General features: G+C 62.2%; 97 protein-coding genes (1 of these 97 running past the window's edge). 49 read left to right on the plus strand and 48 right to left on the minus strand.

Features of this window, described 5'->3' with window-relative positions; all coding sequences use genetic code 11:
* From QN224_RS18000 to QN224_RS18035, 8 genes are all read left to right on the plus strand, one after another.
* Window positions 1-294, plus strand: a 294-nt coding sequence (locus QN224_RS18000) for a hypothetical protein (RefSeq protein WP_283977809.1), incomplete at its 5' end; no start/stop codon positions are given.
* A 32-nt stretch (window positions 295-326) separates the two neighbouring features.
* Window positions 327-1274, plus strand: a complete 948-nt coding sequence (locus tag QN224_RS18005; RefSeq protein ID WP_283977810.1) for an ornithine cyclodeaminase family protein — start codon at window positions 327-329, stop codon at window positions 1272-1274.
* Between the two features lie 163 nt (window positions 1275-1437).
* Window positions 1438-2664, plus strand: a complete 1227-nt coding sequence (locus QN224_RS18010) for an ABC transporter substrate-binding protein (protein ID WP_283977811.1) — start codon at window positions 1438-1440, stop codon at window positions 2662-2664.
* A 22-nt stretch (window positions 2665-2686) separates the two neighbouring features.
* Complete coding sequence (locus tag QN224_RS18015) at window positions 2687-4366, plus strand: ABC transporter permease (protein ID WP_283978044.1); 1680 nt, start codon at window positions 2687-2689, stop codon at window positions 4364-4366.
* The gene (locus QN224_RS18020) at window positions 4367-5032 is read left to right on the plus strand and encodes an ATP-binding cassette domain-containing protein (RefSeq protein WP_283977812.1); all 666 of its coding nucleotides are present in this window, start codon (window positions 4367-4369) and stop codon (window positions 5030-5032) included.
* Window positions 5032-7491: an ATP-dependent helicase HrpB gene (gene hrpB, locus QN224_RS18025; protein WP_283977813.1), complete on the plus strand. Its 2460-nt coding sequence runs from the start codon at window positions 5032-5034 to the stop codon at window positions 7489-7491. Before QN224_RS18020 ends, hrpB begins: the two co-directional genes overlap by 1 nt.
* Before the next feature lie 110 nt (window positions 7492-7601).
* Window positions 7602-8900 (plus strand): ActS/PrrB/RegB family redox-sensitive histidine kinase, encoded by a 1299-nt coding sequence (locus QN224_RS18030; protein WP_283977814.1) that lies wholly within the window; start codon window positions 7602-7604, stop codon window positions 8898-8900.
* A gap of 104 nt (window positions 8901-9004) precedes the next feature.
* Window positions 9005-9589 (plus strand): ActR/PrrA/RegA family redox response regulator transcription factor, encoded by a 585-nt coding sequence (locus QN224_RS18035; protein ID WP_173508548.1) that lies wholly within the window; start codon window positions 9005-9007, stop codon window positions 9587-9589.
* Between the two features lie 26 nt (window positions 9590-9615).
* On the opposite strand, the gene QN224_RS18040 is transcribed toward QN224_RS18035, so the two are convergent.
* Window positions 9616-10143: an MmcB family DNA repair protein gene (locus tag QN224_RS18040; protein WP_283977815.1), complete on the minus strand. Its 528-nt coding sequence runs from the start codon at window positions 10141-10143 to the stop codon at window positions 9616-9618.
* A 198-nt stretch (window positions 10144-10341) separates the two neighbouring features.
* Between QN224_RS18040 and QN224_RS18045 the strand changes: the two genes are divergently transcribed.
* Window positions 10342-11016, plus strand: coding sequence for a L,D-transpeptidase (locus QN224_RS18045; protein ID WP_283977816.1), 675 nt, complete (start codon window positions 10342-10344; stop codon window positions 11014-11016).
* 245 nt (window positions 11017-11261) lie between these two features.
* On the opposite strand, the gene QN224_RS18050 is transcribed toward QN224_RS18045, so the two are convergent.
* From QN224_RS18050 to hslV, 7 genes are all read right to left on the minus strand, one after another.
* Window positions 11262-13433, minus strand: a complete 2172-nt coding sequence (locus QN224_RS18050; protein WP_283977817.1) for a malate synthase G — start codon at window positions 13431-13433, stop codon at window positions 11262-11264.
* Window positions 13434-13854: 421 nt separating this feature from the next.
* Window positions 13855-15858: a hydantoinase/oxoprolinase family protein gene (locus tag QN224_RS18055; protein ID WP_283977818.1), complete on the minus strand. Its 2004-nt coding sequence runs from the start codon at window positions 15856-15858 to the stop codon at window positions 13855-13857.
* Window positions 15859-16008: 150 nt separating this feature from the next.
* On the minus strand, window positions 16009-17412 hold the full coding sequence (locus QN224_RS18060) for a cytochrome P450 (protein WP_283977819.1): 1404 nt from the start codon (window positions 17410-17412) through the stop codon (window positions 16009-16011).
* 120 nt (window positions 17413-17532) lie between these two features.
* Complete coding sequence (locus QN224_RS18065; RefSeq protein ID WP_283977820.1) at window positions 17533-18483, minus strand: DUF1402 family protein; 951 nt, start codon at window positions 18481-18483, stop codon at window positions 17533-17535.
* A 247-nt stretch (window positions 18484-18730) separates the two neighbouring features.
* On the minus strand, window positions 18731-20035 hold the full coding sequence (gene hslU / locus QN224_RS18070; protein WP_173508555.1) for an ATP-dependent protease ATPase subunit HslU: 1305 nt from the start codon (window positions 20033-20035) through the stop codon (window positions 18731-18733).
* On the minus strand, window positions 20032-20550 hold the full coding sequence (locus QN224_RS18075; protein WP_283977821.1) for a GNAT family N-acetyltransferase: 519 nt from the start codon (window positions 20548-20550) through the stop codon (window positions 20032-20034). The genes hslU and QN224_RS18075 overlap by 4 nt, the downstream gene beginning before the upstream one ends.
* The gene (gene hslV, locus QN224_RS18080; RefSeq protein ID WP_283977822.1) at window positions 20540-21097 is read right to left on the minus strand and encodes an ATP-dependent protease subunit HslV; all 558 of its coding nucleotides are present in this window, start codon (window positions 21095-21097) and stop codon (window positions 20540-20542) included. Before hslV ends, QN224_RS18075 begins: the two co-directional genes overlap by 11 nt.
* A 524-nt stretch (window positions 21098-21621) precedes the next feature.
* Between hslV and hisB the strand changes: the two genes are divergently transcribed.
* The 7 genes from hisB (at window position 21622) to coaA (ending at window position 26345) form a co-directional block, all read left to right on the plus strand.
* The gene (hisB, locus tag QN224_RS18085; RefSeq protein ID WP_269279960.1) at window positions 21622-22230 is read left to right on the plus strand and encodes an imidazoleglycerol-phosphate dehydratase HisB; all 609 of its coding nucleotides are present in this window, start codon (window positions 21622-21624) and stop codon (window positions 22228-22230) included.
* A gap of 26 nt (window positions 22231-22256) precedes the next feature.
* Window positions 22257-22733 (plus strand): DUF2628 domain-containing protein, encoded by a 477-nt coding sequence (locus QN224_RS18090; RefSeq protein WP_283977823.1) that lies wholly within the window; start codon window positions 22257-22259, stop codon window positions 22731-22733.
* Window positions 22733-23383, plus strand: coding sequence for an imidazole glycerol phosphate synthase subunit HisH (gene hisH / locus QN224_RS18095; RefSeq protein WP_283977824.1), 651 nt, complete (start codon window positions 22733-22735; stop codon window positions 23381-23383). Before QN224_RS18090 ends, hisH begins: the two co-directional genes overlap by 1 nt.
* A gap of 33 nt (window positions 23384-23416) precedes the next feature.
* The gene (gene hisA / locus QN224_RS18100) at window positions 23417-24154 is read left to right on the plus strand and encodes a 1-(5-phosphoribosyl)-5-[(5-phosphoribosylamino)methylideneamino]imidazole-4-carboxamide isomerase (RefSeq protein WP_269279968.1); all 738 of its coding nucleotides are present in this window, start codon (window positions 23417-23419) and stop codon (window positions 24152-24154) included.
* Window positions 24155-24158: 4 nt separating this feature from the next.
* Entirely contained in the window at window positions 24159-24935 is a 777-nt protein-coding gene (hisF, locus tag QN224_RS18105) for an imidazole glycerol phosphate synthase subunit HisF (RefSeq protein WP_283977825.1), read from the plus strand.
* Between the two features lie 94 nt (window positions 24936-25029).
* Complete coding sequence (locus tag QN224_RS18110) at window positions 25030-25353, plus strand: phosphoribosyl-ATP diphosphatase (protein WP_173508563.1); 324 nt, start codon at window positions 25030-25032, stop codon at window positions 25351-25353.
* Window positions 25350-26345, plus strand: coding sequence for a type I pantothenate kinase (gene coaA / locus QN224_RS18115; protein ID WP_173508564.1), 996 nt, complete (start codon window positions 25350-25352; stop codon window positions 26343-26345). Before QN224_RS18110 ends, coaA begins: the two co-directional genes overlap by 4 nt.
* A gap of 235 nt (window positions 26346-26580) precedes the next feature.
* Here the strand turns inward: coaA and QN224_RS18120 are convergent, their stop codons facing one another.
* From QN224_RS18120 to QN224_RS18135, 4 genes are all read right to left on the minus strand, one after another.
* Window positions 26581-27192: an alpha-ketoglutarate-dependent dioxygenase AlkB gene (locus QN224_RS18120; protein WP_283977826.1), complete on the minus strand. Its 612-nt coding sequence runs from the start codon at window positions 27190-27192 to the stop codon at window positions 26581-26583.
* A 208-nt stretch (window positions 27193-27400) separates the two neighbouring features.
* Window positions 27401-27874: a peptidoglycan-binding protein LysM gene (gene lysM, locus QN224_RS18125; protein ID WP_283977827.1), complete on the minus strand. Its 474-nt coding sequence runs from the start codon at window positions 27872-27874 to the stop codon at window positions 27401-27403.
* Between the two features lie 111 nt (window positions 27875-27985).
* Window positions 27986-28420 carry an alternative ribosome rescue aminoacyl-tRNA hydrolase ArfB gene (arfB, locus tag QN224_RS18130; protein ID WP_283977828.1) on the minus strand — a complete coding sequence of 145 codons (435 nt, stop codon included), beginning with the start codon at window positions 28418-28420 and terminating at the stop codon, window positions 27986-27988.
* 279 nt (window positions 28421-28699) lie between these two features.
* Window positions 28700-30310: a phosphoenolpyruvate carboxykinase gene (locus QN224_RS18135; protein WP_283977829.1), complete on the minus strand. Its 1611-nt coding sequence runs from the start codon at window positions 30308-30310 to the stop codon at window positions 28700-28702.
* A 330-nt stretch (window positions 30311-30640) separates the two neighbouring features.
* Here QN224_RS18135 and chvI point away from each other — a divergent pair, with 330 nt between their 5' ends.
* From chvI to trxA, 12 genes are all read left to right on the plus strand, one after another.
* Window positions 30641-31366 (plus strand): two-component system response regulator ChvI, encoded by a 726-nt coding sequence (gene chvI, locus QN224_RS18140; protein ID WP_173508569.1) that lies wholly within the window; start codon window positions 30641-30643, stop codon window positions 31364-31366.
* A gap of 207 nt (window positions 31367-31573) precedes the next feature.
* Window positions 31574-33358, plus strand: a complete 1785-nt coding sequence (chvG, locus tag QN224_RS18145) for a two-component system sensor histidine kinase ChvG (RefSeq protein ID WP_173508570.1) — start codon at window positions 31574-31576, stop codon at window positions 33356-33358.
* Window positions 33355-33813 carry an HPr kinase/phosphorylase gene (locus QN224_RS18150; protein WP_283977830.1) on the plus strand — a complete coding sequence of 153 codons (459 nt, stop codon included), beginning with the start codon at window positions 33355-33357 and terminating at the stop codon, window positions 33811-33813. Before chvG ends, QN224_RS18150 begins: the two co-directional genes overlap by 4 nt.
* 158 nt (window positions 33814-33971) lie before the next feature.
* Window positions 33972-34373, plus strand: coding sequence for a PTS sugar transporter subunit IIA (locus tag QN224_RS18155; RefSeq protein ID WP_173508572.1), 402 nt, complete (start codon window positions 33972-33974; stop codon window positions 34371-34373).
* Window positions 34370-34663, plus strand: a complete 294-nt coding sequence (locus QN224_RS18160) for an HPr family phosphocarrier protein (RefSeq protein WP_173508573.1) — start codon at window positions 34370-34372, stop codon at window positions 34661-34663. Before QN224_RS18155 ends, QN224_RS18160 begins: the two co-directional genes overlap by 4 nt.
* Window positions 34664-34868: 205 nt before the next feature.
* Window positions 34869-36269: an adenosylhomocysteinase gene (gene ahcY, locus QN224_RS18165; RefSeq protein ID WP_173508574.1), complete on the plus strand. Its 1401-nt coding sequence runs from the start codon at window positions 34869-34871 to the stop codon at window positions 36267-36269.
* A gap of 402 nt (window positions 36270-36671) precedes the next feature.
* Window positions 36672-39155: an ATP-binding protein gene (locus tag QN224_RS18170; protein ID WP_283978045.1), complete on the plus strand. Its 2484-nt coding sequence runs from the start codon at window positions 36672-36674 to the stop codon at window positions 39153-39155.
* Window positions 39156-40664 carry a tRNA (adenosine(37)-N6)-threonylcarbamoyltransferase complex ATPase subunit type 1 TsaE gene (gene tsaE / locus QN224_RS18175; protein WP_283977831.1) on the plus strand — a complete coding sequence of 503 codons (1509 nt, stop codon included), beginning with the start codon at window positions 39156-39158 and terminating at the stop codon, window positions 40662-40664.
* A gap of 8 nt (window positions 40665-40672) precedes the next feature.
* Window positions 40673-41404: a nucleotidyltransferase family protein gene (locus QN224_RS18180; RefSeq protein WP_283977832.1), complete on the plus strand. Its 732-nt coding sequence runs from the start codon at window positions 40673-40675 to the stop codon at window positions 41402-41404.
* Between the two features lies 1 nt (window position 41405).
* Complete coding sequence (gene addB / locus QN224_RS18185) at window positions 41406-44582, plus strand: double-strand break repair protein AddB (protein WP_283977833.1); 3177 nt, start codon at window positions 41406-41408, stop codon at window positions 44580-44582.
* Window positions 44572-48138 carry a double-strand break repair helicase AddA gene (gene addA, locus QN224_RS18190; RefSeq protein WP_283977834.1) on the plus strand — a complete coding sequence of 1189 codons (3567 nt, stop codon included), beginning with the start codon at window positions 44572-44574 and terminating at the stop codon, window positions 48136-48138. The genes addB and addA overlap by 11 nt, the downstream gene beginning before the upstream one ends.
* Window positions 48139-48297: 159 nt before the next feature.
* On the plus strand, window positions 48298-48621 hold the full coding sequence (gene trxA / locus QN224_RS18195; protein ID WP_153440576.1) for a thioredoxin: 324 nt from the start codon (window positions 48298-48300) through the stop codon (window positions 48619-48621).
* A 97-nt stretch (window positions 48622-48718) separates the two neighbouring features.
* Here the strand turns inward: trxA and QN224_RS18200 are convergent, their stop codons facing one another.
* The 5 genes from QN224_RS18200 to QN224_RS18220 all read right to left on the minus strand — a co-directional run bounded on the left by QN224_RS18200 (window position 48719) and on the right by QN224_RS18220 (window position 53870).
* Window positions 48719-50062, minus strand: a complete 1344-nt coding sequence (locus QN224_RS18200) for a folylpolyglutamate synthase/dihydrofolate synthase family protein (RefSeq protein WP_283977835.1) — start codon at window positions 50060-50062, stop codon at window positions 48719-48721.
* Window positions 50063-50169: 107 nt separating this feature from the next.
* Window positions 50170-51084, minus strand: coding sequence for an acetyl-CoA carboxylase, carboxyltransferase subunit beta (gene accD / locus QN224_RS18205; RefSeq protein ID WP_283977836.1), 915 nt, complete (start codon window positions 51082-51084; stop codon window positions 50170-50172).
* A gap of 50 nt (window positions 51085-51134) precedes the next feature.
* Entirely contained in the window at window positions 51135-51974 is an 840-nt protein-coding gene (gene trpA, locus QN224_RS18210) for a tryptophan synthase subunit alpha (RefSeq protein ID WP_173508582.1), read from the minus strand.
* Between the two features lie 5 nt (window positions 51975-51979).
* Window positions 51980-53200 carry a tryptophan synthase subunit beta gene (gene trpB / locus QN224_RS18215; protein ID WP_173508583.1) on the minus strand — a complete coding sequence of 407 codons (1221 nt, stop codon included), beginning with the start codon at window positions 53198-53200 and terminating at the stop codon, window positions 51980-51982.
* A complete protein-coding gene (locus tag QN224_RS18220; protein WP_283977837.1) occupies window positions 53184-53870 on the minus strand; it encodes a phosphoribosylanthranilate isomerase in 687 nt (228 codons plus the stop codon). The genes trpB and QN224_RS18220 overlap by 17 nt, the downstream gene beginning before the upstream one ends.
* A 235-nt stretch (window positions 53871-54105) precedes the next feature.
* Here QN224_RS18220 and QN224_RS18225 point away from each other — a divergent pair, with 235 nt between their 5' ends.
* On the plus strand, window positions 54106-54300 hold the full coding sequence (locus QN224_RS18225; protein ID WP_173508585.1) for a YqaE/Pmp3 family membrane protein: 195 nt from the start codon (window positions 54106-54108) through the stop codon (window positions 54298-54300).
* Window positions 54301-54358: 58 nt separating this feature from the next.
* Here the strand turns inward: QN224_RS18225 and QN224_RS18230 are convergent, their stop codons facing one another.
* The 10 genes from QN224_RS18230 to QN224_RS18275 all read right to left on the minus strand — a co-directional run bounded on the left by QN224_RS18230 (window position 54359) and on the right by QN224_RS18275 (window position 65897).
* Window positions 54359-55114, minus strand: coding sequence for a M48 family metallopeptidase (locus tag QN224_RS18230; RefSeq protein WP_269280034.1), 756 nt, complete (start codon window positions 55112-55114; stop codon window positions 54359-54361).
* Between the two features lie 88 nt (window positions 55115-55202).
* The gene (locus QN224_RS18235; protein WP_269280038.1) at window positions 55203-55628 is read right to left on the minus strand and encodes a DUF2852 domain-containing protein; all 426 of its coding nucleotides are present in this window, start codon (window positions 55626-55628) and stop codon (window positions 55203-55205) included.
* A gap of 262 nt (window positions 55629-55890) precedes the next feature.
* Window positions 55891-57165 (minus strand): polyhydroxyalkanoate depolymerase, encoded by a 1275-nt coding sequence (gene phaZ / locus QN224_RS18240; protein WP_283977838.1) that lies wholly within the window; start codon window positions 57163-57165, stop codon window positions 55891-55893.
* A 213-nt stretch (window positions 57166-57378) separates the two neighbouring features.
* The gene (locus QN224_RS18245; RefSeq protein ID WP_283977839.1) at window positions 57379-58212 is read right to left on the minus strand and encodes an amidohydrolase; all 834 of its coding nucleotides are present in this window, start codon (window positions 58210-58212) and stop codon (window positions 57379-57381) included.
* Entirely contained in the window at window positions 58209-59231 is a 1023-nt protein-coding gene (locus tag QN224_RS18250; RefSeq protein ID WP_283977840.1) for a zinc-binding alcohol dehydrogenase family protein, read from the minus strand. The genes QN224_RS18245 and QN224_RS18250 overlap by 4 nt, the downstream gene beginning before the upstream one ends.
* A 13-nt stretch (window positions 59232-59244) precedes the next feature.
* Window positions 59245-60222, minus strand: coding sequence for an ABC transporter permease (locus QN224_RS18255; RefSeq protein ID WP_269280049.1), 978 nt, complete (start codon window positions 60220-60222; stop codon window positions 59245-59247).
* A 40-nt stretch (window positions 60223-60262) separates the two neighbouring features.
* Window positions 60263-61816: a sugar ABC transporter ATP-binding protein gene (locus tag QN224_RS18260; RefSeq protein ID WP_269280052.1), complete on the minus strand. Its 1554-nt coding sequence runs from the start codon at window positions 61814-61816 to the stop codon at window positions 60263-60265.
* Between the two features lie 261 nt (window positions 61817-62077).
* On the minus strand, window positions 62078-63067 hold the full coding sequence (locus QN224_RS18265) for an ABC transporter substrate-binding protein (protein WP_173508593.1): 990 nt from the start codon (window positions 63065-63067) through the stop codon (window positions 62078-62080).
* A gap of 263 nt (window positions 63068-63330) precedes the next feature.
* The gene (locus QN224_RS18270) at window positions 63331-64350 is read right to left on the minus strand and encodes an aldo/keto reductase (RefSeq protein WP_283977841.1); all 1020 of its coding nucleotides are present in this window, start codon (window positions 64348-64350) and stop codon (window positions 63331-63333) included.
* A 41-nt stretch (window positions 64351-64391) separates the two neighbouring features.
* Window positions 64392-65897 (minus strand): altronate dehydratase family protein, encoded by a 1506-nt coding sequence (locus tag QN224_RS18275; RefSeq protein WP_283977842.1) that lies wholly within the window; start codon window positions 65895-65897, stop codon window positions 64392-64394.
* Window positions 65898-66261: 364 nt separating this feature from the next.
* On the opposite strand from QN224_RS18275, the gene QN224_RS18280 reads away from it, so the two are divergent.
* On the plus strand, window positions 66262-67140 hold the full coding sequence (locus QN224_RS18280) for a GntR family transcriptional regulator (protein WP_283977843.1): 879 nt from the start codon (window positions 66262-66264) through the stop codon (window positions 67138-67140).
* 33 nt (window positions 67141-67173) lie between these two features.
* Here QN224_RS18280 and QN224_RS18285 read toward each other — a convergent pair whose 3' ends face one another.
* From QN224_RS18285 to QN224_RS18295, 3 genes are all read right to left on the minus strand, one after another.
* A complete protein-coding gene (locus QN224_RS18285) occupies window positions 67174-67974 on the minus strand; it encodes an HpcH/HpaI aldolase/citrate lyase family protein (RefSeq protein ID WP_283977844.1) in 801 nt (266 codons plus the stop codon).
* A gap of 284 nt (window positions 67975-68258) precedes the next feature.
* Window positions 68259-69713, minus strand: coding sequence for an NADP-dependent succinate-semialdehyde dehydrogenase (gene gabD, locus QN224_RS18290; RefSeq protein WP_283977845.1), 1455 nt, complete (start codon window positions 69711-69713; stop codon window positions 68259-68261).
* Between the two features lie 32 nt (window positions 69714-69745).
* Window positions 69746-71134 carry a pyridoxal-dependent decarboxylase gene (locus QN224_RS18295; RefSeq protein ID WP_283977846.1) on the minus strand — a complete coding sequence of 463 codons (1389 nt, stop codon included), beginning with the start codon at window positions 71132-71134 and terminating at the stop codon, window positions 69746-69748.
* 137 nt (window positions 71135-71271) lie between these two features.
* Here QN224_RS18295 and QN224_RS18300 point away from each other — a divergent pair, with 137 nt between their 5' ends.
* A complete protein-coding gene (locus QN224_RS18300; protein ID WP_283977847.1) occupies window positions 71272-71868 on the plus strand; it encodes a nitroreductase family protein in 597 nt (198 codons plus the stop codon).
* Between the two features lie 61 nt (window positions 71869-71929).
* Here QN224_RS18300 and gyrB read toward each other — a convergent pair whose 3' ends face one another.
* The 5 genes from gyrB to QN224_RS18325 all read right to left on the minus strand — a co-directional run bounded on the left by gyrB (window position 71930) and on the right by QN224_RS18325 (window position 77252).
* On the minus strand, window positions 71930-74365 hold the full coding sequence (gene gyrB / locus QN224_RS18305) for a DNA topoisomerase (ATP-hydrolyzing) subunit B (protein ID WP_283977848.1): 2436 nt from the start codon (window positions 74363-74365) through the stop codon (window positions 71930-71932).
* Between the two features lie 135 nt (window positions 74366-74500).
* A complete protein-coding gene (locus tag QN224_RS18310; protein ID WP_173508602.1) occupies window positions 74501-74878 on the minus strand; it encodes a helix-turn-helix domain-containing protein in 378 nt (125 codons plus the stop codon).
* Complete coding sequence (locus tag QN224_RS18315) at window positions 74875-75441, minus strand: Smr/MutS family protein (protein WP_283977849.1); 567 nt, start codon at window positions 75439-75441, stop codon at window positions 74875-74877. The genes QN224_RS18310 and QN224_RS18315 overlap by 4 nt, the downstream gene beginning before the upstream one ends.
* Window positions 75434-76540, minus strand: a complete 1107-nt coding sequence (locus QN224_RS18320; RefSeq protein WP_283977850.1) for a murein transglycosylase A — start codon at window positions 76538-76540, stop codon at window positions 75434-75436. The genes QN224_RS18315 and QN224_RS18320 overlap by 8 nt, the downstream gene beginning before the upstream one ends.
* A 7-nt stretch (window positions 76541-76547) precedes the next feature.
* Entirely contained in the window at window positions 76548-77252 is a 705-nt protein-coding gene (locus tag QN224_RS18325) for a Tim44/TimA family putative adaptor protein (RefSeq protein ID WP_173508605.1), read from the minus strand.
* 135 nt (window positions 77253-77387) lie between these two features.
* Between QN224_RS18325 and QN224_RS18330 the strand changes: the two genes are divergently transcribed.
* Both QN224_RS18330 and secB read left to right on the plus strand, forming a co-directional pair.
* Complete coding sequence (locus QN224_RS18330) at window positions 77388-77894, plus strand: FxsA family protein (RefSeq protein WP_283977851.1); 507 nt, start codon at window positions 77388-77390, stop codon at window positions 77892-77894.
* Window positions 77895-78191: 297 nt separating this feature from the next.
* Window positions 78192-78695 (plus strand): protein-export chaperone SecB, encoded by a 504-nt coding sequence (secB, locus tag QN224_RS18335; RefSeq protein WP_173508607.1) that lies wholly within the window; start codon window positions 78192-78194, stop codon window positions 78693-78695.
* 57 nt (window positions 78696-78752) lie between these two features.
* Here the strand turns inward: secB and dnaQ are convergent, their stop codons facing one another.
* The 5 genes from dnaQ to QN224_RS18360 form a co-directional block, all read right to left on the minus strand.
* Window positions 78753-79451 carry a DNA polymerase III subunit epsilon gene (gene dnaQ, locus QN224_RS18340; RefSeq protein WP_283977852.1) on the minus strand — a complete coding sequence of 233 codons (699 nt, stop codon included), beginning with the start codon at window positions 79449-79451 and terminating at the stop codon, window positions 78753-78755.
* A 119-nt stretch (window positions 79452-79570) separates the two neighbouring features.
* A complete protein-coding gene (coaE, locus tag QN224_RS18345; protein ID WP_283977853.1) occupies window positions 79571-80155 on the minus strand; it encodes a dephospho-CoA kinase in 585 nt (194 codons plus the stop codon).
* On the minus strand, window positions 80152-81012 hold the full coding sequence (locus QN224_RS18350) for a shikimate dehydrogenase (protein WP_283977854.1): 861 nt from the start codon (window positions 81010-81012) through the stop codon (window positions 80152-80154). The genes coaE and QN224_RS18350 overlap by 4 nt, the downstream gene beginning before the upstream one ends.
* Complete coding sequence (locus QN224_RS18355; RefSeq protein ID WP_283977855.1) at window positions 81005-81604, minus strand: Maf-like protein; 600 nt, start codon at window positions 81602-81604, stop codon at window positions 81005-81007. Before QN224_RS18355 ends, QN224_RS18350 begins: the two co-directional genes overlap by 8 nt.
* A 29-nt stretch (window positions 81605-81633) precedes the next feature.
* Complete coding sequence (locus tag QN224_RS18360) at window positions 81634-82455, minus strand: pyruvate, water dikinase regulatory protein (RefSeq protein ID WP_173508612.1); 822 nt, start codon at window positions 82453-82455, stop codon at window positions 81634-81636.
* Window positions 82456-82862: 407 nt separating this feature from the next.
* Here QN224_RS18360 and hemE point away from each other — a divergent pair, with 407 nt between their 5' ends.
* The 8 genes from hemE (at window position 82863) to QN224_RS18400 (ending at window position 91965) form a co-directional block, all read left to right on the plus strand.
* Window positions 82863-83894, plus strand: a complete 1032-nt coding sequence (gene hemE, locus QN224_RS18365; RefSeq protein ID WP_283977856.1) for a uroporphyrinogen decarboxylase — start codon at window positions 82863-82865, stop codon at window positions 83892-83894.
* On the plus strand, window positions 83891-84433 hold the full coding sequence (hemJ, locus tag QN224_RS18370; RefSeq protein ID WP_283977857.1) for a protoporphyrinogen oxidase HemJ: 543 nt from the start codon (window positions 83891-83893) through the stop codon (window positions 84431-84433). The genes hemE and hemJ overlap by 4 nt, the downstream gene beginning before the upstream one ends.
* Window positions 84434-84629: 196 nt before the next feature.
* The gene (gene rho, locus QN224_RS18375) at window positions 84630-85895 is read left to right on the plus strand and encodes a transcription termination factor Rho (RefSeq protein WP_173508615.1); all 1266 of its coding nucleotides are present in this window, start codon (window positions 84630-84632) and stop codon (window positions 85893-85895) included.
* Window positions 85896-86276: 381 nt separating this feature from the next.
* A complete protein-coding gene (mnmE, locus tag QN224_RS18380) occupies window positions 86277-87602 on the plus strand; it encodes a tRNA uridine-5-carboxymethylaminomethyl(34) synthesis GTPase MnmE (protein ID WP_283977858.1) in 1326 nt (441 codons plus the stop codon).
* Window positions 87603-87709: 107 nt separating this feature from the next.
* Window positions 87710-89593, plus strand: coding sequence for a tRNA uridine-5-carboxymethylaminomethyl(34) synthesis enzyme MnmG (gene mnmG, locus QN224_RS18385; RefSeq protein WP_283977859.1), 1884 nt, complete (start codon window positions 87710-87712; stop codon window positions 89591-89593).
* Entirely contained in the window at window positions 89590-90231 is a 642-nt protein-coding gene (gene rsmG, locus QN224_RS18390) for a 16S rRNA (guanine(527)-N(7))-methyltransferase RsmG (protein WP_283977860.1), read from the plus strand. Before mnmG ends, rsmG begins: the two co-directional genes overlap by 4 nt.
* A 15-nt stretch (window positions 90232-90246) precedes the next feature.
* Window positions 90247-91041: a ParA family protein gene (locus QN224_RS18395; protein WP_173508620.1), complete on the plus strand. Its 795-nt coding sequence runs from the start codon at window positions 90247-90249 to the stop codon at window positions 91039-91041.
* A gap of 33 nt (window positions 91042-91074) precedes the next feature.
* Window positions 91075-91965, plus strand: a complete 891-nt coding sequence (locus QN224_RS18400) for a ParB/RepB/Spo0J family partition protein (protein ID WP_173508621.1) — start codon at window positions 91075-91077, stop codon at window positions 91963-91965.
* A gap of 290 nt (window positions 91966-92255) precedes the next feature.
* On the opposite strand, the gene holA is transcribed toward QN224_RS18400, so the two are convergent.
* Genes holA through leuS form a run of 3 tightly spaced genes read right to left on the minus strand, consistent with a single transcriptional unit; the run spans window position 92256 to window position 96463 of the window.
* The gene (gene holA / locus QN224_RS18405) at window positions 92256-93290 is read right to left on the minus strand and encodes a DNA polymerase III subunit delta (RefSeq protein WP_283977861.1); all 1035 of its coding nucleotides are present in this window, start codon (window positions 93288-93290) and stop codon (window positions 92256-92258) included.
* Between the two features lie 10 nt (window positions 93291-93300).
* A complete protein-coding gene (locus tag QN224_RS18410) occupies window positions 93301-93846 on the minus strand; it encodes an LPS assembly lipoprotein LptE (protein WP_283977862.1) in 546 nt (181 codons plus the stop codon).
* Entirely contained in the window at window positions 93833-96463 is a 2631-nt protein-coding gene (gene leuS / locus QN224_RS18415) for a leucine--tRNA ligase (protein ID WP_283977863.1), read from the minus strand. Before leuS ends, QN224_RS18410 begins: the two co-directional genes overlap by 14 nt.
* A 328-nt stretch (window positions 96464-96791) precedes the next feature.
* Here leuS and QN224_RS18420 point away from each other — a divergent pair, with 328 nt between their 5' ends.
* Together QN224_RS18420 and QN224_RS18425 are read left to right on the plus strand one after the other, a co-directional pair.
* Entirely contained in the window at window positions 96792-97451 is a 660-nt protein-coding gene (locus QN224_RS18420) for a YggS family pyridoxal phosphate-dependent enzyme (RefSeq protein WP_283977864.1), read from the plus strand.
* 168 nt (window positions 97452-97619) lie between these two features.
* Entirely contained in the window at window positions 97620-99527 is a 1908-nt protein-coding gene (locus QN224_RS18425; protein WP_283977865.1) for a propionyl-CoA synthetase, read from the plus strand.
* A 37-nt stretch (window positions 99528-99564) separates the two neighbouring features.
* On the opposite strand, the gene QN224_RS18430 is transcribed toward QN224_RS18425, so the two are convergent.
* Window positions 99565-100440, minus strand: a complete 876-nt coding sequence (locus QN224_RS18430; protein WP_283977866.1) for a LysR substrate-binding domain-containing protein — start codon at window positions 100438-100440, stop codon at window positions 99565-99567.
* 138 nt (window positions 100441-100578) lie between these two features.
* Between QN224_RS18430 and QN224_RS18435 the strand changes: the two genes are divergently transcribed.
* Window positions 100579-100965 carry an ectoine synthase gene (locus QN224_RS18435; RefSeq protein ID WP_283977867.1) on the plus strand — a complete coding sequence of 129 codons (387 nt, stop codon included), beginning with the start codon at window positions 100579-100581 and terminating at the stop codon, window positions 100963-100965.
* A gap of 165 nt (window positions 100966-101130) precedes the next feature.
* Here the strand turns inward: QN224_RS18435 and QN224_RS18440 are convergent, their stop codons facing one another.
* The gene (locus QN224_RS18440; protein WP_173508628.1) at window positions 101131-101829 is read right to left on the minus strand and encodes a DUF1013 domain-containing protein; all 699 of its coding nucleotides are present in this window, start codon (window positions 101827-101829) and stop codon (window positions 101131-101133) included.
* Between the two features lie 227 nt (window positions 101830-102056).
* On the opposite strand from QN224_RS18440, the gene acs reads away from it, so the two are divergent.
* Complete coding sequence (gene acs, locus QN224_RS18445) at window positions 102057-104006, plus strand: acetate--CoA ligase (protein ID WP_283977868.1); 1950 nt, start codon at window positions 102057-102059, stop codon at window positions 104004-104006.
* Between the two features lie 197 nt (window positions 104007-104203).
* On the opposite strand, the gene QN224_RS18450 is transcribed toward acs, so the two are convergent.
* Window positions 104204-104404, minus strand: a complete 201-nt coding sequence (locus QN224_RS18450; protein WP_269280146.1) for a DUF1674 domain-containing protein — start codon at window positions 104402-104404, stop codon at window positions 104204-104206.
* 186 nt (window positions 104405-104590) lie between these two features.
* Between QN224_RS18450 and htpX the strand changes: the two genes are divergently transcribed.
* From htpX to purH, 4 genes are all read left to right on the plus strand, one after another.
* Window positions 104591-105550, plus strand: a complete 960-nt coding sequence (htpX, locus tag QN224_RS18455; RefSeq protein WP_173508631.1) for a zinc metalloprotease HtpX — start codon at window positions 104591-104593, stop codon at window positions 105548-105550.
* A 222-nt stretch (window positions 105551-105772) separates the two neighbouring features.
* Window positions 105773-107191: an RsmB/NOP family class I SAM-dependent RNA methyltransferase gene (locus QN224_RS18460; protein WP_283977869.1), complete on the plus strand. Its 1419-nt coding sequence runs from the start codon at window positions 105773-105775 to the stop codon at window positions 107189-107191.
* Between the two features lie 227 nt (window positions 107192-107418).
* Window positions 107419-109104 carry a heparinase II/III family protein gene (locus tag QN224_RS18465; RefSeq protein WP_283977870.1) on the plus strand — a complete coding sequence of 562 codons (1686 nt, stop codon included), beginning with the start codon at window positions 107419-107421 and terminating at the stop codon, window positions 109102-109104.
* A gap of 253 nt (window positions 109105-109357) precedes the next feature.
* Window positions 109358-110968 carry a bifunctional phosphoribosylaminoimidazolecarboxamide formyltransferase/IMP cyclohydrolase gene (gene purH / locus QN224_RS18470; RefSeq protein WP_283977871.1) on the plus strand — a complete coding sequence of 537 codons (1611 nt, stop codon included), beginning with the start codon at window positions 109358-109360 and terminating at the stop codon, window positions 110966-110968.
* Between the two features lie 97 nt (window positions 110969-111065).
* On the opposite strand, the gene QN224_RS18475 is transcribed toward purH, so the two are convergent.
* Together QN224_RS18475 and QN224_RS18480 are read right to left on the minus strand one after the other, a co-directional pair.
* Window positions 111066-112397 (minus strand): MFS transporter, encoded by a 1332-nt coding sequence (locus QN224_RS18475; protein ID WP_283978046.1) that lies wholly within the window; start codon window positions 112395-112397, stop codon window positions 111066-111068.
* Between the two features lie 182 nt (window positions 112398-112579).
* Window positions 112580-115343, minus strand: the 3' portion of a protein-coding gene (locus QN224_RS18480) for an NAD-glutamate dehydrogenase (RefSeq protein ID WP_283977872.1). It continues 2024 nt past the right edge of the window; only the last 2764 of its 4788 coding nucleotides appear in the window; its start codon lies off the right edge, out of view; the stop codon is at window positions 112580-112582.

The following is a 115343-nucleotide window of genomic DNA, read 5'->3' on the forward strand; positions in this document are numbered from 1 at the left end:
AGAGCGAAGGTCATCGTCGCCAGCAGCGCCGCCGCCCTCGTCAGTGATCGGGCTTATAGACCCGCACCCTTTCCCCAGTCAACAGCCATTTTCAAAAAAATGTCAAAAAAACGTAAGCTGCTGAAATCATTACCTAATTTTATGAACAGCGGAAAATCACGGCGAAACGCACCGCAAATGGGGGAGAAAAACGTTGACCGCCCGGTAAAATTTCCGATCGCAGCCTCACTGCCACCAAATGGCGCCTTCTTCCCTCTCCACAGACGCTTTCCGGCAGCAACCAAAGACTGCTAGTGTTGCGTGGATCTGGCACAGGGAGACTTCGAATGCTGGTACTGGATGCGGCGCAGACGCGCGCGGCTCTGCCATGGGAGGGGCTCGTCAAGGCGCTCGGCGACATGTTCGCGAAAGGATGCGTCATGCCCATGCGCCATCATCACGATGTCGAGGTTCCGAGCGAGGCGGACGCCACGCTGCTCCTGATGCCGGCGTGGCAACCGGGTGCCTATATCGGCGTCAAGATGGTTTCGGTGTTCCCGGGCAATCAGATGCGTGGCCTCCCCGCCATTCATGGCAGCTATCTCCTTTCCTCCGGCAAGACCGGCGAGATGCTGGCGATCGTCGACGGCGGCGAACTGACTGCGCGGCGTACTGCCGCCGCGTCCGCACTTGCCGCCCGTTATCTGGCGCGCGAGGACGCGAGCCGGATGCTGATGGTCGGCACCGGCCGGCTGTCGGCGAATGTCATCGAGGCCCACGCATCCGTACGCCCGATCCGCAACGTGACAATCTGGGGCCGCGATCCGAAAAAGGCGGAAGCAACCGCCAGGGAGCTCAGCCTCAAGAACATATCGGTGACCGTCGCGACCGACCTCGAGACGGCGGCGCGCGAAGCGGATGTCGTCTCCTGCGCGACGCTTTCCTCCGTACCGCTTATCCGCGGCGATTGGCTGAAGCCGGGCGCGCATCTCGACCTGATCGGCGCGTTCAAGCCGAGCATGCGGGAATCGGACGACCGCGCCGCCGAGCGCTCCAGCATCTTCGTCGATACGCGCGAAGGCGCGCTCAGCGAGGGCGGCGATATCGTCCAGCCGATCCGCTCCGGCGTCATCACCAGGGATGCCATCCGCGCCGATCTTTTCGAGCTCGCCCGCGGCACGCATCCCGGCCGCACGAAGCCGGACGAAATCACTCTGTTCAAATCCGTGGGCGCGGCGTTGGAAGATCTGGCAGGCGCCGTACTTGCCTTCGAGACACATCTGACGAAAGCTTGAACCGGGTGGCGCGGGCTTAAACCGCGCCGTGCCTTTCAAACCCGGCAGCCGTGGTCCGTTTCACCGAATCGTGAGAGCGGCTGCCGCTCGCGCGCATTGACGGCTACAGCACGCAGCTTACCTTCGCCCGACTCTGGCGAAGACGACGGGAACGAGACGATTCATGATCAGGCGGGCAAGACAGTTCATCACGGCCGTTATGCTGGCGCTCGGTCTCGCCGGGCATGCGGCCGCGACCGACGTCGAAGACTGGAATTCAGTCGCCGCTGAGGCCAGAGGGCAGACCGTCTATTTCAACGCGTGGGGCGGTTCCGAACCCATAAACGCCTATATCAAGTGGGCCGGCGACCAGATGAAAGCGCGCTACGGCGTCACCGTCGTCCATGTGAAGCTCGACGACACGGCAAAGGCGGTTTCCACGGTCGTGGCGGAAAAGGCGGCGGGGAAGGATGCCGGCGGGGCTGTCGATCTCATCTGGATCAACGGCGAGAATTTTGCGGCGATGAAGCGCGAGCGCCTGCTCTTCGGTCCCGATTGGGCAACCAAGCTGCCGAACTGGGTCTATGTCGATCATGAGACCAAGCCAACGATTCTCACGGATTTCACAATACCGACCGGGGGACTGGAGAGCCCCTGGGGCGGCGCCAAGCTTGTTTTCTTCCACGATTCGGCGCGGACCCCGGGCGGCGAACTGCCAGACTCGGCTGCGGGCCTGCTCAGATGGGCAGAAGCCAATCCCGGTCGCTTCTCCTATCCGCAGCCGCCGGACTTCATCGGCTCCTCGTTCCTGAAACAGGTGCTGATCGAGCTGATCCACGACAGAACCAAGCTGCAAAGACCCGTCGACGAAGCGAGCTTCGCGGCGGATGCGGCGCCGCTCTTTGCCTATCTCGACAAGCTGACGCCGCTGCTCTGGCGCAAGGGCAAGGCCTATCCGCAGAACTATCCCGACATGAAGCAGAAGTTCGCCGACGGGGAGCTCGACATCGTCTTCGCCTTCAACCCCGCCGAAGGCTCGGCGGCGATTGCCAACGGCGAGTTGCCGGACAGCGTGCGTTCCTTCGTCTTTTCGGGCGGGACGCTCGGCAACACGCATTTCGTCGCGATCCCCTACAACGCGTCGGCGAAGGCCGGCGCGCTGCTGCTGGCCAATTTCCTGCTTTCGCCCGAGGCGCAGCTGCGTAAGCAGGACCCGAAAATCTGGGGCGACCCAACCGTCCTGTCATTGGCAAAGCTGCCGGCCGCCGAGCGGCAAGCCTTCGGAGAACTCGAACTCGGCGTTGCGACGCTTCGTCCCGATCAACTTGGACCCGCGCTCGACGAGCCGCATCCGGACTGGATGACGCGGATCGAGGCGGAATGGACCCGGCGATATGGGGCGGCGAACTAGGCAACGGTATCAATACCGAGGAATCGCGCACCCGAGCAGCGGGAACGGTCTTCTCGTCGTTGTTCTGGGGTTGCCGGTCCTGGCGGGGGTCGCCGGCACAATCCTGCCGGCATTCGGCTATCTGCCCGCTCTCGGCGGGCTTCGCCCGACCGTGGCGCATCTCACCGAACTCGCCGGCCAGCCCCATATCCTTCGTTCCGTCCTCATCGCCCTGGCGGCGGGCCTGGTCACGACCTTTGCCGCGCTCGCAATCGTCGGAACCTTTATTGCGGGTTTTGCCGGCACGCCGGTTTTCGCCCGCATCCACCACCTGGTTTCGCCGCTGCTTGCGGTTCCACATGCCGCGGCTGCCTTCGCGCTCGCCTTTCTCATCGCGCCTTCCGGCCTTTTTCTCCGACTGATCTCGCCGGAGCTTACCGGCTTCACGCGGCCGCCGGACTGGCTTCTGCCGAACGATCCCCTCGCGCTCTCGATGATCGCAGGGCTCATCACCAAGGAGGTCCCCTTCCTTTTCCTGGTGACGCTCGCCGCCTTGCCGCAACTTCCGCTGCGCAGGGCGCGGCAACTGGCGGCGGCGCTTGGCTACGGGCGCGTGTCCGGTTTTATGATCAGCCTGTGGCCCACGCTCTACAGGCAAATCCGGCTGCCGGTCTTCGCCGTGCTCGCCTATTCGGTCTCCGTTGTCGACGTCGCGATGATTCTTGGGCCGCAACTGCCAGCGACACTGCCGGTGCGTATCGCCCATTGGGCGGCAGATCATGATCTCAGGGTGCGGTTCCTCGCTTCGGCGGGTGCATTGCTGCAACTCTTCGTCGTCGTTGCGGCAATGGGAATCTGGCTTGCATTGGAGCGGCTCGGAAAGCTTGCGCGGATCTTCATGACGTTTACGGGTACGCGGCTCCGGAAGGACATGGTAGTCCGCGCAATGTCGGGAATGGCAATGGCCGGCTGCGCCGCCATCATTTTTTCAGGACTGGCCGCCCTTTTCATCTGGTCGGTCGCCGGGCTCTGGCCGTTTCCGAATGCACTGCCGGGGGCGATCACGGGCAAGATCTGGCTGCGCGCACTACCTCAAATCTCCGAGCCGCTTCTCACGACAGTCGCGCTCGCTTTCTCGGCCTCGGCCCTGGCTTTGATTATCGCGATTTTCTTGCTCCATCGGAATGGCGCTGGCCAAGCCGGAAACGGTGCGAGCTACAAGCTTCTCTATCTTCCGCTGCTCGTGCCCGAAATCAGTTTTGTGTTCGGCCTGCAGATCCTGGCGATCGCGGTCGGTTTCACGCCTGCTTTTCCAAGTGTCCTCGCCGTCCACTTTCTGTTCGTCCTACCTTACGTTCTGTTGTCGCTGTCGGCACCCTGGCGCGAACTCGACCCGCGCTACGAGCGGATAGCGGCCGGGCTTGGGAAATCGTCCTTGCGGATCCTTGTCACCGTCCGGCTGCCGCTCCTGTTTCGAGCCTGCCTCACTGCGCTTGCCGTCGGCTTTTCGGTATCGGTCAGCCTCTATCTTCCGACGCTGCTGATCGGAGCGGGACGTCTGACCACGATCACCACCGAGGCTGTGGCTCTTTCCGCCGGCGGCGACCGGCGTGTCATCGGCGTCTATGCCCTCGTTCAGGCGGCCCTCCCCTTCCTCGCATTTCTCGTTGCGTCGCTTGGTCCCCAGTTGCTATTCCGCAACCGTCGCGCAATGAGGATGTGAATGCAGGCCGTTGATGACCCGATGCCGCTCACGCTGGCGGATGTGACAATCCGACTGGCGGAACGGACGTTGCTGTCCGTGTCGGCGACGGTGTTGCCCGGCGAGGTCCTGACCGTCATGGGCCCGTCCGGATCCGGCAAATCGACCCTGCTCGCCTTTGCCGGCGGGTTTCTCGACCCGGCTTTCCGTGTCAGCGGCCGAATTCTGATCGGAAGCAAAGATCTTACCGACCTGCCGGCAAACGAGCGCCGCCCCGACATCCTGTTTCAGGATCCCCGGCTTTTTCCGCATCTCTCCGTCGGCGGCAACATCGTGTTTGCGATACCCCAAGCGGTGAAAGGGCATCGCACGAGACGGCAAATCGCCGAGCAGGCACTCGAACAGGTCGGCCTCGCCGGCTTCTTCGACCGCGATCCGGAAACGCTTTCCGGCGGCCAGAAGGCCCGGGTGGCGCTGCAGCGGACACTCGTCTCCGCGCCGCGTTACCTCCTGCTCGACGAACCCTTTTCGAAACTCGACATGGCGCTCCGGCAGCAGACCCGCGCGCTGGTCTTCTCGAAGGCGAAAGCGGCGGGCATCCCGATCATCCTCGTGACCCATGACAGCGCGGACGCAGAGGCGGCGGGCGGCAGGGTGATCGAGGTCGGGACCGAGGGAGAGGCCTGATGCGCGATCTCCCGCCCTTACCGGTTCGCGACATCCTGCCCCGCATGGGAGATGCACTCGCAAATGCGCCGTCCGTCGTGCTCTCGGCACCACCTGGCGCCGGCAAGACGACGCTTGTGCCCCTCTTCCTTCTGGACCAGCCCTGGCTCAACGGCGGCAAGGTCATCCTCCTGGAGCCGCGCCGGCTCGCCGCCCGCGCCGCTGCGGGACGCATGGCCGAGCTTCTCGGAGAAAAGATCGGAGACACTGTCGGCTACCGCATGCGGCTCGACAATCGAGTTTCGGCGCGGACGCGGATCGAGGTGGTGACCGAAGGCGTCTTTAGCCGAATGATCCTCGACGACCCCGAACTCTCCGGCGTTTCGGCCGTGCTTTTTGACGAATTCCACGAGCGCTCGCTCGACGCCGATTTCGGCCTGGCGCTGGCGCTCGACGTGCAGTCGGCTTTGCGCGACGACCTGAAGATCGTCGTCATGTCGGCGACGCTTGATGTCGGGCGTGTCGCCAAGCTGCTCGGCGACGCTCCTGTCATCGAAAGCCAAGGCCGCAGTTTTCCGATTGATATTCACTACGAGGACAGGAACGGCGGCGAGAGCGCCGAGGAAGCGGTCGCGCGCGCGATCGTGGACGCGCACCGAACCGAAGCAGGTTCGATCCTCGCCTTCCTTCCGGGCCAGGCAGAAATCACCCGCACGGCTGAGCGCCTCGCTGGTCGTTTCGACGAAAAGACCGCGATCGTGCCGCTCTACGGCAACTTAAGCCAGAAGGAGCAGGATGCGGCGATCCGCCCGGCACCGGCCGGTACGCGCAAGATCGTGCTCGCGACGTCGATCGCCGAGACCTCAATCACGATCGACGGCGTGCGGATCGTCGTCGACAGCGGGCTGCAGCGGCTGCCGGTGTTCGAAGCCTCGACAGGGATCACCCGGTTGGAAACCGTGCGCGTGTCGCGTGCGTCGGCCGATCAACGGGCCGGGCGCGCCGGGCGAACCGAGCCCGGGATCGCCATACGCCTGTGGCACGCGGGCCAGACCGCAGCGCTTGCCGCCTTCACGCCGCCGCAGATCCTCGCGAGCGACCTTTCCGGCCTCCTGCTCGATCTTGCTCATTGGGGCGTTGCCGACCCGTCGTCGCTCGCCTTCATCGATCCGCCGCCGGAGACGACTTTGCGCGAGGCGCGCAGTCTGCTGATCGAGCTTGGCGCGCTCGAAGCCAACGGTGCGCTGACGCCGCGCGGCCGCAGGATACGCGATCTCGCCCTGCCTGTCCGGCTGGCTGCAATGGCGGTCTCGGCAGCCGAAGAGGGGCAGGCGCGGCAAGCTTGCCTGCTGGCGGTGATGCTGACGGAGCAGGGCCTCGGCGGCAACAGTCTCGACCTGGAGGAGCGGCTGCGCCGGTTCCAGGCGGACCGCGGCGATCGCGCCGACGCCGCACGGGGTCTCGCAAGACGCATGGCGGCGGATCTCACGACGCAAAAGAACGACGGCGAAAATGCGCTGCCCGGTCCGTTGCTGATGCACGCCTTTCCTGACCGGATCGCGCTCCAGCGCGGTGGGCGCGGGCGTTTCGTGATGGCGAACGGCCGCGGCGCCGAGGTGCCCGAGACCGAACGACTTGCCGCGGCGGGCATGCTCGTCATTGCCGACCTGACCGGGAGGGCCGGCGCGCAGCGCGTGCTCGCAGCCGCGGAAATCACCAGGACCGATGTCGAGGCACATATGCCGGAGGCAATCCGGCGCGAGGAGCAGATTTTCTTCGATCGGGCGAGCCGCCAGGTGCGCGCCCGCCGCGTCACCCGGCTCGGCGCCATTATTTTTGAGGAAACGCCGCTTTCGCGCCCGAGCGGCGAAGCCGCGGCACGCGCGCTCGCCGACGGCGTTCGTCAATTAGGGCTTGCCGTTCTGCCATTTTCGAAGGACGCCGCGCAGCTGCGCGATCGCATCGGCTTTCTCCATCGCTCGATCGGCGAACCGTGGCCGGACGTCTCGGATGAGGCACTGCTGTCGCGCCTCGACGATTGGTTCGTGCCGTTTCAGCATGGCGCCGGCAGCATCGACGGCATCAAGGCCCCCGACCTCGCCGAGGGTCTCTTGTCCCTCGTTCCCTACGAGCTTCAGCGCGAGCTCGGTAAGCTGGCCCCGACGCATTTCGAAGCTCCGACGGGGCATCGCCATCCCATTCACTATGACGGCGACGAACCCTTGCTTTCGATCCGCGTGCAGGAGCTTTTCGGCCTGAAAGTGCATCCGACGATCGGTAACGGCAGGCTGCCGCTGTTGCTGGAGCTGATCTCTCCCGGCCACCGCCCGATCCAGACGACGCGCGACCTGCCGGGCTTCTGGGCCGGATCGTGGAGGGATGTAAGAGCTGACATGCGCGGACGCTATCCCAAGCACCCCTGGCCGGAGGATCCGGCAAACGCGATGCCGACGACACGCGCCAAGCCGCGTGGTACATGAAAGCACGGTATAATTTGGAGATCGGGATACGTTTGAGGAATTATATCGGACACGAAGTCTGCGCAGCGATTCCGAATCCGGCGGCGCAGCGTTGAAGCGGAAGCAACAGCATGGCAGCAGCAATGGCACTCGACCACAACGACATGAACAGCAATCGCAGTCTCCGGCTGCAGACGCTCGTTCGCCTGCGTTGGCTGGCCGTGGGCGGTCAGTCCATCGCCGTCGTCATTACTGCGCTGTGGCTGCAGTTTCCATTGCCGCTCGTTCCCTGTTCGGTGCTGATCGCGAGCCTGGCGCTGCTGAATACCTTCCTCACGATCCGCTTTCCGCCGACGCACCGGCTGACGCCGCCTGCTGCCTTCGCGCTGCTCGGCCTCGATCTCGCGCAGCTGACCGCGCTGCTCTTCATCACCGGAGGGCTCGCCAATCCTTTCGCGCCACTGCTATGTGTACCGGTCATCATCTCCTCGGCCTCGCAGCCGAAGCCGCACAGTATCGTGCTGGCGGGCCTTGCAGTCATCGGCGTTACCGCGCTCGCCTTCTCGCCCTTCCCGCTGCCCTGGTATCCGGGAACCGTTCTGCTGATCCCGCGGGTGCTGACGGCCGGCATCTGGTTCGCGATCGTTTCCATGACGGCCTTCGCCGCCTTCTACACCTATCGGGTCTCGCTGGAGGCGAGCGAACTTTCAGAGGCCCTGACTGCGACCGAGCTTGTACTCCAGCGTGAAAAGCACCTGTCGCAGCTTGACGGTCTCGCCGCTGCCGCCGCGCATGAGCTCGGAACGCCGCTCGCGACCATCAGCGTCGTCGCCAAGGAGATGGAGCGGGAACTCGGCGACGACCCTCGCTTCGGCGAGGATGTCCACTTGCTGCGCAGCCAGAGCGAACGCTGCCGCGATATCCTGAAGCGGATCACGACGCTCTCGTCCGAGAGCGAGGAGCATATGCGGCTCCTGCCGCTTTCGTCACTGATCGAGGAAGTGATGGCTCCCCATCGCGAATTCGGGATAGAGATCGAGCTCAAGGAAAAAGGCGATCGCGCTTCCGAACCGGTCGGCATCCGCAACGCGGGCATTCTCTACGGGCTCGGCAATCTCCTGGAAAACGCGGTCGACTATGCGCGCAAGAAGGTGACCGTCACGGCGGAGCATACGGCCGAGCGCGTGAAAGTGACGATCGAGGATGATGGCGATGGTTTCTCGCCGGATATCCTCATGCGCATCGGCGAGCCTTACGTCACCAAGCGCCAGAAGGACGACAGCGCCGGCGGTCTCGGCCTCGGCCTCTTCATTGCCAAGACCCTGTTGGAGCGCTCGGGAGCCCGGCTGCGCTTCGAGAACGGCAGCCCCGGTGCGCGTGTCAGCGTCGAATGGCCGCGCACGCTGATGGATACGAAACTGGCGAAATGACCTTTGGCAGTTTATTGAAGACTGTTGTGAGAAAACCCACATAATTTCAGTGAGAACGCCCGCTTTTTTGCTGAGGGCCAGGTTTTTGCCTAGGGATTGGAAGTATGACGGAAAAATCGACAGCCGCGCCAAGCGCACAGTCTCCGGACGCCGACCTGATCGGGCCCGACAGAACCCTGTTGATTGTCGATGACGACGGTCCGTTCCTGCGTCGTCTGGCGCGCGCAATGGAGGCGCGAGGCTTCACGGTCGATATTGCCGAGTCGGTCGCCGAGGGCATCGCCAAGGCCAAGGGCAACCCGCCGAAGCACGCCGTCATCGATCTCCGGCTCGGCGATGGCAGCGGCCTCGACGTGATCGAAGCCATCCGTGGACGCCGGGATGACACCCGAATGATCATGCTCACCGGTTACGGCAACATCGCCACGGCCGTGAATGCGGTCAAGCTTGGCGCGGTCGACTACCTCGCAAAGCCGGCCGATGCCGACGACATTTTTGCCGCGCTCGTCCAGCGCCAGGGCGAAAGGGTGGAGCCGCCGGAAAATCCGATGTCGGCAGACCGGGTGCGCTGGGAACACATCCAGCGCGTCTACGAGATGTGCGAACGCAACGTCTCGGAAACGGCTCGCCGGCTCAACATGCACCGCAGAACGCTGCAGCGGATCCTGGCGAAACGCGCCCCGAAATAATCAGCTATGGGGCGTAAGCGGGGTGCCTAGTCGTCGCGCGTTCCGGCAACGATATCGCGAATGGAATCACCGAGTTCCCCGTTTCGCTCCGCCGCCCATTCGGCGAGCATCAGTCGCTGGGCCGCGGTTCGCGCGAATGCCTGAATGACGGACTTGCGCGTTGCTGCCGCCAGGCGATGTTCCGGCGCCTCGCGCAGCATATGCGCCCCGTAACCATCGGAAAGCAGGAGCCCGCATTCCTCCGGGAAGATGTCCAGCGGTACGTCGCCATGCGTGGCAAAAAACAGCCGGTCGCAATGCAGCCGGTACTCCGGCCACTTGCGGTCCACGCGAAAATCCTCGATCGACGTCTTGATTTCGACAATCCAGATCTCGCCCTTCGCCGAAAGCGTAATGAGATCGGCGCGCCTGCCGCTTGCGAGCGTCAGTTCAGGCAGGACCGCGTGGCGCAATTCGGCAAGCAGCCGCTGGACGCCGCGGCGTACTTTCATCGCCCGTTCGGACTGGCGTCCGTCCGCCAGCGGATTGTCGCCATGGATCGATAGAATTGTCACCGGTTGATTCCCATTCCGACGCCGCCCACTCCGCCGTTTTGTTGCAAAAAAGCAATCGTCACGGAATTTACACTTTTCGGCCAAATTGCGGCAGCGCAGTCCCTTGCGCGGCGCGGTGCAATAGAAAATAAGCTGTTGTTGCTGACGGCCGGGCACCCTCCCTCCCGTATTTTCCTTACTTCCTTTTACGAGACCCCCATGCGCTTCCGCAACGCTCTCCTTTTGTGCAGCCTGGCCGCCACAGTTGTCCTTGCCGGCTGCTCGCAAACGACGTCCACAACCGGCCCCGCTCCCGAGGGGCAAAAAATTGCGACGAATCAAATCTTCTCCGGCGGTTACGGCGCCGTCGAGGACCACGGCTACGCGGTGCCCGCCATTCCGATCAACCGTGTCGACTCACGTTTCCACCGCCAGATCGTCGACTACCCGACGAAGGAACGCCCGGGCACGATCGTCGTCAACACGCCGAATCGCTTCCTCTACTACGTTCTGCCGGGCGGCAAGGCCGTGCGCTATGGCATCGGCGTCGGCAAGGCCGGATTCGCCTGGGAAGGCGAGGCCTACGTTGCCTGGAAACAGGAATGGCCTACCTGGCATCCGCCGAAGGAGATGGCCGAGCGCAAGCCGGAAGTCGCCAAATATGTCGAGGGCGGCATGGGTCCGGGCATCAGCAATCCGCTCGGCGCACGCGCCCTCTACCTCTTCAACGACGAGGGCAGGGATACGCTCTTCCGCCTGCACGGCACGCCGGAATGGGCCTCTATCGGCACCGCGGCATCTTCGGGCTGCATCCGGCTCATGAACCAGGACATTATCGACCTCTATTCGCGCGTCCGGCCGGGCAAGGGCGCAAGAGTCGTCGTGCAGCAGTAACGCTGCCGCGATTTGATAAATGAGAGGGCCGCCGACCGATGTCGGCGGCCCTTTTTGCTTTTGACACCGCGTGTTCGCGCAGATTATGCCCCTCACCCGTCCTCTCTCCCCGCTCGCGGGGAGAGAGGACGCCTTTGCGGAGCTCTGCAATCATCCACGAGGCAGAAAGGAGCGAGCGGGTGCGGCATCGCGCCTTCTCCCCGCCTGCGGGGAGAAGGCGGCCGGCAGGCCGGATGAGGGCCTACTTATGCCCCTAACTTCGCCTTCAGTTCCAATCGACGGCGGTGCAGCACCGGTTCGGTATAACCGTTCGGCTGCTCGCGCCCCTTGAGCACGAGGTCCAATGCGGCCTGGAAGGCGACCGATTCGTCGAATCGGCCGGCCATCGGCGTATAATCAGGATCTTCCGCGTTCTGCTGGTCGACGACGGCCGCCATCCGCTTCATCGTGTCGACGATCTGCATCTCGCTGACGATGCCGTGGTGCAGCCAGTTAGCCATGTGCTGCGCCGAGATGCGCAGCGTCGCGCGATCTTCCATCAGGCCGACATTGTTGATGTCCGGCACCTTGGAGCAACCGACACCCTGATCGACCCAGCGTACGACATAGCCGAGAATCCCCTGGGCATTGTTGTCGAGCTCGCGCTGGATTTCGGCCTCCGTCCAGTTCGGCCGCGTCGCCACCGGCACCGAAAGGATATCCGCGAGCTTTGCGCGCGGCCGGCTCTTGAGGCCTGATTGAACCTCGGTGACGTTGACGCGGTGATAGTGGGTCGCATGCAGCGTCGCCGCCGTCGGTGACGGAACCCAGGCAGTGTTCGCGCCCGCTTTCGGATGGGCGATCTTCTGTTCGAGCATCGCCGCCATCAGGTCCGGCATCGCCCACATGCCCTTACCGATCTGCGCATGGCCGGAAAGCCCGCATTCGAGACCGATATCGACATTCCAGTTCTCATAAGCCGCGATCCAGGCCGCCTGCTTCATGTCGCCCTTGCGGATCATCGGCCCGGCTTCCATCGAGGTGTGGATCTCGTCGCCGGTCCGGTCGAGGAAACCGGTGTTGATGAAGACGACGCGCTCGCGGGCGGCGCGGATGCATCCCTTGAGGTTGACCGTGGTGCGCCGCTCTTCATCCATGATGCCCATTTTCATGGTGCTTACCGGCATTCCGAGGGCCGCCTCGACGCGCGCGAAGATTTCGCAGGCAAAGGCGACCTCTTCCGGCCCGTGCATCTTCGGTTTGACGACATACATCGAACCCGCGCGCGAGTTCGCCCGCCGGCCGTTGGGTCCGATGTCGTGGAGCGCTATCAAAGCCGTGACCATGGCGTCCATGATGCCTTCCGGCGCCTCGCGGCCGTCGCGGTCGAGGATCGCCGGATTGGTCATCAGGTGGCCGACATTGCGGACCAGCATCAGCGAGCGTCCCGGCAGCGTCAGCGCCGCGCCGTTCGGGCTGGTGTAGCGACGATCGGCATTGAGCTTGCGAGTGAAGGTCCTGCCGCCCTTGGTAACCTCCTCCTCGAGGTCGCCCTTCATCAGGCCCAGCCAGTTGCGATAGACGACGACCTTGTCTTCGGCATCGACGGCGGCGACGGAATCCTCGCAATCCATGATCGTGGTGATCGCCGATTCCAGGATGATGTCGGAAATATGAGCCGGGTCGTCCTTGCCGATTGGCGTCGTCGCATCGAGAACGACGACGGTATGAAGGTTGTTTCGGAAGAGGACGACCTCGGAAGGCGCTTCGGCGGCACCGGAATAGCCGGCGAAGCAAGCCGGGTCGGAGAGCGCCGTCTTCGTGCCATCCGCGAGCGCGATCGCAAGCGCGGCGCCTTCAACCTTCAACGTCGTCACGTCGCTCCAGCGGCCCTTGGCAAGTGGGGCGCTCGCATCCAGAAGGTCCCGGGCCCAGGCGATGACCTTGGCGCCGCGCTTCGGATTGTACCCCTTGCCGCGCTCCGCGCCGTCGGCATCAGGGATTGCATCCGTGCCATAGAGTGCATCGTAGAGCGAACCCCAGCGGGCGTTGGCGGCATTCAGCGCATAGCGCGCATTCATCACGGGAACGACGAGCTGCGGTCCGGCGATCGTCGCGATCTCGGGATCGACATTCGCGGTCGAGATCGAAAAGTCCGCTCCTTCCGGCAGGAGGTAGCCGATTTGCCGGAGAAAGGTCTCGTAGGCGTCGAGATCGACGGGGGCGCCGTTTTCGCGATACCAGGCGTCGAGCTGCTCCTGCATATCGTCACGTTTGGCGAGAAGCGCGCGGTTCTTCGGGGCAAGGTCGTGAACGAGTTCCGACAGGGCGGAAAAGAACTGTTCCGCGTCGACACCGGTGCCGGGCATTGCCTCGTCGACCAGGAAATCATGGAGACCGGCATCGATCTTCAAACCATACTTCTCAACGCGGCCCATGCGGCAACTCCTGCGAATATCTTTGCACTGGATCACGATACGCCAGGATTGAACCGATCCAAGCCATCGCTTCGATTATCTAGATCGCTGTTTCATCGAAACAGTGACCTAACTTCTGGATATGACGCAATTCCGGACGGAAGACCATCAGACGCTTGTCCTGGAATTGCTCGAACAACAAGAGCGGGATGTATCTGGAAAAGCATTGCTGCTTTCCTCATCCCGCTCGTGGCAATGGCAGTTTCTCATCAATTCATTCACTGTCAATTCCACAAGGATGCGAAGAATTGTTTCCAAACTGGAAAAAATCAGAGCGGGACCAGGAAAAGTGTGCGCGGTTTTCCGCCCGCATCCCGCGTCTCGACTTTTTGGAATCGATCACGTTGATGATTTGGGTCGATTCGACCCAAATCATCGTGATCTAGTGATGCGCGATACGCGGCCTGCCGCTCGCCGAAGCGGTGAACCGCGCCTCGATCAGCCTGCGGCCGCCTTCAATCTCCGGCGCGTCGATTTCTTCCCACATGGTCGCCGCCGGCTCTTCGGCGCCGTTCGCGCGCGCGGTTTCGAGCGCCATGGTTTGTGCGCGGTGCCGGGCGACACCGAAAGCCTGTTCCTGATCGATGAAGCGTTCGCTTGCGCCGGCGCCATTGACGATGAAGATGCCCTCCTCGGGCGTCGTCACGAACACGGTGACGGAGGCCCGCACCTGCCCCACGACCGCGCCGACCGCATTCGCCACGCCGGCCTCGGCGGGTATCGCGGCATCGGTGCCCAGCATCACTGCGATAGCCGGATAGTAGACGGGCGCCGAGGCGCCGAGACCGACGAGAGGCCGATCGAGCCGGATCGAAAAGCGGACGATGCCGGGTTCGCGCTTCAGCGCGCGATCGACGGCCACCGATGCCGCCGGATCGATGGTGCCGGCGCCGTCCTCGCCAAGGCAGGCCTGCAGGATCACTTCCGAGGATTGGCGCGTCAGCCGGTCGACAATCATCTCAGCCAGGTTTTCGGCGGATGCGGCGATCGGCTGGCCGGAACCGTCCTTCATCCGCGCCGCAATCTCGAGGCCGAGGCGGGCCGCCGCCGCATTCCATTGCGCCTGTCTGCCAAGTACATGCATCGCATCGGAGGGCGTGATGCCGCAGATATGGACCAGTCCGCGCGCCACGAGGCGATCGAGCGTCGCCTTCTGCGGCGTGCTGACAAGCAGGTCGGCGAGCGCCAAGGGTATCATGCCGATGCGATCGTAAAGCGCCTGCTCCTGGGGTTGAAGGCCGCTTGCAAGATGATCGGGCAGACCGGTCCGCACGGCAAGGCGGCCGTCGTGACGACCCGCATGCGTCGCGCGCAACTGCTTATCGAGCACGGACAGCACGGCATCGCCGTGCAACGCCGCAGCAAGGCTCAGCGGCAGAAACCGGCGGGGGCCGAGATCGATCTTCGCCTTGAGCCCGCGATCGTTGATCCGCACTTCCGAATCGCCACCGAGCCCGTAGGTGCGCATGGCGACCGCCTCGACCATGGTGCGAAAACCGCCCACGACGGGCCCTTCGGCGTCGAGCCTCGGACGGCCCTTTTCAAGCACCGCGACGTCCGTGGTCGTGCCGCCGATATCCGAGACGACGGCGTTTTCTAGACCGGTCAGATGCCGCGCGCCGACGAGGCTTGCGGCCGGCCCGGAGAGAATCGTCTCGATCGGCCTCAGCCGCGCTTCGGCTGCGGAGATCAACGCGCCATCGCCACGCACCACCATCATCGGCACATGAATGCCGCGGCGCTTGAGGAAATCCTCACAGGAGCCGATCAGCCGATCGATCATCGAAACGAGCCGGGCGTTGAGAAGCGTCGTCAGCGCGCGGCGCGGGCCGCCGAGCTTGGACGAAAGCTCATGGCTGCACGTCACCGGCAGGTGCGAAACCTCGCGGATCCGTTCGCGCACGCGCTTCTCGTGCGCGGGATTGCGCACGGCGAAATAACCGGCGATCGCGAAGGACGACACCTGGCTCGCGAGCGTCGGCAGCGCCTCATCGAGCGCGCTCATATCGAGCGGCGTCTCGCCACCATGGACGTTATGGCCGCCGGGCAGGAAAAGGACAGGATCCGAGCCCAACGCTTCGAGCAGGCCGTCGCGCTTCAAATCCTCCGGCCCGAAACCGATCATCACCAAGCCCGCTCTGCCGCCCTGCCCCTCGACCAACGCGTTTGTGGCGAGCGTCGTCGAAAGCGAGACGAGGCTGATCGCCGTCACCGGAACCTTCGCCTTTTCCAGGACCGCTTCCACGGCGCCCGCGATGCCGACCGCAAGATCGTGCCGCGTCGTCAGTGCCTTGGCCTTCGCGACGACACCCGCCGCTTCGCTGAAGAGAACGGCGTCGGTATAGGTTCCGCCGGTGTCGATGCCGAGAAGAAGATGCGAGGTCAATTTCTGCTCAGTCCAGTGTTGAGGATCGGGAGGAGTCCCGAACGCGGAAGAATCGTCCGGTGATAGGGCATATTTCCGGGAAAGACCATCGCGTGATAGCGACGTTTGCGCGTCTGATCAGAGCGGGCCCGATCCGATACCCTCTCTGCACTACCGGGCAGCGTGGATCGACACCTTCATCGGAAGGCCGCCTCTCGGCTGCGTCGTCAACCGTTGCACCGGCCAGGGGTGCGTCTCCTCGGTCAGATCGAAGCGGAAGCGGTGCATGAGCACGCCCAGCGCGATGACCGCCTCCTGCAGGGCGAAGGTCGCGCCGATGCAGACGCGCGGGCCCGCGCCGAAGGGCAGATACTGGAACCGGTTGATCTTCTCCCGGTTTTCGGGGAGGAAGCGCTCCGGCATGAAGGCGCGCGGCTTCTGCCAGTAAAGCGCATGGCGATGCAATGTCCACGGCATGATCAGCACCGATATGCCCTTGCGGATCGGCACGCGCTCGCCTTCCGGCGACGTCCATTCGTCCTCCTCGATCGCTGCACGATTGATCGACGGCGCCGGCGGGTAGAGCCTCAGCGCCTCCTCGAAGGCGGCAAGCACATGCGGCATGCGCCCGAGCCAATCGATCGGCTCGGCGCCGCTCGCCAAGACGCCGTCGATCTCGCGCTCCATCGTCTCGCGATAGGTCGGCGTGTTGGCGATGCAGTAGAGGCACCAGGCAAGCGCCCGTGCCGTCGTCTCGTGGCCGGCGCCGATGAAGGTCAGGATATTGTCCTCGATCTCGGAGGTCGAAAGTCCGTCCGGCCCTTCGAGCTGCAGCAACAACGTGAGGAAGTCGTTCGGGACGCTGCCCGGCTCTTCCGCCATGCGCCGCCGTCGCTGTGCCATCGTTTCGGAGACGACGCCGCGGAAGCGGTCGAGCACCTTCCGGCCACCGATTCTGGTCAGTCGCGGCACCCAGCTTGGCGCCACGAGCAGGTCCATCGGATCGACGCGGCCCATGCGCTGCAGCAGTTCCTCGACATTGGCGGCGAAGCCTTGCTTTTCAACGGCGATTTCCCCCGAGAAGAGCGTCTCCGCCAGCATCTCGAAGGTGAGTTCGGTCATGTCGACGGCGATATTGGTGACGAAGGGCTCGGAAGCGGCGCGCGCATAGCGTTCGGCGAATTCCTCGGAGACGCGGAGCATCTGGCCGGCGAAGCCCTTCGCGTGCCGGGGCGTGAACGCCGGCGCCATGGCCTTGCGCGACCGCTTCCAGACCTCCCCTTCCGCCGTCAGCAGGCCGTCGCGCAGGATCGGGCGCAGGATCAGCCGCCGGACGTTCGACATTTCATAGTTGCCGGCGTTCTCGACGAGAATGTAGCGGATGAGCCCGGGATCGTTGACGATGAGCGTGCGTTGGTTGATGAACTTCGTCTCGATCCAGGGCAGCGTATAGGAGGGCTCGCCCCAGAGTTCGAGCGGGTTGCGGAGCACGGTGCGGATGATCTGCAGCCGCGTCGGAATGCCGGTGCGCGGCACCGGCGCGGGCGGCTCGAAAGGTTCCGGTCGCGTATCCATGATGGAGTGCCTTTCTCGATCGTCTACCGTTTCAATTATATACGGCGCAATCAAGGAAGATGCTTCACGTGAATCACGGAAGAACCGAAAGATAAGGTCGGAAAACCGCGCGCACTTTTCCTAGAGCAGGCCTTCCAGCTCGGCAAGCTTGTCGTTGACGAGCCAGCCGTAATAGTTCTCCTCCGGCCAATGGACTTCGCCGCCCTGGTTTTTCGCCGCAAGCACTGCGGCGCGCTGATCCGGATTGCCGACGTTATAGAGCGTCGCCGTCAGACCCGGATTGTCGGAGATGTCCATGCCGGCTATCGAGCGATAGGCATCGATCGAATGACGGATCGAGGCTGCCATGTAGGCGAGCGAAACGTCCGGATCCATGATTGCCTCATAGACGGCGGCGGCGTTGTTCTCGTCCAGGCGCTCATAGCCCGAAACGCGCGAAACCATGTCCGTCAGCATCAGCGCCGTCAACGGATTGAGCTGACCGAGACCGAACGTCTGGCCGGCGAAAAAGGGTTGGAAGAAGACGGCGCTGAAGCGGTTGTCGGGGAAGGATTGCCCTCCGATCGAACGGCCGCGGAACTCACTGTCCCAGACGCGCTCACGGCAGCTCCACAGCGCATAGGAACCGTTCTTGCCGGCGCAGGCGGCAAATTGCGGACGGGCGACGAACTCGGCGACGCTTTCACCGTCATGGCCGAACTGGAAGCTGTTGCCGGCATAGGCGGCCGCCTTGACATAGTAGGATTGCAGGCGGTCGTAGGCGTCGACATTGTAGGTGTGTTCGCCGACGATGGCCCCCACCATATGGATCGGCGCAATGCCGTAGGCGCTGGCGACCGACTTTATTTTGCCGACGAGCTGCCGGTCGCTGGCAAGCAGATCGCGCACCTTCTCGTATTTCGCGTCGAAGGAGGTCCGGCCCGCCTTGGTGCGCCGAACCGAGGCGCCCGGTATCTTCGGCTGCTCGATGTGACGGTTGCCCTCGGGAACCACGGTGATTCCCGTTGCTGTTCCCGGGCCGGCAGAGAGGCAAAGCGTGGCTATGACGAGAAAGCAAGCGGTGAGACGCACGATCTGTTCTTCCTATGAAACTCCGGAACCCTATCATTCGAGCGCGCGGCCCCTACGGCAAGATCATGTCGGAATGATGCCCGGCCTTTGATCGATTGCCGACCGCTGTAGAAAAAATGAAGGCGCCTGTCGAGTGACAGACGCCTCACAATTCGGCGATTGCCGGAGTTTGCAGCGCTCCGGCCCTCTACCACTGGATGTTTTCCTTAAATCGGAACCGATTAAGGACAAACGCGCGGCGCCGCAGTCACAGAATATAACGTGACAGATCCGTGTTGGCGGCGAGATCGCCGACGTGCTTGCGGACATATTCCGCATCGATCATCACGGTCTGGCCGCCACGATCAGGCGCATTGAAGGAGACGTCGTCGAGGACACGCTCCATTACCGTCTGCAGGCGGCGCGCCCCGATATTCTCGACGTTGGCGTTGAGCTGGACGGCTACCTCGGCAAGAGCGTCGATCGCGTCCTCGGTGAAATCTAGCTTCACCTCCTCCGTTTCGAGAAGCGCCTTGTACTGACGTATGAGGCTCGCCTCCGTCTCCGTCAGGATGCGGCGGAAGTCCTCCTTGGTCAGCGCGCGCAGCTCGACGCGGATCGGCAGGCGCCCCTGCAGCTCCGGCAACAGGTCCGACGGTTTGGACACATGGAATGCGCCGGAGGCGATGAACAGGATGTGATCCGTCTTCACCGGTCCGTATTTCGTCGCGACCGTCGTGCCTTCGACCAGCGGCAGCAGGTCTCTCTGGACACCTTCGCGCGATACGCCGGCGCCCATGCCGCCGTCGCGGGCGGCAATCTTGTCGATCTCGTCGAGGAAGACGATGCCGTCGTTCTCGGCAGCCGAGACCGCTTCGCGCTGGATCTGCTCGGTGTCGAGCAGCTTGTCGGATTCGTCGTTGATCAGGAGCTCATAGGAAGACTTGACGGTCGTCTTGACCTTTTTGGTCCTGCCGCCGAGCGCCTTGCCGAACATTTCGGAAAGGTTGAGCACACCGATATTGGCGCCCGGCATGCCCGGAATCTCGAAGCCTCCCGGCGCGCCGGTCTCGGCGATATCGATCTCGATCTCCTTGTCGTCGAGCTCATTGGCCCTGAGCTTTTTGCGGAACGAATCGCGCGTCGCCGGCGAGGAGGTCGCACCGACCAGTGCATCCAGCACCCGTTCCTCGGCATTCTGGTGCGCCTTCGCCTTGACGTCGGCACGCTTTTTCTCACGCACCAGGCCGATCCCGACCTCGACGAGGTCACGCACGATCTGCTCCACGTCGCGACCGACATAGCCGACTTCGGTGAACTTGGTCGCCTCGACCTTGACGAAGGGAGCGCCGGCGAGTTTCGCCAGCCGCCGGGAGATTTCCGTCTTGCCGACGCCGGTCGGGCCGATCATCAGGATGTTCTTGGGCATGACCTCGTCGCGCAGCTCGTCATCAAGCTGCTGACGCCGCCAGCGGTTGCGCAAGGCAATGGCCACGGCGCGTTTCGCGTCCTTCTGGCCGATGATGTAGCGGTCGAGTTCCGACACGATTTCCCTGGGTGAAAAGTTGGTCATGAATTCCTCTCAAACTCCGTGCGCGTCAGCTCCATCAGGAGTGTCCGGCCGGACTCGTCTATCCATTCGCCAAAGGGCACGAAGCCTGCCTTCGAATAGGCCCGGACCGCGCGGCGGTTGCCCGCGTCCGGATCGATCACGATACGCGCGGCGCCGTTTTCGAACAGCCTTCCGGCAAACGCCTTGAGCGCCAAGGCAGCGATACCTTTTCCAGTCATTTCCGGCGGGCCGACGAAGATATCCACTCCGGGCGTATCGGACGGCAGGTCCTTCGCCCAAGGCTCGTCATATTGCGACGGCGTCCAGGACTGAATGTATCCGGCAGGCTTTCCGTCGACATGGAAAATGAAGCCCTCCACTTCGCCGCTCGCGCAGCCATCGCGGATCGATTCCAGCTCCTTGTCCGGGTCACCCCACCACTGCCGTACATGCGGCTCGGAGAGCCAGCCACGCAGCATCGACAGGTGGTTGTCAGCCACGGACAGGAAGCTGACATCGACCCCGTCAGTCCGCATCCAGCGTCTCCACCACGACATTATGGTTTGTGTAGACGCAGATATCGCCCGCGATTTCGAGCGCGCGCCGAGCGATCTCTTCCGCCGACCTGTCGCTGTCCATCAAGGCGCGTGCGGCCGCGAAGGCATAGTTTCCGCCCGAACCGATAGCGATCGTGCCGTGTTCGGGTTCGAGCACGTCGCCATTGCCTGTGATGGCCAGCGTGACGGACTTGTCGGCGACGAGCATCATCGCCTCGAGATTGCGCAGATATTTGTTCGTGCGCCAGTCCTTGGCGAGTTCGACGGCGGCGCGCATGAGCTGGTCGGGATATTGCTCGAGCTTGGCCTCAAGCCGTTCGAGCAGCGTGAAGGCATCCGCCGTCGCACCGGCGAAGCCGGCGATCACATCGCCCTTCGACAGCCGCCGGACCTTGCGAGCGTTGCCCTTCATGACCGTCTGACCGAGGCTGACCTGACCGTCACCCGCCATCACCACCTTGCCACCTTTTCTCACCGTGATGATGGTGGTCGCATGCATCGTTCCGTAGGGATTGTGTTCACTCATGAGGATACCTATTGCCCCAAGAACCCGGGGCGTTGCGGCTCCGCTGCATGACTCCTTAAATCGGAATGATTTAAGGGCGAAATCATGCGGCGCCCTACAGCGCCGTACGTCTTTCAGATGCACAAAGGTCGCTGTGGCACTTTGGATTGCTGCATATTTTCATCCTTAAATCGGCTCCGATTTAACGAACATGCAGTAGAGTGCTACAGAGATCTTTGCGCGTCCAGTTGGACGCGAGGCGCTGTAGGCGAGCCTGGTTGCTTGGGGCCTATGTAAGTGCACACCGCGCGATTGCAAATGTCCATCGGTCATCTTGCGATTTTCGGTCTGACGCCTGCGGCTCGGTCGAATTTCCGTCGCAGTTCTGGATATTTCGCGCCTCCCCTGATATGAGCGGCTCTGGAACGGCGTGGGGAAAGCACGAAGCGGTTTTTCTCCTGCATTCAGTTCCAGTTTTGGTATCGATGCCTCTGATCTGGGTCGTTTCAGTACCAACCCGGATCGAGCGCATACAGGAGAGCCTGATGGCAGAAAGCATGCCCAGCCGCACCGGCCAAGTTTCCCGAAAGACGAATGAAACCGCCGTGTCCGTCTCCGTCAATGTTGACGGGACGGGAGCGTCGAAGATTGCGACCGGCGTCGGCTTCTTCGACCATATGCTGGACCAGCTTTCGCGCCATTCGCTGATCGACATGGAGATCAAGGCGGACGGCGACCTGCATATCGACGACCATCACACGGTCGAGGACACCGGCATTGCGCTCGGCCAGGCGCTTGCCAAGGCGCTCGGCGATCGCCGCGGCATCACCCGCTATGCCTCGATCGATCTTGCGATGGACGAAACGATGACGCGCGCCGCAGTCGACGTCTCGGGCCGGCCCTTCCTCGTCTGGAACGTGACCTTCACGTCGCCGAAGATCGGCAGCTTCGACACGGAGCTTGTGCGTGAATTCTTCCAGGCGCTGGCCCAACACGCCGGCATCACGCTGCATATCCAGAACATCTACGGCGCCAACAACCATCATATCGCCGAGACCTGTTTCAAGTCCGTCGCCCGTGTGCTTCGCACCGCAACCGAAATCGACCCGCGCCAGGCTGGGCGCGTCCCCTCGACCAAGGGAACGCTCGCCTGAGCCGGCCAATATCCCGGCTGATAACCATGGCTTCCTATCTGATCATGACCCCGCCCGGCGCACCGGCCACTGACGAAAGGGCGCGGTTCATCGCGGACGGTTTTTCCTGGCCCGCCTTTTTCTTTCCCGCGCTCTGGCTGCTGAGCAAGCACGCATGGCTTCCTGGAATCCTGGTTGCCGTTCTGCAAATTCTGTTGATCGTCTCATCCAGCGTCCCCGGCGCCTTTGCCGCCTCGCTCATCATGCAGCTCGCGCTCAGCCTGCTGGTCTCGCTCGAAGGTCCGCTTCTGGTGGCACGAAATCTCAGGAAAAGAGATTGGACGCTTCGTTCCATAGTTCCGGCGCGCGACCTGGAGACGGCTGAAGAGATCTATTTTTCCAATGTATCGGCGACGACGCATCGCGGTACCGCAACTGCGTTGCCATCGGGCAAGCAACCTGCAGCGAAGCAGGGCGAAAACACTGCCGGCCTCGGCCTCTTTGAACCCTATGGAGAACGCTGATGCGGGTCGCCATCATCGACTATGGATCGGGCAATCTGCGCTCGGCCACGAAAGCCTTCGAACGGGCAGCGCTTGAAGCCGGGATCGCCGCGGAGATCGATCTCACCGACAAGCCGGAACGGGTGGCGTCCGCCGATCGCATCGTTCTGCCTGGGGTCGGCGCCTACGCCGATTGCCGCCGCGGCTTGGCCAGCGTCGCCGGCATGGAGGAAGCCCTGAAGCAGGCCGTCGAGAACGACGGGCGGCCGTTTCTCGGTATCTGCGTCGGCATGCAGCTCATGTCCTCGTGTGGGCTCGAGAAGACGATCACCGAGGGCTTCGGCTGGATTCCGGGCGATGTCGTCGAGATGACGCCGGCCGATCCGTCGCTGAAGATTCCCCAGATCGGCTGGAACACGCTCAGGCTCAATCGGCCGCATGCGCTCTTCGAGGGAATCGCGACGGGCGAGAGCGGGCTGCACGCCTATTTCGTGCACTCCTATCACCTCGCAGCAGAGAACCCCGAGGACGTGATCGCGGAGGCAGACTACGGCGGGCAGGTGACCGCTTTCGTCGCACGCGACAACAAGGCGGGCTCGCAGTTTCACCCGGAAAAGAGCCAGACCCTCGGCCTCGCCCTCATTTCGAATTTCCTGCGTTGGAAGCCTTGAGCTACCGGCATTCTTTCTTGATCGGATCAACACATGATTCTCTTCCCCGCGATCGACCTCAAGGACGGGCAATGCGTACGCCTGAAGCTCGGCGACATGGAACAGGCGACCGTCTACAATCCCGATCCCGCCGCCCAGGCGCGCGCCTTCGAGGAGCAGGGCTTCGAATGGCTGCATGTCGTCGACTTGAACGGCGCCTTTGCCGGTGAGACGGTGAACGGCGCGGCAGTCGACGCCATTCTCAAGGCGACCCGGAACCCGGTGCAGCTCGGCGGCGGCATTCGCACGCTGGCGCACATCGAGAACTGGCTTTCGCGCGGGCTTTCGCGTGTCATTCTCGGCACGGTGGCCGTGCGCGATCCGGCGCTCGTCATCGAAGCCTGCCACAAGTTCCCCGGCAGGGTCGCCGTCGGCATCGACGCCAAGGGCGGCAAGGTCGCCGTCGAAGGCTGGGCCGAGGCCTCCGAACTCGGCGTCATCGAGCTTGCAAAGAAGTTCGAGGGTGCCGGTGTCGCGGCGATCATCTATACGGATATTGACCGTGATGGCATCCTGACCGGCATTAACTGGGCGTCGACGCTGGAGCTTGCCGACGCGGTATCGATCCCGGTGATCGCCTCGGGCGGCCTTGCCTCGATGGACGATATTCGCCGCATGCTTGCGCCGGACGCGCGGAAGCTCGAGGGCGCGATTTCCGGTCGTGCGCTTTACGACGGCCGCATCGACCCGCAGGAAGCGCTGGCATTGATCCGCGCAGCGAGAAAGGGATGATCCGATGACCTTGAAAGCCCGCGTGATACCCTGCCTCGACGTCAAGGACGGACGCGTTGTCAAGGGCGTCAATTTCGTCGACCTCATCGATGCCGGCGATCCGGTGGAGGCGGCAAGAGCCTACGACGCAGCCGGTGCCGACGAGCTCTGCTTCCTCGACATCACCGCATCCTCGGACAACCGCGAGACGATCTTCGACGTCGTCGCCCGCACCGCCGAGCAATGCTTCATGCCTCTGACCGTCGGCGGCGGCGTGCGACAGGTTTCCGACATCCGCAAACTGCTGCTGGCCGGCGCCGACAAGGTGTCGATCAACACGGCGGCGGTGAAGAATCCGGACTTCGTGGCGGAAGCCGCCGACAAGTTCGGCAACCAGTGCATCGTCGTTGCGATCGACGCCAAGAAGGTCTCGACGCAAGGCGAGGCGAACCGCTGGGAGATTTTTACGCACGGCGGCCGCGAGAGAACAGGCATAGACGCGGTCGAATTCGCACGAAAGGTCGTCGATCTCGGAGCTGGCGAAATCCTGTTGACGTCCATGGATCGCGACGGCACGAAAAGCGGCTACGATATTGCGCTGACGCGGGCAATTGCCGATTCCGTGCGGGCACCCGTCATCGCGTCGGGCGGGGTCGGGACGCTCGATCACATGGTGGAAGGTGTGCGCGACGGCCACGCGACGGCGGTCCTCGCCGCATCGATCTTCCATTTCGGCACCTACAGCATCGGCGAGGCGAAGCGCTACATGGCCGAGCGCGGCATTGCCATGCGGCTCGATTAGGCGTGTGGACAGTTAAAGTGGAAACACGGAACGACGGCGGCGATTGCCACCGTCAACAGGGGTCGCAGTCATTTGAGACCCAAGGGAAAGCACCATGAGCGAGTTCACCCTCTCCGACCTCGAAACGATCGTGGCGACCCGCGCCAAGGCAGCGCCGGAAGACTCCTGGACGGCCAAGCTGGTCGCAGCCGGTCAACGCAAGGCGGCCAAGAAGCTCGGCGAAGAGGCGGTTGAAGCCGTCATCGCGGCGATCAGCGAAGACCGCAAGAATCTGGTCGATGAGAGTGCCGACCTCCTTTATCATCTTATGGTCGTATTGAACATCGCAGCCATCCCGTTGCAGGATGTGATGGACGAACTTGCCAGGCGGACCAGCCAGTCCGGCCTGCAGGAGAAGGCAAACCGGCAAAATCCATGACTATCGCCGCGAAAGACATCGACGCCGCAGATATTCCGGGCAACCTCCAGGGCGGAGACTATTCGCCCTACCACGTGTTCTCGGCCGAGGAATGGTCGCGCTTTCGCGCCGACACGCCGTTGACGCTGACGGCCGATGAAGTGCAACGCCTGCGCTCGCTCAACGACCCGGTCGATCTCGGCGAGGTACGCCGGATCTATCTATCGCTGTCGCGGCTGCTGTCGGCCCATGTCGAGGCCTCGCAGATCCTGTTCCAGCAACGCAAGCGGTTCCTCAGCATGTCCGACGAAACGAAGACACCCTTCGTCATCGGCATCGCCGGTTCGGTCGCCGTGGGCAAATCCACGACGGCGCGTATTCTCGCTGAACTGCTGGCACGCTGGCCCTCCAGCCCGAAGGTCGACCTGATAACGACCGACGGATTCCTCTATCCGAACGCGATCCTGCAGCGTGAAAACATGATGGATCGCAAGGGTTTTCCCGAGAGCTACGATATCGGCGCGCTGCTACGCTTCCTGTCGGCCATCAAGGCGGGCCAGCCGAACGTCAGGGCGCCTACCTATTCGCACTTGACCTATGACGTCATCCCCGACCGGTTCCAGACCATCGACCGACCGGACATCCTGATCTTCGAAGGAATAAACGTCCTGCAGTCGCGCAATCTGCCGGCGGACGGCAAGATCGTGCCGATGGTGTCCGATTTCTTCGATTTCTCGATCTATATCGACGCCGAGGAAAGCCTCATTCACAGCTGGTACGTGAGCCGCTTCATGCGGCTGCGCGAGACGGCGTTCAAGAACCCGCAGTCCTTCTTCCATCGCTACGCGACGATCGGCGAGGATGCTGCGCGCGCCATCGCCGAGGGGCTCTGGCACAACATCAACCTGAAAAACCTGCACCAGAACATCCTGCCGACGCGACCGCGCGCCGATCTGATCCTGCAGAAGGGTCCAAACCACCTCACCCAGACGGTGGCGCTCAGGAAGCTGTGAGCGGAACTTTCACGCGATCCGATAAGACCCCTCCCCATAAGAGGGAGGGCTTCCGATGCCGCGCACCGCTCCATCCATGCCTCAATGGCTTCGCAAGTTCTGACGTTGCGGATGGGCACGGGGCGGGCGACGTGCGCAAGCCCCCCTTGTGGGGACGGGTTGGGGAGAGGTCTTGGCGAAATCGGGATGAACGCAAGCGGCGCTCACGTCGTCCCGGCGTCGGCCTCGCTCCTCTTCAAGGATTGACGCGGCGCAAGGTGAGGTTCAGCCGGCCACCATTCTTCAAGAGCGTCGACGTATTCGGATAGATACGGTCGACGCCATGGAAGGCGAGCCGCCCTTCGCCGCCGAGGACGACGACGTCGCCGCTCGCAAGCTTGAACGAGACCGTCCGTCCGCCGCGTTCCTTGCCGCCGACACGGAAAAGACAGGTATCGCCGAGAGAAATCGAAACCACAGCCGTCTCAAGATCCCGCTCGTCCCTGTCCTGATGCAGACCCATGCGTGCGTCTGCGGAATAGAAGTTGACGAGGCAGGCCTCCGGCTGCTTGTCGCTCGCCGACACCGCGTGCCAGATGTCGAGCAGCGCCGCCGGTATTGCCGGCCAGGACTTGCCCGTCACCGGGTGTTCCGCCTGATAGCGATAACCCCGCTCCCGATCGGTGACCCAGCCGAGGGGACCGCAATTGGTCATCCGCACCGACATCGGCTTGCCGGTTTTCGGCATTTCCGGCACGAAGAGCGGCGCCTCGGCCGCGACGAGACGGACAGCCTCTACCAGTTCCTCCTGGCGGGAGCGGTCGAGGAAGCCCGGAATGTGTCTTACCCCTTTCGGCAGCACCTGCATCGCCTGTATCCCGTGCTTCGCTGCGGCGATCGACGGAGCTCAATTCGCAAACCCGAAATCGCCAGCGATCCAATGCCTGTCGCCCAAACGTATGCAGCGGGACAACGCCATGCATGGAAAAGATGTAAAGCGCCTTGCACGAATTCGTTTACGCCCGACGCGCTTTAATCTTTGCGGGATCTGGTTGCCACCCGAAAATACCGCCCGCTCAGCCTGCGTCCAGATCCGGAATGCGCAGAACCTGCCCCGGATAGATCTTGTCAGGGTCTTTCAGCATCGGCTTGTTCGCTTCGAAGATTACCGTGTGTTTGGCGCCTTTGCCCTTGCCGTACTGCGCCTCGGCAATCTTCCAGAGATTGTCGCCCTTCTTCACGGTGTAGAAGACAGGCGCCTTGGCGGGCGCCGGCGCGGTGCCTCCTTCCGCGACCTTGAGGTCGGATGCCTCGACGGCCGACACGCCGAGCGTGTTACCGACGGCCACGATGGCCTTTTCAAACGTCGACTGGTCCTTGACGACGCCCTTCAGAACGACCTTGTCGTCCACGACTTCGACCTGCACGTCCTTCGTGCCGAGGTCATGGGAGGCAAGCTCCTTCTGGACGCTGTCGGCATCCGGCGGTGTGTCGTCACCGCCAATCCCGAGCTTCTTGCCGGCGTTCTTGATAAAGCTGAACAAACCCATGGTTGTCTCCTCTTTCGCAGTGCCCTTCGATAAGAGAGGGCGACACCGGCAAAAGATCAAGGGAGCGATCGAAAGATTCGTTTGCGTGCCGTTCCGCAGCCCGAACAACGTTCACTCGCCGCCCGGCCGCCCGCGAAGCTTCTTGATTTCGGCGCGACCGGATTTTTCCTTCAGCCGCCGCTCGATCGAACTGCGGGTCGGCCTGGTCTTCTTGCGCGGAGGCGGTGGTGGTTCGGCCGCTTTCAGGATCAGCTCCTTCAGCCGCTCCCGGGCATCCTCTCTGTTGCGCTCCTGGCTGCGGAAACGATTAGCCTCGATCATCAGCACGCCGTCCTTGGACACACGGCGGCCCGCAAGCCTCAATGCATTCGCCTTGACCTGGTCCGACAGCGACGGCGAGGCCTGAATGTCGAAGAAGAGCTGGACAGCCGTCGACACCTTGTTGACGTTCTGTCCGCCCGGTCCGCCGGCCAGCACGAACTGCTCCGTCAATTCCCAGCCGGCAATGACGATGCGGTCGTTTATGTATAGCGGATCGCTGGCCATGTTTGCTCCTTGACCGCTTCTATTGCACGAGTGCAGCAGGGAGGTGCAAGTGGCTCCCCTGCCCCTCTAACTCATTAGAATCGATCCCGTTCATGATTTTGGATTGAATCACTCCAAAATCACCCTCGTCCGGGCAACGCCAGGAAGGTGTGTACCGGTTTGCCGTTCGTAGTTGCGTATTTTCAAGAAGCCAAAGCGAAGCACCTGAAAACAATCAGAATAAACGCGAAAAACCCGGCCTTCAAAGCCGGGTTTCACGTGAATCATAGCCAGCGATCTTTATTCGGCGGCGACCCTTGCTCCCGGAGCCGCGTCGCGCACACTGCCGTCGACATGGTTTTCGAACTTGGCGAAGTTGGCGATGAACATGTCGACCAGGCGGCGCGCCTGCGCGTCATAGGCAACACCGTCCGTCCATGTAGAGCGCGGATCGAGAATACCGTCGTCCACGCCCGGTACCGACACCGGCACCGCAAAGCCGAAGTTCGCGTCGGTGCGGAACGACGCATCGTTAAGCGAGCCGTCGAGTGCCGCCGAAAGCAGCGCACGCGTCACCTTGATCGGCATGCGGTTTCCGGTGCCGTAAGCGCCGCCGGTCCAGCCGGTGTTGACCAGCCAGCAGGTGACGCCGTTCTTGGCAATCAGGTCCTTCAGCAGGTTGCCGTATTCGGACGGATGGCGCGGCATGAATGGGGCGCCGAAGCAGGTCGAGAAGGTCGCTTCCGGCTCGGTCACGCCCTTTTCCGTTCCGGCGACCTTTGCCGTGTACCCGGAGAGGAAGTGATACATCGCCTGTTCCGGCGTCAGCCTGGCGATCGGCGGCATGACGCCAAAGGCATCCGCCGTCAACATGATGACGGTGCGCGGCTGCGGCGCCGTTCCGGTCTCGCTGGCATTCGGAATGAAATCCAGCGGGTAGGCGCAACGGGTGTTTTCCGTCAGCGAACCGTCATCGAAGTCGGGCACGCGGCGCTCGTCGAGCACGACGTTCTCCATAACGGTGCCGAAGCGCCGGGTGGTGGCGTAAATCTCCGGCTCGGCCGTGGCCGAAAGCTTGATCGCCTTGGCATAGCAGCCGCCCTCGAAATTGAAGACGCCATCCTCGCCCCATCCGTGCTCGTCGTCGCCAACGAGCGTGCGGGCGGGGTCGGCCGAAAGCGTGGTCTTGCCGGTGCCGGAGAGACCGAAGAAGATCGCGGTGTCTCCCGCGGGACCGACGTTGGCCGAGCAATGCATCGGCATGACGGCCTTCTTCGGCAGCAGATAGTTGAGCACCGTGAAGACCGACTTCTTCATTTCGCCGGCATAGGATGTACCGCCGATCAGGACGAGACCATTCGTCAGGTCGCAGGCGATCACCGTTTCGCTGCGGCAGCCGTGACGCTCAGGATTCGCCCTGAAGCTCGGCAGATCGATGATCGTCAGCTTCGGCTCGAAACCTGCCAGCGCTTCGCGCGCCGGGCGGATCAGGAGATTACGGATGAACAGCGAATGCCAGGCGAGTTCTGTAATGACGCGCGTCGGCAGAGCATGCGCCGGATCGGCACCACCAACGAGGTCCTGCACGTAGAGCGACTTGCCCTTGGCATGATCAAGCATGTCCTGCCGCAGGCGCTCGAAGTTTTCCGGCGAGATCGCGTTATTGTTGTCCCACCAGATCTGATCAGCGGTCGCCGCGTCGCGGACGACGAACTTGTCCTTGGGGGAGCGGCCCGTGTGCTGGCCGGTCCGTGCGCAGAGCGCGCCATGCGCCGTCACTTGCGCCTCGCCCCGGCGAAGGGCGTCCTCGTAAAGCTCCGCTGCCTCGAGGTTGTAGCGGACGAAAGCCAGATCCGAAAAGCCGATTGTTTCCAGTCCGTTCGAGGGGTTGCGGGTGCCGAGTTGCTCCATGGTCAAGCTTCCTTTGTCATTGGCCATTGGTATTGAATTCTGTCGGAACATACCGGCAAGGTAGATCGAAGACAAGATATCGATTCCTAAAACAATAATGATATCAGTATATTAATCGATTTAAAGAAAAATATGCATTTTTTAATCGGTTGAATCTGGCTTTGCCAAGACACATTTGACAGCTGCCCGCTCGACGATTAGCCGCGGGCCTTTTGTGCTTCGCCACAATTTGTTCCACGTTTATACTCAAGTAACGCCGGTGACTCGCGGTTGCCGCGGTTCTTGAAGCGGTTCCGGCCACCCGGACCTCAAAAGACGGAGTTGAATACGATGCAGACCATCGCGCTTGTCGATGACGACCGCAATATCCTGACATCTGTGTCCATCGCGCTGGAAGCCGAGGGCTACAAGGTCGAAACTTATACCGACGGTGCATCGGCGCTCGAAGGCCTGCTGGCGCGTCCGCCGCAACTCGCGATCTTCGACATCAAGATGCCGCGCATGGACGGCATGGAACTCTTGCGCCGCCTGCGGCAGAAATCCGACCTGCCGGTCATTTTCCTCACCTCAAAGGACGAGGAAATCGACGAACTCTTCGGCCTCAAGATGGGCGCCGACGATTTCATCACCAAGCCATTCTCCCAGCGCCTGCTGGTCGAGCGTGTCAAGGCGATCCTGCGTCGCGCGCCGAACCGCGACCTCGCTGCGGCCGGCCCAATGGGCACGGCGAAGACTTCCGATGCCCCGTCCCGTTCGCTGGAACGCGGCCAACTCGTCATGGACCAGGAGCGCCACACCTGCACCTGGAAGAACGAATCGGTGACCCTGACGGTCACGGAGTTTCTCATCCTGCACTCGCTGGCGCAGCGTCCGGGTGTGGTGAAGAGCCGAGACGCACTGATGGATGCCGCCTATGATGAGCAGGTCTATGTGGATGACCGCACGATCGACAGCCACATCAAACGGCTTCGCAAGAAGTTCAAGATGGTCGACAACGACTTCGACATGATCGAAACGCTCTACGGCGTCGGCTACCGTTTTCGCGAAACAGCCTGACGGCCGCTCCGACTTGCCACAACGGAGATTGTGGATCATGCAGAAATGGCGTAACGGCGACGCGGGAGAGGCCCCGTCGGGCAGGCCGTAAGCCATCCATAGGCAAAAAAGCCTGGCCGACCGGGACGAGGCAGATGAGAGGCCGGTCGCCGTGCCGGCGCAAGGAAAAAGAAGGCGACGGAGTTTTCCGTCGTGGGAGCGGGAGACTTGGTAGACGTCTTGCAGGGCGATCTGGAGGATATTGAAGGGCGGGCATCGGCGCGCAGCCAGCGCCGATGGGCGCATCCCTTCACCCTGATCCGCCGCCTGTTCGGTAATGCCGTCTTTTCGAGCCTCACCCGACGCATCGTCTTCTTCAACCTCGTAGCGCTCGTGGTGCTCGTCGGCGGCATCATGTACCTCAACCAGTTCCGGGAAGGTCTGATCGACGCCCGGGTGGAAAGCCTGCTGACCCAGGGCGAGATCATCGCCGGGGCGATTTCCGCCTCCGCATCGGTCGATACCAACTCGATCACCATCGATCCGGAGAAGCTGCTTGAACTCCAGGCCGGCGAAAGCATCACACCGCTGCCGAGCGACGAGGATCTCGAGTTTCCGATCATCCAGGAACGGGTAGCGCCGGTCCTCAGACGCCTGATTTCCCCGACGCGGACACGCGCGCGCCTCTTCGACGCCGATGCCGATCTGCTGCTCGACTCCCGTCATCTCTATAGCGGCGGTCAGGTCCTGCGCTTCGATCTTCCGCCGGTCGATCCGGAGACGACAGGCATCGCCGACAAGCTCAGCATGTGGCTCAACCGGCTGCTGCAGCCCGGCGACCTGCCGCTCTACAAGGAGCCACCGGGCGGCAACGGCTCGATCTACCCGGAGGTCATGAACGCGCTTACCGGCGTGCGCGGTGCCGTCGTGCGGGTGACGGAGAAGGGCGAGTTGATCGTTTCGGTCGCCGTGCCGGTGCAGCGGTTCCGCGCGGTGCTCGGGGTGCTGCTGCTTTCGACGCAGGCTGGCGACATCGACAAGATCGTCCATGCCGAGCGCCTCGCGATCATCCGCGTTTTCGGCGTCGCCGCGCTCGTCAACGTCATCCTGTCTCTGCTTCTTTCGTCGACCATCGCCAATCCGCTGAGAAGGCTGTCGGCGGCCGCGATCCGGGTGCGCCGCGGCGGCGCGAAGGAACGGGAGGAAATCCCGGACTTCTCCTCACGCCAGGACGAAATCGGCAACCTGTCGGTGGCGCTCCGCGAAATGACGACCGCGCTCTACGATCGCATCGCGGCGATCGAGAACTTTGCCGCCGACGTCAGCCATGAGCTCAAGAACCCGCTCACATCGCTGCGCAGCGCCGTCGAGACCCTGCCGCTCGCGCGCAACGAGGATTCGAAAAAACGGCTGCTCGACGTCATCCAGCACGACGTGCGCCGCCTCGATCGGCTGATCAGCGATATTTCCGACGCGTCGCGACTCGATGCAGAGCTGGCGCGCAGCGACGCCAAGAAAGTCGACCTGGAAAAGCTGCTTGGCGATCTCATCGATATTTCCCGACAGATTCGCAGCAAGAAGAAGCCGGTGCTCCTGGACTTCGTCATCGATCGCAAGGACAATCCGCGAGCGAGCTTCGTCGTCAGCGGCTATGAGCTGCGCATCAGCCAGATCATCACGAACCTCATCGAAAACGCCCGCTCCTTCGTCCCGGAGCAGAATGGTCGCATCATCATCCGCCTGACCCGGTCGCGCTCCCGCTGCCTCGTCTATGTGGAGGACAACGGTCCGGGCATTCAAGCCGAGGACATCGATCGGATTTTCGAGCGCTTCTATACCGACCGGCCGGAGGGCGAGGACTTCGGTCAGAATTCGGGTCTCGGTCTTTCGATTTCACGCCAGATCGCCGAAGCCCATGGCGGCACGCTGAAGGCTGAAAACATTGTAGGCCAAGGCGGGCACGTGACCGGCGCCCGGTTCATCCTCTCCCTGCCGGCCGAGCCGCACCAGTGACCGCGCCAGCTTGCAATATCCACGCAACGGCAATCGTTCTCGGCACGACCGGATTTCTGATCACCGGACCCTCCGGCTCGGGCAAATCCGCCTTCGCCCTTTCCTGCATTTCCGAGACGAAGCGCCGTGGTCGTTTTGCGGCGCTCGTCGCCGATGACCGCGTCGATCTTACCCTCGAGAATGACCGGATCATCGCCCGTTGCCCTGCGTCCATTCGCGGTCTGATCGAGATTCGCGGCGGCGGCATCGTCGCCGTCGAAACGGTGTCCGCCTGCGTTCTGGACTGGGCGATCATGCCGGTCAGACCGTCCCGCGATCAGCGTCTGCCACCCGAGAACGAGGAGCTGCAGCTACAAATTGGGCGAACTCTGCCGCTGTTGCGCGTTCCCGTTGAAACCCTCGTCTCGCCCCTCGATGCACTGCACGCACTGCTACCCAAAAATTTAGCACTTTAGCCTTATCCGAGGGCAGAACGGCTGCTTTTTCGGCATTTTTGGCTTGCACTTCGCCTTTTCCTTGCCAAGATGGCCGCCCCAGCAGGTGGACGAAATTGCTGCATTGCGATATCTGACCATCAACGAGAGTTGCATATGCAGTTGGAGCAAAGATACCCATGATCGGACTTGTGCTTGTCACCCATGGCAAGCTGGCGGAAGAGTTTCGGCACGCGTTGGAGCATGTCGTCGGTCCGCAAAAAGCTATCGAGACCGTCTGCATCGGGCCCGAGGACGACATGGACCAGCGGCGTCAGGATATTCTCGATGCAGTTGCTGGCGCTGACGTGGGCAATGGCGTCATCATTCTGACGGACATGTTCGGCGGCACGCCATCCAACCTCGCCATCTCGGTCATGCGCAGCGGCAGCGTCGAGGTGATTGCGGGCGTCAATCTGCCGATGCTGATCAAGCTTGCCGGCGTTCGCGGCGAAAGCGACATGGACAAGGCCCTCGTCGAGGCCTCCGAGGCAGGACGCAAATACATCAATGTCGCCAGCCGCGTGCTGAGCGGAAAATGATGGACCATCGCCCCGCCATGTCGCTGACGCGCGAGCTGCTGATCATAAACAAACGCGGCCTGCATGCACGGGCGTCGGCGAAATTCGTCCAGACCGTCGAAGCCTATGACGCCGAAATCACCGTCTCCAAGGACGGCATGACGGTTGGCGGCACGTCGATCATGGGCCTGATGATGCTTGCGGCCAGCACGGGCTCTACCGTTTTTGTCACAGCCAGCGGCGTCCAGGCGGAAGAAGCGCTCAATGCCCTCGACGCGCTTGTTCGCGACAAATTCGGCGAAGAGATCTGACGCGCTCGTGGGCGCCAGAGCTGAAGCCCCTCCAGCATTCGCGCGATATAAACATATAAAGACTTCTTTATATCGTGGTTGCCCTCCCATCTGATTCCTGATAGACCGGGCGCACTCTCCCCGTGATCCTGCGCGGGAGGCATTGTCACGCCGCCGGACGGCCATAGGGCCGGCGCGGCCGGAAAAGATCAGCCTGGAGAACTCCATGACCGCAACTCAGGACTATATTGTCGCCGATATCGGCCTGGCCGATTTCGGCCGCAAGGAAATTGCCATCGCCGAAACGGAAATGCCGGGCCTGATGGCCTGCCGTGAGGAATTCGGTGCATCGAAGCCGCTGAAGGGCGCACGCATCACCGGTTCGCTGCACATGACCATCCAGACGGCCGTGCTGATCGAGACGCTGGTTGCGCTCGGCGCCGAGGTTCGCTGGGCCTCGTGCAACATCTTCTCGACGCAGGACCACGCCGCCGCGGCGATCGCAGCAAGCGGCGTTCCCGTCTTTGCCGTCAAGGGCGAAACGCTTGAGGAATACTGGACCTACACCGACAAGATCTTCCAGTGGGCCGACGGCGGCCTCTCGAACATGATTCTCGACGACGGTGGCGACGCCACCATGTACATCCTGCTCGGCGCGCGCGCCGAAGCCGGCGAGAACGTGCTTTCCAACCCGGGTTCGGAAGAAGAGGAAATCCTTTTCGCCCAGATCAAGAAGCGTCTTGCGGCAACGCCCGGCTGGTTTACGAAGCAGCGTGACGCGATCAAGGGCGTGACCGAAGAAACGACCACCGGCGTCAACCGTCTCTACCAGCTCCAGTCCAAGGGCCTGCTTCCGTTCCCGGCGATCAACGTCAACGACAGCGTCACCAAGTCGAAGTTCGACAACAAGTACGGCTGCAAGGAATCGCTCGTCGACGGCATTCGCCGCGGCACCGATGTGATGATGGCCGGCAAGGTTGCCGTCGTTTGCGGCTATGGCGACGTCGGCAAGGGCTCGGCCGCTTCCCTGACGGGTGCGGGCGCGCGCGTGAAGGTCACCGAAGTCGATCCGATCTGCGCCCTGCAGGCCGCGATGGACGGCTATGAAGTCGTCCAGCTCGAGGACGTCGTTTCGACGGCCGACATCTTCATCACGACGACCGGCAACAAGGACGTCATCCGCATGGACCACATGCGCGAGATGAAGGACATGGCGATTGTCGGCAACATCGGTCACTTCGACAATGAAATCCAGGTCTCGGCGCTGCGTAACCTGAAATGGACCAACATCAAGCCGCAGGTCGACATGATCGAGTTCCCGAAGGGCAACCGCATGATCCTGCTTTCGGAAGGCCGTTTGCTGAACCTCGGCAACGCCACCGGTCATCCGTCCTTCGTGATGTCGGCTTCCTTCTCCAACCAGGTCCTGGCCCAGATCGAGCTCTTCACCAAGGGTGAGAACTACAAGAACGAAGTCTACGTTCTGCCGAAGCAGCTAGACGAGAAGGTTGCCCGCCTGCATCTCGCAAAGCTCGGCGCCAAGCTGACCGAGCTTTCGGAAGAACAGGCTGCCTATATCGGCGTGAAGCCGCAGGGTCCGTTCAAGGCCGAACACTACCGCTACTAATCGTTACCCGGGCAATCCACAACATGTTGTGGCCGCGATCTTGACAAGAGATCGCGGCCGCTTTTTTGAGCCGCGCACTTTCCGGCGATTCGTCAAACAAGTATGCTTAAGCCATTGATTCGTGACGCTGCTGCATGTCTCCTCAAATCGTAGCCGATTTGAGGAATAAACAAGCAGCAATTCAAAATGCTACAGCGTCCTTTGCGCGGCTGATTAAGACGCGCGGCGCTGTAGTGGGTACCTTCGAGCGTTGCGAATGGGGATGTCTTGTCGGACATGCGGCAAACAGACGGAGACAGACCGGGGATGCAATCGGAACTGAAGCGAACCCTTTCCAGGGGTTTCGATGCGTGGCGGCGCGAGGTCGGCGGCAATTTCCGGACAAACGGGGACGGCGGCGCCATGGAAACACAACGATCCACGCTTTTCGGCGGAGGCCCCAAGGCGCCAGCACTGGTGCGGCGGCTGCTCGCAGGCACCGCCTTCTTCGCGGCAACCGAGGCTGCGGCCCAGGCGTCGACACCCGTCACCAAGGCCATATTCGGCTCCTCCGAAGTCGTCACGTTCTCCGTCCTGATCGGCGTCATTTCCGCCGCCATGATTTCTGCAATCTGGCTGATCCGCCAGCGCGGCAACATCGAGGCAGAGAACCGCGAGCTCAGATCGGATCTGTCCGATGCGAACCAGCGAATTTCCCGTTTCCAGGCCCTCATCGCCGACAAGAACCGGCGCATCGTGATCTGGGACGGTCTGGCCGAACGCCCGGAGTTTCTCGGACAGCTCCCCGTCGAGACCGGCGCTCCACAGGGCGATCGGGATTTCCTCGCCTTCGGACGCTGGCTGAGGGCGCCGTCCGCCAGCCAGCTCGAAAAGGCGATCGAGACCCTGCGCGCGCAGGCACAAAGCTTCGATCTCGTGCTCGAAACGCAGCGCAACGAGGTTCTCGAGGCTCAGGGCCGCGTTTCCGGTGGACGCGCATTCGTGCGTTTCATCGCGCTCAACAATCTCCGGGCCGAACTCGCAGAACTGAAGCTTGAACGCGATCGTCTGCACGCATCGTTGTCGACCTTCCGCACGCTGCTCGATGCGGTCGACCTGCCGGTCTGGCAGCGCACCGCGGACGGCAAGCTCGAATGGGTCAACCAAGCCTATGCCGAGGCGGTCGAGACATCGAGCGCCAGTCTGGCTGTCGCCGAAGGACGCGAGTTGCTTTCGACCGCGGCACGCGAAAAAATCCGTGCCGTTTCGACCTTTGACACGCCTTTCACCGACAAGCTTTCGACCGTGGTCAGGGGCAATCGCACGTTCTACGATGTCGTCGACGCTCGCAGCCCGGCCGGGTCTGCCGGTATCGCCGTCGACGTCTCCGGCACCGAAGCCGTGCGCGAAGAGCTTGCACGGACCTTGAAGAGCCATGCCGAAACGCTCGATCACTTGGCCACGCCGGTAGCGATCTTCGACGGCAACCAGCGCCTGCAGTTCTACAACCAGGCGTTCCAGCGGCTCTGGAATCTCGACATGGGCTTTCTCGAGCGCAAACCGGACAACGGCGAGGTGCTCGACCGGTTGCGGACCGGCGGCAAGCTTCCCGAGCAGCTCAACTGGAAACAGTGGAAGGCGAATGCGCTGTCCGTCTATCAGGCGCTCGACACGCAATCCGACCTCTGGCACCTGCCGAACGGCCAGACGCTGCGCGTCTTCGCCACGGCACGGCCGCAGGGCGGGGCAACCTGGGTCTTCGAGAACCTGACCGAGAAGGTCGATCTCGAGACCCGTTACAACACGCTCGTCCAGGTCCAGGGCGAAACGATCGATCATCTCGCCGAAGGCGTTGCGGTGTTCGGGCCCGACGGTCGTATCCGGCTTTCAAACCCGGCCTTCCGGGCGATCTGGGGTATCAGCGAGGCGGAGGCGAAGCCCGGCACCCACATTCGCGCCGTCGAACAAGCCTGCCTGCCTTCCTACGACCAGCCGGACGGCTGGAAACGCTTTGCCCATATCATCACCAGCTTCGACGACGAGCGGCCATCGAGCCGCGGCATGCTCGAATTGCGGACCGGCCTGATCCTCGATTATGCCGTGATCCCCCTGCCGAACGCCCAGACGATGCTGACTTTCGTCAACATTACCGACAGCGTCAGGGTCGAACGGGCATTGACTGAGAAGAACGAGGCGCTGCGCAAGGCCGACGCGCTGAAGAACGACTTCGTGCACCATGTTTCCTATGAGCTGCGCTCGCCGCTCACGAACATCATCGGCTTTGCCGATCTTCTGAAGACGCCGGCCTTCGGCGAGCTGAACGAGCGCCAGGCGGAATATGTCGACCATATCGCCACCTCCTCGTCGCTGCTGCTGACGATCGTCAACGACATCCTCGACCTGGCTACCGTCGACGCCGGCATCGTCGAGCTCGACATGTCGGAGGTGAACCTCGGCGATTTCCTCGATGACGTCGCGCATCAGATGGCGGACAGGCTGCTCGAAAGTGGCGTGACCCTGCGGGTGGACGCGCCCGACAATCTTGGCCGGATGATCGCGGACCAGCAGCGGCTGAAGCAGATTTTCATCAAGCTTCTCACCAACGCCTCCAATTTCGCGCCCGATGGCAGCGCGATCGATCTCAAGTGCCGGCGCGAAGGCACCGATTTCGTGTTCTCCGTCACTGATTCCGGCCCCGGCATTCCACAGGACGTCCTCAACACCGTATTCAACCGCTTCGAAAGCTACGGCCAACACGGCGGTGCTGGTCTCGGGCTGTCGATCGTCGAGAGCTTCGTCAGCCTCCATCACGGCACCGTGTCGATCCGCAGCAAAGAGGGCGAAGGCACCGAGGTCACCTGCCGCATTCCGTCGTCCGAAATGCCGAAGATCATCGCGGCCGAATAGATGAAACACCTGCATCGGTTTCTGAAGGACGAGGCAGCCACGATCGAGCTGGGCGAAGACCTGGCGCTGGCGCTGAAGGCGGGAGACTGCGTGGCCTTGTCAGGCGACCTCGGCGCGGGAAAATCGACTTTCGCGCGTGCCCTGCTGCGGGCGATCGCCGACGACGACGCACTCGAGGTGCCGAGCCCCACCTTCACGCTCGTTCAGAGCTACGACCTGCGCATCCCGGTCGCCCATTTCGATCTCTATCGTCTCGCCGACGCCTCGGAACTCGACGAACTTGGCTTCGACGAGGCCCTTTCCGAGGGTATCTGCCTTGTCGAATGGCCGGAAAAGGCGGAAGAAGCGCTGCCGGCCGAACGGATTACGCTTGCTTTCACGCACGAGGGAGACGGACGTCGGCTTGCCATTTCCGCGCCCGACGCTGCGTTCGAGCGTATCTCCCGCTCGCTGGCGATCCGGAGTTTCCTCTCGCAAAACGGCTACGCGACGGCCCGTCGCCGGCACTTGAGCGGCGACGCTTCGGTCAGGGCCTATGAGCGTGTCGAGGCGGCTGGTGAGCCGGCAAAGATTCTGATGGATGCGCCGCGGCATAGGCCCGGCCCCATTCTCCAGGACGGAAAATACTATCAGCAACTTGCGCATCTTGCCGAAGATGTCGTTCCGTTCGTCGCGATTTCCGAACTGCTGCGCGGACGTGGCCTCGCGGCGCCGGCAATTTATGCCCGCGACCTCGACAATGGCATCTTGCTGATCGAGGATTTGGGTTCCGAGGGTATTCTCGACGCGGAAGGAAAGCCGGTTGCCGAGCGCTATCTCGAAAGCGTGCGGCTGCTCGCCCGCCTTCACGCGGAGCCGGCGACGCGCGAAATTGCGGTAGGCGGCGGCTTGGTCCATCGCATTCCCGATTTCGACCGCACCGCGATCAAGATCGAGACGAGTCTGTTGATCGACTGGTACCTGCCATGGAAGCGCGGCGAAGCGGCCTCCGATAGCGAGCGTAAAGAGTACTTCGCCATCTGGGATCAACTCATCGACGTTCTTGAATCGGCCGAGAAGAATCTGCTGCTGCGCGATTTTCACTCGCCGAACATTCTCTGGCGCCCGGATCGCGAGGGACTCGCCCGCGTCGGCATCATCGACTTCCAGGACGCGATGATCGGTCCGACGGCCTATGACGTTGCGTCGTTGGTCCAGGACGCGCGCGTGACAATCGACCAGCACTTGGGCGCACGCCTGTTGGATGGCTATCTTGCCGAGCGCAAGGCCCTCGGCCCGTTCGACGAGGCGGCCTTTCTTCGCGACTGGTACCTGATGTCGGCGCAGCGCAACTGCAAGCTCGCCGGCATCTGGGTCCGGTTGATGCAGCGGGACGGCAAACCCGGCTATATGAAGCACATGCCGCGCACCTTCGCTTATCTGAGGCATGCACTCGGCCATGAGGTGCTGACACCCTTGCGCGATTGGTGCATTAAGGCTGGAATCCTCGTTCCCGAATCAGCGAACTGACAGAAACGATGCCCATCACCAATGCCATGGTGCTTGCCGCCGGACTTGGCACGCGCCTCCGGCCGATTACCAACACACTGCCGAAGCCCCTGGTCAAGATCGCCGGTAAGCCGATGATCGACTATGTGCTGGACATACTGGAGGCCGCCGGCGTGACCAGGGCGGCGGTGAACGTCCATCATTTCGCCGACCAGATGGAAGAGCATCTCCGTCGCCGCCAGGCGCCGCTTATCCTGATTTCGGATGAGCGGGACGCCTTGATGAATTCGGGAGGCGGGCTCGCCAAGGGGCTGAAGCTGCTGGACGACGGACCGCTGATCGTCATGAACGCCGATCTTTTCTGGGTCGGCGAGAAGGTCGGAGAGCCGAGCAATCTTCAAAGACTGGCCGCGTTCTTCGATCCGGAGAAGATGGACATGGCGCTGCTCTGCGTGCGGCTCGAGGACACGACCGGCCACAACGGCAAGAAGGATTTTTCGCTTGCCGAAGACGGCAGGCTCACGCGCTACGAGGACGGCATGGAAAATCCCGTCGTCTATGCCGGTGCGATCGCCATGGAGTCGCGCCTCTTCGTCGATGCGCCGAGCGATGCCTTCAACCTCAACATCTATTTCGATCGCGCGATCGCCAACGGACGCCTTTTCGGGCTGATGCTCGACGGCCATTGGATGACCGTCGGTACACCTGAAGCGATCGCTGAAGCCGAGGCGGCGGTGCGGCGCTTCCAGCCGGGAGGATAGGGTGCCCGGTCACGCCTCGAACGTCTTCACGATTCCCGCCGGCCTGCCCTTTCTGAGGACGCTCGCGCAAAAGCTCTGCGACGGCGGGCTCGTGCCGGGCTTCAAGTACGATCCGGCGGATCCGCTGATGCTGGCCGGCGTGACGGTTTTCGTTCCGACCCGACGCTCGGCGCGCGTGCTTCGCTCGGAGTTCGTCGACCTGCTCGGCGGTCGCTCCGCCATCCTGCCAACGATCCGTGCGCTCGGCGAGACGGACGACGACAGCGGCTTTTTCGACGCCGAGGCGCCTGCGATCCTCGATCTTGCTCCGCCACTTTCCGGCACGGCACGCCTGATCGAACTCGGCCGCCTCATTCTTGCCTGGCGCAATCAGCTGCCGCAGGCAGTTCTCGATATCCACGGCGAAAGTCCGCTGATCGCCCCCGCGAGCCCCGCCGATGCCATTTGGCTCGCGCGCAATCTCGCCGACCTGATCGACGCGGTGGAAACCGAGGAGCTCGGCTGGGAGGCTCTCGACACGCTCGACGCGGGCGAACATGCGCTCTGGTGGCAATTGACGCTCGCCTTCCTGAAGATCGCCCGCACCTATTGGCCGGAGCGGTTGGACGAACTCAAGCAATCCTCGCCTTCGCGCCACCGCAATGCCATTCTGCAGGCGGAAACACAGCGCATCGCCGCCGGCAAGGTGGCCGGGCCGATCATCATCGCTGGCTCGACCGGTTCGATCCCCGTGACCGCCGCGCTGATCGCGGCCGTCAGGATGCTGCCGAACGGCACCATCGTTCTGCCGGGTCTCGATCAGACGATGAGCGACACGGAATGGGAACTGATCGTCGGCGCTGCTTCGACCGGTATCACAAAGGACCCGGCAAGCCGCAGCCACCCGCAATATGGCTTTCATCGCCTGCTGAAGCGCATGGGCATCGCGCGTCGCGATGTGGAGACCCTGGAGCCCGCAGGCAGCGCCCTCGATTATCGCGGCACGGTTCTCTCGCGCGCCCTGCTTCCGGCAAATGCGACTGACGGTTGGACCCGCGCGCGTGAAGATTTCGACCAGGAAAAACTTCTCTCGGCCTTCGCCGACGTCGCGCTGATCGAGACGGCCAATGAGCGCGAAGAGGCGACGGCGATCGCTATAGCGCTCAGACTCGCACTTGCCGACGACGATGAAAGCCAGGCGGCATTGATCACCCCGGATCGCGGGCTTGCGCGCCGCGTCGGGGCGGAGCTTGCCCGCTTCGGCATCGAAGCCGACGATTCCGCCGGCACGCCGCTCGCTGCCACAGCCGCCGGCGCCGTCGTCCGGCTGCTGCTGCAGGCGGCGTTGCGGCCAGGCGATCCCGTGCCGCTGGTCGCTCTGCTCAAGCATCCGCTCGCCCGCTTCGGCGAGACGATCGAGGGTGTTCGGCGCGCCGCCGATGCGCTGGAACTTCTGGCGCTGCGCGGCGGTACCGTCGCTGCTGATATTTCCGCGCTTGGCCCCTTGCTCGAGCATGCGCTCGAAAGACGAAAGCATGATCGTCATCCACCCCCGTGGCAAAGCCGCCTTGATGACGAGGATATCGCCGCTGCACGCACGCTTGCCGAACGCATTGCATTAGCCGTCGAACCCCTGGCCAGCGCATCCGCGCTTCGCACTGATGGACGGCCTCGATCCAAGGTTCTCACGCTCGCCGACTGGGCGGAGCGAACCGGCCGCGCGCTGGAAGCGATTTGCATGGACGAGCGCGGCAGCCTTGGCGGTCTCTGGTCGACGGAGGCCGGCGAAGCGTTGGCAACGCTTCTCAAAGGCATCATCGAAACGGAAGGCCAGATGAGCGCCGACGGGCCGCAATGGTGCGACATCGTCGAAGCGCTCGCGGCAAGCGAAGCGGTCAAGCCGCAATCGATGCGGCACCCCCGCGTCTTCATCTTCGGGGCGCTGGAATCGCGACTGCAGAGCATGGACCTCGTGGTGCTCGGCGGCATGAACGAGGGGACATGGCCGGGACAAACATCAAACGATCCTTTCCTGTCGCGGACGATGAAATCCGGAATCGGGCTCGAACCGCCGGAGCGGCGCATCGGCCAGCTCGCGCATGATTTCCAGATGGCTTGCGGTACACGTCGGCTGATTTTTTCTCGCTCCATCCGACAGGGATCGGCACCGACGGTCGCTTCGCGGTGGCTGCAGCGGCTGCAGGCGCTCGGTGGCGAAAAGCTGACGAAACTGCTCAAATCCAACGGTGCGGCCTATCTCCACTGGGCGCGCATTCTCGATCAAGGCAAAACCCAGCCGCTCGCCACGCGACCGGAACCGAAGCCGCCCGCCGAGTTGCAGCCGCGCAAGTATTCCTTCAGCGAAGTGACGCGCCTTCGGCGCGATCCCTATGCGGTCTATGCGCGGCGGATCCTGCGGCTGCGGCCGATCGACCCTTTCAATCGCGATCCCGGGGCGGCCGAGCGCGGAACGCTCTACCATCGGATCGTCGATCGTTTCGTCAGGGGCGGCTTCGATGCGGCCTCGCCCGAAGCGGAAGCGGTGATGATTGGATTGCTCAACGAAGCCTTCGACGAGGAAGGACTTCCGCCGCATATCGACACGATCTGGCGCCCGCGTTTTGCGGCCGTGGGAAGGGCGTTCCTCAAATGGGAGCGCGATCGCCGGAAGAACATCGAGAAGTCGTTCACCGAGGTTCCCGCCTCCATGGATATCGGCCTTGCGGATATTCGGCTGACCGGTATCGCCGACCGTCTCGACCGACGTGCGGACGGCACCGTCGACATCATCGATTATAAGACCGGCTCCAGCCCCTCGCCCAGAGAAGCACGCAGCCTGCTCGACCCGCAGCTCGCGCTAGAGGCGGCGGCACTCAAGGCCGGAGCCTTCGGCCCGACGGGACGCGCCGAGCCCAATGCGCTTCTCTACGTGCGGCTGAAACCCGGCAGCCGCTTCTGCGTCGACAGTGTCAACAACGAGGGCGGCAGGCAAAAGGAAACGAAATCCGCCGATCAGCTGGCGGAGGAATCGCTCACCGAATTAAAAAAACTGCTTTCAGCACTGATGACCGGCAGGCACGGCTTCGCCTCACGCCTGATCGTTCAGAAGGAGCGCGACTACGGAGGCGAATACGATCATCTGGCGCGGGTCGCCGAGTGGGCAACCGCCGAAGGCGAGGATGATGCCGATGAGGGATGACGCTTTCGGGCCTTCGGAAAGAACACCCGGAGCCTGGCTCGACTGGACAACGGAGCGGCAATCGCTTGCCTCCGATCCGGCGCGCTCGGCCTGGGTCTCCGCCAATGCCGGATCGGGCAAGACACACGTCTTGACCCAACGCGTCATCCGGCTGCTGCTCGCCGGTTGCCGACCCTCTGCAATCCTCTGCCTCACCTATACGAAGGCGGCGGCTTCCGAGATGTCGAACCGCGTCTTCGAGCGCCTGGCGGAATGGGCGACGCTGGATGATGCCTCGCTTGAAAAGCGCATCGAGGTAGTCGAAGGCACGCGCCCCTCCAGCGTGAAAATTCAGCAGGCGCGGCGGTTGTTCGCGGCCGCCCTCGAGACCCCCGGCGGCCTGAAAATCCAGACCATTCACGCATTCTGCGAAGCGCTCCTGCATCAGTTCCCGCTGGAGGCCAATGTTGCAGGGCACTTTTCCGTACTCGACGACCGCGCCGCGGCGGTCCTGCTCGCGGATGCGCGGCGCGCGCTGCTGACGGCGACCACCGCTGACGACGCGGAGCTTGCCGATGCCTTCGCCACGGTTCTCGATCTCGCCGACGATACCGGCCTTGAAAGGCTGCTGGAGACGATCGTCGCCAACCGCACGCCCATTCAAGCCTTTCTCGATCGCGCCGCGAAACGGGGCGGGTTGGAAACGCATCTGCGTGCATCGCTCACGATTGCGCTGGGCGAAACGGCAGAGAGCGTGCTGGCGACGGCTTGGCCGCTCGCTGGCCTGAACGGGGCAGCCCTCGAGCAATATCTCGACTTGGCGGCGCACAAAGGCGGCGCCAAGCCCTCCGAGTTTGCGGAAGGATTGAAGGCAGTCGCAGGACTCGCCGATCCCGAGGAACGCTATCGTCGCCTGGTTGGGCTCTTCATCAACGGAGGCGGCAAACCGAAGGCCGACTCCACCTTTTTGAACGCCGCCATGCGGCGCGAGGCGCCTGACCTCGCACCTCTGGTCGAACAGGCGCGCGATCATATCGTCGCCTGCGTGGATCGCCTGAGCATCGTCAGGATGTACGAGGCGACGCGCGCCGCCCTCACCCTCGCCGAGAAGCTCAACAGCGATTACGAGGAAATCAAGAAGGCGCGCAGCCAACTCGACTTCGAGGACCTGATCAACCGTACGGCAGCACTTCTTGCCCGTGGCGATGTCGGCGCCTGGGTTCACTACAAGCTCGATCAGGGCATCGACCACATCCTCGTCGACGAAGCCCAGGACACGAGCCCGACGCAATGGACGATCATCCAGTCGCTTGCCGCAGACTTCTTCGCCGGCGAAACGGCGAGAGCGGACGAGCGCACGATCTTCGCGGTCGGCGACGAGAAGCAATCGATCTATTCGTTCCAAGGTGCGCGGCCGGAGCGGTTTTCGCGCGAGAGCGTCGTGACGGAGCGGCGGGTGCGCGCGGGTGGAAAATACTTCAGCCCAATCCGCCTGCAGCTTTCCTTCCGATCGACTGTCGACGTCCTGTCGGCCGTCGATACGGTCTTTGCCAACGAGGCGAATGCCAAGGGCCTCAGCGCGCAACGTGAGGCGATCGTGCACGCCTCGAACCGCATCGGCCACCCCGGAGCCGTCGACATATGGGACGTGATTGCGCCCGAACCGACGCTCGCGGAAGAGGAGTGGACGGCCGCTTTCGACGCGACGCCCGAGCGCGCGCCGGCAAACATACTGGCGCGACGCATTGCGGCGGTTCTCGATGACTGGATCGGCAAGGAGACCGTGATCGAGAAGGGCGTTCGCCGACCGATGCGCCCGGGGGACGTCATCGTCCTCGTGCGCAAGCGGGATGCCTTCGTCAATGCCTTGACGCGGGCGCTGAAGCGCAGAAGCAATATCCCGGTCGCCGGTGCCGACCGCCTCGTCCTCACCAGCCACATCGCCATTCAGGACCTGATGGCGCTCGGCCGCTTCGTCCTCTTGCCGGAGGATGACCTTTCTCTCGCCGCGCTGCTGAAAAGCCCGCTCTTCAATCTCGGTGAAGAGGATATTTTCGAGCTTGCAGCGCGAAGAGTCGAAGATGAAAGCCTGTGGCAACGCCTGCGGACCCTTGGCGCCGAAGAGAAGAGCCCCTACCAGGAGGTCGTACGGACGCTTGCCGGATACGCCGATCTCGCCCGGCACTTGCTGCCGCATGATTTCTATGCGCGGGTGCTCAGCGTTCATGGTGGCAGGGCAGCGTTCCTCGCCCGGCTGGGCAGCGAGGTCAGCGACATTCTCGACGAATTCCTGACCTTCGCGCTGGATCACGAAAGATCCGGCTTGCCCGGGCTGCAGGCCTTCATTTCGACGCTCGAAATCGAAGCGCCGACGGTCAAACGCGAGCAGGACAAGGAGCGCGACGAGGTGCGCGTCATGACCGTGCACGCGGCAAAAGGACTCGAAGCACCGGTCGTCTTCCTCGTCGACGGCGGCGGCAAGGCATTCAACAACCAGCATGTTCCCGATCTGCGCTTTTTCGAGAAGCCGCGGGCCGACGGCTCCGTCGTGACCGTACCGGTTTGGCGGGCGCCCGGCTCGGGATCGAATTCCCTGCTCAACGCCGACAATGCGCGCCTGAAGGCGCTGGCCGAGGAAGAATACCGTCGCCTCCTCTATGTCGGCATGACGCGCGCCGCGGACCGGCTCGTCATTTGCGGCTATCGCGGCCAAAGGGAGAATGCCGATACCTGGCATGCCATGGTCCAGGGGACGCTGGCGCAGGATATCAAAGGACGCGGGACGCCCGCGGTGTTCCGTGCGGGCGGTGAAGAATGGACGGGCCATGCGTGGCGCGAGGCGCATCCGTATGTCGACGCTGCCGTTGCTGACGGCGCGCTTGCGGAGAGGGAGCACATGGCGTCGGGCCTGCCGGCCGCGCTTTCTGCTCCCTTGCCGGCGCCGCGTCGGCTGCCGCGGCCCCTCACCCCATCCGGGACGGGCATTGTCATCGACGATCCGGACAGCGAATCGATGGTCGCCTCGGCGCTTTTCACCGAAAAGGCGGCACCCAATCGCTCGCTGCTGCGCGGCGCAATCCTTCACCGCCTGCTGCAGGTTCTTCCATCGATCGATTCTGCGGGACGCCGGGCGGCGGCGGGCCGCTATCTGCTTCGGTCGGTCCCACGCTGGCCCGAGCCGGAGCGTCAGGGGCTCGCCAATGCGGTGATCGATGTGCTGGAACATCCCGATCTGCAGACCCTCTTTGCCGCGCACAGCCGGGCGGAAGTCTCGGTCATGGGAACGCTCGCGCTCGGCGCGCGTGAGTTCGCCGTGTCGGGCCGCATCGACCGGCTGGCCGTTTCCGTCGATACGGTCACGATTGCGGACTTCAAGACGAATCGCCAGGTGCCAACGTCCCTGGCTGAGATCCCGCCCGCCTACCGAACGCAGCTCGCCATATACCGCGAACTGCTGAAGCCGCTCTATCCCGGGCGGCGGTTCCGCTGCGCGCTGATCTTCACCGAGGGACCGACGATCCAGATGCTTCCCGAGGCGATGCTGGACAGGAGCCTTGAAGAGCTCGCGACAAAGTGAGATACACGATATTGAAAATCCGGTAGCGACGCCTCACATGAGGCACAACATCTGGACACGCCGCGCCGCCCCGGTTCAAACCGAAAGGCGCGGTAACATTTTGAAGAACCGCAGGATCAGAGGTCGTGCGGTCGCCATTCCGAAAGCAAGGAGCAGCAGATGGCCACTGTGAAAGTCGATACCTCCAATTTTCAGCAGGAAGTCCTGAACTCGGCCGAGCCGGTCGTCGTCGATTTCTGGGCGGAATGGTGCGGTCCTTGCAAGATGATCGCGCCGAGCCTTGAGGAAATCGCAACCGAGCTCGCCGGCAAGGTCAAGGTCGCCAAGCTCAACATCGACGAAAACCCCGAGCTTGCCGCTCAGTACGGCGTACGCTCAATCCCGACGCTCGCCATGTTCAAGGCCGGCGAAGTGGCGGACATCAAGGTCGGTGCCGCTCCGAAGACCGCATTGACCTCGTGGATTTCGACTGCCGCAGCCTGAGCTGCCAGGTTCCCAAGAAACCGAACTCAAAAAAGCCCGGCACGCCGGGCTTTTTTCTTATCTCGGATGGAGGTCGACAGGCCGAACGGGCATGCCTTTATCGCGGCGGCGTGCCATTTGCGGAGAGCACGTCACCGACGAGATAAAGCGACCCGCCGATCAGGATGCGCGGCGGTACCGGATCCTCTTCGACAAGCTCTGCAATAATCCCGAGCGCTTCTGCCACCGACGAGGTCGCGGTGGTCTCGAAGCCGACGGCGCCGGCATCCTCGGCAAGCGCCACCGGGTCGAGGCCGGAATCGGAGCCGTGGATCGGCACGGTGAAGACCTGCTCCGCAAGGTCGAGGAAGGCCTTGAAATAGCCGACCGGATCCTTGGTGTTGATCATGCCGATGATCAGGAACAAAGGCCGCGGCTCGCGCTCCTCGAAACTCGCCATCGCCTCGGCAATGACCTGCCCCGCACCCGGATTGTGTCCTCCATCGACCCAGATCTCGGCACCCGGCGGGCCATGATGCGAAAGCTTGCCGCCGCCGAGCCGCTGCAGGCGCCCGGGCCATTCGACGCCGGCCAAGCCCTTTTCGATGGCCGCCTCTGGAATATCAAAGCCGGCCGCCCTGACGGCGCGGATGGCCGCGGCGGCGTTGGCATACTGGTGGCGGCCGGGCAGTCGCGGCAACGGCAGGTCCGCCAATCCGCGTTCGTCCTGGAAGACGAGCCTGCCAAATTCCTCATGCGCCATGAAATCCTGGCCGTAAACGGACATCGGGCAGCCGAGACGCTCGGCTGTGGCGACAAGGACGTCGCGCACGCCGTCTTCCTCCTGATGGCCGATCACCACCGGGCAGCCGCGCTTCATGATGCCCGCCTTTTCGGCGGCGATCAGTTCCACGCGGTCGCCGAGATAGGACTGGTGGTCGAGCGAAATGGGCATGATGACGGAGACCGCTGGCCGGGCGATGACATTCGTCGCGTCGAACCGGCCACCAAGCCCGACCTCGATGATCGCGACGTCGGCGGGATGCTCGGCAAAGAGCAGGAAGGTGACCGCGGTCAGGATTTCGAAGACGGTGATGTGTTGGCCAGCATTGGCCTCAGCCACCCGCCGCACCGCGTCGGCAAGCACCCGATCGCCGACAAGCGCACCCTTGCCGCCCTTGACGCCCAATCGATAGCGCTCGTGCCAGTTCACCAGATGCGGCGACGTGTGGACATGGACACTCAGACCCGCAGCCTCGAGGATCGCCCGCGAAAAGGCCGTGACCGAGCCTTTTCCGTTGGTGCCTGCAACATGGATGACGGGCGGCAGCCGCTCATGCGGATTGCCAAGTGCGGCCAAAAGCCGGGTGATCCTGTCGAGCGACAGGTCGAACCCTTTTGGATGCAAGGCGAGAAGCTTCTCAATCTCCTGCGCCGCTTCGCTGACCTGCGTCGCCGTCATGTCAATCGCCTCGAAAAATCGTCTGCCGGCACGCGATACCGACACAGTGTAAAGCGGTTTCCGCCTGCATGCCGCACCAAGTCAGCCGAACCGAGCGGACGCGACGTCTAGGCGCGCGCCGCGACCGGCAGGGCGGACGCTTGCGGCCCAACCTCGCGCTTGGCGGCTTCAACCGGCTTCTTCATAAGAATCTTGAGGACGCGTGCAATGGTCGTCGGGATGTCATGCCGCTTGACCACCATGTCGACCATTCCGTGCTCCAGAAGATATTCGGACGTCTGGAAGCCTTCCGGCAGCTTCTCGCGCAAGGTCTGCTCGATCACCCGCTTTCCTGCGAAGCCGATCTCCGCGCCGGGCTCGGCGATGTGAATGTCGCCAAGCATCGCGTAGGAAGCTGTCACGCCGCCCGTCGTGGGGTTGGTCAAGACGACGATGTAGGGAAGTCCTGCTTCCTTGAGCATGTTCACTGCCACGGTCGTCCGCGGAAGCTGCATCAGTGAAAGGATGCCTTCCTGCATGCGGGCGCCACCGGAGGCGGGAAAGATCACCAGCGGGCACTTTTCGGCGATCGCCCTCTCAAAGGCCTTCACGATCGCCTCGCCTGCCGCCATGCCGAGCGAGCCGCCGATGAAGTTGAACTCGTGCACGACGGCAACGAGCTTAACGCCCTGAACGAGGCCAAGACCGGTGACGATCGTATCCTCAAGCTCGGTTTTCGCACGGCTGTCGCGGAGACGATCGATGTATTTCTTCGAATCGCGGAACTTGAGCGGGTCCTGCGCCACCTTCGGCTGCGGCAGCGTTTCGTAGATCCCGCCGTCGAAAAGATCCTTCAACCGGGCTTTCGCCGGCATCTTCATGTGGAAGCCGGACTGCGGAATGACCCACTTGTTCTCTTCGAGATCGCGATGGAACACCATCTCGCCGGTTTCAGGGCACTTGATCCAGAGATTTTCCGGAACTTCCCTGCGACCCAGCATCGAATTGATCTTCGGCCGAACGTAGTTTGTGATCCAGTTCACTTATAAACTCCTGAAGAATTCCTTCGGGTTGTGCGCGTTAATCTGGGCAATTATTCGGCTGCGGCGAGCCTTGCCGCCCGCACACCGGCCGAGAGGCCCATTACCAACGCTTCAACACCCGGAACCGTCGCATCGGTCGCCCGTCCCTCTTCCGTGAGGCTGGAGGCGATCTGATTGACGATGGCTGTGCCGACGACAACACCATCCGCCGATGCGCCGATCGCCCGCGCCTGTTCTGCCGTCTTGACGCCGAAGCCGACGCAGACGGGCAGTTGTGTGTGCGCCTTGATCCGCTCAACGGCGCCTGCAATCAGCGACGGATCCGGCAGGGCCGAACCGGTGATGCCGGTCATCGAAACGTAGTATACAAAGCCGGACGTGTTTTCGAGCACCTTGGGCAGGCGGCGGTCATCGGTGGTCGGCGTCGCTAGGCGAATGAAATTGATGCCCTTGTCCAGCGCGGGGATGCAGAGCTCGTCATCCATCTCCGGCGGCAGGTCGACGACGATCAGACCGTCGATGCCGGCAGCGAGCGCGTCCGTCAGGAAACGATCGACGCCATAGATATAGATCGGATTGTAGTAGCCCATCAGCACGATCGGCGTCTGCTGGTCGTCGCGGCGGAAGAGGCGCGCGAGCTCAAGGGTCTTGGCGAGCGTTTGGCCGGCCTTCAACGAACGTTGCCCGGCCAGCTGGATCGCCGGGCCGTCGGCCATGGGATCGGAAAAGGGCATGCCGAGCTCGATCACGTCTGCGCCGGCCTTGGGCAGCGCCTTCATGATCGCGAGCGAGGTGTCGAAATCCGGATCGCCGCCCATGAAATAGGTGACGAGGGCCGGACGACCCTCCGCCGTCACGTCGGCAAACCGTTTCTCCATGCGTGCGGTCATGATCGTTATTGCCCCATACCCAGAATTTTGCCGACCGTGAAAATGTCCTTGTCGCCGCGACCGGAGAGATTCATCAGGATGATCTCGTCCTTGCCCATCTTCGGCGCCCGCTTGATGACCTCGGCCAGCGCATGCGATGGTTCGAGCGCCGGAATGATGCCTTCGAGCCGCGTCAGCGTCTGGAAGGCTTCGAGCGCCTCGTGATCCATGATCGGGACATATTCGACGCGGCCGATATCGTTCAGCCAGGCATGTTCCGGCCCGATGCCCGGATAGTCGAGACCGGCCGAGATCGAATGCCCTTCCTTGATCTGGCCGTCGCCGTCCTGAAGCAGATAGGTGCGGTTGCCGTGCAGGACTCCCGGCGAGCCGGCCGTGATCGACGCGCAATGCTCGTCGCCTTCAAGCCCCTTGCCGCCGGCTTCGACGCCGACGATCTTGACGCCCTCGTCATCCAGGAACGGATGGAAGATGCCGATCGCATTGGAGCCACCGCCGACCGCCGCGATGACGAGATCGGGAAGCCGGCCTTCGGCTGCGAGAATCTGCTCCTTTGCCTCCTGGCCGATGACGGACTGGAAGTCGCGGACCATTTCCGGATAGGGATGCGGACCGGCGGCGGTGCCGATCAGATAATAGGTGCTGTCGACATTCGTGACCCAGTCGCGGAGCGCCTCGTTCATCGCATCCTTGAGCGTGCCGTGGCCGGCCGTTACCGGTTTCACCTCGGCACCGAGGAGCTTCATGCGAAATACATTCGGCGCCTGCCGTTCGACGTCGGTCGCGCCCATATAGACAACGCACGGCAGGCCGAAGCGGGCGGCAACGGTCGCCGAGGCCACGCCATGCTGGCCCGCGCCGGTCTCGGCGATGATCCGCGTCTTGCCCATGCGCTTGGCGAGCAGGATCTGGCCGATGCAATTGTTGATCTTGTGGGAGCCCGTGTGGTTCAGCTCCTCGCGCTTGAAATAGATCTTCGCGCCGCCGAGTTCGGCCGTCAGGCGCTCGGCGAAATAGAGCGGGCTCGGCCGTCCGATGTAGTGCGCCCCAAGCTTTTCAAGCTCTGCCTTGAAGGCCGGATCCGTCTTTGCCTTGTTCCATTCATCCTGAAGGTCGAGGATCAGCGGCATCAGCGTTTCGGCAACAAAACGGCCACCGAAGATACCGAAGCGGCCTTCCTCGTCGGGTCCGGCTCTGAAGGAGTTCAGTTTAGGCGCCTCGTTCACGTCTTGCTCCCTGCTCGCGCCGCTCGTCGTCTGCCCGGCGAACGGCATCGAAAAATGCTTCCATGAGCTTCAAATCCTTGACGCCCGGCGCGCTCTCGACGCCGGAGGATATGTCGACCGCCCGCGCGCCGGTCAGCGCCAGAGCTTCGCCGATGTTGTTTGCATTCAATCCACCGGAAAGCATGTAATCGACGCCGCCGTCAAGCGCGTCAAGCAGCCGCCAGTCGAACGAAACGCCGTTGCCGCCCGGCAGGTCGGAACCCGCCGGCGGCTTGGCGTCGAAAAGAAAGCGATCCGCAATGCCGAGATAGGGTTCGATCCGGTCGAGGTCGGATGCCTCGCGTATCGACAAGACCTTCATGACGGGAAGGCCATAAACCGCCTTGATGGAAAGCACCCTGTCGGGACTTTCGGAACCGTGAAGCTGCAGGATGTCGGGCTTGAGGGCGGAAACTATCTCGTCGAGTTCATCATTGTCCGCGTCGACCGTCACCGCCACGGTCTTTGCGCGGCCGCGAATGCGCTCGGCGATACGGCCGGCATCGTCCGGTTCGATATTGCGCGGGCTCTTGGGAAAGAAGATGAAGCCGGTATGCGATGCGCCAAGCGCCACCGCGCGCTCCGCAGCCTCCGCGGTCCTCAGCCCGCAAATCTTCACGTCAGTTTTCATGGGAAGCGACCTTGCACGAAATGTCGCCCGAGTCGAGCCAAAACGTTGCGTCGCCTACAGCGCCGCGCGTCAAAATATGACGGGCAATAGACGCTGCAGCATCTTAAACTCGCTGCATAATTTTCGCCCTAAGTCGATTCCGATTTAAGGAATTATGCAGCAAGCACGACCGGCGCAACGTTGCGGCACGGCCAGCTTCTCACCATATGCATTCTACCACAACGGAGAAGAAATTATGCGTCTGCTGATCGCCCTCATTCTGCCCTGGCTGCAGTTTTTCACGATCGGTCGGCCCTTTGCGGGCATCATCTGCCTCATTCTGCAGATCACACTGATCGGTTGGATTCCGGCGGCGATCTGGTCGGTCTACGCGCTCAGCCAGTACAAGACGGACCAAAAGATCAAGGCGGCGCTCAACGGCCGCGCCTGACCCATTGAAACCACGCAATCCGGACGGAACCCGTGTCCCGATTGCCCGGGGAACTACTTTAGCCGAAGTCTATCGCATGCAGCATGGTGCCGTTGCGCTTCAGCCAGTGCTTGGCGTCGCGGGTGTCGGGACACAATTTCTCGCAGAGCGCCCAGAAACCCGGTCCGTGGTTCATCTCCTGGAGGTGAGCAACCTCGTGCGCCGCGAGATAGGCGATAACCTTCGGCGGCGCCATCGCGATCCGCCAGGAGAAGCTCAAATCACCTTCTGCGGAACAGGAACCCCAACGGCTGCGCGTGTCCTTCAGACTCAAGGACCGCGCCCGGCGCCCGAGCCTACCGGTATAGACGGCAACGAGACGTTCGAGATCGTTGCGCGCTTCCTTCTTCAGAAAGTCGGCAATCCGCCGACGCAAATGTTCTTCCCCGCCGCTCACCCGCAAAACGCTCTCGTCGCCAAGCGTCAGGGCCTCCGTCAAACCGCGGATCCTGCCGGTTCTCTCGATGCGGTGGGCGACGCCGCGGATCAGGATGGAACCCCCATCCTCAAGTTCGCTTTCACCGGAAAACCGCGCAAGCTTGGTCATCAGCCAGCCCTGATGGCGGTTCAGGAAGGCGTGGACTTCGCGCTCGGGCAGGCCCTCCGGGACGGTGAGCTTCAATGCCCGGCCGCCTGGCTCGATGCGAAGAGTCATCCGTGTAGCACGGGCATTCTGGCGGATGGTCAGCGGCAGAAGCTTGCCGGCGACCTCGATGTCGCGCGTGACATCTGCGGGAGATCCATCGTGGCGGCGCCGCTTGAGAGAAGGAAACATAGCGCCTTTCTATCCGATTCGCGGATCATTCGCAGCAGCGGTTGGTTATCCGGCGTTTCATGTGAAACGCCGGATAAGTGCTTTCGGCTCAGCTTGTCTCGGAACCGGCGGACGGAGCGGGGCCACCGTTCTTGCGCTCACGCATGAAGCGGTCGAACTCGTCCTGGTCCTTGGCGCGGCGAAGTTCGCGCACATAGGCGTCGAATTCCTCGCGCATTTCGTCGAGCTTGCGGCGTTCCTCGTCAAGGCGGGCAAGTTCCGCTTCACGCCAATCGTCGAAAGCGACGTTGCCGGTGCGATGATGCGCCCAGTGCTGACGGTGGTTGCGCCGGAAGCCGGCGCACATGCGATCCACGCTGCCGTTGGCGTCCTTCTTGAACGCCCTCAGCTTTTCGCCGAAGAGGATATACGCGAGCATTGCCAGGCCAAGCGGCCAGAACACAACGAAGCCGAGCACCATCAACGCAATGGTCGCGGGCGTCCAGTCCGGACGGATCAATGCAGATTGGTTCATCTTCACGATTCCTCGCAGTCAGCGGGCCGCCCATCGCGACCCGATGAAAACGATGTGGGAAAGGCCCGCCGCCACTGCAAGACTTTCGGGATCGGAATCGGACAAGATCTTGACTCGACATCGGCAAAAAAGCCGTGGAGCATTCCGCCTTCAATGGCATCGGCTACAGCGCCGGGCGTCTTATCATACGCGCAAAGGACGCTGTAGCACTTTGAGTTGCTGCATGTTGAGGAAACATGCAGTCAGGCGGAACACTATCCCGTCAGGCCGACTTTCCGCCCTTGATGAGTTGCTTGACCGGCGGCGCGCGGCGCGAATGCTCGCGTTGGAAGGCGACGATGCGAGGCGCGATCTCGCGGCGGAAGCGCGATCCGTTGAAGACGCCGTAATGGCCGACATCCGGCTGCATGTAATGCTGGCGCATATGCTCCGGGATGTTGGTGCAGATCGTCTGCGCGGCCTTCGTCTGGCCGACGCCGGAAATGTCGTCGTTTTCGCCCTCCACCGTCAGAAGCGCCACCTTGCGGATGGCCGACGGGTCGACGCGCCGTCCGCGGTGCATCATCTCGCCCTTCGGCAAGGCATGCTGCATGAAGACGACCTGCACGGTCTGAAGGTAGAACTCCGCCGTCAGATCCATGACCGCCAGATACTCGTCGTAGAAATCGCGGTGCTTGTCGGCGGCATCACCGTCGTTCTTTACGAGATGCGCGAAGAATTCCTTATGGGCGATCAGGTGCCGATCGAGATTCATCGACATGAAGCCGGAGAGCTGCAGGAAGCCCGGATAGACCATGCGCATGAAGCCCGGCTGCGGCCACGGAACGGGCATGATGACATTGTCGCGGAACCATTCGATAGAGCGCTCTTCCGCCAGTTGATTGACCGCCGTCGGATTGATGCGGGTGTCGATCGGGCCGCCCATCAGCGTCATCGACGCTGGCGCAAGGGGGTCTTCCGCCGCTTCCATCAGCGAAACCGCGGCCAGGACCGGCACCGCCGGTTGACAGACGCCAATCACATGGGTGTCTGGTCCGAGGAAGTGCAGCATCTGGGTGACGTAGTCGATATAGTCGTCGAGATCGAACGTGCCTTCGGCTAAGGGCACCATCCGGGCATCGATCCAGTCGGTGATGTAGACATCTGCATGCGGCAGCAGTGCTTCGACGGTCCCGCGCAGCAGCGTGGCGTAATGCCCGGACATCGGCGCGACGATCAGAACCTTGTGGTCCGGCGTTCTTCCCTTCGGAAGGGAGCGCTCGAAGTGGATGAGATTGCAGAAAGGCGCGCGCCAGACGATCTTCTCGTGAACCGCCACGGGTTGCCCGTCGACGATCGTTTCTGGAAGGCCGAATTCCGGTTTGCCGTAGCGCCGCGTGGCGCGCTCGAAAACCTCCAGCCCCGCAGCCGCGGCACGACCGAAATAGGTGTGCGAGACGGGATTCATCGGATTGTTGAAGGCGAGGCGCAGCGCATCCGCGGCCGTACGCCACGGGGCCATCATGGCATGGTTCAATTCGTAAAGCTGGTAGAACATGGGACGCGTACCCCTTGTTTCAATCAATGACAACGCCGCTCCCAGTCGGACGCAAGCTTGCGATTGTTTGTCTTGGTGTCCGCAATCGCCGCCAGACTACCACGTTTCTTGTGCAGTGCAACAAATATGCCCTTCTCGCTCCGGAACAAGGTGCTGCAAGAAATGTTACCGGATTCGCGACAGTGCGCCGGAAAGCCCGGCAAAGGCAAGTCCTTAGCCGGAAATTCCATAAAAGCGGGCCGCTGTGTGGGAAAAGACACTCTCCTTCTCCGACGACGTGAGATGCGCCGTCAGTTCCTGCGCCGCAGCAAACCATGCGCCATAATCCGCGTCGAGCAGCACCACCGGCCAGTCGCTTCCAAACATCACGCGATCCGGCCCAAAAACGTCGAGGAGATGCGCTGCATAGGGCTTGAGTCTTTCGACCGACCAGCCGGCTCCAGCCTCCGTCACTAGCCCCGAGAGCTTGACGTGGACATTCGGGCGACGCGCGAGCGCTGCCATATCGGACCACCAGGGCTCCAGCTCTCCCGCGGCGATAAACGGCTTGGCGCCGTGGTCGACGACGATCGCAAGCTCGGGCACCTCATCGGCAAGGGTCGCGATGACCGGCAAATGCCGCGGCTGTATCAAGGCGTCGAACCTGAGGTCCAATTGCGGTAACGCCTGCAGCGTGACAATCGCCCGCGGCTGCAGAATCCAGGCAGTCTCCACAATGCCTTGCAGCATCGGCCGGATGCCCTTGAACTTCCGGTGGGCCTTAAGACGGCTGATCTCCGAAATGGCATCGGGGGCCAAAATATTGACCCAACCGACCACGGCGGCAACCGTATCCTCCCGTTCTGCGAGCGCAAGCAGGAACTCGGTTTCCTCGACGTTCGGCGCGGCCTGAACGAGGACGGTTCGCGAAATTACTGACGCCGCGAGGTGAGGCTTGAGGTCGTCGGGTCCGAAATCACGGTAAATCGGCGCCAAATCGGGCACCGGCCAGTCGTTATGGCCAAGGCCGAGCGTCCAGTAGTGCTGGTGAGCATCGATGAAGGTCATGCAGCACCCACTCTTATCACCGCCTTGACGAGACCGGACTTGTCATGCGCCCAGCGCGGCAGATCGTGCACCGCCTGATCGAGTGTCGTGCGATGGGTGATCAGCGCATCGATCGGGACCAGGCCATCGCGAAGCGACGCAATGACGTGGTCGAAATCCACACGCGTGGCGTTGCGGCTGGCGACCAAGGTCATCTCGCGTTTGTGAAATTCCGGGTCGGAGAAACGGATGTCGTCCTTGACCACGCTGACGAAGACGAGCGTTCCGCCATGGGCGACGTGGGCAAACGACCGTTCCATCGACGTTCCGTTGCCTGTCGCGTCGAAAACGACATCGAAGCCATCGCCATCCGTCGCCTGCGCGACCGCACGTTCAACGTCATTGTCTGCAACGATGCGATGCGCGAAGCCGAGCCTGTCGGCGGCGAAGTCCAGTCGTTCGGCACTCGTATCGAGAAGGGTGACGCTGTGTCCGGCGATCCGCGAAAAGATCGCGGTTCCGAGGCCGATCGGACCGGCGCCGATGACGAGCGAACGGGCACCGGGCGCGGCGTTCGACCGGCGCACCGCATGGGCTCCGATCGCCAGGAATTCGACCGCAGCGGCAGCTTCGGGCGATAGATCCTGAGCCGGATAGAGATTTTGTTCCGGCATCATGATCTCCTCGCAGAAGGCCCCATCGGTGTGAACGCCGAGAACACGGATCGCCGTACAGCAGTTCGGCTTTCCGCTTCGGCAGGCCACACAGCTTCCGCAGGAGAGATAGGGATTGACCACCACCAGCGTCCCGGACGCGAGGGACGTCTCGGGGCCCGCTTCGATCACCTTCGCCGAAATCTCGTGCCCCATCACGCGAGGATATTGCAGGAAGGGGTGCTTGCCTTCGAAGATGTGATAGTCGGTACCGCAGATCCCGACATGGCTGACGGCGAGGCGGGCCCAGCCGGCGGCGGGTGCCCCCGGTCGGTTGCGGTCGACGATCTCGAGGCGCCCCGGTTCCGGGCAGAGGATGGCTTTCATGCGTGAACCCCGATCATCGCTCGCCTCGCCGCCGGAGCTGGTCGAAGTAGACGATGACGATGATGAGCAGCCCGGTGATGACGCGCTGCCAGAAGGAATTGACGTTCATGAGATTGGCGCCGTTGTTTATCGTCGCCAGAATGAAGGCGCCGAGCAGCGGGCCGTGGACCGAACCGACGGCGCCGAAAAGGCTCGTGCCGCCGATCACCGACGAGGCTATCGCTTGCAGTTCCCAGCCCTCCGCCTGCGTGGCGTTGCCGATGCCGATGCGCGAGGCAAGCAGCAGGCCGACAAAGGCGGCGCAGGTCGACGACAGGATATAGGCGAGATAGATCGTGCGGTTGACGTTGACGCCGGAAAGGCGGGCCGCCTCGCTGTTCGAGCCGACAGCAAAGAGATAGCGACCGAAACGGCTGAGGTGCAGGAAGATATAGGCCGGCACGGCGACGACGATCACCATCCAGAACAGGCTCGGCACACCGAGAAAATCGGCCCGCGAGAAATTGGTGAAGGCTTCGTTGGTGATCGATATCGTCGAGCCGTTGGTGATGAGCAGGCCGATGCCGCGCAGCGACGTCAGCGTTGCCAGCGTGATGATGAAGGGCGGCAGGCCCATGCGGACGATAGCGAAGGCGTGGAACGCGCCGATCAGGACGCCGATCGCCAAGGTGGCGATGAGGGCAAGCCAGAGCGGAACACCGGCGGCAAGCAGCCATGCGACGATGACGCTGGTGAAACCGACCACGGCTCCGACCGAGAGGTCGATGCCGGCGGTGATGATCACGAAGGTCTGGCCGACGGCAAGGATTGCCGTCATCGCTCCCTGGCGCAGCAGGTTGCTGATGTTGTTCGGCGTCCAGAAGCTGTTGGTCGCGAATCCGAGGAGCAGCCAGAGGAAGAGCAGGAGCCCCAGCAACGTCAGGCCGAACAGGATGCTGATCCCTTTCCTCGGCGTCGGCCCCGCGCTGCTTTCTACCGTTTCCACACTCATTTCGTTCCTCCCTGCAGTCCCTTATGCCTGTTTCTCGCAATCACGCGCCGATCGCCTGCGCCAGCACCTCTTCATGGCTGGCCGTGCGGTAACCGTGGCTCCCCACAACCCGCCCCTGCCGGAAGACATGCAGCCGGTCCGACAGTTCGTAAACCTCGGGCAAGTAGGAGGAGATCAGGATAATGCCCGCTCCCTTCTCCAGCAGCCGCGAGAAAAGCCGATAGATTTCCGCCTTGGTGCCGACATCGACGCCGACGGTGGGTTCGTCGAAGATGAACAGCTTTGCCCCGTGGCTCAGCCATTTGCCGATGACGATCTTCTGCTGGTTGCCGCCGGACATGGCCGATGCCAGCACCCGGCGTGACGGCGTCTTGATCTTCAGATCCCTGATCTGGCGCTCGGCATTTGCGGCCTCTTCGGCACGGTTGATAGTCAGCCCGCGCGTCAGCCTGCGGAAAACCGGCAAGTTGATGTTGAGCCCGATCGGCAGGTTGAGGCAGAGGCCCTGGTCACGACGGCTCTCGGGCGCAAGCGCGATGCCGAGTTCCATCGCCTTTCGCTCACTGTCGATCTCGACCTTCCTGCCCTGCCAGAAGACCTCTCCTGCGCTGAGCCGATGGCGCCCGTAAAGGCCGAGCGCAAATTCGCTGCGGCCGGCACCGATCAGGCCGTAAAGACCGACGATCTCGCCGGCCCTGACCGTCAGCGACACATCGGCGAAGCCTGGACCGCTCAGCCCTCGCGCCTCGATGAGTGTCTCGCCTGCGGTAAAATGCTCCTTGTGATAAATCTGTTCGATCGTGCGATTGATCATCAGCGCGATCAGTTCGGCCTCGTTCGTCTCGCCGATCGCCCGCGTGCCGACGTGGGTGCCGTCGCGCAGAACGGAGACGCGGTCGGCAAGTTCGAACACTTCCTCCAGGCGGTGGCTGATGTAGACGATCGTGACGCCTTCACTCTGCAGCCGGCGAATGAGGCGGAACAGTTGTTCGGATTCCTGTCGCGTGAGATAGGCCGTCGGCTCGTCGAAGATCAGGAACTGGGTGCCGCGCATCGCCGCGCGGGCGGTCGCGACCAGCTGCTGCTGGCCGATCGTCAGGCTGCCGAGCACCGCACCCGCGGGCAGGTTGAAGCCGAGATCGTCGAGCACCCCTTGGGCGGCGTCGGTCATCGCGCGCTTCCGCATCAGGCCGCGCCTGTTCATCTCGTCGCCGAGGAACATGTTGGCCGCGACGGAAAGATGCGGGCAGAGCACGACTTCCTGATGGACGGCATTGATGCCGCGCGAAATCGCCTCATTGGGACTTGCGAGTTGAACCGGCTCGCCACACCAGAGGATCTCGCCCGACGTTCGGGTTATCACACCGGTCAGCAGTTTGATCAGCGTCGACTTGCCGGCGCCGTTTTCACCGACGATCGCATGGACCTCGCCGGAGAGAAAGGTGATGGTGGCGGGTTTCAGTGCTTCGACGGCACCGTAATTCTTCCGCAGACTGTGCAATTCGAGGATCGGTTCACCCTTGGGAACGGGGTGGCCGGCAGGCGTTCTCAGCTTGCCCTCGTGTCGATGGCCGACCTCGTGAAGTCCAATCATGAAAGCCTCCTCCTCGGCAGCGCCTTGCTTCAAAGCCGGCTGCGGCGCTGCAATACCTTAGAAACTGCGCATAACCCCGAAAATCGCTTGCAACTCCCGGGGTTATGCGCCGACCCGGAAGGGCGACGGCGCCCCCTCGAACCTGCTGTCGCCTCGTCCGGATCCTTAGATCGTTCCACCGTGTCGCCGACGCAGTGAAACGATCTAACTCTTTGAGACCTTGGCAATTCCGGACGGAAAAACCGTCACACTGGAATTGCTTCAGTTCACCTTCGGATTCAGAAGCGCATCGATTTTCGGATCGGCCATGTTGGCCTTGGTGACGAGGTTCGCGCCGGTATCGACATTGGCTTCGACCTTCTCGCCCTTCGAGACCGCAAGCGCCGTCTTTACGCCATCATAACCCATGCGATAGGGATCCTGTACCACCAGACCCGCCAGCACGCCTTCTTTCAGGAAGCCGACCGTCTTCTCGTCGCTGTCGAAGCCGATCACCTTGATCTTGTCGCCGAGCTTGTTCTCGGCGATCGCCTGGCCGACGCCCTGCGCCATGATCAGATTGGAGGCGAAGACGCCGACGAGATTCGGATTGGCGGTGATCAGGTCGGTCATCATATTGAGGCCGGTCGTTGCCTGACCATCGGCATATTTGTCGGCAACGACCTTGAAGCCCGGATACTTGGTCTTGACCTGATCGAGGAAACCTTCACGGCGCTGATCGAGAGAGCCGACGCCGGGCAGGCTGGTGATGATGGCGATTTCGCCTTCCTCCTTACCGGTTGCCTCCTTGATCGCCGCGGCGAGCCCGTCCGCGGCGATACGACCGCCCTGGACGTTATCGGTCGTCAGGAACGAGGTGAAGGCCTTCGAGTCTGCCGCCGAATCGATGCCGATGATCGGGACCGACTTTGCTGCCTCGTCGATCGGCTTGCCAAGCGCCTTGAACTCGGTCGGCGAGATCACGACTGCGGCCGGCGAGCCGGCGACGGCGTTTTCAAGGATGCTGATCTGGCCGTTGATGTCCGATTCGGACTGAGCGCCAAGTTCCGGCACGTTCACGCCGAGGTCCTTGCCGGCGGCGCGCGCGCCCGCGAGAACGATCTGCCAGTAGAAGGAAGTGGTGTCCTTCACGATGATCGGGATGGTGACGTCCTGGGCGAAGGACGCGACCGGCGCCATGGTGGCGAGGAATGCGGCACCGGCAAGTGCGGTGAAGGCACGGCGGGACAGAATGTGCTTGGTTATGCTCATCGGGTTTCTCCTCTCAAGTAACACCTCGTTCCGTTATCGAATGCGATCCGCAAGGTGCATACGGATCGATCTTTTATCTATAAAAAACAGATTGGCACGCTAGCGCAGTGAATTTGAAATGGCAAGCCGTTCTGCCGATCCCATTCATCGCGTTCCTCCCAGACGCAACAACATGTTTTCATAGGCATTTCCGGAGGGGCCACGGGCGTGCCGATGTCCCGGTTTGCCGCCGCGCCGACATCAAGTCAGCGCAACGACACCTGTCAGGCCCGCACCGCCTCCAGCCCGAGTTCGGGCGCGACAAGCGTGTAAGGCTCGAAGGCGGCGAAGTCTTCCGCCGCGATCTTCTGTCGGGTGAGTTCCATATTGCGCTCGAGGCTCGCGGGCTTCGCAGTGCCGAGCAGCACCGAAGCGACCTGCGGACTGGCAAGCGGAAATTGGAGCGCAGGTGCCGCAAGCGGCATGCCGCGGTCGCGTGCGATCTTTTCCATTGCGGCAACCCGCGTTCGCACGTCTTCGCTGGCCGGCATATAGTCGAAATGGGCGCCTTCGACCGGTCCGGTGGCGAGAATACCGGAATTGAACACGCCGCCTACGACGAGCGACGTCCCCTTCTTCTCGCAAAGCGGAAGCAACTCGGCGACCGCCGAGCGGTCGAGAAGCGTGTAGCGCCCGGCCAGGAGAATGCAGTCGATATCGGCCCGCCGCATGACCTCAAGGCAGACCGGCACTTCGTTGACGCCCAAGCCATAGGCCGAGATGACGCCGCCCGACTTCAGCTCTTCCAAGGCCTTCAGGCCGGAATCCATCAGTTGCCGCAAAAACACGGCATTCTTCGCGGCGCCGTGGGTGTAGATGCCGATGTCATGGACATAGAGAATGTCGATGCGATTGAGACCGAGGCGGGCGTAGCTGAATTCGACGGACCGCATGATCGCGTCATAGCTGTAATCGAAGGTGACGTCGAAATTCAGCGGTTTGACGTAGGAATAGTCGGGAACCGCGCCTTCCGAGACCGGGTGAAGCAGGCGGCCCACCTTTGTCGAAAGCACGAAGCTGTCGCGCGGCTTGTCCTGCAGGAAATCGCCCACGCGCCGCTCGGCCAGTCCCAACCCGTAATAGGGCGCCGCGTCGAAATAGCGGATGCCGGCCGCCCAAGCGGCATCGAGCGTCTCCATCGCTGCCTCCCGCGTGCATTCGCGATAGAGGCCGCCAAGCCCGGCCGCACCAAAACTGTACTCGGTCACGGAGAGATTCGTCCGGCCGATTTTTCTTTTCTGCATTCCCTGTCTCCTCCCTCCAAGGATGTGCTTTTCCCACATCGTCAGAGTGTCGCCCCCAGATGCCAGGGAACGAATTCATTGTCGCCATAACCGAAGAGTTCGCTCTTCGTCTTGCGGCCGGAAGCGGTATCGACGATCAGGTCGAAGATTTCACGGCCAAGACCGGCAATGGTTGCCTCTCCCGAAGCGATCACGCCGCAATCGATGTCCATGTCTTCCTCCATGGCTCGATAAAGCGGCGTGTTGCTGGTGAGCTTGATCGACGGCGCGGGGCGACAGCCGAAGCAGCTGCCGCGTCCAGTGGTAAACGCGATGACGTTGGCACCACCGGCGACCTGGCCGGTTGCCGATACCGGATCGTAGCCCGGCGTATCCATGAAGACCAACCCATGCTCGGTCACACGCTCGGCGTAATTGTAGACAGCCGTCAACGGCGATCGTCCGCCCTTGGCGACCGCGCCAAGCGATTTTTCCAGGATGGTGGTCAGACCGCCGCGCTTGTTGCCCGGCGAAGGATTGTTGTCGAGCGACGCTCCGTGCAAGGCCACGTAGTTTTCCCACCAGGAAATCAGGCTATCGAGCTTCACCGCGACGCCTTGGTTGACCGCCCGGCTGCGCAAGAGATGTTCGGCGCCATAGATCTCCGAGGTCTCCGAGAGGATAGCGGTGCCGCTGGCGCCCGCAAGAATATCGACCGCTGCGCCGAGCGCCGGGTTCGCCGTAACGCCTGAAAGCCCGTCGGAGCCGCCACATTGCAAACCGACGATGATCTCGCTGACCGGGATCGGCACACGCCGCGCCGTTGCGACTTCCTGGGCGATTTCGTCGAGGACTCCGAGGGCGCGCTCGACCGACCGGCGGGAGCCGCCCGCTTCCTGGATGTTGAAATGGCGTTTCTCCGCGCCGGAGCCGCTCTGGCCGTAGAGCGTCAACTGGTTGACCTCGCAGCCGAGTCCGACCATCAGCACGCCGCCGAAATTGGCGTGACGGGCATAGCCGGCGAGCGTCCGGTGCAGGTTCTTCATCCCGTCGCCGGTCGACGACATGCCGCAGCCTTGATCGTGCACGATCGGCACGAAGCCATCTATACCTTCGTATCTCGGCAGGATGCGCCGGTTGGCCTCGTCGGCGATGGCTCGACAGACCGTGGTGGAACAGTTCACGCTGGCGATGATGCCGATATAGTTGCGGGTGGCGGCCCGCCCGTCGGCCCTGCGGTAACCCAGGAAAGTCCGTGCCTTGTCGGCCGCGCTTGCGGCTTCCGGCGGAACGGCGGCGCCAATCGCAAGACGGTCCTTGTCAAAGGCGAGATTGTGCGAATGCACATGGTCGCCAGCGCCTATGTCGCCGGTCGCGCGGCCAATTGCCTGCGCATATTTGATTACCGGCTCGCCGCTTGCGATGGCTCGTATCGCAACCTTGTGGCCGGGCTCGATCCGCGCCTTGGCCCTGGCGCCGCCCGGAAGCAGCTGCCCCGCCTCGATCGAGAAGGTGGCAACGGCGACATTGTCCTCCGGCGAGAGAAGGATTGAAGACGGGGCGGACAAGTGGCGGCACTCCTGAATTCATTCTTGTGCAATGGTCGCACGATCAATTTGTCTTTTATCCACAATAGACAGAAATCCGTCAACAGGTATTATGATCGAAAACTCGCGTCATGGGCCATGGCCGGCCGCAAGGGCGTGGAAAGATCGGGGCGACCGAATGCCTAGAAATCGTTGCCGCAACGAAGACAAACCTGCGCCGCCGGGCTATTGCGTCACTACTTCGGTCGGCGCCGACTCGATGAACCATGCGGTAAATCAAAATGCTACTGCAGCTTCCGAGCGTCTGGTAAGACGCCCCAAGCCGTAGAACAGCAACAGTTCCGGGCGCGACGCCCGCAGCAACAGGGGACCGGCCGGACTTTCCATGGCGAAGCAGAACACCGTTTTCAAGGATGCCTTCAATCGCTGCCTGAAGCTGCTGGCGGAGACCTCCACGCTGCCTTCCGAACCGGAACTCGGGCAGGTGCTGGGGGTGAGCCGCACCACGGTCCGGGCCATTCTTTCCCGCTGCGAGGAGCTCAAGCTGATCATCTGGGACAAACGCCGGAAGATCGTACTGCGCCGCCCGGAGCCGTCCGACTATTTTCCGACCGAAGAGACCAATTCACTTGCCGAGATCATCGAGCGCAGTTTCATGCGCCGGATTCTGGCCGGAGGCGCCGAACCCGGCATGCAGATCAACGAGCTCGAACTCGCGCGCGAGATCGGCACAGGGACGACAAGCGTACGCGAATTCCTGATCCGCTTCAGCCGCTTCGGGCTGATCGAGAAGCGGCCGAATAGCCACTGGGTGCTCAAGGGTTTTACGCGCGAGTTCGCGCTCGAACTGACTGAAGTGCGGGAAATGTTCGAGCTGAGATCCGCCGCAAGCTTCGTCGCCCTGCCGGAGGAGCACCCCGCTTGGGAGGAGCTGAAGAAGATCGAGGCGGTGCACCGCGAAATCCTCGCCGACATCGATAACCGCTACAAGGAATTTTCCGAGCTCGACGAGCGCTTCCATCTGCTGGTGCATAAATCGTCCAGCAACCGCTTCATCATCGATTTCTACGACATCATCGCGATCGTCTTCCACTATCACTACCAATGGAACAAGGCGAACTCACGTGAACGCAATGCGCGTGCGCTCGAAGAGCATCTCTCCTATATCGCCGCGCTGCAGTCGCGCGACCCGAAGCAGGTGGATCAGGCTTGCCGGCGGCATTTGAAATCGGCTCGGGAGACCCTGCTGCAAAGCATTCCGTAACCGGCTACCGGGTTATCCTAGCCCGGTAGCCGCTCAGTAGCCGGATGTGGGCCTTGAGGTCTGTTGCTCGCCTGAAAATTCCTGCCGCAAGCGCTGCGTCGCGCTGACAAGGAGCGTGACGTCGGTGCCGATGGCCATGAAATCCGCGCCGAGATCGCGGTAATCGCGCGCCTGGGCAAGATCGAGGGTCATGATGCCGCGCGCCTTGCCGGCGCGTTTGATGCGCGCGAAAGCATCGACGATAGCGGCCCGGACTTCGGGGTCGCCGGAATTGCCGAGATAGCCCATGTCCGCGGCAAGGTCGGCCGGGCCGATGAAGAGGCCGTCCACGCCGTCGAGCGCGGCGATGGCGTCGATCGCATCCAGCCCCTTGCGGCTCTCGATCTGCAGGATGAGGCAAATCTCCTCGTTGGCCGTCTGCAGATAATCGCCGATCCGCCCAAAATTCGAGGCGCGGCCAAGAGCGGCGCCGACGCCGCGAATGCCGTGCGGCGGATAGCGAACGGCGCGGACCAGTTGCTGCGCCTGCTCGACGCTATCGACCATGGGGATAAGCAGGGTCTGAACGCCGGTGTCGAGCGCCTGCTTGATGAGCGCCGTATCGCCGACGGGCAGACGAACGATCGGATGGCTGGCGCGCCCCGCGATCGCGCGGAACTGCGCCGAAAGAAGCGGCAGGTCGTTCGGCGCGTGCTCACCGTCGATCAGGAGCCAATCGTAACCGCTATCGGCGATGATTTCGGCGGCGTAGGGACTGGCCAGCGCCACCCAGAGACCGAGCTGGAAACGGTTTTCGCGGATCGCCGCTTTAAAGGGGTTCTTTGGGGCCGGCATTGATCGCTCTCCTTTAGCGGAACTAATGATCAGAGCGGATTGCCCCTCACCCTAGCCCTCTCCCCGCTTGCGGGGACTGGGACGTCACGGCTTGTCCCTTCTCCCCGCAAGCGGGGAGAAGGTGCCGGCAGGCGGATGAGGGGCAATGGCCGCAGCTTTTGCAACCCCGCTCGCGAAAAGTCCTGGTGCTCAATCACTCAGAATCGATGACAAGGCTAGCTTATTACCCGCAAAAGAAAACCGGCCAGAATGTCCCGGCCGGCTAGTTTTCCACGGGCTCTACCTCAGGCAATACCGCCGAGGCAGACGTACTTGATCTCCATGAACTCCTCGATGCCGTATTTCGAGCCTTCGCGGCCGAGGCCGGAAAGCTTGACGCCGCCGAACGGCGCCTCGGCTGTGGAGATGAGCCCGGTATTGACACCGACCATGCCGTATTCCAGCGCTTCCGCGACCCGGAAGACGCGCGCGAGATCCTTGGCGTAGAAATAGGAGGCAAGGCCGAACTCGGTGTCGTTGGCCTGGGCGATCACATCGGCCTCGTCCTTGAAGCGGAAGAGCGGGGCAACGGGCCCGAAGGTCTCCTCGCGCGCGACGGCCATCGCCTGGGTGACGTCGGCCAGCACCGTTGCCTCGAAGAACGTGCCCCCGAGGGCATGGCGCCTGCCGCCCTGGACCACGCGGGCGCCCTTGGCAAGCGCATCAGCCACATGCTCCTCGACCTTGGCGAGCGCCGGCTGGTCGATCAACGGCCCGAGAATGACACCTTCCTCCATGCCGTTGCCGGTCTTCAACTTGGCGACGGCAGCGGCAAGCTTTTCGGAGAAGGCTTCATAGACGCCGTCCTGCACATAGATGCGGTTGGCGCAGACGCAGGTCTGGCCGTTGTTACGGAATTTTGCGATCAGCGCACCCTCGACCGCCGCATCGAGATCGGCATCGTCGAAGACGATGAAAGGCGCATTGCCGCCGAGCTCGAGACCAAGTTTCTTGATCGTCGCGGCACTCTGGCGGTAGAGCTCGGCACCGACCTCGGTCGAGCCGGTGAAAGTCAGCTTACGCACGGTCGGGTTCGAGGTCATCTCGGCGCCGATCTCGCGCGCCGAACCGGTGATGACGCTGAAGAGGCCCTTCGGCATGCCGGCGCGCTCGGCGAGCACGGCAATCGCTATCGCCGAGAAGGGCGTCTGTGCGGCGGGTTTCAGCACCATCGCGCAGCCGGCGGCAAAGGCGGGGCCGGCCTTGCGGGTGATCATGGCATTGGGGAAGTTCCAGGGCGTGATGGCGGCGACGACGCCAATCGGCTGTTTCATCACCAGAATGCGCTTATCCTTCTGATGGCCGGGCACGAGATCGCCATAGACGCGACGCCCCTCTTCGGCGAACCACTCGATGAAACTGGCACCGTAGACGATTTCCCCGGTCGCTTCCGGGAGCGGCTTGCCCTGCTCCATCGTCAGGATTCGGCCGAGATCGTCCTTGTTCTCGATCATCAGCTCGAACCATCGGCGCAGCACGCCCGCCCGCTCCTTGGCGGTCTTCGCCGCCCATTCCTTCTGCACCCGCGCTGCGGTTTCGATTGCGGCCCGGGTCTCGGCGGCACCAAGCTTCGGAACACGGCCGATGATCTCACCGGTCGCCGGATTGTTCACCTCAATCGCGTTTTTCGGGTCGGCTTCGATCCAGTTTTCGCCGACGAGAGCGGCCTGGCGAAACAGCGACGGGTCTTTCAAGTTCATGGCGCGTCCTTCCTCGGAAAAAACTACAGAACTTATACAACTTTTTTAGACAGTTCGACAATCACCTTGAACGCCGTTTCTGCATCATCCTGCGTCATGCTGAATTGCCCCGCCTGAAACCGGATGGCAATGCGCCCGTCGACGCGCGTCTGCGTCAGGTAGATCCGGCCGTCGTCGTTGATCGCCTTCACCAGAGCGAGATTATGGGCGTCGGCATCGGAGCCGCCGGCATGTCGAAACGAAAAGAGAGACAGAACCGGTTCTGTAACGATTTCAAAGCCCGGTTCGTTCCGCAAGCGCTCCGCCAGATTCTCAGCCCAGCGCTGCCTCAGTCCCGAAAGCCCATGGAAGCGCAACAGGAACCACAGCTTGAGCGCCCGGAAGCGGCGCCCGAGGGGCACGGACCATTCCGAATAGTTCATGATGCCGTCCTGCCCATGCGTCTTCAGATATTCCGGCTGGATTGCCAGCGTGCGGACGAGATCGTCGGGACTGCGGACGAAATGGGCGGAGCAGTCGAACTGGGCACCAAGCCATTTATGCGGATTGAAGACGACCGAATCGGCGCCCTCGACACCCTGCCAGAGTTGGCGGAATTCCTCGCAGATCATCGCTGCCCCTGCCCAGGCGGCGTCCACGTGGACGTAGAGTCCATGTTCTCGGGCGACGCGGACGACTTCGGCAATATCATCGCAGGCGCCGACACTGGTCCCGCCTGTGCAAGCGATGATGCCCGCCGGAACATAACCTGCCTTGCGGTCAGTCTCGATCGCCGCGGCAAGGGCAACGCAGTCCATCGCCCGACGCTCGCCGACTGTCGGTATGCGGACAAGGTTCTCTTCGCCGATGCCGCTCACCCAGATGGCACGGTCTATCGAGGTGTGGACCTGGTCGGAGGAATAGACGCGGACTTTAGGATTGGCGGCGAGCCCCGCCCGATTGCCGTTCCAGGCCAAGGCCTTTTCCCGCATCACCAGAACGGCGGCGAGCGTGGCGGACGACGCGGAATCCTGAATGACACCGGAAAAATCCGCTGGCAGGCCGATCGCCTGCCGCAACCAATCCAGCATCTTCGTCTCAAGCTCGGTCGCTGCCGGTGAGGTCTGCCAGAGCATGCATTGCGCCGCGACTGCGGTGACCAAGTATTCGGCGACGACCGAGACGGGCGCGGCATTGGCCGGGAAGTAGGCAAAGAAACGCGGGTGCTGCCAGTGCGTCATGCCCGGCATGATAACTGTCTCGAAATCCTCGAAGATCCGCTCCATGGCCTCGCCGGCTTCCGGCGGGGATTGCGCGATTTCGCCCGCTATCGCGCCGGCGTCCGTCTGCGCTCGGACGGGACGATCCCGTAGCGATTGCCGGTAGTCCACACCCCAATCCGCGGCCCTGGCTGGCCAATACCTGAACGTTGCCTCGTCCATCGTCCCCTCCCATTTCCATGTTGCGGTTCCATCGATGCTGGAACTTTTGTAGCGTGACGCCGAATCCGCCCTCCTGGCCACCACCGAAACGTTGGGATCTCCCAAGCGGATTCATGCGCAAATAAGGATGTTCGTTCGTGACAGAAATCAACCATAGAAGAGCCGACCACCCGATCCACTCGATCTTCCTGGAGCGCTGGTCGCCGCGCGCCTTTACCGGCGAGGAAATCAGCGAAAAGGATCTGCTTGCCCTCTTTGAAGCGGCACGTTGGGCACCTTCGGCGAGCAACAACCAGCCGTGGCGGTTCGTCTACGCGCGCCGCGGCACCGAGCACTTCGCGTCGCTCCTGGACATTCTCGATGAAAGCAACCAGCGCTGGGCGAAAAACGCCGCGGCGATCGTCATGATTCTTTCGAAGACACATAGGCTTACCTCGACTGGCGAGATGCGACCGGCCTACACACACGCCTTCGACACCGGCGCTTCATGGTTCGCACTTGCGCTGCAGACCCGGCTTGCCGGGTTGTACGCTCATGCGATGGCGGGAATTGACCGGGACAAGGCCGTGCGCGTGCTCGGCGTACCGGAACACTACCGGGTCGAAGCCGCCGTCGCGCTCGGCAAACTTGCCGATCCGTCCACGCTTCCGGACGATCTGCGCGAGCGGGAAAAACCGAGCCAGCGCAAGCCGCTCGCCGACTTCGTCTTCGAGGGCCGGTTCAAGGCCGACTGATACCACGAAAGAAAACCGGCGCCTTTCGGCGCCGGCAATCCGTCGATTCCACACCAACAGATCAGATATCGAGGTTGGCGACGCTCAGGGCGTTTTCCTGGATGAAATCGCGCCGCGGCTCCACCTCGTCACCCATCAGGCGTGAGAACAGGCCGTCGGCGTCGGTCGCATCGGCAACCTTGACCTGCAGCAGCGAACGGACATTCGGATCGAGCGTGGTTTCCCAGAGCTGCTCGGCATTCATCTCGCCAAGACCCTTGTAACGCTGCATCGTTAGCCCCTTGCGGCCGGCCGCGAAGATCGCATCGAGCAGCGCTCGCGGACCGCTGATGGCCTGGGTGCCATCACGGCGGCGCAGCACCGGCGGTTCGGAATAGACTTCCTTCAGTTTCGGCGTCAGTTGGTCGATATGGCGGGCGTCGGAGGAGCCGATCAGCGCCATGTCGAGCACCGCGACTTCCTTGACGCCGCGCACCATGCGCTCAAGCTTCAGGCCGCCTTCCGCAGTGACCATCCCCGACCAGCCGCGCTCGGTCTCCTCGGCGATCACGTCGAGTCGGCGCGCCACTTCCGCCGCCGCGTCCTGAAATTCATCGCGCCGGCCATTCAGTTCGACATTCAACGCGCCGGCAATGGCAGCCTGCTCCACGATCGCCCGGCTGTAGCGGGAGTGCAGGCCATCCATCAGCGAACGCAAGCGCAGCGCATCATTGATGACCTCGCGCAGGTCCTGGCCGGCTCTCACCTCGCCGGACGCAAGCGCAAGGGACGCTTCCTCGAGGCCCATGCTGATCAGGTAGTCTTCGAGCGCCTTCTCGTCCTTCAGGTATTGCGTGGACTTGCCGCGCGTCACCTTATAGAGCGGCGGTTGGGCGATATAGAGGTGGCCGCGCTCGATCAGTTCCGGCATCTGCCGGAAGAAGAAGGTGAGCAGCAGCGTGCGGATATGGGCGCCGTCGACGTCGGCATCCGTCATGATGATGATCTTGTGATAGCGCAGCTTATCGGCGTTGAACTCGTCCTTGCCGATCGAGGTGCCGAGCGCCGTGATCAGCGTTCCGATTTCCTGGCTCGAAAGCATCTTGTCGAAGCGCGCGCGCTCGACATTGAGGATCTTGCCGCGCAGCGGAAGGATCGCCTGGTTCTCGCGCGAACGGCCCTGCTTGGCCGAACCGCCTGCCGAATCACCCTCCACGAGGAACACTTCCGACTTCGCCGGATCGCGCTCGGAGCAATCGGCGAGCTTGCCGGGCAGCGACGAGATATCGAGCGCACCCTTGCGGCGCGTCAACTCGCGCGCCTTGCGCGCCGCTTCGCGCGCCGCGGCCGCCTCGACAACCTTGCCAACGAGGATCTTGGCCTCGCTTGGGTGCTCCTCGAACCACGTGCTCAGTGCTTCGTTGACCAAGCTCTCGACCACAGGTCGGACCTCAGACGAAACGAGCTTGTCCTTGGTTTGCGAGGAAAACTTCGGATCCGGCACCTTGACAGAGAGAACCGCCGTCAAGCCTTCACGGCAATCCTCACCCTGAAGCGTGACCTTTTCCCTTTTTGTGATTCCGGACGAATCGGCATAGGACGTTACCTGACGCGTCAGTGCGCCGCGGAAGCCGGCCATATGGGTGCCGCCATCACGTTGCGGGATGTTGTTGGTGAAGCAGAGCACGTTCTCGTGGTAGCTGTCGTTCCACCACATCGCCACCTCGACGGTGATGCCGTCTTTCTCGCCGCGGATCGAGACCGGCTTGTGCACGAGCGGCTTCTTCGCCCGATCAAGATAGGCGACGAAGGCCTCCAGTCCGCCTTCATACATCAGCTCATCGCGGCGGATGTCCGAATGGCGCTTGTCGGTCAACACGATGCGGACGCCGGAATTCAGGAAGGCGAGCTCACGCAGGCGGTGTTCAAGTATCCCGTAGTCAAATTCTATGTTCGAGAAGGTCTGCTCGCTCGGGAGGAAGGTGACTTCCGTGCCGGTCTCGCTTCCAGCATCTCCGGTAACCGTCAGCGGCCCATCGGCAACGCCGTGGGTGAAGCTCATCTCATGAATCTTGCCGGCGCGGCGGATCTTGAGTTTCAGCGAGACGGACAGCGCATTGACGACGGAAACGCCCACGCCGTGCAGGCCGCCCGAGACCTTGTAGGAGTTCTGGTCGAATTTGCCGCCGGCGTGAAGCTGCGTCATGATGACCTCGGCCGCCGAGACGCCCTCTTCCCGGTGGATGTCGGTCGGGATGCCGCGGCCGTTGTCGGTCACCGTCACCGAACCCTCCGGATTGAGCGTCACCGTGACGATATCCGCATGACCGGCAAGCGCTTCATCGATCGCGTTGTCGACGACCTCATAGACCATGTGATGCAGACCGGAACCATCGTCGGTGTCGCCGATATACATGCCCGGCCGCTTGCGTACGGCATCGAGCCCTTTCAGCACCTTGATGGAATCGGCACCATATTCGGCGATGGCGCCGGTTTCGGTCTCAGGAAAATCGGTCATTCGGCTTCAGGTCTTTCCAGGTTTTGCGAACGTCGTGATTCAGTGCGAATCACAGCGCGAGAGGCCTCGCGGAATATAGGAAATTTGTCCACGGGTTCCAAATCCCGGGCCGCGCGAGACGGCCGGGAAAGGCTTTCATCCCCTGTCATTATCAGGAATTGTGGCTTTTTCCAAAATATCTTCCAAAGCCCGGATCGTCTCCTCCGACAAACTGCGAATCTGGCCGCTCAACCGGTTGGCAAACGCGGTGTGGCCGGGCGGCAGGCCGGACGTGTCGAGTACGACCTTCGGGTCGGAAATGTCGGCGATCCGGAAGAGCTCGTCCGCCTCGTCCCAGATGACGTTGAAATAGCCGGCGACGCGTTGGAGGAAGTCGAAACTCGGTGCCCCGCGTTTGCCGTGTTCAAGCGCCGAAAGGTAGGCCGCCGAAACGCCGATTGCAGCCGCCATCTGCTTTTGCGACACGCCCTTCCGGCGCCGCAGTTCGCGCATGGCCTCGCCAAAGGGCGTCATATCGCACTTCCCTTGGCACGCGCCAAGCGGACATAAAGCGCACCCTCACCGCCATGGTTTCGCGCCGCCGGCTCGTAGGACGAGATCAGAGACCGGAACTCCGGAAGCGAAAACCAGAGCGGCACCGCCCGTTTCAGCGCGCCATCACTACCGAGCGATGTGCCCTTGCCAGTGATGACCAGCACTTGGCGAAGGCCGCGCTCGTGCGCCTTAAGGAGAAACTGCAAGAGGAGGCCATGGGCTTCACTCTGGATCATGCCGTGCAGGTCGATCCGCGCTTCAAGCGCCAGACGGCCCTTTGAGAGCTTGCGTTTCACCGGTCTCTCGAGCGGATGATGACGGCGCTCGGGCTTGCCTTTGCTGAGCGCAAAGCCCTGTTCATTTTTTTCACGCGAGGCTGCCGCAAGGTTCGGAGATTCCGGCGCCGCGGCGAGCGACTCCTTTTCGCTCTCGCCAAGCAGATCCGCAAGATCGTCGAGGCGGCCGGGCATTGGCCTGGTCGAACGTGCGACCTTCCCCCAAAGAATGCGATCCTCTGGCGAAAGCTTCTTTTCCTTAGCCATGGCGGTATCTGGCCGCGGCCGCACGAGGAACGAAGATGAAGAAGTCCGCGGCATCGCGCACCGATCCAGCGAGATCGCCCGCCGCGTCACCGGATCCGGTAAAGATGTCTCCCCGCGCAGGCCCGACGATCGCAGAACCGGTGTCCAGCGCGAGCATCAGACGCGCGAACGAACGCCCACCGTCGAGATGGGTCAGGGTCTCGCTGGCGATGTAGAACGGGACGCCGAAGGTGTGAATGAGCCGATCGACCGCAAGCGACCGGCCCGGCTCCAGCGGCACCTTTGCCGCGGCAACGGGGCCCAGGTCTTCATCATCTACCGACGCCTCGCGAAAGAAGATGAAGGACCGATTGTGCCACAGAACTTCGTCCACCTCTTCAGGATGCGCGGCAAGCCAATTGCGGATGCTGGCCATAGACACGGTTGCGGCATCTATTTCTCCGCGATCGATCAGCAGCTTTCCGATTGCGGAAAAGCGGTGCCCGGTCTTTGCCGCATAGGTTATGCGGCGGCGCGATCCGTCCGGATAGACCAGTCGGGCTGCACCCTGCACATGAACGAAAAAGACATCGACCTTCGAGCGGGCATAGGCGATCTCAAGCCCGCGCCCCGCGAGAAGACCCCGCTCGATCGCCTGGCGGTCCGGGTACTCTTCGATCTGATCGCCCGAAAGGCGACCGAAGGCGAAATAGGGATCCATACCTTCCGGCCGGTTCGCGTCGTCGACATCGATCAAATCGGCCGGTCTGCGATAGAAGGGAAAGCGAAAGATCTCATCCGCCTCGGCGCGAACCTCGATCTCCGGCTCGTAGAAGGCGGTGACGAAGCCCGTCCCGCCCTCGCTGGTCCGGACCCTGAACGGGAGGAACTGCTGCTCGAAGAAGGCGCGCGCAGCCGTCGGACTAGAAACATTGACGCCGGCCGCCTCGAAAGCGGGCAACAGGTCGGCCACGGAAATGCCGAGCGAGCCCGTCTTGTAGGGTTTGGCCGTGGCGACGTGGTGATGGCAGCGCCGAAGAGCCGCAATGACGGGTGTCGGGTCGTCCGCCTGCCAACCCGGCAATTCCGAAAAGGCAACCGGCTCGAGATGAAAGGCCATGATCGCCTCAGTTTTCCGATTCTGTGGCGATCAGCTTCCAGTTCGGATCACGCGATCGGATATCACGTGCAAAGGTCCAGAGGTCGTTCACCTCTGCAACGGAGTCGGCATCGCCATCTATCAGCTTGCCCTGTTTGTCATAGGTGGCGGAAATGAGCTGGCTGATGATCCGGACGGTGATATTTTCCTCGTTGTCCTTGATTTCCGCATGGGTGATGTCGGCCTTCTCGATGCCGACAAAGGTGGATTTGACCACCTCGCCCCTGGCCTCCCGCTCAGAAATGGCGGCATCGAAGCCCTCGTAGACCTCGCGCGACAACAAACCCTTGAGCGTCTTGCGGTCGCCATCCGCGAAGGCCATGACGATCATCTCGTAGGCCATCTTGGCGCCGTTGACGAACTCCTCCGGATTGAAGCTGCGATCGGCATCGCTCAGAGCCCTGAGCTGGCCGTTCAAAGGCGTGCCAACCTTGGCAAAGGTATCGATGGCTGTGTAGCGGGACTCCTCCTCGGCCGCACTTTCGCGACGGGGGAGTTGCACGACCTTGCCGTTGTCGGTGTTCTCCGGCCCCTTGCTCACCTCGCGCGGCGAATAGGGATCGAAAGGCGGGCGTTCACTGCCGGTCCGGCGCCCCAGAACGCTGCGCAACTGCAGGAAGATGACCACGGCAGCGATCAGGAAAAAAAACGTGATGAAGTCAAAAGAGCCCATTTCCACCCGGAACCGCTGTTAGAATTACTCTGAACTATTCCATATAGTCCGCAAGGATAAACCATTCAAATGGCGATGTCGCACCCTTAAACCGGAGGCCAACCAATTGCACGAAACTTCTTGGGAGCGGCGCCGATGCGTTCCTTGATCCTCCCGCTTGTCATCCTCGGGCTTCCGCTCGCCGAAATCGCCGGCTTCGTCATCGTCGGTCGCGAAGTCGGGCTGCTGGCGACGCTGCTCCTCGTATTCCTGAGCGGTGCGGTCGGCATCGTCTTGCTGCGCATCCAGGGATTCGAGGTGTTTCGCCGCGTGCAGGAGTCGGCTCGCGCGGGCCGCGATCCGGGCCGTGACGTTCTGGAGGGCGCGCTGGTCTTCGTCGCAGCGATCCTCCTGATCGTTCCGGGTTTCATCAGCGACATAATCGGTCTGTTCTTGTTCCTTCCGCCGATAAGGCGCGCCTTCGCCACATTCCTGCAGACAAGATTGACTATAGTGACGGCCGGAACCGGTTTTTATCGCTCCGGCACTGCCGAAAGCGGCAGGCGAACGGGGCCACGCGTCATCGATCTGGACGAGGATGAATTCTCCCGGGAAAAGAAGGATGACGATGGGTCGAAGCCCACGAACCGGATTTCCCGCTGAAATCACGGCGGTAAACGACAAGGCGCCGCGCGCTTTTCCCCATTCACCCGGGAACGGGTTTATAATGCGTGAGGCGAAGGTACGGAACGGGCGAAAATCGCTCGTCTCGTACCGCTGCTGCATGTTTTCTTGAATCGCAGCCAAGGATGAAACACGCAGCAATCCAAAGTGCTACAGCGTTCTTCGCGCGGTCGATGAGACGCGCGGCGCTGTAGGAAAGGCCCGGATGGCAAGGGTTGTAAGCCCAAGTCCGAAATGTTAGATGGCCTCACCGATTTGATGTCCGAGGAAACCCTTATGACGACTGATACCGCATCCACTGGCAACGGCGGCGCCCAGCAAAGCCCTGCACTCAATATCCTGGCCCAGTATGTCAAGGATCTTTCCTTCGAGAATCCCGGTGCGCCGCGTTCTCTGCAGGCCCGTGACCGCGCCCCGTCGATCAACATCAATGTCAACGTCAACGCCAATCCGCTCGCCGAGAACGATTTCGACGTCGTTCTGTCGCTGAATGCGGAAGCAAAGGACGGCGACAAGCTTCTGTTCAACGTCGAACTCGCCTATGGCGGCGTATTCCGTGTTTCCGGTTTTCCGCAGGAGCACATGCTGCCACTGCTCTTCATCGAGTGCCCGCGGCTTCTCTTCCCGTTCGCGCGCCAGATCGTCTCCGACGCAACCCGCAACGGCGGTTTCCCGCCGCTGATGATCGATCCGATCGATTTCGCGCAGATGTTTGCCCAGCGCATGGCCGAAGAAAAGGTCCGCGCCCAGGTCGCCAACAGCAACGACACGGCCAACTGATCCGCTGTCGGCTAGTTCCTAAAGAAAGAGGCCCGGTTTACGCCGGGCCTTTTTCTTTCAGCACTCGTATTTCGACCAGATTGCCTTGTTGCCGATCTTGGCGATAAGGGCGACATGTGCCGCGATTTCGGCCTCCGTCAACCGGACCGGCAAAGGTCGCGGCCGCTGCAGGACGATGATCGGTCCGTCCTCGGCTTCGATCGTCTGGCCGCCGGCCACGCTCGTTACGAGGCCAAGCGCCGCCTGCCGGCCGCCGATCATCTCGATGTAGACTTCCGCCAGGAGTTCGGAGTCGAGAAGCGCGCCGTGCTTGGCTCGATGGGAATTGTCGATGCCATAGCGCCGGCAGAGGGCATCGAGTGAATTCGGGCCCATCGGATGTTTTCGCCTGGCGAGAACGAGTGTGTCCGTCACATATTCGCTCACTACCGGCGGAAGGCCCAAACGGGCAAATTCGGCGTTGATGAAGCTGATGTCGAAGGTGGCGTTGTGCGCCACCCAGCGCGCGCCGCCGAAAAACTCGAGGATCTCGTCGGCGACGTCGGCAAAGCTCGGCTTGTCCTTCAGAAATTCGTCAGTGATGCCGTGGACGGCCAAGGCGTCCGGGTGGACCTTGCGGTCGCCTGGATTGATGTAGAGATGCAGCGTACGCCCCGTCGGAAACTGGTTTTCAAGCTCGACGCCGCCGATTTCGATCACGCGGTCGTCGCGGCTGTCGAGGCCCGTCGTTTCCGTATCGAAGATGATTTCACGCATACAGTCTCTCCTGGGTCAGGCTGGATCGGAGCGAATCAATCCGGGACCACATGCGGTCGAATCTAGCAACTTGAAGCGCTGTACGGGACAAAAAACCGGCGCGCACGACCGCCCATCCCCTAGCTTGCACGCAAGCGGGCGACGATCGCCCGAATTTGCGCTCGGGTGACGTCGAAACTGTCGCTCGTGTCGATGATATGGTCCGCCCGTTCGCGCTTTTCGCTGTCGGGGATCTGGCGCGCGAGGATCATCGCAAATTTTTCCTCCGTCATTCCCGGCCGCTTCATGACCCTTTCCCGCTGTTTTTCGGGCGCACAGGTGACGACGACGACCTGGTCGACGCGTCCTTCCGCCTTCGTTTCGAAAAGCAGGGGAATGTCGAGGACAACAAAGGGTGCACCGGCAGCCCGGTGCCGGTCGATGAATTCCCTCTCCTTGGCACGAACGAGCGGATGCACGATCTGCTCCAGTTCACGAAGCCGCCCGGGGCTGGCAAGGAGCTGCCGCGAAAGCTCGGCCCGGTCGATGACCCCGTCCTTTGCCACACCGGGAAATGCAGCTTCGACCGGTGCCACCGCTTCACCGCGATAGAGTTCGTGGACCGCGTCGTCGGCGTCGTTCACCGGAACGCCGAACTCGCGGAACATCTGGGCCGCGGTCGACTTGCCCATTCCGATCGATCCCGTGAGCCCGACAATGATCATCCGTGACTGTCCATATCGTGAATGATGATCTGCCGAAGGGTTTCGTCGACTACCGGCCGGCGGCCAAACCATTTTTCGAATCCGGGCACCGCCTGATGCAACAGCATGCCAAGCCCGTCGACGATCGCAAAGCCCTGATCTTCGGCCTGGCGCAGCAATGGCGTTTTGAGCGGCACATAGACAATATCCGTGACGACCGCCCCCTCGTCCATCATCGAGAAATCGATCTCCGGCGCCGGCTCGCCATCCATGCCGAGCGAGGTCGTGTTGACGAAAAGCCCCGCGCCCGACATCACTTCGGGCAAGGCCCCGAGCGGGTGGGCGTGGACGGCGGCGCCGAAGCGATCCGCCAGTTCCTGCGCCCTCTCGGGTGTGCGGTTTACCACATGGATTGCCTTGACACCGCGATCGCGCACCGCCTGGATCACTGCGCGACTTGCACCGCCGGCGCCGAGGACGACGGCGGTCGAAATTCTGTCCCACCCTTTCGCGCGCTCGTCGAGATTGGCGACGAACCCTCGCCCGTCGGTGTTCGTCGCGCAAATCTCTCCGTCTTCAACCCACAAGGTATTGGCGGCGCCGAGCTCGGCGCTCAGTTCGTCCGGACGATCGGAAAGGCGGAATGCGGCTTCCTTATGGGGAATGGTGACGTTGCCGCCACAGAGTCCGGAAGCGCCGCTCTTCAGTTGAAGCATGAATTCCGGAAAGCCTTCCGGCGGGATCTCATAGGCCCTATAGCTGCCGGCAATCCCCAACTCCCTCAGCCAATAGCCGTGGATCAGCGGCGAGCGCGAATGCCTCACCGGAAATCCGGTGACGAAGGCATGGTTAACAAATGTTTCACGTGAATCACGCATCGATCGAGCCCAGGTCACGGAGTTTCGAGAGGAGCGGCAACATCGGCAAGCCGAGAATCGTGAAATAGTCGCCTTCGATCTTTTCGAAAAGCTGGATGCCCTCGCCTTCGAGCTGATAGGCGCCGACGCTTGCAAGCGCCTTCTCGCCGACCCTTGCAAGGTGTCTTTCGATGAAGCCCCGAGTGAGCGGCCGCACTGTCATATGGGCAGAGGAAACGTGGCGCCAGACGACCTCGCCGTCACGGACGAGAACGATCGCACTGTTCAGACTGTGCGTCTTTCCGGACAGCGAAAAGAGATGGTCGGCCGCCTCGTCCATGTCCTTCGGCTTGTGATAGACGCGCGACCCGAGCGACATGGTCTGATCCGAACCGATGACGAGCGCGCCATCGAAATGCCGTGCGACATCCCTTGCCTTGGCCTCCGCCAATTCCAGCGCGACATCCGATGGCGAAGCGCCGCTTGCCTCGAGCGGTTGCTCCAATGCCCGCTCGTCCACGTTGGCGGCTCTTGCCTGAAATGTCAGCCCGGCGTTTTCCAACAGCGCGCGACGAAAGGGACTGGCGGAAGCCAACACGAGTGCGGTCGTCATTGTTAAATCCCGGGTTTTCCTGTTTCGCTCTATCTGAGCCGCGGGCGCAGGGCAACGATCGCAGCGGCGGTTTCCTCTATCGACCGGCGCGTCACGTCGATCATTGGCCAATTGTTGCGCGCACAGAGCGAGCGGGCATATTTCAACTCCTCGGCGATCGAGGCCCGGTCGGTATACTGTTCGCCATGGAAGCTCTGGGTCGTCCCGAGCAGGCGGTGCTGGCGCACCTGCGAGATCCTGTCGGCGGTCGCGATAAGGCCAACGACGAGCGGTTTCGTCGCGCTGATCAGACCGTCTGGCAACGGCACTCCAGGCACGATCGGGATGTTCGCCGTTTTGATGCCGCGATTGGCAAGATAGATGCTCGTCGGCGTCTTCGACGTACGACTTACGCCGACAAGAACGACATCGGCCTCGTCGAAATCCGCCGGCATCTGGCCATCGTCATGGTCCATGGTGAAGTTCAGCGCCTCGATCCGGGCGAAATACTCGGCGTCCATGACGTGCTGCGCTCCCGAGCGGCGCCGGGATGGCGAGCCGAGATAAGACTGAAACAGATCGATGATCGGGTCCAGCACCGAAACACAAGGCACGCCGATCTCGCGGCAGCGCTGATCGATGATGTCGGCAAGCTCGCGGTCGACGATCGTGTAAAGAACAATGCCCGGCGCGCCATCGATCGCGTCCAGCACCTGCATCAGCTGCTTCCGGTTCCGGATCAGCGGATAGACATGCTCCAGCGCATGCGACGACTGGAATTGCGCCGCAGCCGCGCGCCCCGCTGCAATCAGAGTCTCGCCCGTCGAATCGGAGACGAGATGCAGGTGGAAATAGTTTTTTCGGTTCTCCACGCAATTCTCCGGGGGCTGTTGATAGGCCGGGACAAAAACAGCTAACGGCGCGGCAGCCGTTCAGGCAAGTGGAAAAGCGCCGACTTATTCACATCCCAGCCTCTTCCGGAGAACGTCGAGCGCCTCATGTGGACAAGACTCATGGCGACGACAAAATGTCACGCGATTCGACAGCTTGTCCACAGAAAGCGCAAGATTCGCGAACCACGTAAGTTTCGGACTTTTCAATGTTTTCTGCTCTTTCCTCGCTCCGTTGCGGAAAATTGCCTATTTTCTCCCGGCATCGCACGGCTCCAGTGGGAGCACTGGATGAACTGCGGAGGGATTTTAATCCTTGATAGCCACCGACTCTAAGAAATAGAAACCTTTTAGATTCAGTTTGATTATTAGATTGGGAGAAGTCGCGGGTGAGCGTGAAACGTCGCAAGGTCCTCGAGGTGCTGGACGGGAAATGTCTCACGCCTCCACCGATCTGGCTCATGCGCCAGGCGGGACGTTACCTCCCGGAATATCGTGAGACGCGGGCGAAGGCGGGAAGCTTCCTCGATCTTTGCTACACTCCCGAACTGGCCGTGGAAGTGACATTGCAGCCGATCCGGCGATATGCTTTCGACGCCGCAATCCTCTTTTCCGATATCCTCGTGATCCCGGATGCGCTTCACCGGAATGTGCGCTTCGAGGAAGGTCACGGGCCGAAGATGGATCCGATCGACGCGGACGGCATTGCGCGCCTGAGTGCCGCCGGCGTCTCCGATCACCTGCGGCCGGTGTTCGAGACGGTTTCGCGGCTGCGTCGGAAGTTGCCGGCGGAGACGACGCTGCTTGGTTTCTGTGGCGCACCATGGACCGTAGCGACCTACATGATCGCCGGGCACGGGACGCCGGATCAGGCTCCTGCCCGTCTGTTCGCCTATCGTTACCCGAAAGCGTTCGACGATCTGCTGGCGTTCCTGGCCGACATTTCGGCGGACTATCTGGTGGAGCAGATCGACGCGGGTGCGGATGCGGTGCAAATCTTCGATTCCTGGGCGGGTGTGCTGGGCGAGGAGGAATTCGCCCGTTTCGCCGTCGAGCCCGTCCGGCGGTTGATCGCTTCCGTTCGCGCGAGGCGACCGGCAGCCAAGGTCATTGCCTTCGCGAAGGGCGCGGGGCTTTTGCTCAAGGATTATCGGCAGTCGACCCGCGCCGACGCGATCGGGCTCGACTGGTCGGTGCCCCTGTCGTTTGCGGCCGAGCTCCAGAAGGATGGCCCCGTCCAAGGGAATCTGGATCCTATGCGGGTCGTCGCCGGCGGTGCCGCTTTGGAAAGCGGAATCGACCGGATCCTCGATGCGCTCGGAAACGGGCCGCTGATCTTCAATCTGGGCCATGGGATTACGCCGCAGGCGGACCCGGAGCACGTCGCGGCGCTGGTTTCGCGGGTCCGCTGGAGACGATGATGCTGGAGCGCCAGACCGACAGCGGCCCGGGGAACAGAGCGCGCCTGCGCGCCTGGATCGCCCTCTCCGCCTTTGCCCTGCTGCTGGTCGGCCTGTTCGTGCTACAGCCGGACGATCTCTACCTTTGGATCAAGGCGTTGCACGTCATTGCGGTCATATCCTGGATGGCAGCGCTTCTCTACATGCCGCGCCTCTTCATCTACCACACCGACGCGGCGCCGGGATCGGCGCAGTCCGAGACGTTCAAGATGATGGAACGGCGCTTGCTGAAGGTCATCATGAACCCGGCGATGATGATCTCATGGGCGCTCGGCCTTTATCTCGCCTGGAGCGTTTATGGCTTTCAGGGCGGCTGGCTGCACGCCAAGCTGTTTTTCGTCGTGCTACTAACGATCGTGCACATGCATTTCAGCCGCGCAGTGAAAGCGTTCGAGCGGGACGAGAATCACCGCGATGCTCGCTACTGGCGGCTGATGAACGAAGCACCGACACTGCTGATGATTCTCATCGTCATCATGGTCGTGGTGAAACCATTTTGAATTCAATCGATTTTTAGCTGCAATAGTTGTCGCTAATTTGTGCGAGCCCCTTGCGGCGTTTCACGTGAATCGCTATTTTCCCTCATCTCCTTCTTCTCGTGGCTTGTGACAAAGTTTAGAGCCTGCCTCTTCCCTCTCGCAGCTCCCTTACAAAATCACGCCAACCTCCATTCCCCATACGACACGTGGACTCTTCATGGCTGAAATGAAGCTTCAAGAACTTAAGAACAAGACGCCGACCGATCTCCTGGCCTTTGCCGAAGAGCTCGAGGTCGAGAACGCCAGCACGATGCGCAAGCAGGAGTTGATGTTCGCAATCCTCAAGATGCTCGCCACGCAGGATACGGAGATCATCGGTGAAGGCGTCGTTGAGGTGCTGCAGGACGGGTTCGGCTTCCTCCGCTCCGCCAATGCAAACTACCTTCCCGGCCCGGACGATATCTATATTTCGCCCTCGCAGATCCGCCGGTTTTCCCTGAAGACCGGCGATACAGTCGAAGGACCGATTCGTGGTCCGAAGGAAGGCGAGCGTTATTTCGCGCTGCTGAAGGTCAACACGATCAACTTCGACGATCCGGAAAGAATCCGCCATAAGGTGCATTTCGACAACCTGACGCCGCTCTATCCGAACGAGCGGTTCAAGATGGAACTCGAGGTTCCGACGTCGAAAGATCTTTCCGCGCGCGTCATCGATCTGGTGGCGCCGCTTGGAAAGGGCCAGCGCGGGCTGATCGTGGCACCGCCACGCACCGGTAAGACGGTGCTGCTGCAGAACATCGCTCACTCGATCACCGCCAACCATCCGGAGTGCTATCTGATCGTTCTCCTGATCGACGAACGGCCGGAAGAAGTGACCGACATGCAGCGTTCGGTGAAGGGCGAAGTGGTCTCCTCGACTTTCGACGAGCCGGCGACGCGCCACGTGCAGGTTGCAGAGATGGTCATCGAGAAGGCGAAGCGCCTCGTCGAGCACGGCAGGGACGTCGTTATTCTGCTCGACTCGATTACGCGCCTCGGCCGCGCCTATAACACCGTAGTGCCGTCATCCGGTAAGGTCCTGACCGGCGGTGTCGATGCCAACGCGCTCCAGCGCCCGAAGCGTTTCTTTGGTGCGGCGCGCAACATCGAGGAAGGCGGCTCGCTGACGATTATCGCCACCGCGCTGATCGATACCGGCAGCCGCATGGACGAAGTGATCTTCGAAGAATTCAAGGGCACCGGTAACTCCGAAATCGTCCTCGATCGCAAGGTCGCCGATAAGCGCATCTTCCCGGCGATGGACATTCTGAAGTCCGGGACGCGCAAGGAGGATCTCCTGGTGCCGCGGCAGGATCTCCAGAAGATCTTCGTTCTTCGCCGCATCCTTGCTCCGATGGGCACCACCGATGCAATCGAGTTCCTGATCGACAAGCTGAAGCAGACGAAGACGAACGGCGATTTCTTCGAATCGATGAATACCTGATAGGTTTTCAAGTTTCTCGGATTTCAAATGGCCAAGGCGCGGCGCGTCTTGGCCATTTTCATTTTGTGGTATTCCGTCGAGATTCATTAGCCGGATTCGGCGTGAACACATGGCGCGCGCCTGTCCGTTCGCCGCGATGATTCACGTGAAACACGTGCGTCGCGTTTCACATGAATGGTGGCGCCGTTGTGAGATACTTGATTTCCGGCGCCGCTGGGTGCATAAGTCGCGGCGCTCTGCATCCTGTGCAGAAATGGCGAGAGTTGCTTGGCAGAACGAAGACGATGCCGTTCAAAGAAGCAGCCGCTCTAACCCTCAATGACAGAAATCGAACCGAGCTCGCGGCACTATGCAGTGCGCTCGGGATGGCCGGTAGCCGCGATGCAGTTTACGGATACGATATACGCACTTTCGAGCGGCGCCTTGCCGGCGGGCGTTGCGGTTATCCGCATCAGCGGACCGGCAACGGCCAACGCAGTTGCGCAGCTTTGCGGATCCTTGCCGCAAGCTCGCTCCGCGAGCCTGAAAACGATTCGGACTCGAAATGGTGATGCGTTGGATAGCGGGCTGGTGGTCTATTTTCCGGGGCCCGCTTCCTTTACGGGCGAAGACTGCTGCGAGTTGCAGGTTCACGGCGGGCGAGCCGTCGTTCACGCCATACTGGATGAGCTTGCGGGAATTGACGGCCTGCGCCACGCGGATGCGGGCGAGTTTTCACGGCGTGCATTTCAGAACGGCAAGATGGATCTGGTAGAGGTCGAGGGCCTTGCCGATCTGATCGCGGCCGAGACGGAGATGCAGCGGCGGTTGGCGCTCGAACACTCGGGCGGCGGCCAGTCTTCGCTCTACGAAGGTTGGGCGCGTCGCCTGACGCATGCGCGGGCGATGATCGAAGCCGAACTTGATTTCGCCGATGAGGAGGACGTCCCGGGTTCGGTCAGCGCATCGATCTGGAAGGACGTGGAGAAGCTCCGTGGTGAGATCGGCGCGCATATCGGCCAGGCAGGTTTGGCGGAAATAATTCGCGATGGTCTCAAGATCGTCATTGCCGGTGAGCCGAATGCCGGGAAGTCGAGTCTGCTGAATGCGTTGGCCAAGCGCGACATCGCCATCGTCACCGAAATCGCCGGAACGACTCGTGACATTATTTCGGTCGACCTTTCCTTAGCCGGATTCTCCGTTAAGTTGTTCGACACCGCAGGGTTGCGGGAGACCGAAGAACTCGTCGAGCGAGAGGGAATTCGGCGCGCACTCGAGACTATCGGAAGGGCCGATCTCGTGCTCCTGTTATCGGATAATCCGGCACGTTTTGCGGTTAGTGAAGCCGTTCCGGGTAATGTCCCGCTCATAAGGGTCGCGACCAAGATTGATCGTGGCGATGTTTCGTGGCTGCCAAGCGATGCGGATGTATTCCTGTCGACCAAGACCGGGGCCGGCATCGCCGACCTGCTCGACGTATTGGGGACCTACCTCCCCGATCTGGCGGGCAAGACGTCATTGTCGATGCCATCGCGAAAGCGTCATGTCGATTGCCTTCGCCAAGCGAGCGCGGCTTTGGAGCGCAGTTTATCGTCGGCGGCCCTGGGACTGGACATTCAGGCGGAGCAACTTCGCGTTGCCGGCGATGCGCTCGGCCGGATCACGGGGCGGGTCGACGTGGAGAACCTGCTCGATGTGATATTTTCAGAGTTCTGTATCGGAAAATAGTTAGACCGGGCAAATACAGCGCCGCGAGTCATTCACAGCGTTTCACGTGAAACCGCTTGACTCGACCAGTGAAATTCAGAATCAGGCTTTATAGCTGGAGATTGGGAATGACGAGTTATGATGTCATCGTGATTGGCGGCGGACATGCCGGCTGCGAGGCCGCCTCTGCATCCGCGCGACTCGGCGCCAGCACGGCCCTCATCACGCATAGGCGCGATACGATCGGCGTCATGTCTTGCAATCCGGCCATCGGCGGCTTGGGCAAGGGGCATCTGGTCAGGGAGATTGACGCTCTCGACGGGCTGATGGGACGCGTCGCCGACGCTGCGGGCATACAGTTCCGGCTGCTTAACCGCCGCAAGGGACCTGCGGTACGGGGCCCGAGGACGCAGGCGGATCGAAGGCTCTATCGTGAGGCGATGCAGCGCGCGATCGGCACTGTCCAGAATCTGTCGGTCATCGAGGGCGACGCGTTCGACCTGCTGACCGAGAATGGAGCCGTTTGCGGCGTCGTCATGAAGGACGGCCGAACCTTTCGCGCGGCGGCCGTCGTGTTGACCACGGGCACTTTCCTCAAGGGTTTGATCCATATCGGCGATCGAAAGATTCCGGCGGGGCGTGTCGGAGAAGAACCGTCGCTTGGTCTTTCCGAGACGTTGGCTCGTTTCGGGCTCAACCTCGGAAGGCTGAAGACCGGGACGCCGGCTCGCCTCGACGGCCGCACGATTGACTGGGACCGGGTCGGTCGCCAGGGGCCGGACGAGGATCCGGTGCCATTCTCGTTCCTGACAGATGAGATCGCCAACCGGCAGATCGATTGCGGCGTGACACGCACAACAGAAACCACGCACAGGCTCATCGCCGACAATATCCATAGATCTGCGATGTATTCGGGCCAGATCGAGGGTGTCGGTCCGCGCTATTGCCCATCGATCGAGGACAAGATCGTTCGCTTCGGCGAGCGGGATGGCCATCAGATCTTTCTGGAGCCAGAGGGACTCGATGACGATACGGTCTATCCCAACGGAATTTCGACCTCGCTGCCCGAGGATGTTCAGGGTGCCTTTATCCGGACGATCCCGGGACTGGAGAACGTGACAATCCTGCAGCCTGGGTATGCGATCGAGTACGATCACGTCGACCCGCGGGAGCTGCAACTGTCCCTGGCGGTCCGAAAGGCGCCCGGTCTGTTCCTTGCAGGTCAGATTAACGGAACGACCGGGTACGAAGAAGCGGGCGCTCAAGGGCTGGTCGCCGGATTGAATGCCGCCCTCGCCGCAATGGGACGCCCGCCATTTCAGTTCAGCCGCACAGACTCCTATATCGGCGTGATGATCGATGATCTCACATCGCGCGGTATCGCCGAACCCTACCGGATGTTCACGTCGCGCGCCGAGTACCGGCTCTCGCTCCGGGCTGACAATGCCGACATGCGGCTGACCCCGGTGGGCGTGGGTCTCGGGCTCGTCGGTGAGGCGCGTCAGCAGCGTTTCGTCGAGTGGAAAGGTGCCTATGAAAACGGGCGCACACTCCTGCAGTCCCTCTCTGTGACGCCGTCGGAAGGCAAGCGATTTGGCTTGAAACTGAACCAGGATGGTCAGCGGCGATCGGCATTTGAAATCCTGTCCTACCCCGAGCAATCGATAGGCGGGTTAAAACCCCTCTGGCCGGAACTCGACGCGATTGACCGGCGCGTGGTCGAAGCGCTGGAGATCGACGCTGCCTATGCTGTCTATATGGAGAGGCAGGCTGCGGACATCGCCGGCATTCGCCGGGAAGAAAGCACCAGCATTCCGGAGGACTTCGACTACAGTCTGCTGCCCGGATTGTCGAACGAGCTGAAGCAGAAGCTGACGCAAAAACAGCCCCGCAACCTGGCGCAGGCCATGAAGATCGACGGTATGACGCCGGCCGCCGTGTCGCTGATTCTCACCTGGTTGAAGCGGCAGGATCGAGAGGTGCGGCGTGTGGAGAGGCAGAGCGTACAATGAAAACGAGTCTGGCCGAAAGCTTGATCGGATTGCGTGTTTCACGTGAAACGGTCGAGAAGCTGGAACACCTTGGCGCCTTGTTTCAGAAGTGGGCGAAGTCCATCAATCTCGTCGCGCCATCGACGCTCGAGGATCTGTGGCGGCGCCACATCGTTGACAGCCTGCAGATTTTCCAATTGTCCCCCGCGCCGAAGACCTGGGTCGACCTTGGCAGCGGCGGCGGTTTTCCGGGTGTGATAACAGCAATCTGTCTGTCGGAACTCGGCGACGGCTGGGTTCATCTGGTCGAAAGCAACAACAAGAAATGCGCATTTTTGCGTGTGGCTCTGAATGAAACCGGCGCGCGCGGCTCCGTGCATCCGATTCGAATCGAGAATGCGAGTGCAATTATACCCCGTTGCGATGCTATTTCGGCGCGCGCACTCGCGGATTTGAGCCAATTGTTGGATTATTGTGCACCCTGGATGCTCGGTGAAGGTGACAATGCAGTGGCATTCTTCCATAAAGGGCGGGATTACCAGGAGGAAATCGACAAAGCCGTTAGCCGCTTTCAATTCGATCTGGTAAAACATGCGAGTGTCGTCGAGCCAGATTCGGTCGTGCTCGAGATTGCAAATCTTTCACGTCGGACGAAGTGATAGGCGAGCGAAAACATGTTTGGCCCTAGAAATCGGATTATCACAATTGCCAACCAGAAAGGCGGCGTCGGAAAAACGACGACCGCCATTAATCTTGCGACCGCTCTGGCCGCAATTGGCGAGAAAGTCCTGATTGTCGATCTCGATCCGCAGGGGAATGCCAGCACCGGTCTCGGGATTCAGCGCCGCGACCGTCACCTGTCGTCCTATGAATTGATGATGGGAACGCATTCGGTCGGCGACATCGCCCAAAACACGGCGGTGCCGAACCTTTCGATCGTGCCTTCGACCATGGATCTACTTGGTCTGGAGATGGAGATCGCACGGGAGCCCGACCGTGTCTTTCGGCTTCGCAGGGCACTGGCGGCGAGCGAGGCCCTCGCCTATTCCTACGTCCTGGTCGATTGCCCTCCATCGTTCAATCTGTTGACGATGAATGCGATGGCCGCAGCGCATTCCGTGCTTGTCCCGCTGCAGTGCGAGTTTTTTGCGCTGGAAGGGCTGAGTCAATTGCTGGAAACCGTCGATCAGGTGCGCCGGACGGTGAATCCGAGCCTGGATATCCAAGGCATCGTGTTGACGATGTTCGATTCCCGCAACAATCTCGCTCAGCAGGTCGTGAGCGATGTTCGCACCCATCTTGGTGACAAGGTCTATCACACCTTGATTCCGCGAAACGTCCGGGTTTCAGAGGCGCCTTCTTATGGCAAACCGGCCATTCTTTATGATCTGAAGTGCGCCGGAAGCCAGGCATATCTGCAATTGGCGTCCGAAGTGATCCAGCGCGAGCGGCAACGCAAGGCAGCGTAATCGTTTCGGTATCGTAATAAGATTGGATGAGAGATGAACGACGACAGCTCCAAAAGGCGTCTGGGCCGCGGTCTTGCGGCATTGATCGGCGAGATGGATCAGCCGTTGCAAAGTGGCGCTGCGCCGCAGGCGCCCTTCAATCCCGACCGTCGCGTGCCGATCGAATTTGTGTCGCGCAATCCCCGCAACCCGCGTCGCCAGTTTGACGAGGCGGAACTACAGGATCTAGCGAGCTCGATCCGACAGCACGGCATCGTGCAGCCAGTCGTCGTCCGCACCGTCGGTCATGAGCGCTACGAGATCATTGCCGGCGAACGCCGTTGGCGGGCGGCCCAGCTTGCGGGCTTCACCGAGATCCCGGTGATCGTGCGGGATGTGGACGATCGCACGGCGCTGGAAATTGCGATCGTCGAGAACGTCCAGCGATCCGACCTCAATCCGCTCGAAGAAGCTTTGGGCTACGAGCAATTGATCGCCGAACATGGATATACGCAAAACGATCTCGGTGACATCATCGGCAAGAGCCGCAGTCACGTCGCCAATAGCCTCCGCTTGCTGAAGCTGCCGGAGCCCGTGCGTGACATGCTCTCCGACGGCAGCCTATCGGCCGGCCATGCGCGCGCGCTGATTCCGACCTCGGACCCGGTGGCCCTGGCGCGCAACATCGTTGCGAAGGGGTTGTCCGTGCGCGAGGCGGAGCGCCTGGCGCAGAACGATATCCGGGCGCAGAACGATCCGAATTTCGCCAAAGCACCGCGCCGCGAGGAGAAAGATGCCGACACGCTGGCGCTGGAGCGCACACTGTCGGACAGCCTCGGGCTCGAAGTTACCGTCAGCCACAAGGCTTCCGGCGGGCACCTGCGGATCGCCTACAAGACGCTCGACCAGCTCGAAGAGATTTGCCGGCTGCTGGAGCGCCGCTGAGCGTGGCGCAGCTCTCCCCGCGCTGCCATCCCCGGGCTTACCCGAGGATCCCGACACTGCCCCCAGGGGATCGGGCCGGCCGCGAACAGCATCCATGACGCCTGTCGATTCAGCTTCTGGCGGCGTGCGAAGGGGATTCTCGGGCCAAGCCTGAAGACGGCAGCGCGGTAGGTCCGTCCAAGATCGTCGGCGTTGCATCCAGTTCGACCAGCGGAACACGCGGCAACTGCGTTGCACATCTCTGTTCGATGGGACAGCCCCGCTGAGCCGGCGCCGCCCGCGCACTGCAGTCAGCGCTTCGCCGATTGCACGGTTATCGCCAGAAGGTTCTGCAGAACGAGACTGTCCTCCAGGCTCTGTCGAGCGCGGCTTTGGTATATGGTGGCCTGCAGCCGGCTCATTTCACGCCGGATTGCCGGTCCAGTCCAGTGACGGAGCGCTGCTTCGACAATCGGCTTGCGGCGGAAATGCACGTTGCGCCCAAGGCTTGCGATCACCTGGCTCGATGATTGGCGGCTGGCATCCATCTCAGCCCGCATCGCGTCCAGCTGCTGGAACTGCCTCAAGCAGGCCTGGAGCACGAGGAAGGGCGGTGTCTTCGACGTCGTGATCTTCTTCATGGCATGGAGCAGCGCGTCGACGTCGCCCTTTAGAACGGCACCGACCGCATCATCGACCGAAATCGCGCTGGCATCGCCGACGATATCGAGCACATCGTCCTCGTCCACGATCTCCTTGCCGCGGCAGTAGAGCGCGAGTTTTCGAACTTCGTTGCGCGAGGCGAGGCGATCTCCGCCAAGCACTTCGAGCAGGCGCTCGCGCGCGGCAGGGCTGATTCGAAGTCCGGCCTCGGCGAGTTCATGGTCGATGAGCGCGTGCAGGCTACGGGCGTCGTCGCTATAGCAGGCGATGGACGCAATGGAACGGGCCGATTCGCCCGCCTTCCGAAGGGCAGCCCCCTTTTTCAGATCCCCAGCCTCGATGATCAGATAGCTGCCCGCGGGCGGATCAGTCGCAAGGATCTGCAGGGCTTCGGAAAGTGCCTTCTCGGCGGATGCGCCGCGGATCCAGACGAGTTTCTCGCCGCCGAAAAGGCCAATGGCGTTGACTTCATCGAGCAATCGTCCGGGATCCTGCTGCAGATCGCTGGCGTCGAGCTTGACGACGGCAAACGGGTCATCGAGTGGAATGCCGAATTTTGCGGCAAGCAGTCCGGCGCGTTCGGAAACGAGACCGCGATCCGGGCCGTAGAGCAGGAAAAGCCGGTAGCTTCCAGCCGCCCTCTGCAGGAAGCCGTCGAACTCGTGCGACTTTATCTCGCTCATCGGACCTGGATCAGCGCCCGAGGGCCGCTGCGATATCGGCGCCGATGATCTCCGCCAGTTCCTTCGCCGCGCGATTCTCGCCGTCGCGAACGGCGCGAACCTTGGCGAGTTCCTGTTGGGGGAAGTCGACCAACGCAACGGCCGTGCGGTTGCCCGCCCTCACGGTCTCACCGGTGGCGGTCTTCGTCAGGTTATAGTCCGCCTTCACGACAATGCGGCCGGCTCCCGCGTCGTCATCGTCGTTGTCATTATCCGTCGTGTCAAACAGCACGCCCATCGTCCGGTGCGAGACGTTGAGTGCGAGATGGTACTGCGGGTTGACCGGCTCGCCAGCGCCGCGCGAGGCGAGGAAGACGAGGGCGTTGCGCACCTCCTGCTCGACGCGGTCGTCAGCCTCCGAGATCTCGATCGAGGCGAGTGCCGCCGATGTCGAACCGGTGGGGCCGTCGGAATAAAGCGGCCGGACCTGGCAGCCGGCAAGAGCCGTCAGAAGCATGGCACCGGCGAAGACGGAGAAGGACCGGCGGCGGGAACCGGCTCTATCAGACAACGACATTGACGATCCTTTGCGGCACGACGATGATCTTTTTCGGGTTGCTGCCGTTGAGCGCCGCCTTGACGGCGTCGAGAGCAAGCACGGCGCTTTCGATCGCACTCTGATCTGCGTCGCGCGCGATTGTCAAATCGGCGCGTTTCTTGCCGTTTATCTGGACCGGCAGGGTGATTTCGTTTTCCACGACCAATGCCGGCTCGAAGCTCGGCCAAGCGCGCTCGGCGATCAAGCCATCGCCACCGATTTCACGCCAGCACTCTTCCGCAAGGTGCGGCATCATCGGCGCGATCAGATTGATCAGGATCGCAACGGCATCCTTGACTGCCGCGGTGACCGCCTGGTCCGCCTTGCCGTTGGCCACCTGGGTCAGTGGAGCGGCCAAAACATTGACCAGTTCGTAGATCCGCGCGACGGCCTTGTTGAAGGCGAGTTTGTCGTAGTCCGCTTCGACCGCGCGCAGCGTTCGGTGCGCAGCCTGGGAGATAGCAAGCCCCTCGCCTTCCTTTGCCGGCGAAGCTTCGCTGTCGCGCAGGTTTTCCGCCGCCTCGGCGATCAGGCGCCAGACGCGCTGAACGAAACGATGAGCGCCTTCGACGCCCGCCTCCGACCAGATCACGTCACGATCCGGCGGCGAATCGGAGAGAACGAAGAAGCGTGCGGTGTCGGCGCCGTAGGAGGCGATGATATCGTCCGGATCGACGACGTTCTTCTTCGACTTCGACATCTTCTCGATCGAGCCGATGGCGATTTCCTCGCCGGTTTCGATCAGAAGCGCGCGCCGCTCACCGTCGATTTCCTCGACGCGGACCTCGGCCGGCGTGATCCACTCGCGCTGAGCACCCTCGCCGCGGCTATAGGTCTCGTGCACCACCATGCCTTGGGTGAAGAGGCCCTTGAACGGTTCCTCCAGCGCCACGTGCCCCGTTGCCTTCATGGCGCGGGTGAAGAAGCGCGAATAGAGCAGGTGCAGGATCGCATGCTCGATACCGCCGATATACTGGTCGACCGGAAGCCAGCGGTTGGCGACCTTCGGATCCGTCGGATCGTTCTCCCAGGGCGCTGTAAAGCGCGTGAAGTACCAGGAGGAATCGACGAAGGTGTCCATCGTGTCGGTTTCACGCCGGGCGTCCTTGCCGCATTGCGGGCAGGCGACATGCCGCCAGGTAGAATGGCGGTCGAGCGGGTTGCCGGGTTTGTCGAAGGTGACGTCCGGCGGCAGCGTGACCGGCAGATCCGCCTTCGGCACCGGCACCACGCCGCAGTCGTCGCAATGGATCACCGGGATCGGGCAGCCCCAATAGCGCTGCCGGGAAATACCCCAGTCGCGCAGACGGAAATTGACCTTGCGTTCGGCGCGGGGAGTGCCGTTCAGCGTCTCCTTCTCGAGCTTCGAGGCAACCGCCTCGAAGGCTTCGTCCGTCGAAAGGCCGTCGAGGAAGCGCGAATTGATCATCACGCCGTCGCCGACATAGGCTTCGTTCTCGATCTTGAAGGTTGCGGCATCGGCATCCCTCGGCATCACCACGGGCACGACCGGCAGCCCGTATTTGCGGGCAAAATCCAGGTCGCGCTGGTCGCCGGAGGGGCAGCCGAAGATGGCGCCGGTACCGTAGTCCATCAGCACGAAATTGGCGACATAGACCGGCAGCTCCCAGCTCGGATCGAGCGGATGCTTGGCGCGAATGCCTGTGTCGATGCCCTTCTTCTCTGCCGTTTCGAGGGCGGCGAGCGACGTGCCCGCGCGCCGGCATTCTTCGCAGAAGGCATCGATCTCTGCATTGCTGGCCGCGGCTTCCCTGGCGAGCGGATGGTCCGCCGAAATTGCCAGGAACGAGGCGCCGAAAAGCGTGTCTGGACGCGTCGTATAGACGGTCAGTTCCGTCGCGCTCGCGGGAACAGTTGCTGGATCGAGCTCCCACCGCACTAGCAGGCCTTCAGAGCGGCCGATCCAGTTCTTCTGCATCAGCCGGACCTTTTCCGGCCACTGGTCGAGCGTATCCAGTGCGTCGAGCAGTTCCTGGCTGAAATCGGTGATGCGGAAGAACCATTGCGTCAGTTCGCGCTGCTCCACCAACGCGCCGGAACGCCAGCCGCGTCCGTCGATGACCTGCTCATTGGCGAGCACCGTATTGTCGACCGGGTCCCAGTTGACCTTCGACTGCTTGCGGTAGACGAGGCCCTTCTCGAGGAAATCGAGGAAGAGGTGTTGCTGGCGCTGGTAATAGGCCGGGTCGCAGGTGGCGAATTCACGATTCCAGTCGAGCGAGAGGCCCATCACCTTCAATTGCGCCTTCATCGAGGCGATGTTCTGATAGGTCCAGCTTGCTGGATGCACGCCGCGTTCCATAGCGGCGTTTTCCGCCGGCATGCCGAAGGCGTCCCACCCCATCGGATGAAGCACGTTGAAGCCGCGGGCGCGCTTGTACCGGGCAACGACGTCGCCCATGGTGTAGTTGCGCACGTGCCCCATGTGGATGCGGCCCGAGGGATAGGGGAACATCTCGAGCACGTAGTATTTTTCGCGCGGGTCTTCGTTGCTGGTCTCGAAGACCTTGCCTGCTTCCCATTCCTGCTGCCAGCGCGGTTCGGCATCACGCGGATTGTATCGTTCGGTCGCCATGTCTTTTCGATGTTCCGGAGATTCTGGGGGGCGCCCAAAGCACCCTCATGATAGCTGGCGTGACCTTCACCACGAAACCGCCTGAGCGTCAAGTTTTGAAGGATTTGGTGGCGCACTTTGGCGTATTTCCGCAGGCGATCCGGCCGCTACAGCGCCGCCCGTCTTATCAGACGCGCAAAGGGACGCTGTAGCACTTTCAGTTGCTGCATGTTTTTGTCCTTAATCGAGTACGGTTCGAGGAAACATGCAGTAGGCCTTGGCAAGTATCGCAAGTTTCAATAAGCCGCAGGAAAGGTTCGTCGTGGTCTTCGGGCGTGGGAGCACAAGGATGGAAGTGCAGGAACGGTTGAACGAAGTCGTGAGCCGGATTCGCATCAGCGAAAAAGCGGCACACCGGCCCGAGCAGGCCGTCGCGCTGGTCGCCGTGTCGAAGACCTTCGATGCCGACGCGATACGCCCCGTCATCGCCGCCGGCCAGCGCGTCTTCGGCGAAAATCGCGTCCAGGAGGCGCAAGGCAAATGGCCGGCGCTCCGCCTCGAGACGCCCGATATCGAACTGCATCTGATCGGTCCGCTGCAATCGAACAAGGCCGCGGACGCCGTCGCTCTCTTCGATGTAATCGAGACGATCGACCGCGAGAAGATTGCCCGGGCCGTTTCCGCCGAGATGAAGCGGCAGGGTCGCAACCTTCGGCTCTACGTCCAGGTCAACACCGGTCTCGAACCGCAAAAGGCAGGCATCGCGCCGGAAGAAGCTGTTGCCTTCGTTAATCTGTGTCGCGGGGACCTGGCGATGAACATCGAGGGGCTGATGTGCATTCCTCCGGTCGACGAGAATCCCGGTCCGCATTTCGCCCTGCTTGCGAAACTCGCGGCGACGTGCGGCCTCGACAAGCTCTCGATGGGCATGTCCGGCGATTTTGAAACGGCGATCGCTTTCGGCGCCACCAGTGTGCGGGTAGGTTCGGCGATTTTCGGTTCGCGCTGAGCGACATTTGCAGCGGGATGCGAGCGAAAAACCGCCCGTAGTCTTCTTTCTTCATCCCATTTCCGGCCATTACGCTTTCGTCGGGGTTCAGCCTTTGCCTTCATTCGCCTATCTTCGATCGTGAGGAGCCGGACTTCAAATCCGGGAGGTATGTGGAGGAGAACGGATATGGCGAGCCGCTATTCCGAAGTGTATGCCGCGTGGAAGTCGGATCCGCATGGATTTTGGGCTGATGCGGCCGGAGCGATCGACTGGTTTCAGCCGCCCGAGCGCATTTTCGAGTCCGAGCGCGGAACCTATGGTCACTGGTTTCCCGACGGCGTGACGAACACCTGCTATAATTGTCTCGATCGCCATGTGGAAGCGGGTCGCGGGGCGCAGCCCGCCTTCATCTACGACAGCCCCGTCACGGGCCGGATCGAAAAGATCTCCTATGCCGAACTGTTGGCCGACGTGACGGCCATGGCTTCGGTCTACCGTAATCTGGGGGTCGGCAAGGGCGACAGGATCATCATCTATATGCCGATGATCCCGCAGGCGGCGGTGGCAATGCTCGCCGCCGCGCGGATCGGCGCGGTGCATTCGGTCGTCTTCGGCGGTTTTGCCGCCAACGAGCTTGCGGTGCGCATCGACGATTGCCAGGCGAAGCTCGTCGTCTCGGCAAGTTGCGGCATTGAGCCTGGACGCACGGTTGCCTACAAGCCGCTTCTCGATGCGGCAATCGAGATTGCCGCAAACAAGCCGGCCCATTGCCTGATCTTTCAGCGTGACATGCTGACCGCCGGCATGGTTGCCGGACGCGACATCGATTTCGCCGAGGCGCTCGCTGTGGCCAACGAAGCCGGCGAAACGGAGCCATGCGCCCCGGTCGCATCGACCGATCCGCTTTACGTTCTCTATACGTCCGGGACCACGGGGCAGCCGAAAGGCGTCGTGCGCGACAATGGCGGCCACATGGTTGCGCTGAAATGGTCGATGGAGAATTTTTTCGGCGTTCGGCCCGGTGAAGTCTTCTGGGCGGCTTCCGACATCGGCTGGGTGGTCGGACACTCCTATATAGTCTACGGGCCACTCCTCAACGGCAACACCTCTATTCTTTTCGAGGGCAAGCCGGTCGGCACGCCGGATCCCGGAACCTATTGGCGCATCATCGCCGAGCATGGCGTCGCGGTCATGTTCACCGCGCCGACGGCATTACGCGCAATCCGCAAGGAGGATCCCGAGGCCGCCCACGTGGCCCGCTACGACCTTTCGCGCTTCCGCGCGCTTTACCTTGCCGGCGAGCGAGCGGACCCGGACACGATCCATTGGGCCGAGCGGGCGCTAGGCGTTCCGGTCATCGACCACTGGTGGCAAACGGAAACGGGATGGCCGGTCGCCGGCAATCCGCTAGGCCTTGGGCTGCTGCCTGTGAAATACGGCTCTCCGGCCGTTCCCCTGCCCGGTTATGACGTGCAGGTCCTCGACGATGCGGGGCATCCGGTGGGGGCGGGCACTCTGGGCAACGTGGTGGTCAAGCTGCCGCTTCCGCCCGGCTGCCTGCCGACGCTCTGGAACGCCGACGATCGGTTCCATGCGGCCTACCTCAACGAATATCCCGGCTACTACAAGACTGCGGACGCCGGCTATGTCGACGAGGACGGCTACATCTTCATCATGGCCCGCACCGACGATATCATCAACGTCGCTGGCCACCGTCTTTCGACCGGCGCGATGGAAGAGGTCTGTGCCAGCCATCCGGACGTGGCGGAATGCGCAGTGATCGGCATTGCCGATCCGCTGAAGGGGCAGATCCCGGCCGGTTTCCTGGTGATCAATTCCAATGTTTCCCGTGAAACGTCGGAAATCGAAAAGGAAGTCATTGGTCTCGTGCGCGAGCGTATCGGGCCGGTCGCCGCCTTCAGGACGGCGATCTGTGTCAAGCGATTGCCGAAGACGCGATCCGGCAAGATCCTCAGGGCAACGATCCAGAAGATCGCCGACCGCCAGCCGTGGAAGATGCCGGCGACGATCGATGACCCGGCGATCCTCGACGAGATCACGGCCGCGCTTCATGCCAAGGGCATTGGCCTTTGAGCCGCGCTGCAGCGCGCTCTGTGCGTCTGCGAGTGAGTCAGCCCGCCACCGGGTTGACCACCGCCTTGAACCACGTGCAGAAGGCGGAAACCGCCTTTTGCCGCGAGAGCTTGCTGATGAGAAAATAGCTCTCGTCCTCCAGGACGGCGATGTCGGAGAGCACGATCAGGTCGCCGTTTTCGATTTCCCGCCGGCATACTTCGACCGGACAGAGCGCCACGCCGTGACCGGCGATGGCGGCTGTTGCCAGCAGATTGAAGTCCTGGAAGACCGGTCCGCTAAGCGGCCCGCGGGGAGTTAGGCCCGCCTTGGTAAGCCAATGCTGCCAATGTCTCGTCGTCTCGTCATGGAGCAGGTCCGCCGCGGCGATCTCATCGGGCGTGCCGATGCTGCCCCTGCGCTCGAGGTAGCGCGGGCTGGCGACCGGTCTATTGACGCGCGAAAAGAGCCGCTCGCAGCCGATACCGTCCGAGGTGTCGGCGCCGAGCGTGATCAGCACATCGCAACCCGTCTCGCGCAGGCGCTGTGCCGCCATGGCGTAAACGACCTTCACCGTGATGTCGGCGTTGGCGGTGAGGAACTCGCCGAGCGCCGGGATCAGCCAGCGTGTTGCGATCGAGGGAATGCACGCGACGGTGATCTCCGATTTCGTTCTCTGTTTCAACGCCTCGGCTTCGGCCGAAACGCGCTCGAAACTGACTGACAGTATTTCGGCCAGCCTTTCGGCATCCGGCGCCAGACGGACACCGCGTTTTTCCCGCAGGAACAGCGGTCGCCCGAACCATTCCTCCAAAAGCCGGATCTGGTGGCTGACAGCGGCATGCGTCACATGCAGCTCGTCGGCTGCGCGCGAAAAGCTCGCCAGGCGCGCTGCCGCCTCGAAAACCCTGAGCGCTCCAAGCGGTGGCATCATATGTAAATTCTCCTCAACGATCCGGTGAGGAATCGTCATTTGTGCAGAGTACGAATTCGGCAAATAAGGAGGTCATCGCGATCCGATCTGAATTCGTATCGCCGGTTTTGTCAAATTTTCTAACAGTAGGAGAGCCGCATGTTCGTGCGCAGCCTGAAAGATGTCGAAGCGACAGACTATTTCGTCGAATGGGGAAGCGGTACGAGCCATCGGCTGCTGACGGAAAAGGACGGCATGGGATTCACCGTCTGTCACACGGTGGTGCGCGCCAATACGGTTTCGCTGCTCGAATACCGCAACCATCTCGAAGCCTGCTATTGCATTGCCGGGAAAGGCGAGGTCGAGGACATGCAGGGTAATGTCTTCCCGATCCGCGAAGGAGACATCTATGTGCTCGACCAGCACGACAAGCACTACTTGCGCGGTGGCCGCGACGAGGACCTGATCCTCGTCAGCATCTTCAATCCGCCGCTCAAGGGAACCGAGCGCCACAATCTCAACAATCCGTCGGGCTCGGCCTACTGAGAGGCGCAACAAAAAACCCGGATCGCGAGATCCGGGTTTTGCGTACGTCCTACCGCATGTTTCCTTAAATCGTATCCAATTTAAGGGCAAAAACATGCAGCAAATCAAAGCGCTACAGGGTCTTTCGCGCGTCTAAGACGCGCGGCGCTGTACCTCGACAAACGATCAATAGTCGTCGTCTTCGTCGTCCTTGCGATCCGACTTCAGCGACTTCAGCTTGGCGAAGACGGCATCGGCGTCGATTTCCTTTTCTTCCTCGCGCTCGAAGTTGTAGCCGAGCTTCTCGGTCTCCTGCGCTGCCTCAAGCGTGGCGCCTGCCTCGGCTGCGGTCGGCAGCGGACGGCCCTTGGCGGCGCGTTCGACTTCCAGATCGAGGTCGATCTGCGAGCAAAGGCCGAGCGTCACCGGATCCATCGGTGTCAGGTTGGCCGAGTTCCAATGGGTGCGTTCGCGAATCTGCTCGATCGTCGTCTTCGTCGTGCCGACCAGCCGCGAAATCTGCGCGTCCTTCAGCTCGGGATGGTTGCGTACCAGCCAGAGGATGGCGTTCGGACGGTCCTGGCGCTTGGAGACCGGCGTGTAGCGCGGGCCCTTCCGCTTGGAGTCCGGAACGCGAACCTTGGGTTCGGAGAGCTTGAGCTTGTGGTTCGAGTTGGCTTCGCCGCGCGCGATCTCGTCGCGAGAAAGCTGGCCGGTGGCGATCGGATCGAGGCCCTTGATGCCCTGCGCCGATTCACCGTCGGCGATTGCCTTCACTTCGAGCGGGTGCAGCTTGCAGAACTGCGCGATCTGGTCGAATGACAGCGCTGTGTTGTCAACGAGCCAGACGGCAGTTGCCTTGGGCATAAGCAGTTGCTGAGCCATGGATATAGTCCTTTCGTCCGTCCGCGCCGGTGTCGCGGGCCGTGGAGTCTACCACTGATTTCCGGGAATTGAGCGCCTCTATATCGTCCTTGTCTCGAAATTGCAATTCTTTCAGGATCGAATGTCCTTTTGTCTAATTGCGGGCGGGCTTTGACCTGCTATGAATCGTGACCGAACGGGCGGCTGGGAGTGTCGCCGCGGGCTAGGAATGCGCAGGGAGGAAACACATGTCCGTAAAGACCTATCCGGTTCTGAAATCCGCCAAGAGCCGGACGCTACTCGACAACGCTACCTATCTGAAGTGGTACGAGGAGAGTGTTGCCGATCCGGACAAGTTCTGGGGCAAGCACGGCAAGCGGATTGACTGGTTCAAACCCTATACCAAGGTCAAGAACACGTCCTTCAAGGGCAAGGTGTCGATCAAGTGGTACGAGGACGGCATTACCAACGTCTCCTACAACTGTATCGACCGCCATCTTAAGACCCATGGCGAGAAGACCGCGATCATCTGGGAGGGGGACAACCCCTACATCGACAAGAAGATCACCTATAACCAGCTCTACGATCAGGTCTGCCGTCTCGCCAACGTGCTCAAGAAACACGGCGTCAAGAAGGGCGATCGCGTCACCATCTATATGCCGATGATTCCGGAGGCGGCCTATGCGATGCTCGCCTGCGCCCGTATCGGCGCCATCCATTCGGTCGTCTTCGGCGGCTTCTCGCCGGACGCGCTCGCCGGCCGTATCGTCGACTGCGAATCGACCTTCGTCATCACCTGTGACGAAGGCGTGCGTGGCGGCAAACCGGTGCCGCTCAAGGAAAACACCGACACGGCGATCCACATCGCCGCCAAGCAGCACGTCAATGTCAGCAAGGTTCTGGTCGTGCGCCGCACTGGCGGCAAGGTCGGCTGGGCACCGGGGCGCGACCTTTGGTACCACCAGGAAATCGCGACCGTGAAGCCGGACTGCCCGCCGGTGAAGATGAAAGCCGAGGATCCGCTGTTCATCCTCTACACATCGGGGTCGACCGGCAAACCCAAGGGCGTGCTGCACACGACCGGCGGATACCTCGTCTACGCGTCGATGACGCACGAATATGTCTTCGACTACCGGGACGGCGATATCTACTGGTGCACGGCGGACGTGGGCTGGGTGACCGGCCACTCCTACATCGTCTACGGCCCGCTCGCCAACGCGGCGACGACGCTGATGTTCGAGGGCGTGCCGAATTTCCCGGATGCCGGACGCTTCTGGGAGGTTGTCGACAAGCACAAGGTCAACGTCTTCTACACTGCCCCGACAGCGATCCGTTCTCTGATGGGCGCCGGCGACGAGTTCGTGACGCGGTCCTCGCGTTCGTCCCTGCGCCTGCTCGGAACGGTCGGCGAACCGATCAATCCGGAAGCCTGGGAATGGTACTACCACATCGTCGGGGAGCAGCGCTCGCCGATCGTCGACACATGGTGGCAGACGGAAACGGGCGGCATCCTGATCACGCCGCTACCGGGGGCGACCGATCTCAAGCCCGGCTCGGCGACGCGGCCCTTCTTCGGCGTCCAGCCGCAACTTGTCGACAATGAGGGCAACGTGCTCGACGGGCCGGCAGACGGCAATCTCTGCATTGCCGATAGCTGGCCGGGACAGATGCGGACCGTCTATGGCGACCATGCCCGCTTCATCCAGACCTATTTCTCCACCTACAAGGGCAAATATTTCACCGGCGACGGCTGCCGCCGGGACGAGGACGGCTATTATTGGATCACCGGCCGCGTCGACGACGTGCTCAATGTTTCCGGCCACCGGCTCGGCACGGCGGAGGTCGAATCGGCGCTCGTCTCGCACCATCTTGTCTCGGAGGCTGCGGTGGTCGGCTATCCGCACCCGATCAAGGGACAGGGCATTTACTGCTATGTCTCGTTGATGGCCGGCGAGACCGGCAATGACGATCTTCGCCAGGCCCTCGTCAAGCATGTCCGCTCGGAGATCGGACCGATCGCCACGCCGGACAAAATCCAGTTCGCTCCCGGCCTGCCGAAGACGCGTTCCGGCAAGATCATGCGGCGTATTCTCCGCAAGATCGCGGAGGACGACTACGGCTCCTTGGGCGACACCTCGACGCTTGCCGATCCGGCGGTGGTCGACGATCTGATTGCCAATCGCCAGAACCGCGCCTGATGGTATCTGCTAGGCTCCGTATCGGTGGGTACGGGGCCTACAGCGCCGCGCGTCCAATCAGACGCGCAATGATGCTGTAGAACTTTGCGCTTCTGCAGTCCTTAAATCGATTCCAATTTAAGGAATCCGTGCAGGAGCCGTCTTTGTTCGATTCGCTGGCGGAACGATGATTAACCCTATGACGGCGCCTGATCTCGTCAGAAATCGATTGCCCGCCCTTTGATCTCCCAGTCGCCAAAACGTGCGGGATCGAGGCCTCCGCGGCCGCCGACTTCGGTCGGCATGACTTGCGGTTCCGCCGCCCGCCTTCTCTCTTCCGCCTCCTTCAGCGCGCGCAGAGCGGCTGCCGGCAGCGGGCGTTTGGGGCGATCGGGCGCATTGTCGTTGTCGTTCTGCATCTGGCGGTCCGGCTTTCCGTAACGATATTGAAGAGCGGAGGATTTATCCCCATCATATAAGCGCTTCCGTGCGAACGGAAACCCTGATTCACGTGAAACGTTCGGGCGAGTTGAACGGAACGAAAGCGGCTGCAAACGCTTTTCCACCCAATCGCCGAACGATACGGATATGGCTGGAGCTCATCCATGAATCTTATGCGCACCGCAATGCTGCTTGCCGTCATGACCGTGCTCTTCATGGCCGTCGGCTACGCCATCGGCGGCAGGGGTGGGATGATGATCGCCCTCGTCATAGCCGCCGGTATGAACTTTTTCTCCTACTGGAATTCCGATCGCATGGTGCTCGCGATGTACCGAGCCCAGGAAGTGGATGAACGCACCGCGCCCGAATATTACGGGATCGTCCGGGATCTGGCGCAGAATGCTGGTCTGCCGATGCCGCGCGTGTATGTCATCGACAGCCCGCAGCCGAACGCCTTTGCGACCGGCCGCAATCCCGAGAATGCCGCGGTTGCGGCCTCCACCGGGCTGTTGCACTCGCTCTCCTATGAGGAAGTCGCCGGCGTCATGGCGCACGAGCTTGCGCATATCCAATATCGCGACACCCTGACGATGACGCTGACAGCGACGCTGGCGGGTGCCATTTCGATGCTTGGCAACTTCGCTTTCTTTTTCGGCGGAAACCGCGAGAACAACAATCCGCTCGGCTTCATTGGCGTGCTCGTCGCCATGATCGTCGCGCCGCTCGCGGCGATGCTGGTACAGATGGCGATCAGCCGCACGCGCGAATATTCCGCCGACCGGCGCGGCGCGGAAATCTGCGGCAATCCGCTCTGGCTTTCCTCGGCACTCCAGAAAATTGCCGGTGCCGCTCATGTGATCCACAATGATGACGCCGAGCGCAACCCGGCGACCGCGCATATGTTCATCATCAATCCGCTTTCCGGGGAACGGATGGACAATCTCTTCTCGACCCATCCGAGCACGGAAAATCGCGTTGCGGCGCTGGAGCAGATGGCGCGCGACATGTCGATGGGCTCGACGCCGCCGGTGCGTGCTGATAATTCGGTACGCAAATCGCGCTCTGTTCCGAAAACCGGCTGGGGTCGCGGTGGTTCCGAACCGCCCAAAGGTCCCTGGTCCTAGAGCCTTTCCTGGTTGAATGGAAACAGTTCTGTTGGCTCAAGCGGAGCGGAATGGCAAAACAGGCCGCCCGCTTCGGCCAACCCGAAGGGCCGGGCATCTTTCCGCCAGGATCAAAGGCATCGCCTCGGCCGTACGTCCGTGTACGACGCTCGGCAATCGCCTTTGATCCCGACGAAAACCTGCTCCGGCAGAATGTTTCCATTTAGCCAGGAAAGGCTCTAAATGCCTGAAGACAAGAAAAACGATTCACGCCCGAAACGAACCCGAACTCAGAACAGGTCGCCGAAGACAGCGCCGGGCACCGGTAGTGCCCTGATGGCGGAGAAGCCGGGTTTGAAGAGCCGTCAGGCGGCCGCCAAGATCCTGGCGGCCGTCGTCGACCGCAAGACCTCCCTTGACGGCATGCTCGACCAGGAGCACGGCAATCCGGTCTATCGCGAGCTCAACGACGCCGATCGCGCGCTGGTGCGCGCCATTCTCAATTCCGCGCTTCGGCACCTGCCGCGCATTCGGGCCGCAATCGATTCTCTGTTGCAGACGCCGCTGCCGGAGGGGGCCCGCGCGCTCGATCATGTGCTGACCGTTGCCGCGGCGCAAATTCTCTACCTTGACATCCCGGATCATTCCGCCGTCGACCTTGCTGTCGAGCAGGCACAAGCCGATCCGCGCAATCGCCGCTTCGCGAGTCTCGTCAACGCGGTTCTTCGCCGGCTTTCGCGCGAGAAGGACGCCATTCTCGACAAGGTGAAGACGATTCCGGCGATGCCGGGCTGGTTCTACGACAGGCTCGTGGCCAGCTACGGCCGGGAAGAGGCCGAACGTATGTCCGCGTCGCAAGAGGTTCCGGCCGCGATCGATCTGTCGGTGAAATCCGACCCGGCCGCTTGGGCCGAGCGCCTTGGCGGCATGGTTCTGCCGACCGGCTCCGTTCGGCTCGGTACGTTCTCCGGCACCATTCCCGCACTCCCGGGATTCTCGGAGGGCGAGTGGTGGGTCCAGGACGCGGCTGCCTCCATCCCGGCACGACTTTTCGGAGATGTCGCGGGCAAGCGCGTCGTCGATCTCTGCGCCGCACCCGGCGGCAAGACGGCACAGCTCATTCTCGCCGGGGCGAAGGTGACGGCACTCGATCAGTCCTCCAGCCGCTTGCGACGGTTGAAGGCCAACCTCGCGCGGCTCGGCCTGGAGGCCCGGACGAAGGAAGTCAACATGGCGGACTTCCAACCCGACGAACTGTTTGACGCCGCGCTTCTGGACGCCCCCTGCTCCTCCACCGGAACGACGCGCCGCCATCCGGACGTGCTCTGGACGAAGGGGCCAGAGGATATCGAGAAGCTTGCAGGGCTGCAGGAGCGTTTGCTGCGCCACGCGCTGAGCGTTGTAAAGCCCGGTGGACTGGTGGTCTTTTCCAATTGCTCACTCGATCCGCGCGAAGGCGAGGAAGTTGTCGCGCGCGTCGTCGGCGATGGCGAGGACTGCGAGCGCGTACCGATCACTGCGGCTGATTGGCCGGGTCTCGGCGACGCGATCACGGATCGCGGCGAGTTTCGCACGACGCCCGCCATGCTTCCGCTTGCGCCGCCCTTCTCCAGCGGGCTCGATGGTTTTTATGCCGCGGTGCTCCGCCGCAAGCGCGCCTGAATGGCCGGCCGCTATTGGCGCAAGCGCCCCCGTCAACAGCCTGTTTTGCCGCGTCAATTGACGCTATCGGCCCGTCAGCCTATCAATGTCGACAGGATTGATAAAAGTTTAATGATCTTTCCGGCACCATTCCGCGCTGGAAAGGGATTCTGGCGCAATCCGGGCATGATTCAGCCTCAGGCGCTTTGAAGGGTCCGTTGCAGGAATAAGGAAACCGACGGGCGCTGATGTTGTTTTCCGGTAAGCAAAGGCTTCTTTACCTGTACCTGCGGGAAGGTTGGCGCCGATTTTCGCGCCGCATCTCGCTCGGCCGCGTGACGGCGATGCGCTTTGCCGGTTCAACTCCCGACCGGTTGATCGTTGCACCAACAGACCTGAGGGCGATCGATCCTTTCGTCGCTGAAGAGATCCTGCAGGGCCGCTTTCCGCTCGCGGGCCGTGTGCTCGACACCGAAGGCGAATCTCCCTTCGAGATCGATTTGCCGTCGCACGAGTTTGCTGTCCGGCTCCACTCCTTCGGCTGGCTGCGGCATCTGCGCGCGATCCGCGACGATGCCGGCTTCGTCAGGCTCCGGCAGATCGTCGACGACTGGATCGGCAGCCACGGCCGCAACATCGGCGGCATTTCCTGGGAAGCCGACGTGATCGCCCAACGCATCATCGCCTGGCTGTCGCACTCGCCGGTGGTGCTGCGGAACGCCGAACACGGGTTCTACCGTCGCTTCCTGAAAAGCCTGGCGTTCCAGGTTCGCTACCTTCGGCACATTGCGGACACGGTCTGCGACGGCGAGGCACGCCTGCGCGTGCGTATGGCGCTGGCCATGGCATCCGTCTCGATGCCCGCCTCGGCTTCCGCCATCCGCAAGGCCGCCCGCAATCTCGATCAGGAACTCGATCGTCAGATCCTGCCGGACGGCGGGCATTCCTCTCGCAGCCCCCGGGCGGGGCTCGAGCTGCTGCTCGATCTGCTGCCGCTCCGGCAGACCTATGTCAATCTCGGCCACGACGTGCCGTCGCGGCTCATCCCCTGTATCGACCGGATGTATCCGGCACTGCGCTTCTTCCGTCACCAGGGCGGCGAGCTCGCGCTTTTCAATGGCGCGACCTCAGTTCTGGCGCACGAACTCGCCTCTGTGCTGCGATATGACGAAACGGCCGGCGAACCCTTCCGGTCCTTGCCCCACGTCCACTATGAGCGGCTGTCGCTCGGCGAAACCGTCGTCATCATGGATACGGGTCGGCCGCTTTCGATCGACCTTTCGCGCAGCGCCCATGCCGGCTGCCTCTCCTTCGAGATGTCATCGGGCAGAAACCGCTTCGTCATCAACTCCGGCGCGCCAAAGTTCGCCGGCGAACGATTTCGTCAGATGGCACGGGCGACGGCCGCTCATTCCACGGTAACGGTCAATGACACGTCCTCTTGCCGCTTTTCCCAATCGCGCTTCCTCGGACCAATCATGACGTCCGGCCTGTCGAAGGTGCTCGTCGAGCGAAAGGACGAGGCGGGCCGCATCGAGTCCGTCAGGGCCAGTCATGATGGCTATCTCGTATCCTTCGGCCTTCTCCATGAACGCGATATCAGCATCTTGAACGGCGGCCGGCTGGTCAGTGGCCGCGATCGGCTTTTGCGGGAAGACGGCGGCGATCCGGACGCGGCCAATGTCGCCACCGCCGTCGCCCGCTTTCACATCCACCCGGCGATCGCGATGCGACGGGCAAGCGACAGCGAGATCTACCTGGTCGCGCCCGATGGCGAAGCCTGGCTCTTCGCTTGCAGGGATGGGGAACTGGCGATCGAGGAGGATATCTTCTTTGCCGATCCCTCGGGCGTGCGGGCCTCGTCGCAGATAACCGTCACTTTCGCTGTGGCGGCACAGCCGGAAATCCAGTGGACGCTCACCCGCGAGAGCTAGAACATCGCCCGAGATCACGATGATTTTGGTCGAACCGACCCAAATCATAAATCGTGATCGGTTCTAAAGAATCAGGGCGGGATGCGGGCGGAAAACCGAACACACTTTTCCTCATCCCGCTCTGGCACCTATTTTCCGCTCCTCCCCGCGCTGAAGGTTCCTTCCCGTGGCAAGCTATGCTAACGGGCAGCGATCCCAACCGCCGGCACCTTCTTCTCCCCGAGCGTCCGGCGCCGCCAAAGGAGCATGGTTGATGGCTGTCGCCTCCAAGAAAATCCCCGCCCCGGACGAAGTCCGGATCCGCACCGCCCTCCTCTCGGTTTCCGACAAGACCGGCATTGTCGAGCTCGCGCGTGCTCTTCATGAAAAGGGCGTGCGCCTCGTCTCGACCGGAGGCACGCACAAGGCGCTGTCGGACGCCGGGCTTCCGGTCAGTGACGTTTCGGAGTTGACTGGCTTTCCGGAGGTCATGGATGGCCGCGTCAAGACGCTTCACCCGGGTGTTCACGGCGGCCTGCTTGCCATTCGCGACGATGCCGAGCACGTGGCGGCCATGGACAAGCACAGCATCACGGCCATCGATCTTGCCGTCATCAATCTCTATCCGTTCGAGGAAGTCCGCGCCAAGGGCGGCGACTATCCGACGACGGTCGAGAACATCGACATCGGCGGTCCGGCGATGATCCGGGCTTCGGCGAAGAACCATGCCTATGTCACCATCGTTACCGATCCCGCCGACTATGCGCCCCTTCTCGAAGAAATCGCCGGCGGCACGACGCGCTATGCCTTCCGCCAGAAAATGGCGGCAAAAGCCTATGCCCGGACCGCGGCCTATGACGCGGCAATTTCGAATTGGCTGGCGGACGTTCTCGATACGCCGATGCCGCGCCATCGCGTGATCGGAGGCGTGCTCAAGGAAGAGATGCGCTACGGCGAAAACCCGCACCAGAAGGCAGGCTTCTACGTTACCGGCGAAAACCGGCCAGGGGTCGCGACCGCCACGCTGCTGCAGGGCAAGCAGCTCTCCTACAACAATATCAACGATACCGACGCCGCCTTCGAGCTCGTGGCCGAGTTCCTGCCGGAGAAGGCACCGGCTTGCGCGATCATCAAGCACGCCAACCCTTGCGGCGTCGCGACGGCGCCGTCGCTTGCGGAAGCTTATCGCCGGGCGCTCGCCTGCGATTCCACCTCAGCCTTCGGCGGTATTATCGCGCTCAATCAGGAGCTCGACGCCGAGACCGCGGACGAGATCGTCAAGCTTTTCACCGAAGTCATCATCGCGCCGTCGGTCAGCGACGAGGCAAAGGCGATCATCGCGCGCAAGCCGAACCTTCGGCTGCTTGCGACCGGCGGTCTGCCGAATCCGCGTGTGCCTGGCCTTTCCGCAAAGACGGTCGCCGGCGGCCTGCTCGTCCAGACGCGCGACAACGGCATGGTCGAGGATCTCGAACTCAAGGTCGTGACCCGGCGCGCACCGACCGCGCAGGAACTCGACGATATGAAATTCGCCTTCAAGGTGGCGAAGCATGTGAAGTCAAACGCGATCGTCTATGCGAAGGACGGCCAGACGGCCGGCATCGGTGCCGGCCAGATGAGCCGCGTCGATTCCGCCCGCATCGCCGCCATCAAGGCGGAGGAAGCTGCCAAGGCGCTCGGCCTCGCCGAACCGCTGACCCGCGGCTCGGCTGTCGCATCGGAAGCCTTCCTGCCCTTCGCCGACGGACTGCTGTCGGCGATCGCCGCCGGCGCCACTGCCGTCATCCAGCCGGGCGGTTCGATGCGCGACGAAGAGGTGATCGCGGCGGCAAACGAGCACAACGTTGCCATGGTCTTCACCGGCATGCGCCATTTCCGGCACTGAGGGCAGTGACAGCCTGTTTGAGAACCCGCCGCGAAACCCTCTCGGCGGGTTTTTCATGCCGAAATTCAAAGTTCTACAGCGACCTTTGCGCGTCTGGTTAGACGCGCGGCGCTGTATGCGCCGGATAGGGTGTGCGCAGAAGAATGATGAGACCCACGGCAAGGAAAGCGACGAGCGCCAACATGCCGATGCGCGCTGAATCGGCCATCACCGTGATCGTCGCGACCGACGCCGGCGCAAGGAACGAGGTCGCCCGTCCGGAAAGCGCATAGAGGCCGAAATAGCGGCCAGCTTCCTCGACTGCGACGCTTCGGGCGAGGTAGGAACGAGACGAGGCTTGAACTGGCCCGAAAGCGATGCCGACCAGGAGGCCGTAGAGGATGTAGGCCTTTTCCGCAGCCGTACCGAAGAGGCCACCGGTATCGTCGGTCGGAAGCGTCAGCAACCCGAACAGCGTGAAGCCGGGGCCGGTCGAGACTATGCCGAGTGTTGCTAGGGTGAGACAGACGAGGCTGACGACCACGATCGTCTTCGAGCCGAGCCGCGCATCGAGCCAGCTCGCACAGAGGCAGCCGCCGATCGCGACGATGTTGAGGATGATGCCGTAGATCCCGAGTTCCATTGTCTGCCAGGCGAACATCCCGGCTGCAAAGGTGCCGCCGAGTGCCAAAAGGCCGTTCACCCCGTCCTGAAAGATCATCCGGGCGACCAGAAAGCGCAAGATCCCGGGCCTTTCCTTCAATTCGCCGAGCGTGCCTTTCAGGTCCGAGAGGCCCGTGGCGGCGGCCCTCCCCAACGGCATCGCTGCCTTCGTCGCGTCCGGCGTGAAGAAGAACATCGGCAAAATGAAGAGCAGGTACCACACGGCCGATATCGGCCCTGTAATGCGGGCGTCCTCGCCTTTTGCCGGATCAAGCGCGAAGAGCGGTTCCGCGCCGAATGCCGTCTTTCCCGTTGCCGGATTTCCGGCGAGGAAGCCCACAACGGCAATCAACACGATCATGCCGCCGAGATAGCCGAGTCCCCAGGCAATGTTCGAGATACGGCCAACCTCTTTCTCGCTCACCAGCCGCGTCATCATCGAATCATTGAAGACGATCGAAAATTCGGCGGCGACAGTCGCCAGGGCAAGAAAGATCGCCGGATAGAGGATGGGCGAGTCCGGCGCGGCGAACCACAGCATAACGAGCGAGACGATCTTGATGACGGCGAAAAAGCCGATCCAGGGCTTGCGCGGTCCGGTCGCGTCCGCGATCGCGCCGAGCACCGGCGAAAGAACCGCGATGATGATGCCCGAGACAGTGAGCGTATAGCCCCAGACCGCCTGCCCCTGCACAGGGTCCGCCGTGAGCCGGGAAACGAAATAAGGCGCGAAGATGAAGGTGGTGATGACGGTGAAAAAAGGCTGTGCGGCCCAGTCGAAAAGCATCCAGCCGGCGATGCCGAGGCGCGGCGTCCTGGGCTGCTCTCTCGATTCGGCCGTAACGTCCAATTTCCCCTCCGGAATTCATCGCCCTCGCCGACTGCTTGGCGAGGGCCGATAACGCGTTGAAATCGCGAGGAAACCCGAAGCGGAATCAGTCCTCCGGGCCGATACCCGGAGGGACTGTGTCATTTCGTCTTGCCGCGTGCAAGGTCGTTGAGCAGGCCAGCCGCAACCGTAATCTTGGCGAGTGTCGTCTCGCCTTTTTCGGTGAGCAGCTTCAGCTGGTCGCCAACGCGTGAGACGCGTTCGCGATCACTGTCGTGCCAGGCAAGAACCGGATTGCGTTCGCCCTTCTGCTCGACCAGCGCTGCGACAGTGATGTCCCGCCTGGCGGCGCCGATATCGGCGACGGCGCGCGAAAGCGCCATCGCCTCGAACTGCTCCGTCGCCGGTACGCGATCGGCGGCGGCCAGCAGACGATTGATCCTGAGGTTCTCCGTCACGGTGAAATAACCCTGCGCGGTGCGGCTCAGCGTTTCGCCGGTCTCGGTGGAGATCTGCATGATCTCCGGCATGAGGGTCATCAGCGACAGTTCGGCTATTTCCTCCGCGAGCTTTGCCGGCGCGCCGCTTTCGATGAAGGCTGCGGCCTTCAGGCGTGCCTCTTCGGCGCTGTCGCCGGAGATTGCCGTGCGCATCGTGCCGCGCAGCTTCTGCAAGCCGTCGCGCAGACGCGAAACCGCATCGGAAACGGGGCCACTCGAGGCGCGCGTGCGCAAAGCCTTCTCGGTTACGAGCACGAAGATGCGGCTCACTTCCTGATAGAGCGCATTCTGTACGGCGCCGCTGATCCTGTTGTCCAGCGCGTCGATCTCACCGTAAATCCGCTGCAGGTCGAAGCCGTCGAGCGCCAGCACGGCCGCCTTGACGACATCGCCGGAGAGAAAGCCGGTCGTATCGGTCAGCGTCGAAACGAATGCGGGACCACCGCGGTTGATCACTTCGTTGCCGAGGACCGTCGCGATGATCTCGCGGCGCAGCCGGTGCCCGCGGATATCCCCGGCATAGGTCTTGCGCATCTTTGCCGGGAAATAGCGCTCCAGCGTCGCAGTGAAATAGGGATCATCCGGCAGATCGCCGAGGATCAGCTCTTCGAACAGCACCAGCTTCGCATAGGAAAGCAGAACGCCGATCTCAGGACGCGTCAGCGGCTTGCCCGCCTGGTAACGCTCGCTCATGGCCAGCTCCGTCGGCAGGGTCTCGACCTTACGGTTGAGGTGGCCATCGGCCTCGAGTCGCGCCATAAGCCGCGAGAGCGAGGTGCGGTTCGCGAGCCCCTGCATTTCCGTCAGCGAGATTGCCAGGGATTGCTGGTAGTTGTTGCGCAGCACGAGATGCGCCACCTCGTCGGTCATCGAAGCGAGAAGCGTGTTGCGCTTCGGCCGTGTCAGACGTCCGTCGCGCATGGCCGAAGCAAGCGCGATCTTGATGTTGACCTCGACGTCGGAGGAGTTGACGCCGGCCGAATTGTCGATCGCGTCGGAATTGCAGCGCCCTCCGGCGAGCGAGAAGCCGATGCGGCCTTTCTGGGTGACGCCGAGATTGGCGCCTTCGCCGATAACGCGGGCACGCACTTCCTCCGCCGTGACGCGGATCGCGTCGTTGGTGCGGTCGCCAACCTCGGCGTCCGTTTCGTTGCTGCCGCGCACATAGGTGCCGATGCCGCCGAACCAGAGCAGATCGACCGAGCTCTTGAGGATGGCGTTCATGATCTCGAAGGGGGTCGCCTTCTGCTTGTCGAGGCCGATGGCTGTCATCGCCTCCGGCGTCAGGGTCACGAACTTCTCCGTGCGCGAGATGATCATTGCGCCCTGCGACAGCGCCTTGCGGTCGTAGTCCTGCCAGCTCGAGCGCGGAAGCGCGAACATACGCTTGCGCTCGGCGAAGGAAAGGTCGGTATCCGGATTCGGATCGATGAAGATATCGCGGTGGTCGAAGGCGGCGATCAGCCGGATCTTCTCCGAGAGCAGCATCCCATTGCCGAAAACGTCGCCGGACATGTCGCCGACGCCGGCGACCGTGAAGGGCGTCGTCTGGATGTCGATGTCCATCTCGCGGAAATGACGCTTGACCGTCTCCCAGGCGCCGCGGGCGGTGATGCCCATCTTCTTATGGTCGTAGCCCGCCGAGCCACCGGAGGCGAAAGCATCATCGAGCCAGAAGCCGGCTTCCTGGGCAAGCCCGTTGGCCGTGTCGGAGAAGGTGGCGGTGCCCTTGTCGGCCGCGACGACGAAATAGGGATCGTCGCCATCGAGTCTCAGCGTATCGGCCGGCGGCACGACGTCATGGCCGACGATGTTGTCGGTGACCGACAAAAGCGTGCGGATATAGGTCTTGTAGGCTTCCGTGCCGACCTTGAAAATTTCGTCGCGCGTGCCGCCGACCGGCAGCTGCTTCGGATAGAAGCCGCCCTTGGCGCCGACCGGCACGATGACCGCGTTCTTTACCTGCTGCGCCTTGACGAGGCCGAGTACCTCGGTGCGGTAGTCCTGCGCCCGGTCCGACCAGCGAAGGCCTCCGCGGGCCACCTTGCCAAAGCGCAGGTGCACGCCTTCGACCTCGGTGCCGTAGACGAAGATCTCGCGGAAAGGCCGAGGCTCCGGCAGACCGTCGAGTTGCTTCGGATCAAGCTTGAAAGCCAGAACCGCACGCGGCCTGCCGTCCGCGTCTTTCTGGAAATAGTTCGTCCGGAGCGTAGACTGGATCACGTTTACATAGCGGCGCAGGATCTGGTCCTCGTCGAGGCTCGGCACGGCCGAGAGCGCCTCCTCGATGGCCGAGAGTAAGGCGTTGCCTTTCTTCGTCCTCGCCCTCGCCTCGATCTTCGGATCCATGCGCGTCGCAAACAGCCGGAAGATGTCGGCGGCGATCGCCGGATGCTTGTTCATC

It is taken from the genome of Sinorhizobium sp. 7-81, from assembly GCF_030124405.1.
Lineage (GTDB): Bacteria > Pseudomonadota > Alphaproteobacteria > Rhizobiales > Rhizobiaceae > Sinorhizobium > Sinorhizobium psoraleae.

Excerpts from the sequence above, each read along its gene's own strand:
- QN224_RS18005 (WP_283977810.1), top strand. The coding sequence starts at position 327 with ATGCTGGTACTGGATGCGGCGCAGACGCGCGCGGCTCTGCCATGGGAG.
- QN224_RS18010 (WP_283977811.1), top strand. The coding sequence starts at position 1,438 with ATGATCAGGCGGGCAAGACAGTTCATCACGGCCGTTATGCTGGCGCTC.
- QN224_RS18020 (WP_283977812.1), top strand. The coding sequence starts at position 4,367 with ATGCAGGCCGTTGATGACCCGATGCCGCTCACGCTGGCGGATGTGACA.
- hrpB (WP_283977813.1), top strand. The coding sequence starts at position 5,032 with ATGCGCGATCTCCCGCCCTTACCGGTTCGCGACATCCTGCCCCGCATG.
- QN224_RS18030 (WP_283977814.1), top strand. The coding sequence starts at position 7,602 with ATGGCAGCAGCAATGGCACTCGACCACAACGACATGAACAGCAATCGC.
- QN224_RS18035 (WP_173508548.1), top strand. The coding sequence starts at position 9,005 with ATGACGGAAAAATCGACAGCCGCGCCAAGCGCACAGTCTCCGGACGCC.
- QN224_RS18045 (WP_283977816.1), top strand. The coding sequence starts at position 10,342 with ATGCGCTTCCGCAACGCTCTCCTTTTGTGCAGCCTGGCCGCCACAGTT.
- QN224_RS18050 (WP_283977817.1), bottom strand. The coding sequence starts at position 13,433 with ATGGGCCGCGTTGAGAAGTATGGTTTGAAGATCGATGCCGGTCTCCAT.
- QN224_RS18060 (WP_283977819.1), bottom strand. The coding sequence starts at position 17,412 with ATGGATACGCGACCGGAACCTTTCGAGCCGCCCGCGCCGGTGCCGCGC.
- hslU (WP_173508555.1), bottom strand. The coding sequence starts at position 20,035 with ATGACCAACTTTTCACCCAGGGAAATCGTGTCGGAACTCGACCGCTAC.
- QN224_RS18075 (WP_283977821.1), bottom strand. The coding sequence starts at position 20,550 with ATGCGGACTGACGGGGTCGATGTCAGCTTCCTGTCCGTGGCTGACAAC.
- hslV (WP_283977822.1), bottom strand. The coding sequence starts at position 21,097 with ATGAGTGAACACAATCCCTACGGAACGATGCATGCGACCACCATCATC.
- hisB (WP_269279960.1), top strand. The coding sequence starts at position 21,622 with ATGGCAGAAAGCATGCCCAGCCGCACCGGCCAAGTTTCCCGAAAGACG.
- QN224_RS18090 (WP_283977823.1), top strand. The coding sequence starts at position 22,257 with ATGGCTTCCTATCTGATCATGACCCCGCCCGGCGCACCGGCCACTGAC.
- hisH (WP_283977824.1), top strand. The coding sequence starts at position 22,733 with ATGCGGGTCGCCATCATCGACTATGGATCGGGCAATCTGCGCTCGGCC.
- hisA (WP_269279968.1), top strand. The coding sequence starts at position 23,417 with ATGATTCTCTTCCCCGCGATCGACCTCAAGGACGGGCAATGCGTACGC.
- hisF (WP_283977825.1), top strand. The coding sequence starts at position 24,159 with ATGACCTTGAAAGCCCGCGTGATACCCTGCCTCGACGTCAAGGACGGA.
- QN224_RS18110 (WP_173508563.1), top strand. The coding sequence starts at position 25,030 with ATGAGCGAGTTCACCCTCTCCGACCTCGAAACGATCGTGGCGACCCGC.
- coaA (WP_173508564.1), top strand. The coding sequence starts at position 25,350 with ATGACTATCGCCGCGAAAGACATCGACGCCGCAGATATTCCGGGCAAC.
- QN224_RS18120 (WP_283977826.1), bottom strand. The coding sequence starts at position 27,192 with ATGCAGGTGCTGCCGAAAGGGGTAAGACACATTCCGGGCTTCCTCGAC.
- lysM (WP_283977827.1), bottom strand. The coding sequence starts at position 27,874 with ATGGGTTTGTTCAGCTTTATCAAGAACGCCGGCAAGAAGCTCGGGATT.
- arfB (WP_283977828.1), bottom strand. The coding sequence starts at position 28,420 with ATGGCCAGCGATCCGCTATACATAAACGACCGCATCGTCATTGCCGGC.
- QN224_RS18135 (WP_283977829.1), bottom strand. The coding sequence starts at position 30,310 with ATGGAGCAACTCGGCACCCGCAACCCCTCGAACGGACTGGAAACAATC.
- chvI (WP_173508569.1), top strand. The coding sequence starts at position 30,641 with ATGCAGACCATCGCGCTTGTCGATGACGACCGCAATATCCTGACATCT.
- QN224_RS18155 (WP_173508572.1), top strand. The coding sequence starts at position 33,972 with ATGATCGGACTTGTGCTTGTCACCCATGGCAAGCTGGCGGAAGAGTTT.
- QN224_RS18160 (WP_173508573.1), top strand. The coding sequence starts at position 34,370 with ATGATGGACCATCGCCCCGCCATGTCGCTGACGCGCGAGCTGCTGATC.
- ahcY (WP_173508574.1), top strand. The coding sequence starts at position 34,869 with ATGACCGCAACTCAGGACTATATTGTCGCCGATATCGGCCTGGCCGAT.
- QN224_RS18170 (WP_283978045.1), top strand. The coding sequence starts at position 36,672 with ATGGAAACACAACGATCCACGCTTTTCGGCGGAGGCCCCAAGGCGCCA.
- tsaE (WP_283977831.1), top strand. The coding sequence starts at position 39,156 with ATGAAACACCTGCATCGGTTTCTGAAGGACGAGGCAGCCACGATCGAG.
- QN224_RS18180 (WP_283977832.1), top strand. The coding sequence starts at position 40,673 with ATGCCCATCACCAATGCCATGGTGCTTGCCGCCGGACTTGGCACGCGC.
- addA (WP_283977834.1), top strand. The coding sequence starts at position 44,572 with ATGAGGGATGACGCTTTCGGGCCTTCGGAAAGAACACCCGGAGCCTGG.
- trxA (WP_153440576.1), top strand. The coding sequence starts at position 48,298 with ATGGCCACTGTGAAAGTCGATACCTCCAATTTTCAGCAGGAAGTCCTG.
- QN224_RS18200 (WP_283977835.1), bottom strand. The coding sequence starts at position 50,062 with ATGACGGCGACGCAGGTCAGCGAAGCGGCGCAGGAGATTGAGAAGCTT.
- trpA (WP_173508582.1), bottom strand. The coding sequence starts at position 51,974 with ATGACCGCACGCATGGAGAAACGGTTTGCCGACGTGACGGCGGAGGGT.
- QN224_RS18220 (WP_283977837.1), bottom strand. The coding sequence starts at position 53,870 with ATGAAAACTGACGTGAAGATTTGCGGGCTGAGGACCGCGGAGGCTGCG.
- QN224_RS18225 (WP_173508585.1), top strand. The coding sequence starts at position 54,106 with ATGCGTCTGCTGATCGCCCTCATTCTGCCCTGGCTGCAGTTTTTCACG.
- QN224_RS18230 (WP_269280034.1), bottom strand. The coding sequence starts at position 55,114 with ATGTTTCCTTCTCTCAAGCGGCGCCGCCACGATGGATCTCCCGCAGAT.
- QN224_RS18235 (WP_269280038.1), bottom strand. The coding sequence starts at position 55,628 with ATGAACCAATCTGCATTGATCCGTCCGGACTGGACGCCCGCGACCATT.
- phaZ (WP_283977838.1), bottom strand. The coding sequence starts at position 57,165 with ATGTTCTACCAGCTTTACGAATTGAACCATGCCATGATGGCCCCGTGG.
- QN224_RS18245 (WP_283977839.1), bottom strand. The coding sequence starts at position 58,212 with ATGACCTTCATCGATGCTCACCAGCACTACTGGACGCTCGGCCTTGGC.
- QN224_RS18250 (WP_283977840.1), bottom strand. The coding sequence starts at position 59,231 with ATGAAAGCCATCCTCTGCCCGGAACCGGGGCGCCTCGAGATCGTCGAC.
- QN224_RS18255 (WP_269280049.1), bottom strand. The coding sequence starts at position 60,222 with ATGAGTGTGGAAACGGTAGAAAGCAGCGCGGGGCCGACGCCGAGGAAA.
- QN224_RS18260 (WP_269280052.1), bottom strand. The coding sequence starts at position 61,816 with ATGATTGGACTTCACGAGGTCGGCCATCGACACGAGGGCAAGCTGAGA.
- QN224_RS18265 (WP_173508593.1), bottom strand. The coding sequence starts at position 63,067 with ATGAGCATAACCAAGCACATTCTGTCCCGCCGTGCCTTCACCGCACTT.
- QN224_RS18270 (WP_283977841.1), bottom strand. The coding sequence starts at position 64,350 with ATGCAGAAAAGAAAAATCGGCCGGACGAATCTCTCCGTGACCGAGTAC.
- QN224_RS18280 (WP_283977843.1), top strand. The coding sequence starts at position 66,262 with ATGGCGAAGCAGAACACCGTTTTCAAGGATGCCTTCAATCGCTGCCTG.
- QN224_RS18285 (WP_283977844.1), bottom strand. The coding sequence starts at position 67,974 with ATGCCGGCCCCAAAGAACCCCTTTAAAGCGGCGATCCGCGAAAACCGT.
- gabD (WP_283977845.1), bottom strand. The coding sequence starts at position 69,713 with ATGAACTTGAAAGACCCGTCGCTGTTTCGCCAGGCCGCTCTCGTCGGC.
- QN224_RS18295 (WP_283977846.1), bottom strand. The coding sequence starts at position 71,134 with ATGGACGAGGCAACGTTCAGGTATTGGCCAGCCAGGGCCGCGGATTGG.
- gyrB (WP_283977848.1), bottom strand. The coding sequence starts at position 74,365 with ATGACCGATTTTCCTGAGACCGAAACCGGCGCCATCGCCGAATATGGT.
- QN224_RS18310 (WP_173508602.1), bottom strand. The coding sequence starts at position 74,878 with ATGACGCCCTTTGGCGAGGCCATGCGCGAACTGCGGCGCCGGAAGGGC.
- QN224_RS18315 (WP_283977849.1), bottom strand. The coding sequence starts at position 75,441 with ATGGCTAAGGAAAAGAAGCTTTCGCCAGAGGATCGCATTCTTTGGGGG.
- QN224_RS18320 (WP_283977850.1), bottom strand. The coding sequence starts at position 76,540 with ATGGCCTTTCATCTCGAGCCGGTTGCCTTTTCGGAATTGCCGGGTTGG.
- QN224_RS18325 (WP_173508605.1), bottom strand. The coding sequence starts at position 77,252 with ATGGGCTCTTTTGACTTCATCACGTTTTTTTTCCTGATCGCTGCCGTG.
- QN224_RS18330 (WP_283977851.1), top strand. The coding sequence starts at position 77,388 with ATGCGTTCCTTGATCCTCCCGCTTGTCATCCTCGGGCTTCCGCTCGCC.
- secB (WP_173508607.1), top strand. The coding sequence starts at position 78,192 with ATGACGACTGATACCGCATCCACTGGCAACGGCGGCGCCCAGCAAAGC.
- dnaQ (WP_283977852.1), bottom strand. The coding sequence starts at position 79,451 with ATGCGTGAAATCATCTTCGATACGGAAACGACGGGCCTCGACAGCCGC.
- coaE (WP_283977853.1), bottom strand. The coding sequence starts at position 80,155 with ATGATCATTGTCGGGCTCACGGGATCGATCGGAATGGGCAAGTCGACC.
- QN224_RS18350 (WP_283977854.1), bottom strand. The coding sequence starts at position 81,012 with ATGCGTGATTCACGTGAAACATTTGTTAACCATGCCTTCGTCACCGGA.
- QN224_RS18355 (WP_283977855.1), bottom strand. The coding sequence starts at position 81,604 with ATGACGACCGCACTCGTGTTGGCTTCCGCCAGTCCCTTTCGTCGCGCG.
- hemJ (WP_283977857.1), top strand. The coding sequence starts at position 83,891 with ATGATGCTGGAGCGCCAGACCGACAGCGGCCCGGGGAACAGAGCGCGC.
- rho (WP_173508615.1), top strand. The coding sequence starts at position 84,630 with ATGGCTGAAATGAAGCTTCAAGAACTTAAGAACAAGACGCCGACCGAT.
- mnmE (WP_283977858.1), top strand. The coding sequence starts at position 86,277 with ATGCAGTTTACGGATACGATATACGCACTTTCGAGCGGCGCCTTGCCG.
- mnmG (WP_283977859.1), top strand. The coding sequence starts at position 87,710 with ATGACGAGTTATGATGTCATCGTGATTGGCGGCGGACATGCCGGCTGC.
- rsmG (WP_283977860.1), top strand. The coding sequence starts at position 89,590 with ATGAAAACGAGTCTGGCCGAAAGCTTGATCGGATTGCGTGTTTCACGT.
- QN224_RS18395 (WP_173508620.1), top strand. The coding sequence starts at position 90,247 with ATGTTTGGCCCTAGAAATCGGATTATCACAATTGCCAACCAGAAAGGC.
- QN224_RS18400 (WP_173508621.1), top strand. The coding sequence starts at position 91,075 with ATGAACGACGACAGCTCCAAAAGGCGTCTGGGCCGCGGTCTTGCGGCA.
- holA (WP_283977861.1), bottom strand. The coding sequence starts at position 93,290 with ATGAGCGAGATAAAGTCGCACGAGTTCGACGGCTTCCTGCAGAGGGCG.
- QN224_RS18410 (WP_283977862.1), bottom strand. The coding sequence starts at position 93,846 with ATGTCGTTGTCTGATAGAGCCGGTTCCCGCCGCCGGTCCTTCTCCGTC.
- leuS (WP_283977863.1), bottom strand. The coding sequence starts at position 96,463 with ATGGCGACCGAACGATACAATCCGCGTGATGCCGAACCGCGCTGGCAG.
- QN224_RS18420 (WP_283977864.1), top strand. The coding sequence starts at position 96,792 with ATGGAAGTGCAGGAACGGTTGAACGAAGTCGTGAGCCGGATTCGCATC.
- QN224_RS18425 (WP_283977865.1), top strand. The coding sequence starts at position 97,620 with ATGGCGAGCCGCTATTCCGAAGTGTATGCCGCGTGGAAGTCGGATCCG.
- QN224_RS18430 (WP_283977866.1), bottom strand. The coding sequence starts at position 100,440 with ATGATGCCACCGCTTGGAGCGCTCAGGGTTTTCGAGGCGGCAGCGCGC.
- QN224_RS18435 (WP_283977867.1), top strand. The coding sequence starts at position 100,579 with ATGTTCGTGCGCAGCCTGAAAGATGTCGAAGCGACAGACTATTTCGTC.
- QN224_RS18440 (WP_173508628.1), bottom strand. The coding sequence starts at position 101,829 with ATGGCTCAGCAACTGCTTATGCCCAAGGCAACTGCCGTCTGGCTCGTT.
- acs (WP_283977868.1), top strand. The coding sequence starts at position 102,057 with ATGTCCGTAAAGACCTATCCGGTTCTGAAATCCGCCAAGAGCCGGACG.
- QN224_RS18450 (WP_269280146.1), bottom strand. The coding sequence starts at position 104,404 with ATGCAGAACGACAACGACAATGCGCCCGATCGCCCCAAACGCCCGCTG.
- htpX (WP_173508631.1), top strand. The coding sequence starts at position 104,591 with ATGAATCTTATGCGCACCGCAATGCTGCTTGCCGTCATGACCGTGCTC.
- QN224_RS18460 (WP_283977869.1), top strand. The coding sequence starts at position 105,773 with ATGCCTGAAGACAAGAAAAACGATTCACGCCCGAAACGAACCCGAACT.
- QN224_RS18465 (WP_283977870.1), top strand. The coding sequence starts at position 107,419 with ATGTTGTTTTCCGGTAAGCAAAGGCTTCTTTACCTGTACCTGCGGGAA.
- purH (WP_283977871.1), top strand. The coding sequence starts at position 109,358 with ATGGCTGTCGCCTCCAAGAAAATCCCCGCCCCGGACGAAGTCCGGATC.
- QN224_RS18475 (WP_283978046.1), bottom strand. The coding sequence starts at position 112,397 with ATGCTTTTCGACTGGGCCGCACAGCCTTTTTTCACCGTCATCACCACC.